Genomic DNA, 113,033 nt, shown 5'->3' on the forward strand with positions numbered 1-113,033 from the left:
ACCACCGGCTTGGTGTGCGGGTTGTCGACGCGGAAGATCCGCACGCCGTGCCCCATCCAGAACCGCAGCAGCCGCTCGGTCTCCGCGATCAGCCCCGGCATGTCCTCGCCGAAGGCGATCGGGTAGATGTCCTGGTACTTCTTCGGCGGGTTCTCGGCGTACGCGATGGAGCCGTCCGCCCTGCGGCGGAACCACTCCGGATGCTTGTCCACCCACGGGTGGTCCGGCGAGCACTGGAGGGCGAAGTCCAGGGCGACCTCCAGGCCGAGGCCCTCGGCCCTGCGCACGAAGGCGTCGAAGTCGTCGAGCGTGCCCAGGTCGGGGTGGACGGCGTCGTGGCCGCCCGCCGGGGAGCCGATCGCCCACGGCACACCGACGTCCCGCGGGCCGGCCACGAGGGAGTTGTTCGGACCCTTGCGGTGCGTGCCGCCGATCGGGTGGATCGGCGGCAGGTACACCACGTCGAAGCCCATCCCCGCGATGGCGGGCAACCGCTCGGCGGCCGTGCGGAACGTCCCCGGGACCGGCGCGGCCCCCGGTCGGATCACCGCGCCCTCCGAGCGCGGGAAGAACTCGTACCAGGAGCCGAACAGCGCCCGGCTCCGCTCCACGAGCAGGGGCAGGGCGGCCGAACGGGTGACCCGCTCCCGCAGCGGGTGGCGGGCGAGCACCGCTTCCACCCGTGGGGTGAGGGCCGCCGCCAGACGGGCCACGGGCGGGCGCAGTTCGTCCCGCAGCGCATCGACGGCGTCGAGCAGGGCCCGGCGGTCCGCGCCCTCGGGCACCCCGCGCGCGGCACGCTCGTACAGCAGCGCGCCCTCTTCGAGGGTGACTCCGGCGTCGATCCCGGCCGGGACCTTCACCTCGGCGGCGCGGAGCCAGCCCGTCACCGGGTCCGCCCACGCCTCCACGGCGTACGTCCAGCGGCCCTCGGCGTCGGGCGTCACGTCGGCGCCCCAGCGGTCGGCGCCGGGGGCCAGTTCGCGCATCGGGGTCCAGGGTCCCGGGCGGCCGTCGGGGCCGAGCAGCACGACGTTGGCGGCGACCGCCTCGTGGCCCTCCCCGAAGACCGTGGCCGTGACCTGGAAGGTCTCCCCCGGCACCGCCTTGGCGGGGCGGCGCCCGCCCTCGACCACCGGCCGCACGTCACGGATGGGGACGTCGAAGGTGACCGGGCGCTCCACCGGCGCCGGCGGCGTCGCCCGCGCGGCGGAGCGCTTCCGCCCGGACGCCTTCGCGGCCGGGGTCTTCGCGGCGGAGGTCTTCGGCGCAGGTGTCTTCGGCGCGGAGGTCTTCGGCGCGGGCGCTTCGGTGGTGGGCGCCTGCGCGGCGGAGGCCTTCGGCGCGGGCGTCCTGGCGCGGGCCGCGCCCCGCTCGGACGCCGGGGCGGGCGGCTTCGGCCGGGTGGCGCCGCGTTCCGGGACGGCGGGCGCCGGCCGGGTGGCACTCGTACTCCGTTCCGCGGCAGAGGTCGTCGGCCGGACGGCGCTCGTCTGCGGAGCCTGGGTCATCGATCTCTCCTCTGCCGGGATCCGGCGTTCGGGGCGCGGACTGCCGCCATACGGGGTGGACGGCCACCGGCCGCCGGTCGCTCGCCGACGGCGCGAAGGCCGCAGGCCCAGGGAGAACTCGGCCGCGTCCGCCGCCACCCGGGCCGTGCCCTCACCCATCAGCACACACAGCGTGTACGCCGTGCTCTCGAAGCGCATCCGCACGCCTCGGTCGGCGGGGTCGGCGAGGAGCCGCCGTTCCCATGCCCGGTACGTGTCCAGGTGCCGCGCGACCTCGGCCTCGGCAGGCAACAGCATCCGTTGCTCACCTTCTGAAGGGACCGGCGTGATCGCCGACCAGAGCGTGTGGACCCATAGTGCACGGGCCACCACGAGGCGTCCTGTTGGAACTTCCCCGACTACGGGAGTGGCTCGTGTTGCACGAATGGAGCAGTGTGCCCACTCTGATAATGACTCAGAAGCGATCTACGCTCACGCTTCGTGCTCGGGGCGCGGCTCGCAGAGCCGTTTCGGTACCGGAAGCTTCGCTGAAGGGAGCCAAGAGCGATGACAAGGTCAACCCCCTGCTACTACCACCTAGAGGTGGAGATCACCCCGGAGAGGATCGAGCAGGTCAGGCGCATCCTGGCCGCCCATCTCCGGCACTGGGGGCTGGGAACACTCGTCGAACCCGTGAGCCACTGCGCCGGCGTCCTGCTGCGTGCGGTGGTGGAGCACGGGACGGACAGGAACACCGCCGTGGAGCTGTGGTGGAACAAGCAGCACCTCATCACCGCCGTGTCGGACAACGAGCCCCACCTGCCGGACCCGCACTACGGGCCGCAGGGCTGTCTGGCGCAGATCGCCGCGCTGAGCGACGGGTGGGGGAACTACCCGGCGACCGACGGAAAGATCATCTGGTTCTCGCACCGCGCCCGTGCGGCCGAACGGGCCCCCCTGACGCCCTTCATGCCCACACCGGGACTGCTCACGGCCCTGGGCGTCCCCCGGGAGGTCCCCGTCGCCGGACTCGCCGCTCCGGAGCCGACGGAACCGCTGGTCGCCGCCGCCCTGCCGGGCGGCCACGTCCGGCGGTCCGACGGATCGTGCCCCACGATGGTGGGACGTTCCTCAGCGCCGGAGCCGAGGCCACGCACCGCGCCCGCCATGTGAACCCCACGTTCACGCGGCAGCGCACCGGGCCGCGGCGCCCCGCCGGGGAAGCCGCGGCCTTTCGGCGTCCCGACGCCGGGCACGCGATCAGACTCGGACCACGCTCATCCGTACGGAGGCAGCGCGTGCGCACCTGGACCGGACGCCCCTTTCCACTCGGCGCGACCTACGACGGCGAGGGCACCAACTTCGCCCTCTTCAGCGAGGCCGCCGACCGCGTCGACCTCATCCTCATCGACGAGGACGGCGTCCACCGGCCCGTCACCCTCACCGAGGTCGACGGCTTCATCTGGCACGGCTACCTGCCGGGCATCGGCCCCGGTCAGCGCTACGGCTACCGGGTGCACGGCCCCTGGGACCCGGCCGCCGGGCACCGCTGCAACCCCGCGAAGCTGCTTCTCGACCCCTACGCGCGGGCCTTCGAGGGGCAGATCGACAACCACCCCTCCCTCTACGAACTCGCCGGGGACGGCCCCGACCCGGCCGACAGCGCCGCGCACACCCTGCTCTCGGTGGTCACCGACGACGCCTTCGACTGGGAGGGTGACGTGCCGCCCAGACGGCGGTACGCCGACAGCGTGATCTACGAAGCGCACGTGCGCGGCCTGACGCGCAGGCACCCGGGGGTCCCGGCGAAGCTGCGGGGCACCTACGCGGGGTTCGCGACCGAGCCGGTCATCGACCACCTGCTCTCCCTCGGGGTGACCGCCGTCGAGCTGATGCCCGTGCACCAGTTCGCGCAGGACGGCTTCCTGCGCGACCGGGGCCTCTCCAACTACTGGGGGTATACCTCCATCGGCTTCTTCGCCCCGCACAACGCCTACGCGGCCGACGGCTCGCGCGGCGAACAGGTCACCGAGTTCAAGTCGATGGTCAAGAAGCTGCACGCCGCCGGGCTCGAAGTGATCCTCGACGTGGTCTACAACCACACCGCGGAGGGCAACGAGAACGGCCCGACGCTCGCCTTCCGCGGCATCGACAACGCCTCGTACTACCGGCTCGCGGAGGACGACCCGGCGCACTACTTCGACACCACCGGCACGGGCAACAGCCTGCTGATGCGCCACCCCAACGTCCTGCAGCTCGTCATGGACTCGCTGCGGTACTGGGTCACCGAGATGCACGTCGACGGCTTCCGCTTCGACCTGGCCGCCACGCTCGCACGCCAGTTCCACGACGTGGACCGGCTCTCGGCCTTCTTCGACATGGTCCAGCAGGACCCGGTGGTCGGCCGCGTCAAACTCATCGCCGAACCGTGGGACGTCGGCGAGGGCGGCTACCAGGTCGGCAACTTCCCGCCGCTGTGGTCGGAGTGGAACGGCAAGTACCGCGACTCGGTGCGCGACTTCTGGCGGAGCCAGGAGCACACGCTGCCCGAGTTCGCCTCCCGCCTCACCGGCTCCGCCGACCTCTACCAGCGCGACCGCCGCAGACCGCGCGCCAGCGTCAACTTCGTGACCGCCCACGACGGCTTCACGCTGCGGGACCTGGTCTCGTACAACGACAAGCACAACGAGGCCAACGGCGAGGGCAACGAGGACGGCGAGAGCCACAACCGCTCCTGGAACTGCGGCGTCGAGGGGCCCACCGACGACGAGGCGGTGCTCGCGCTGCGGGCCAGGCAGCAGCGGAACTTCCTGGCCACCCTGCTGCTCTCGCAGGGCATCCCGATGATCGCCCACGGCGACGAGCTGGGCCGCACGCAGCGGGGCAACAACAACGCCTACTGCCAGGACGGCGAGCTGTCCTGGGTCAACTGGGACCTCGACCTCGAACAGCGCGACCTGGTCGCCTTCACCCGGCGCTGCATCTCCCTGCGCGCGGCCCACCCGGTGCTGCGAAGACGCCGCTTCTTCCGCGGCGACACGGTGACGCACGAGGGCCAGCCGCTGGCGGACCTGGTGTGGCTGCGGCCCGACGCGCGGGAGATGACGGAGGACGACTGGCAGCGGGCGGACGCGCACTCCGTCGGGGTCTTCCTCAACGGCGACGCGATCGCGGAGCCGGACCCCCAGGGCATGCCCGTCGTGGACGACTCCTTTCTGCTGTTGTTGAACAGCTTCCGGGAGCCGGTCCTCTTCCGGCTGCCCGACCCCGCGTACGGTGAGCGGTGGATGACACGGATCGACACCTCGGACCCCCAGGGCCTCTCGGACGAGGCCGAACACAAGGCGGGCAGCGAGGTCGCCGTCGAGGCACACGGTCTGCTCCTGCTCTCCCGGCCCTCCATGACCGCGAGCGGCACCGCGCGAGACCACCGCCCGGACGGCGACGCCCCATGAGGCTCTCGGTACGCCATCCGTGGGAGAACCCGGGCCCGGCGGGCCCTCAAGCACAGGTGCCGGAGTAATTCTCGAGGGTGCCTCGAATTCCAGGACGGGTTGCACATGCACCACGACGACAGGAATCCACCGAGCCGGGAGAGCACGGCCGTCGCGGGCGAGGGCGCCGGCTCCGCCAGGCGGACCGGGTCCGTGCTGAGCGAGTCGGCGGTCGGGGCTCCCTGCTGGGTCAGCCTGACGGCACGAGACCTCACCACCGCACAAAGGTTCTACGGGGCGGTGATGGACTGGCGGTTCCGGCCCGCCAAACTCGGCGAACAGTTCTCGGTCGCCACCGCCGAGGGCGACCCCGTGGCCGGGGTCGGCGCCGTCGCCACCTCCCTGCAGATCGCGGCGGCCTGGACCCCGTACTTCGCGGTGCTGAGCGCCGACGAGACGGCGGGCCGCGTCCGGGAGCGCGGCGGGACGGTCGCGGTGGGGCCGATCCCCTTCCCCAACGGGCGCGCGGCCCTGCTGTCCGACCGCGACGGGGCCGTGTTCGGCGTCTGGGAGGGCGAGATCCTCACGAGCTGGCGCAGCGCGTCGCACGCCGCGCCCGCCTGGCTGCGGCTGCGCACCCGCGACGCCTTCGACGCCGCGATCTTCTACGGCGAGGTGCTCGACTGGGCGTGCGGCAGGCCGGAGTGCTGCGAGGTGCGCTACCAGGAGGAAGAGGTGGTCCTCTTCAGCGGCGGACGCCCGGCGGCGCGGCTCAGCTCCGGCGCCGTCGAGGCCTCCCCCGACCCGGCCGTCCGGCCGCACTGGCAGGTCCACTTCACCGTGAAGGACGTCGAGGCGTGCGTGCGCGCGGCGGCCGAGAACGGCGGCCACGTGATCGAGCAGGACCTCTCGGGGCGGCCCCCGACGGCGACCCTGCGCGACCCGGACGGCGCGCAGTTCAGGGTCATCGCCCGGGAGGCGGGACCGCCCCCTGCCTGAGCCCCGGCGAGGCCGCCCGCCGCCCGCCCCGCCAAGGGGCGGGCCCGAGGGAGCCGGGCCGGACTAGACGGCGCCCGGCTTCCGGCCCGTCCTGCCGCGGCTGCCGAGCGCGCGCTGCGCGGTGGAGAAGATCCCGGAGCCGTAGCGACGCCGCAGGGCGGCGCGTGCGGCGTTGGCGCCCGGGGCCCCGTGGACACCGCCGCCGGGGTGCGCCGAGGCGGAGGCGAGGTAGAGGTGCGGCACCGGGGTCTCCGGGCGGCCCGCGCCAGGCACCGGCCGGAAGATGAGCTGCTGGTGCATGTTGGTCGTGCCGGAGTTGATCGCGCCGCCCCGCAGGTTGGCGTTCAGCTGCTCCAGCGTGGGCGGCGCCAGGACGCGCCGGTTGATGATCTTTTCGCGGAAGCCGGGCGCCAGGCGCTCGATCTGCTCCTCCACCCGGTCGGCCATGGTCTCGTTCTCGCGCTTGTCCCAGCGGCCCGTCAGGCCGTCGCCGCCCGCGTCGTCACGGACGCGGTGGGGCACGTGCGTGTACGCCCACGCCGATTCGGTGCCCGCGGGGGAGCGTGTGGCGTCGGCCGTGGTCATCTGGCCGACCAGCGAGAAGGGCCTGTCCGGCACGAGGCTCATCGCGATCTGCGCGGCGAACCGCGTCAACTCGTCCACCCCGTCGGCCACATGCACGGTGCCCGCGCCCCTGGCGCCCTCCGCCGTCCAGGGGATCGGCCCCGAGAGGGCCCAGTCCACCTTGAACGTGGCGAAGTCCCACTGGAAGCGGCGCAGATCCTGGAGCAGGCGGTGCGGCAGATGCGCGGGGCCGACCAGCTTTCCGTACAGATCGGGGGCGGCCACGTCGGCGAGGACGGCCTTGCGCGCCACCACGCCCTCGCCCGCCGCGGTGCGCACGCCGACCGCGCGCCCGCCGCGTACGACCACCTCGGTGACGCGCTCGCCGCAGCGGACCGTGCCGCCCTTGCGCTCAAGGCGGCTGACCAGGGCCGAGGTCAGGGCTCCCGCCCCGCCGACGGGGACGGGGAAGCCGTACGTCTGGCCGAGCATGGACATCAGCCAGCCGAAGCCGCCGCTGCCGGCCGCCTCGGGGGCGAGATCCGCGTGCAGGGCGTTGCCGGCGAGCAGCAGCCTGCCGCCCTCGCCCGCGAACTCCTCCTCGCCCAGCCTGCGCACGGGCAGCACCAGTGACCGCGCCACCCGCAGACCGCCGCCCGCCCGCAGCCGCGCGGCCAGGGTCAGCCCCGAGCGCACCGGCGGGAACGGCGTGAACAGGGCGTCGATCAGCGGTTCGCGGAGGCGGTCCCAGATCGCGTGCAGGTTCTCCCAGCCGCGCGCGTCGCCCGCGGCGAAGGAGTCGACGGACGCGGACGTGACGCCGCGGTCACGGCTCAGGACCGCGCAGCGGCCGTCCGTCAGCGGGTGGGCGAGGACGTGTTCGGCGTGGGCCCAGCGCAGCCCCTCGCGCTCCAGGCCGAGCCCGTCGATGATCGGCGACGCCACCGCCAGCGGGTAGAAGGCGCTGAACATGTCGCTGATGAAGTCGGGGTGCACCCCGCGGTCGCTGCGGACGGCGCCGCCCGGCTCGTCCTGGGCCTCCAGGACCTCGACGCTCCATCCGGCGTCGGCCAGCAGGTTCGCCGCCACGAGACCGTTGGGTCCCGCGCCGATCACCACTGCGTCCGGCATGGGTACTCCCCCGTCTCAGGTCGTCGTGTGCTGGGCCGCGCGGTCGTGGGGCCTGCCCCGCTCGACCAGCGCCGCCAGGCGGCTGAGCATGCTGCGGTGCCGGATCTGGATCAGGGCGTCGACGGCGGCGTTGTGCAGGGCGCCGCCGAGGCCCTGCAGCGGGTGTTCGTCGACGCGCACCAGGGTGTGCTCGCCCCAGGGCTGTACCTCGATGGCGATCCGGGCCGTGCCGAGGGCACCGCTGTAGGCCTCCAGTTCGAGCCGGTCGGGCCGTTCCAGGCGGCGCACCACGGTGTGCCCCGAGAACTCCCGGGGGCCGAGCCGGACGGTGTACTCGATACGGGAGCCGACCTCCGGCCAGTGCCCGTCGATCGGCCGGGAGTCGTGCGTGCCGACCACCCAGTCGGCGTACCGGTGCCCGTCGTCGAGCACCTCCCAGACCGCCGAGGGGGGCTTCTTGATCAGGTGGTGGCGTACGGCCACGTCATGCCCTTTCGTCCGGCGCGAGCCCGTCCGGGCCGGCGCGTCCGTACTTTCCGTGCTGTCGGTGCTGTCCGTGCTGTCCGTGCTTTTGGTGCGGTCGTGCTTTTGGTGCGGTCGTGCTTCTCGTGCGGTCCGCGCTTTCCGTCCACGGCGGAGGCGGCGTCACGGCAGCGGAGTGCCGCCGGTGGCGTTCACGATCTCGGCGGTGATGAAGCTCGCGTGCTCCGACGCGAGGAACACATAGGCGGGCGCCATCTCGGCGGGCTGAGCGGGCCGGCCCATCGGCGCCTGCTTGCCGAACTCCGCGGTGTCCGGCAGCGTCGCGGGGATCAGCGGGGTCCACACCGGCCCCGGGGCCACGGCGTTGACGCGGATGCCGTCCTCGACCAGCATCTGCGCGAGCCCCTGGGTGAAGGTGACGATGGCGCCCTTGGTCATCGCGTAGTCCAGCAGGTGCGGGCTCGGCTTGTAGGCCTGCACCGACGTGGTGTTGATGATGGAGCCGCCCGCCGGGATGTGCGGCACCGCCATCTTGCTGAGCCAGAACATGCCGTACAGGTTCGTGTGCATCACACGGTCGAACTGCTCGGTGGAGATGTCACCGATCCCGCCGGGCTGCGACATCTGGTAGGCGGCGTTGTTGATGAGGACGTCGATCCGGCCGAACTCCTCCACCGCCCGTGCGACGAGCCTGCGGCACTGTTCCTCCTCGCGGATGTCGCAGGGCACGGCGACCGCCTTGCGCCCGGCCTCCTCGACGAGGCGTGCCGTCTCCCGGGCCTCGCCCGCCTCTTCGGGCAGATGGGTGAAGAGGACGTCCGCGCCCTCCCTCGCGAAGGCGATCGCGACGGCCCTGCCGATGCCCGAGTCGCCGCCGGTCAGCAGCACCTTGCGCTCCTTGAGGAGGCCGCTGCCCCGGTACGACTCCTCGCCGTGGTCCGGCGGCGGATCCATGGGCCCCGTCCAGCCGGGCGTCTCCTGGTTCTGCTGGGCGAAGTCCGGCTGGGGGTGGCGCGTCGTCGGGTCCTGCTGGCCCGGGGCGCCGTTGGCGTCGTTCATCAGTGGTGGCCTTCCTGCTCGTTCCTTCCACCCTCGGTGCGACGGGCGTCCGCCGCACGCGGGGAGATGCCCCGGGTGCCCCCGCGACCGGCGGCGAAACGGACGCGTCGGCGAACGGAATCGGCTCTGACCTCCGCACCGATCTCCGCGTGAAGCCTTGACCAACGGTTGATCGCTGGACTAGTTCCCAGGTCAGGGGTGTTTTTTACTCATTCTTTGGCAGAATTTTCCTCTGTCATCGGAGGTTAATGCGATGGCAAAGTGGAGGACACGACGGCCCAGCAGGCTGTCCCCCGGGGCCATCCGGAGCCGTCATCCCGGCTCTGCGCGCCGCCCCTCCGTCACCCTCGACCCGACCACACCGCGTCCCGGCCCCCGGCCGTGCGGACGCAGGAGGCAGGCCACCATGAAGTCACTGATCGACAACGCCCGATCCTTCGCCGCGACCCATGTCGCGGACCCGCGGAACACCGAGGCCTTCCGGGCCCTGGGAGCGGGGCAGTCCCCCGAAGCCCTGTTCATCACGTGTTCCGACTCGCGCGTCGTCCCCTCCCTGATCACCGGAGCGCGCCCCGGCGAGCTCTTCGAACTCCGCACCGCCGGCAACGTCATACCCCCCTACCCCTCGGCGGGCCGCGCGGAGCGCGACGGCCACCCGATGAGCGAGGCGGCCACCATCGAGTACGCCGTGTGCGTCCTCGGGGTCAGCTCCATCGTCGTCTGCGGACACTCGCACTGCGGCGCGGTCGGCGCACTGGTGCGGGGCGAGGACCTGTCGGCCGTGCCGGCCGTCCGCGACTGGCTCGACCACTCCGTGGCCCCCGACGACGCCCTGCGCTCCCTCACGGCCCCGGCCTCGGCGGACGTCGCGGAGGCCGTGCAGGAGCATGTGCTCGCCCAAGTGGCGCGCGTGCGCGCCTACCCGTGCGTCCAGGAGCGCGTCGACGACGGTTCGCTGACGCTGCACGCCTGGTACTACGAGGTGCACACCGGCGCCGTCCTCGTCCACCGCCCCTCCTCCGGCGGTCGCCCCACGTCCGGCGACCGCCCGGCGTTCGGTCCCCTGTGAAGCCCGCCGCGCCCCCGAGCCCGGCCCGCTCCCACGACAGGACCCGCCACTCTGATGTCCTCCTTCTTCTCCCCCTACCACAAGCTGCGTGAGCCCGGCGTCCTGCGCCAGGACCTCCTCGCCTCCCTCGTCGTCTTCCTCGTCGCCCTGCCGCTCTGCGTGGGCGTGGCCGTCGCCTCCGGCGTCCCCGCCGAACTCGGCCTGGTCACCGGCATCGTCGGCGGTCTCGTCGTCGGCTTCCTGCCGGGCAGCGCCCTCCAGGTCAGCGGCCCCGCCGCCGGTCTCACCGTGCTCGTCTTCGAGGCGGTGCGCGAGTTCGGGCTCGGCATGCTCGGCGCCATCGTGCTGCTCACCGGCGCGCTTCAGGTCACCCTCGGCCTGCTGCGCTGCGGCCGGTGGTTCCGCGCGATCTCCGTCTCCGTCGTCCAGGGCATGCTGGCCGGCATCGGTCTCGTCCTGATCCTGGGCCAGCTCTACACCATGGCGGGCGCGGAGCAGCCGCGTTCCGGCATCGACAAGATCGCGGGGCTGCCCCGCCTCATCGGTGACGTCATCACCGACACCGCGTCACTGACCGCCGCGGCCGTCGGCGTCGGCACCATCGCCGTGCTCGTCCTATGGCCGAAGCTGCCCGCCGCCGCGCGCGTGGTGCCCGCCCCGCTGGCGGCGGTCGCCCTGGCCACCGCCGCGGTAGCCGGTCTCCGCCTGGACGTGGCGAACGTGGAGGTGCGCGGCCTCGTCGACGCCGTCCAGCCGCCCGGCCTCGGCGACCTGGCCGACCTCGGCAGCGTGGCGGTGCTCGGCACGGTCCTCGCGTTCACGCTGATCGCGTCCGCGGAGTCCCTGTTCAGCGCGGCGGCGGTGGACCGCATGCACGACGGTCCTCGCACGCACTACGACAAGGAACTCGTCGCTCAGGGCGTCGGCAACACGGTGTGCGGCGTGCTGGGCGCGCTGCCCATGACCGCGGTCATCGTCCGCAGCTCGGCCAATGTGCGGGCGGGCGCGCGTACGCCGCTCTCCCGCATCGCGCACGGCGCCTGGCTGCTGCTCTTCGCCGTGCTGCTGCCGTCCGCGCTCGGCATCATCCCGCTGGCCGCGCTCGCCGGTGTCCTCGTGCACGCCGGCTGCAAACTGATCCCCGTCAAGGAGATCGTCCCGCTCGCCCGTGCCCACCGGGGGGAGGCCGTCGTCCTCTCCGCCACCGCGATCGCCATCGTGGTGACCAACATGTTCGAGGGCGTGGTGCTCGGCCTGGTCCTCGCGGTGGTCAAGTCCGCCTGGGACACCTCGCACGTGCAGGTGGACGTACGCGAACTCACCGACGGCCGCATGGTGGTGACGCTCACGGGCAACGCCACGTTCCTGCGCCTGCCGCGCATCCTGGAGACGCTGGAGGCCATGCCCAAGGACCGGCCCATCGAGCTGGACCTGACCGTGGTGCGCCATCTCGACCACGCCTGCCGCACGACGCTGGACAACTGGGCCCTGCGGCACAACGACAGCGGCACGGAGGCCGTCCGGATGCGGACGCGCCCGCCGTCCGGCCCCGGGTCCACGGCGCCCGGGGAGGTCGGGGAGCCCGCCGAAATTCCCGCGCAGGCGTCTGCCCACCACTGACCGGGCCGACGCGCCGCCACCACTGACCGAGACCGGCGAACCGCCCGCCCCGAGACCACGCACATGGCTCGTCGCGCGGCGGTTCGGCGTGCTCGCGCACGGAGGCCAGAGGTATCCCCACCCCCCTCTTGACACTCCTTTGACCTTCTCTTTACCTTCGAACGGCGATGGGACAGATCACCGAAAACCATCGCTTACGGCTCATATCTATGGAGGTTTCACCATGGAGCAGCTCATCAAGCGCATGACCGAAGAGTCCGTGTGGCAGAAGTGGGTCGCCGCCAACTCCGCGCAGGGCGGCGCCGGTTCGGCCAAGGACGGCTGTATCAGCGCGACGCCGAAGACCGGATGCATCAGCGCCACCGGCAAGACCGGCTGCATCTCCTGACGCGTTGAGCCACTGAGCGTCGCGCGGGGCCGCCGCCGCAGCCTTCGGCACGGGCGGCGGCCCCGCCCTCACCCCCCGGCCCCTTCGTCCTCCGGAGCCCCCGTGAACCGCCTGCCGAGCGCCGACGTCCTGGACCGGGTCCGGGACATCCCCCTCTACCGCGCGTCCGTCGAGCGCGGCGACTTCCCGATCCTGGAGAAGCCCGCGATCGCCGAGGGCTTCCCCGACAACTGGATGACCCCCGAGCTCGCCCGCGCCCTAAAGGCGGGCGAGGCGGAGTTCGTGCTCTCCACCGGCACCAACCACGCCCGCATGCAGCTCATCCGCCCGCCCTACTTCCTGCTCCGGTCCTACTACCGCCTCTGGAGCGAACACCCCGAGCTGGGCGCGTCCTGGCACGACGGGGCCAAGCGGGTCTCCCTGACCACCGTCCTCGCCACCGAGCACGTCGCCCGCGTCAACTCCCGCAAGTCGGGCGCCACCCCGGGCGAGCGCTGGCTGGACGACCGCACCCTGTACCTCAACCGCCGCCTGGACCCGGCCGACTGGGACCGCGCCGAGGTCGAGCGGATGCTCACCGAGATCCGGGGGGTCGCCGCCGCGCACCCCCGGAGCTCGTACCTCCTGGACTGCTCCGGCCACCACCTGGCCCACCTCGTCGCCAAGGTCACCGAGTGGGACCTGTGGGACGCCTTTCCGCCGCCGACGGGCATCGTCCACGCCTACGAGTACACGCCCCTGAACGTCCGCGCCCTCCTGCGCGCCCGCTTCGGCTGCCCCGTCGTGGACCTCTTCGGCAGCACGGAACTCGGCTACCTCTTCTACAGCGAGGCCGACGGCTCGTACCGGCCCTATCTGGACGGCATGAGCGTGGAGCTGATCCCGGTAAAGCCCGGCAGCGGCATCCACAGCCTCATCGTCACCAGCGTCCGCAACCCCTACATGCCGCTGGTCCGCTACCGCTCGGGCGACTGCGTCCGCACCTTCGACGGCAGCGCCGACCCCATGCGGATCGCCTCCTTCTGCGGGCGCGAGAAGGAGCTGCTCGCCACGCCCGCGGGCCCCGTCGCCCAGGCCGACCTGGACGCGCGCGTCGCCGGCGTCGCCCCCCGGGTCTTCCTCCAGCAACTGCGGCTGACCGGTGGGGCCGAGTGCCGGCTGTGGTGCACGACCTTCGACGGCACCCCTCTCACTCCCGAGGGGAGCCGCGAACTCGCCTCTGCCGTCACCGAATTGACCGGTCGCGCCTGCCAGGTGGAGCACCGCGCCCGCATACCCGTCGGACGCTCCGGCAAGTACGCCTGGCTGATCCCGTAGCGCCCGCCCCCTTCGACCGAACCCCGAGCCCCGAGCCCCGAGCCCCGAGCCCCGACAGGAGCCAGCCCCCATGCCCGTGAAGACGGCGCCCACCGCCGAGGAACTGCTCGGCGGCGACCTGCACGCGGAAGTGGTCCGGCACTTCGCCGCGCGGCCCGGCGCGCCGGACACCGCCTTCGTCAGGGACCAGGTCCGCGAGTGCCTCCGCTATCTCTACCTGGTCTCGCGCCACCCCGACCGGCTCGGCGGCCTCTTCCTGCCCGTGGAGCAGGACATCGACGAGATCTGGCACTACCTCATCCTCCAGACCCGCGAGTACCGCGAACTGTGCGAACAGCGGCTCCCCGGCGGCCACTTCATCCACCACCGCAGCATCTCCTACGACGCCTACCAGGCGGCCCCCGGGCGCGAGACGGCCGCCGAGGAGGCGCTGCGGTGGCTCCCCCTCTACACCGCCGCGTTCGGCCCGTTCGACGAGGCGGCGCTGCCGCACTGGACGGTCGTGCGGTTCCTGCACGACGAACTCGGCCTGTCCCTCGCAGAGATCGCGGCCGCGGCGGGCGAGGCCAAGGCGCCGTCACGAGGAGCGGCGTGACCGCGACCGCCCCGCGGGCCGGGGAAGCGGCGACGCCCCGCGTCCTGCGGCGCACCCTGACCGTGCTCGTCGTCTCGCAGGCGCTCGGCGGTGCGGGCATGGCCGCGGGCATCACGGTCGGCGCGCTGCTCGCCGAGGACCTGCTCGGCTCCACGGGCCTCGCCGGGCTGCCCGCCGCGCTGTTCACCGCCGGGGCGGCCCTCGGCGCGGCGGTGATCGGGCGCGTCTCGCAGCGGCGGGGGCGACGCCCCGGCCTCGCGCTCGGCCACGGGGCCGCCGCGCTCGGCAGCGCCGGGGTGGTCGCCGGGGCGGCCTGGCAGTGGGCGTGGCTGCTGCTGGCCTCGCTCTTCGTGTACGGGGCGGGCACGGCGACGGGCCTGCTCGCGCGGTACGCGGGCGCCGACCTCGCCCCGCCGGAGCGGCGCGGCCGGGCCACCGGCACCGTGCTGCTCGCCACGACGCTGGGCGCGGTCGCGGGCCCCAACCTCGTAGGCCCCACCGGAACCCTCGCCCACGCCTGGGGCGTCCCGCGGCTCGCGGGCCCCTTCCTGCTCGCCTCGGCCGCCTACGCCGCCGCCGCCCTGGTCCTGCTGCTGTGGCTGCGGCCCGACCCGCTGCTCCTGTCCCGCGCCGCGCCGCCGCAGGAGCCGGTGGCCGCCGCCGCACCGGGGTCCGGCCGCTTCACCCCCGGTGTCGTCACGGGCGCCACCGTGATGATCACCGCCCAGCTGGTGATGATCGCCGTGATGACGATGACGCCGGTCCACATGGCGGCGCACGGCCACGGCGCCCAGGCCGTGGGGCTCGTCATCGCCCTGCACGTGGGCGCGATGTTCCTGCCCTCGCCGCTGAGCGGCCTGCTCGCCGACCGCTTCGGCCGGCTCCCCGTGGCGGCGGCGTCCGGCGCCGTCCTGCTCGGCGCGGGCCTGCTCGCCGGTCTCGCCCCGCCGGGCGGCGTGCTCTGGCCGGCCTGCGCGCTCGTCGTACTCGGCGTCGGCTGGAACCTCGCCCTGGTCAGCGGCACCGCGCTGGTCACCGACGCCGCCCCGGCCAAGAGCCGCGCGTCCGTGCAGGGCCTGGTCGACGTGGGGATGTCCCTGGCGGGCGCGACGGGCGGCATGGCCTCGGGCCTCGTGGTGGCGGGCGGCGGTTATCCGCTCCTCGCCGTGGCGGCGGGGACCCTCGCGCTCGCGGTGATCCCGGCGGTGGCCGCGCGGGGGCGCGGGGCTGGTTCAGGGGGTGACGCAGGGGCTGGTTCAGGCGTTGGTTCGAACACCGCCTGACATGGTCTATGATTGATCTTGAGCTCGCCGCCGAACTTCCGGTGGCAGGCCAGGCGTTGGTGGTCCAAGGAAAGGCGCCCCGCTTCCTGCGGGGAGATGTAGGTGCAAGGCCTGCCCAGCGCTCGACAAGACCCCGGTCTCCGGTATGGAGACCGGGGTCTTTTGTGTGCCGGGGCGCGGATCCGAGGCATGGAAAAGCCCGTCGGCATGGACGGTGACGCCCCGTCAGCCGAGCATGAGCACGCCACGTTGTTCACCGTCGCTTCACCTCGCCACGCATTACCCATCGGTAATCCTTCATACGGAGATCACAGACTCTGCCCGTCCGGTACCCGGTCCACCTTCCCGAAGGGATCCTTACGTGGTCACCCCCCGCACTCCCCGGTCGGCGGCTCTCGCCCTCGCCACCGCCGTCGTCTCCCTCGCCGCGCTCGCCGTGCCCTACCAGGCCCTGGCCGCTCCGGCCGGTGCGACGAAGGCCGCCCTGCCCGCCGTCACGCCGCGCGCCGAGACCCCGGCCCTGCACGACGACGAGGCGGGCGGCGACGCCGACGCCGACGACCCGGCGATCTGGCGCGACGACGCGGACCCGGACCGCAGCCTGGTGATCGCCACCGGCAAGCAGGGCGGACTGCGCGTCTACGACCTGGCGGCCCGTGAGGTGCAGTCCCTGCCCGCGCCCGCCGCGCCGGGCCCCGACCACGCCCCCGGCCGCTACAACAACGTCGACCTCGTGCACGGGCTGCGCCTGTCGTCCGGCCCGGCCGACCTCGCCGTGACCAGCGACCGCGGCACCGACCGGCTCCGCTTCTACCGCATCGACAACAGCCGCCCCGGCGGCCCGCTCACCGACGTCACGGACCCCTCGGCCCCGCCGATCTTCTCCGCCGACCAGGCGGAGATCGACGACCAGCGCACCGCGTACGGGCTCGCCACCTGGACCGACAAGGCCACGGGCCGCTCCTACGCCCTGGTCAGCCAGCGGGAGCGGACGAGCATCGCCCTGCTCGAACTCACCCCGGCCGCCGACGGCAAGGTCAGCTACCGCAAGGTCCGCACCATCGACCTGCCCGCCGACTTCCGCCTCCCGAACGGCACTTCGTGGACGCCCTGCGGCGAGCCCGGCGAACTGCCGCAGGTCGAGGGCATGGTGGTCGACCCGGCCGACGGCACGCTGTACGCGGGCCAGGAGGACGTCGGCATCTGGCGGCTCCGCGCCGACCTGACGGGCAAGCCGAAGCTGATCGACAAGGTCCGCGAGTACGGCGTCCCCGGCGCCTATGACGAGGAGACCGAGGAGTGCACGCCGGGCGCCGACCCCGGCTACGGCGGCAAGCGCGTCACGGCCGACGTCGAGGGGCTGACGCTCCTCACGGAGAAGGACGGCGACGGCTACCTCCTGGCGTCCAGCCAGGGTGACAACACCTTCGCCGCCTACGACCGCGAGGTGTCCGACGCCAACGAGTACGAGGGCGGCTTCCGCGTGACGGCGGCCTCCGCCACCCTCGACGGCTCGGAGGAGTGCGACGGCGCCGCGGTGCTCAACGAGTCGCTGGGGTCCAGGTTCCCCAACGGTCTGCTCGTCGTGCAGGACGGCCATGACGCGCCCGGTGACAGCGAGCGCCCCTCCACCAACTTCAAGTTCGTGGACCTCGGCAAGGTCATGGACGCCCTGGACGACTGAGGCTCCGCACGGGCCGTCAGCGCAGCAGGCCCGGACGTCTCGACCGTGCGGTGGAGACGAGTTCGGCCACCGTCGCCAGCTTGACCCGGGGGCGGCCCGCGGCCTCGCCGCGGGCCGTCTCCGCGCGTTCGATCGCGGCCAGACCGCGGGCGTCTACCACCTGGCGGTTGCGGCGGCGGGCCAGGCGGTGGAAGGCGCGTACCGGCTGCCGCGGGGCGGGCAGCGTGCCCGCGACCGCGTCGGCCAGGAGCGTCGACACCGTCTCGGCGGCGCAGGTGCGGTTGGCGCCGATGCCGCCGGTGGGGCCGCGCTTGATCCACCCCACGACGTAGGCGCCGGGGCGCCCGGCGACCCGGCCGCCCTCGTGCGGCACGGTGCCCGTCGTCTCGTCGAAGGGCAGGTCCGCCACCGGCACACCGCGGTAGCCGATCGCGCGCAGGACCAGGCCCGCCCGCAGGACGCGCTCCCCCGCCCCCGACGCGACGCGCACCGCCTCGGCCCGGCCCTCGCCCTGGATCTCCACGGGCTCGCTGTGAAAGCGCAGGACGATGCGCCTGCCCGGCCCCGGCTGCCGCCCCAGGTCCACGGGAGCGCGGGTGACGTCGCGCAGGACGGCGGCCTTGTCCTTCGGGCCCGCCGCGTCGATGGCGGCGGCGATCCTCGGGTCGTGGTCGTCGACGACGAGGTCGACGCCCGGAAGGTGCTTCAGGGCGAGGAGTTCGGACCGGGTGCAGGCCGCGTGCTCGGGGCCGCGCCGTGCGAGGAGCACCACCTCGCGCACCTTGCCGGACCGCAGCGCGCTCAGGGCGTGGTCGGCGATGTCGGTGCGGGCCAGCGCGTCGGGGTCGGCGAGCAGGATGCGTGCCACGTCCAGGGCGACGTTGCCGTTGCCGACGACGACCACGCGCTCCGCCGACAGGTCGACGGTATCCGCCGCCGCGTCCGGGTGGGCGTTGTACCAGGCGACGAAGGCGCGGGCGGAGAGGGACCCCGGCAGGTCCTCGCCGGGTATGCCGAGACGCCGGTCGGCGGAGGCGCCCACCGCGTAGATCACCGCGTCGTGGTGGTCGGCGATCTCCTCGGCGGTGACGTCGGCTCCCACGTCGAGCCCCAGGTGCATCCGTACCCTCGGGTGGGCGTGGAAGCGGGCGAAGGTGTCGCCGACCCGCTTGGTGGCGGGGTGGTCCGGCGCCACGCCGTAGCGCACGAGGCCCCCCGCCACCGGGAGTCGGTCGATGAGGGTGATCTCGGCGCCGGTGTGCAGGAGCAGGTCCTGCGCCGCGTACATCCCGGCGGGGCCCGTGCCGACGACGGCGACCTTCAGCGGCGCGAAGTCGGCGGGCAGGACGCGCGGGAAGGACGGTTCGCCCCAGGGGTGGAAGTTGGGCCCCTCGGGCTCCGGCGCGGGGCCGCCGGCCGCCCCGCCCTCGTCGAAGTAGCCCGCGTTGACGTCGGCGTACTCCCGCTGGGCGGCCGGCAGCTTGTCCACCGGGAAGATCGCGTCGACCGGGCAGGCGTCGGCGCAGGCGCCGCAGGCGATGCAGGTCGCGGGGTCGATGTGCAGCATCTCCGTGCTGCCGAACGCCCGCTCCTCCGGTGTGGGGTGGATGCAGTTGACCGGGCAGACGGCGACGCAGGTGGCGTCGCTGCAGCAGGTCTGGGTGATGACGTAGGTCATGTTCGTGGACTCGGCTCGGCTCGGATCCGTCGGCTCGGATCGGTCGGATCGGCTCAGATGAGGTGGGCGCGCTTGTAGAACACCAGGGCCGGTTTGGTGAGCAGCCCGCACGAGGCCAGGAACTCCATCAGCCCGGCGCAGCTGGAGCGCAGCATCGACTTGTGGTGCTCGTTGGCCTTCGCCTCGGCGAGGGCGCGCTTCTCGTCGAGCCCGGCGTTCGCGTACACCTCGCGGTTCACCATGCTGGTGACGATGACGTACGAGGCGATGGCGATGACCAGGGCGTTGAACCGGCGGCGCACGCGGCCCGCGCCCGCGAGGTGCTTGCGCGTCTGCTCGCGGGCGAACTTCATGTGCCGCGACTCCTCGACCACATGGATGTTGTTGATGGTGCGCACGAAGGGCACCACCCGCTCGTCGCGCATCCAGTCGCGCTGCATGACGTCGAGCACCTCCTCGGCCACGAGGATCGCGGCGTACGCGGCCTCACCGAAGGCGACCGACTTGAACACCCTGCCCATCTCGGTCGCGAACCGGTGCGGGCGGTACGGCGGGGCGCCGAGCTTCTCGGCGCCGCGGGCGAACATGATCGAGTGGCGGCACTCCTCGGCTATCTCCGTGAGCGCCCACTGGACCTCGGCGCTGGTCGGGTCCTTGGCGTACACGTCGCGCAGCACCATCTGCTGGAGGATCATCTCGAACCAGATGCCGGTGCTGGCCACCGAGGCGGCTTCCTGCCGCGTCAGTTCCTTGCGCTGCTCCTCGGTCATCTCGCGCCAGTAGGCGGTTCCGTAGAGCGTGCTCCACTCGGGGCTCGCGCCGTGGTAACCGCGGTCCAGCGGGGTCTCCCAGTCGACCTCGGTGGCCGGGTCGTACGCCAGCACGGCGGCCGAGTGCAGCAGCCGCCGGGCGATGTCGCCCTCCGGTGGGTCGTCCTGTGCGCTCGGCCGAACAGTGCTGCTTGCCATCGCTGCGGCTCCTTGACTCGGACGTCAGGGCAGAGGGGTCCGCGACGCCGCCGGGCACGGCACGCCACGACCCCGTTGTTAGACAGAAGGTATAACAACGGGGTCTGTGTGCCTACCCTCCAGTAAGCACGAGTGGCGGCCGGATACGCACGCGCCGGGAGCGGTCAGGTGTGACTCAACTGCTCCGCGGCGCCGCTCGGCTGCCCCGCGGGCGTCCACCGGATCCTGGTGCTGCACGCGGCGACGACGAGCGCCGAGGCGGCGACGGCGGCGAAGCCCCAGACCAGGCTGCTCGCGTGGGCGATGAAGCCGATGAGCGGCGGCCCGGCGAGCAGCCCCGTCGTGCCCATGGCCGCGACCAGCGTCAGCGAGTCCGAGCCCTGCCCCGCCGCCGCCACGTACACGCACGGGGTGACGGCCGCGATGCCGAGGCCGACGCAGGCGAAGCCGATCAGGGCCGGGACCAGGCCGCCGCTGACCAGGGCGAGGAGCAGTCCGACGCCCGCCAGGGCGCTGCCGAGCAGGACCACGCGGCCGTCTCCGAAGCGGCTGCGCCAGCCGTCGGCGAAGAGGCGGGCCACGACCATCATCCCGGAGACGACGGCGATGCCGAGGGGCGCGAGGCCCTCCGACGCGTCGGCGACCTCCTCCAGGTAGAGCGCCGACCAGTCGTTCATGGCGCCCTCGGTCACGGTGCCGAACGCCATCGCGACGCACATCCACAGCGTCAGGGCGGACGGCACGGCCCACTTCCGCGCCCGCTTCTTCCCGGCCTCCCGGGATGCCTCCGCCTCCTCCGTCTCCTCCGCCTTCTCGGGCTTCCCCGCGGCCGGTTCGTCCGCCAGGAGGCCGGTGCGCGCCACCACCACGAGGAGGAGCAGGAGCGCCGCGGCGGCGCCGAAGTGCGCGGCGACCGCGGAGGTGACCGCGTTCATGCCGGACGCGAGCAGCGCGGCGAGCAGCGAGCCGGCGCTGAACGTCGCGTGCAGCCGGGCCATGGCGTTGCGCTCGTACCGGCCCTCCAGAGCCGCGCCCTGCGCGTTCATCGCCACGTTCAGACAGCCCACGAGCACACCGTCGACGCACATGACGAGCAGGGCGACGGGGTAGTTCGGCGCCGCGGCGAGCGCGAGGAGGACCAGGGCCAGGGCGAGGGCGGACAGCAGCGCGAGACGCTGCGAGCCCAACCGCCGCATCAGGGCCGCGACCAGGGGGAACGACACGGCCGCGCCGACGCCCGCGGCCATGAGCAGGACCCCGACCTCGGCCGCCGTCAGACCGAGGTCGGACTTGAGGGCGGGGATGCGCGCGGCCCACGTGGCGTACTGGAAGCCGAGGGCGCAGAACAGGGCGGCGATCGCCAGCTGTCCGCGGTGGAAAGGATCACGTACGCGGAGCACCCGCATCAGCCCACTTCTCCGTCGCGCGGCGCCGGACCCACCGGCACCGCCCTGGACATGTACACGGCCGTCGGGCCGTACCCGGCCGGGAGACCGGCCGCCTCGTCGGCGGTGTATCCGTGCCGCGCCCAGTACCGGTCACTGCCGCCCACGGCCACCAGGGAGATCCGCTCGTACCCGTGCGCACGGGCCGTGGCGGTGAGCGCGTCGACCAGATGGCGGGCGAGCCCCCGTTGCCGCAGGTCCTCGGCGACGACGATGTCGTGCAGGTGGAGATTGCGCGACGTGCGCGGGGCGGCCTCGGGCCGCCCTTCGGGGCTGTGCAGATCCGGGTACCGCTCCTCCGGGTAGGGCAGGGCCAGCAGATAGCCCGCGAGCCGGGGCCCGAGGTCGAGCGCGAAGCAGGTGTCCGGCGAGGCGAGCGTCCGGGACCTGAGCGCGTCCCTGCCCTCGGAGAGGCCGAGCCGTGTGTAGGCGCGGGCTTCGAGCTCCACGATGCCGTCCCAGTCGGCCTCGTCGATACGGCGCACCCGTACCGCCTGGTCGGCGGGCACATCGAGCACATGGGTGCGGCTCACGCTTCCCCGCCCTCCGTCCAGGTGTACGCCAGCGGGCCGAAGCCGTTGAAGCCCTGCGTCATGTAGCTGGTCGCGTAGGCGCCGCTGGACAGGACCCACACCGGGTCGCCCGAGGCCAGCGCCTCGGGTACCGCTACGAGGCCGTGCTCGTGCGAGAAGGCGTCGTCGCTGTCGCAGGTGGGGCCCGCCACGACGGCCGGCACGGGATCGGCGTCGTGGTGCGTGGGGAAGACCAGGCGGTACTGCAACTGGTCCATCTCGTACAGGCCGTTGAACTTGCCGCAGCTCAGGTAGAGCCAGTACTGCCGCTCGCCGTCGGGGCGACGCCGTGCGGCGAGCCGGGAGACATGGGCGCGGATGGCGCCGTGGTCGGCGATGAGATGGCGGCCGGGCTCGATGACGAAGCCGAGCCGGTGGCCCGGGATCGCGGCGAGCCGCGCCATGCCCTCACGGATGACCGCGAAGATCTTGTCCATCGGGGGGGCGAGCGGTGTGCCGTGCTGGTCGCGGTAGCCGAGCGCGGGCAGTCCGCCGCCGAGGTTGACGTGGTCGAGGGAGATGCCGCGCCGGGCCAGGGCGGTGAGCACGTCGGCGATGAGGTCGCAGGCGTCGCTCCAGGCGTCCGCCGTCATCTGCTGGGAGCCGACGTGCACGGAGAGCCCGGCGGGGGTGAGGCCGAGCTCGCGTGCCCGCTCCAGGATGGCGACGGCGTCGGCGGGTGAACAGCCGTACTTGTTGCTGAGCCCCCAGAGCGCCCCCTCCCCCGTGGTCGCGAGCCGGCAGAACACCCGGGCGCCGGGCGCGTGCCGCGCGATGGCGGTCACGTCCTCCAGGCTGTCGGTGGCGAAGTCCGTGATGCCGAGGCGGTGCGCGTCGGCGATGTCGCGGTCGGACTTCACGGTGTTGCCGTAGTGCGTCCTGCCGATCGGCACCCCGGCGCGCAGCGCCTGCTCGACCTCGTGGGGGCTGGCCGCGTCGACGCCGCAGCCCCGCGCGGCCAGCCGGGCGAGCACCTCGTCGACCGGGCAGGCCTTCATGGCGAAGCGGACGGCGACGCCGGGCAGTTCGCGGAGCAGCGCCTCGTACGCTCCCTCGATCCCCGCCAGGTCGAAGACGATCCGGTCGTCGTCGGCGGCCGCCAGGGCGGCCAGGAGCCGGGGTGCGGCCCCCGGGCCCGTCGCGGGGAGCGGCGCGGTGTCGCACGTCATCGTCGCGCTCACGCCGGCCGCCTCGCCGTCAGATGCGCACCGGCGTCCCCGGCCGCCCGTATCAGGGACCCCCAGGCCTCGGTGAGCAGCGCGAAGTCCTCGATGTCGCCGCGCGCCTCGTCCAGGAACCGCTCGCGGCGCTCCGCGAGGAGGTCGGCGAAGTGCGCGTAGCGCCCGCCGAGCCGGCGGTAGGCGGCGTCGACGCGGTCGAGGCGCCGCACGTTCCCCGCCTGGTCGAGCGCGGTGCTCTGCCGGGCGAACTCGCTGATCGCGGACGCGCGGACCCGGCCGTCGGCGTCGAGCAGGGCCTCCCCGGCCTCGGCCATCCGCTCGTAGATGAAGTTGAAGTAGAGCATCGACAGGAAGAACTTCACGAAGCGCGTCTGGTAGGCGATGAAGCCGGCGTCGGTCCTGCGTTCCGCGGTGTAGTAGTTGACGATGTCGCGGTTGTGCAGGACGCCGGGCAGCGCCGCGTCGTGGACGAGGTGGATGAGGAAGTAGTCGCTGCCGATGGTGTCGGTCGCGGGTGGCAGCGGCACGCGTTCGTGCACTCCGTGGAAGGCGATGTTGCACATGTCGACGCGCATCGGGTCGACCAGTGTCAGCGTCGCCCGGTCGTCCGTGAAGGTCTCGGAGCCAGCGCCCCGGAAGGATTCGTCGACCAGCTCCCGCTTCTGCTCGTCGGTCCAGTCGTCCGGCGCCCAGAGGCTGACCACATCGTGGTAGGCCCCGGGGTCGAGGGCGCGTATCTCACCGATGTCGACGGAGAGTTCACCCACGAAGGAGCCGCCGACCATCGATACCCGCTTGTGCAGGTGGCGCGGCGCGAGGGCGGTCTCGACGGCGCCGTGCGCCGCGTCGACCGCGCTCTTGCCGAGGGACGCCAGCTCGTGGTGGACGGGGAAGACGGGCTCGCCGTCGAGGAGCTGGTAGCGGCTGTCGGAGTCCCTGCGGTGCACGGACTCGCAGCCGAGCGCGGCGGCGAAGAGGAACGCGCGGTTGGTGCAGGCGCCGTAGGAGACCGCCGCGGGGAGCATCAGCTCCAGCATCAGCTCGGGCTTGGCGACGTCCGCGCGGGCGATCACCCGGCTGAGGAAGGCGCGCTGCTCCGGCTCGCCCAGGTGGTGGACGCTGACCCGCGGGTCCTCGGGCAGCGCGTGGACGGCCGCCGCGTGGGCGGCGAACGTGGCGGGGTCCGAGGAGTCGAGGATCAGCAGGTGCACCTCGACGTCGAAGTGGGCGGTGGCGTAGGCCGCCTCCTGCCCGATCGCCGCGATGGTGTCCGGGCAGGCCCGGTTGGTGGGCAGGGTCAGGCAGATGCGTCGCATGCGGCTTCCCCGATCGGCTGGTCGAGGTCCGTGCCGTGCCACGACTTCAGGCCGAGCAGCTTGGCGCCGAGGTCGTTCAGGGCGGCGGTGCCGTACCGCAGGGCCTCGGGCTTGTCGGCGTCGCCGAGCAGGGTGGCGTTCCACTCCGGCGTGCTGAGGTTGCTCCAGGAGTCGACCCGTGAGCGGCGCAGCTCCTCGTGGCCCTCCAGGGCGGGCATCATCGACAGGTACTGCACGGCCCGTACACCGTTCTCTGAGGTGTTGGGGGCGACGCCGTGTGCCAGCAGGCCGTTCCAGATCAGCAGGTCACCGGCCTCCAGCTCGGGTCGGACGACCGGCATGTCGTCCTGGTCGATCGCGGGGCGGATCGGGTCGCGGTCGTCGGGCTGGAGCGCCTTCCACCGGTCGAAGCGGCGGAACAGTTCGGGGCAGCACTGGAAGCCGCCGTGCTCGTGCCGGGTGTCGTCGAGGGCGATGATGCCCTGGACCCGCTGGGGCAGGATGCCGAGGCTGGTGTCGATGTCCCAGTGGAGGTTGATGTCGAAGCCGCGCTCGGTGGGCGCGATCAGCGAGCGGGAGCGGTTCTTGACGTTGGGCGGGTTGAGGTTGAGCCGGTCCAGGGTGACCCAGAGCTCTGCGCAGTCCCATACGTCGGTGAAGGCGTCGTAGACCCGCTGGGTCTGCCGGCTGTCCCAGATGAGCTGGTGGTGGTACGCCTCGACGAATCCGTAGATGTGCAGCTCGCGGTCGAGGTCCGAGCGGAACTCGCGCTCCTCGTACCAGGTCTCGGGGCGGCCCCGGTCGAGGCCCTGGAACTCCCAGGCGAAGTCGAGGAGGTTCTTGGCCGACTCGGCGGGGATCGCCTGCTTCACGACGACGTAGCCGTACGTCTGCCAGAAGGCGAAGTCCTCCTCGGAGAGCACCTTCAGCGGCCGTGTCTTGGTCAGGTCCCGCAGCTGGGTCTGGGCCAGGTAGGTGTCCCCGTCGGCGCTGAAGTAGGGGACGTCGGAGGCGGCTCGGTGGAGGTAGCGGTCGGGCGCTGGCATGTGGTGCTCCAAGGTTCGGTTCTCGCCGGACCTCTTCGGGTCCGCCGGGGCAGCGCGTGTCCCAGCCGCCCCTCGTCGAACTTGCGTACCACCAAAATGGACTAGACCAACTCCCGCTGTCAACAATTGACTTGGGTGCCTTGTGGAACAAAACGACGATATTCGCCCCTCATCCACACGGCCGCCGCGTGCGGATAAGGCGAACATTCGGCGCCCAAACCCCCGATGACCAGCGGCAGTTGGTGCAGACCAGCCTCTCAGAGGTCTATTCCAGCGGAAGACCCGCTTCCGTGGGCGCCGCGCCCGTCATGCGGAGCGCGGCGTGTCGGTGCGGTGGGAGTGACCGAGTTCGGGGCCGAGGCCGAAGTAGTGGCGGAAGTTGTAGATCAGCGGGCTCCAGGCCGCGGGGTCGATGTGCTGGGTGCCGGGGACGACCACCGCCGGGTCGGCGTGCACCCTGAGCACCTCGGCCTCGACGGTGACGTACCAGTCCGCCACGCCCTGGCTCACCCGCGCGGCGCGGGCCTCGAACTGCAGGGGGCAGCCCGCCACGCGCGAGGGGCGCACCAGCTCCGAACGCTGCGGGGCGAGTCCCGCGACGCCGAACTTGTCCGCCTCATACCGGCACCCGGCCGGTTTGCCCGGCGGCACGGGGAACCGGCCCGTCAGGGGCGCGAGCCGTTCGACGTGTTCCCACATGTCCGGTGACGGCAGGCTGATCACCAGGTCGCTCCGCTCACGGAGGTTGCGCGCGGTCTGCCCCTCCGCCCCGAGGCCGAGGACGACGATCTGCCCCAGGGCCCAGACGGAGGAGATCGGGGCGAGGTTGTCCGTGCCGTCCTCGTTCTCGGTGGTCAGGAGGGCGACGGGGGTGCCGACGTACAGGATGCTCGGGGTGATGGTCCGGTGGCCGGTGGCCGTGGGGGGCGTGGGGTGCTGCGCGATGTCCATGATCGAACCCTAGGAACGGGTCGTTTCGGTCCCCGCCGAAGCGTGAAACTGGCATCCGCGTGCATTGACGCCGCACGGTGCCCGGTTCAGGGTGTTGCGCACCCTGGGTACATCCACGCTCGCGAGGAGAGGCTCCTGTGATGCGAAGACGCGCCTTTGTCCGTGGAATCACCGCCGTCGGCGCGGGGGCGGCCCTGCCGCTGCCCCTGGCCGCCACCGCCGCCGCCCGTCCCGCGAACGCCCGGCGGGCCGCCTCCTGGCGGGAGGCGCCCGCACCGGCCGGGCAGCCCGCCGCCCACCTCACCGCGCTGGCCGCCGCGGGGCCCGACCTCGCCTGGGCCGTGGGCGAGCAGGGCCGCTCCGGCGGCACCCTCGGCACCCCCATGGCCCTGAGCTGGAACGGCGCCGACTGGTCGGCCACCGACCTCTCCCACCTGGCGTACACCGGCGGCCTGCGCTCGGTCGCCGTCAATCCCTCGGGCACCACGGCCCTGGCCCTCGGCACCGACACCGCGGGGCGCGACCAGCTCCTCGCGTGGGACGGCACGACCTGGCGCGAGAGGGCGTTCCCCGGTCGCGGCGCCGCGGGGACGAAGCTGACGGCCGTCGCCGCCGGGCCCGACGGCGGCTTCTGGGTGGCGGGGCGCCACGAGGGCCGGGCCGGACTGCTGCGCGGCGCCGGCGGGAAGTGGCGCTGGTGCAGGCCGCTGCCGGACGAGGCCGCGCCCACGCCGTACGGGGTGCGGGTCACGCGCGGCGGCGAGGTGTGGGTCTTCGGCGACGTCATCGCCCGCTGGGACGGCGCCTGGACGGTGATCCCGCGCAACGTCGGCATCCGCGCCTCGGTGTCAGGGCTGCTGCCGGTGGCGCACGACGACATCTGGCTGACCGGCTTCTCGTACGGGGTGGGCGGGCCGCCCGGCAAGCCGCCCTCGGTCGTGCTCCAGCACTACGACGGCACTCAGTGGACCCAGGTCGCGGCGCCCTTCGGCGTCGGCCTGCTGAGCGGCATCACGGAGGACGCCGCGGGCCGGCCCGACCGGATCTCCGGCTGGGACTTCTGGGACCAGAAGCGCGCGCACTACCTGCGCTGGGACGGCACGGCCTGGGTCAGCGAGCGGGGCCCCGAAGTGCCGGCCACGTACATGCCGGAGGCGATCACCGCGATCCCGGGGACGGACGGCGGCCACTGGTCGGCCGGCACGACGTCCTCCTCGCCCTTCCCGCCCGCCCAGATCCGCGTCGAGCGCCTGGGCTGAGGCCGGGGCCGTCCGGCCGGTGGTCCGGCCGGACGGCCCGTCAGCCCCCGCTCACTCGTCGATCGCCGCGCCGAACGCCGCGCCCGTGGCCGGTGCGCCCAGCGTCGCCGCGCCGAAGGACCAGGTGCCGGACGCCGTCACACCGCCCGAGTCGGCCGAAAGGGTCCAGACGAAGCCGTCCCCGGCGTTCTCGCCGGGCGCGGCGGCCAGCAGACCGGAGCGGCCGTCGCGGTTCGGGTCCGTGAGCCGCACCTGCGCGCCCCACTTGTCGCCCTTCTCGGGCACTCCCGGGATGTCCGCGGTGTCCTGGTCGAAGGACTTGGCGCCGGTCGCCGTCATCCCGTTCTCCGAACCGCGCAGCACCCACACCGCGCCCGCGTCGGCGACGGCGCCGATGTCCTCGCCGGGCGCGCCGATGGCGACGTCCGCGTAGCCGTCGCCGTTCGTGTCCGCGACGGACAGGTCGGCGCCCCAGCCGTCTCCGCGCTCGGCGACCCCGGGCACGCCCGCGGCGTCCTGCGTCCACCACTTGGCCTCGTCGAGCAGCCCGTCAGCGGTGCCGTAGCGCACGCCGACCAGACCGCCGGTCATCGTCTCGCCGCCGTCGTCCGGGGAGGCGGGCTCGCCGGTCACGAGATCGTCGTAGCCGTCGTTGTTGATGTCGCCCGAGGCCGCGGCGGGACCGCCGCGCAACTCGTTCTTGTACGCGAGCCCGTCGGCGCCGCCCGCGTACTGCACGGACCAGCCGTGGCCCGGCTCCTCGTCGCCCAGGGTCACCCCGGAGACGACGAGATCCGCGTACCCGTTGTCGTCGTAGTCGCCCGTGGTCAGCGACTTGGGCTGGATGTGGCGCTCCCCGGCCGCCTTCGCGAGCCGCTCGACGGCCTGGCGGCGCAGCGGCGCCTCGCCCCTGGCCTGCGGCGCGGCGTCGTAGGCGAAGAGCTCCACGCCGTAGCGGCCCATGACGGCGAGCAGGTCGCCCGGCGTCTCGGCGGTGAAGCGCGCGGCGGCGAGGCCCGCGCCGAACTGCTCGCCCTTGGTGGGCTCCTGGGTCTGGAGCCAGTCGCTCGCCGCACCCTTGAGGCCCTCCTTGGAGCCCCAGAGGATCGCGACGCCGCCGGCGTCCGCCGTGTCGCCGAGGTCCTCGCCGGGGATGCCGATGACCGCGTCGTCGTAGCCGTCGCCGTCGAGGTCGCCCGTGGCGACGGCCTTGCCGAAGCCGTCGCCCGCCTCCGCCGCGCCCGACACGCCGGACGTCGACTGGCTGAAGCGGGCCACGTTGGTCGTGCCGATGCCTCTGGTGGAGCCGTACTGGACCGTGACGAGGCCTGCTCCCTTGGCCCCGCTCACGGTGGCGCCGGGAGCGCCGACCAGGACGTCCTCGTATCCGTCGCCGTTGAAGTCGCTGTTGCGGTCGTCGGCGTGCGTGCCGCCGGGGGTGCCGGCGTAGGCGGTGGGGGCGGCGGCGATACCGGCCCCGGTCAGCAGGAGGAACGATGCCGCGGCGAGGGCGGCCGAACGGTTCTTGCGCACGAGCGGCTCCTGTGAAGGGATGTGGCCGGGCAGGCGCGGGGGTGTCCGGAAAGGGCCCGTTCCTTGTCCGGCGCCCTGTTCGACACGGGATGGTGCACAAGGGTTGTACGGGACTTCACCCTCCGTTCCGGAAAGACGGCGGCGGTGGGGCCGGTCCGCCGTCACTTCCACCCGTACGCGTAGGCCGTCACCCAGGTGATCTCCAGTTGGGCGCTGCTGCCGGGCGCCGCTCCCGGGCCTTCGAGCGCGCTCTCGTTCTGCAGGACCCAGGACAGCGGCTGGTCCGGCACTCCCCGCGTGTCGTGTCCCGTCTGCCGTCCGTCCACGAAGAACCGGACGTGCCCCGGCGTCCACTCGGTCGACACGGTGTGCCAGGAGGTCCAGTCGTCCGCGCCCTTGAAGGAGCCCTGCTCGCCGCCTCCGCAGGGGTGGTGGAAGGCGCTGAGGGGACCGGTCCACTCGCCCTCGGGGTGGTCCATCTCGCAGCCTCCGCCGTAGTGCAGCCAGGCCGACTTGTACCCGGGAGCCTGCTTGGTCACTTTGATGCGGGCGCTGTACTTGCCGTACTTCATCTGCATGACGGCACGTGGTACGACCGCCGACGCGTGGACGGGGCCTTTGTCGGCGGGCCGCCACATCCGGATGCGCATACGGCCGTCGCCGTCCTGCGCGGGTCCCACGCTCACGGTGTCCTCGGGATGGTAGACGCCCACGACGTCGCGGTCGCGGTCGTGCGCGGTGTCGGGCCAGCCGGTGGGGTACGCCCACCAGTTGTCGCGGTAGGAACCCGTGAGTCCGGCGCAGTACGCGGCGGACGTGTCGGCGTGGTGGTCGCAGTCGCTGAACGCGCCGAGCGGCACCCGGTCGCCGTCGAAGTCCTCGGCGAGGACCTGCCAGAACGGCCCGCAGTCGCCGACCGGCATCGCGGCGCCCCCGGTGCGGCAGGCATCGGCGGACACGGGCGCGCCGCCCGCGCTCGGGACGCTCAGCAGTGCCGCGAGCAGCGCCACGCCGAGCGAGCCGAACACCAGTGGCCTGCGCCTGCGCCGCCCCGCCGTCGCCGCGTGTGATCCCATCGCGCTGCCTCCGCTCCACGGACGCCCCACAGGAAAGGGGCCATCCTCGCGCAGCGCGCGGCGCGCCGCCACCGGGTCCGCGCGGTGACGCGGCCCGGCGCTCCCCCGATCGGCCCACGCCGCCGGGGGCCGCAACCCCGTTGCAACGTGGCGTGCGGAAGGGTCCTCCCATGGACCGTCAGGAGAGCAAGGACGAGGTGCCCCGGGTCGAGCTGACCCCCGAAGCCGCCCGGCTCGTCCGCCGGTTGCGCGAGGCGCATGGGCCGCTGATGTTCCATCAGTCCGGCGGCTGCTGCGACGGCAGCGCCCCCATGTGCTACCCCGAGGGTGAGTTCCGTACCGGCGAATCGGACGTGCGGCTCGCGTCGCTTGCCGTGGACGGCGTCGCGGAACCCGTAACGTTCTGGATGTCGAAGAGCCAGTACGCGGTGTGGAGCCACACCCGGCTGATCGTGGACGTGGTGCCAGGACGGGGCAGCGGCTTCTCGCTGGAGGCCCCGGAGGGCGTGCGTTTCCTGATCCGTTCCCGGCTGGTCGGAACATAGCCACCGCTCCCGTCTGGTGAACCACTAGGTCTGCTGGGACAGTTGGGGCCCGGCCGACACCAGGGGGGATCTGTGACCCGGCAGACACACCGCAGTGGGCGGTTCAGAACGACGTGCGCCCTCATCACCACGCTCGGCTCGCTGGCCGGTGCGGCTCTCACGGGAGCGGCGCCGGCCAGCGGCGCTCCCGTGACCGCCGCGCGGCCCGCGGCCACCGAGATCGCGCCCGGCGTGGAGTACCGGTACTTCGACGTGCCGGGCTCGGGCGGCACGGCCCGCGCGCACGTGCTCGACATCGACCTGCGCGACCCGCGCACCAGCGTCGGGCTGCTCTATCCCGGCAAGGTCGCCGCGCGCTCACCCGTCTCCGCGCTCGCGGACGGCTCCGGCGCGGTCGGCGGCATCAACGGCGACTTCTTCAACATCAGCGAGACCCAGCATCCGGGCGTCGAGGCGACCGGCGCGCCCGTCGGTCCCGCGATCGCCGCGGGGCGCGCGCTGAAGGGCGCGGTCCCCGACGGCCAGCGCTTCGGGCCCGCCATGCCTCCCGGTGTGAGCACCAAGGCGGTCATCGGGGTCGGATTCGACCGCAGGGCGCGCCTGGACGACCTCGCCCTGACCGGGCGGGTGCGCACGCCGGACGCCCGCCTGCCGCTGGGCGGGCTCAACCAGTACGCCCTGCCGGTGGGTTCCGTCGGGGCGTTCACCAGCGACTGGGGCTCCGTCTCCCGGGTGCGCTCGACCTGCGGCACGGACACGAGCCGCGGCGCGCCGTGCAGCACGGACACCCATGAGGTGACGGTCCGCCACGGGCGTGTCGTGGCCACCGCCGACACGCCGGGGAGCGGTCCCGTCGCGCGCGGCGCCACGGTGCTCGTCGGCCGTGAGGCGGGCGCGCAGGAGCTGCGGAAGCTGTCGGTGGGCGACCCGGTGAGCGTCCGGCACCGCCTCGTGGCCGCCAGGTCGCACATCCCGTTCCGCTTCGCGCTCGGCGGCTACCCCGTGCTGCGGAACGGCACGCCGCTGCCCGGCCTCGACGCGCGGACCTCGGCGGTGCGGACCGCCGCGGGGATCTCCGACAACGGCAGGCGCCTGCTGCTGCTGGCGCTCGACGGCTCACCGGAGTTCCGTACGGGGCTGACGATCGCCGAGGTCGCCGACACCCTGCGCGGTCTCGGCGCCACCGAGGGCTTCAGCCTGGACGGCGGCGGTTCGTCGGCTCTGGTCTCGGCCACGGCCACGCTGGTCGCGCGGGCCCCGGGCGCCGACGCGGTGACGGTGCGCAACAACCCGAGCGGCGGGGCGGAGCGCCCGGTGCCGAACGGGATCGGCGTGTTCTCTCGGACGTAGCCGCAGCGCGCCGGCCCGGTCAGGGCTGGAGGGCGCTGACCATGTCGGCGGTGGCCGTGAGGCCGTCGTGGATCGTCGGCGCCATGCTGGAACCGGCCAGGTAGAAGCCGAGCAGCGCGCAGACCAGGGCGTGTGAGATCTTCAGGGCGCCGTTGCGCAGGAAGACCACCGCCAGGATCAGCAGCAACAGCACCACAGAGATCGAGACAGCCATCCCAAGAACCTCCTCCGCCACGCGACACCGCGGCTCCCGGCCGTCAGTGTCGCGTAGCGGAGGGTGAGTCCGGGCCTTAGACCTGTGCTCCGAACGGGTGTTACTGGGAAGGGCGCCGACCGGCCCCGGTCACCGGCGGCGTGCGTCGAGGAAGGCTTCGAGCCCCGCGAGGTCGTCGGTGTTGAGGTGGTCGACACCGGCGGCGAGCAGTTCGCCCCAGACCGCGTCGCGCCGGGGCCCCGGCAGATCGGGCGTGGCCCAGAAGCGGACGCGCTGCCCGCGCGCGTGCGCGGCGGAGACGATGCCGCGCAGCTTCTCGCGCTCGGCAGCAGGGATCGGCCCGACGCCCTGCCAGCCGAAGTTGAGCGACCAGTTGTCGCTGATCAGCGGGATGAGGGAGGCGGGCGCCGACGTCCCGAGGTCGGCGAGGCGACCGTCGTAGAAGGCGTAGCGCACCTTCTGCGCCGCCATCGGGCCACGCGCCGCGCGGTCACCGGAGACGACGGCCGTGACCGCGGCGCGGCGCACCTTGCCGTGCGAGTACGAGGTGAACAGCCGCCGGTAGGGCAGCAGGTGGCGGTGGAGCTCGGCGTAGGTCGCGGCGCCCTCGGTCTTGATGTCGACGAGGAGCTGGAAGGGGGTGTGGTGGTGCCCTCGGTACACCGACCCGTGGTTCGCGCGGACACGGGCCGCGAGCGGCTTCAGATAGAGGGATTCGAGGGTGCGGCGGGGGTCGAGGTCCACGGGGTCGTGGGCGACGAGGAGTTGTCCGTCGACGAGGTGGATGTCGGCCTCGACGCTGGTGAACCGGTGGTCGAGGGCGTCCAGGAGGGGCCGGGGGTGCTCGTAGTCGTTGTGCGCGTGGGCGTGGCGGAGCGGCCGGGGCCGCGGGTGGCGCGGTCCGCGTTCGCCCGCCTGCGCGTGGGCGGGCAGCGCGATGCCGCCGGCGAGGGCGGCTCCGAGGGTGGCGAGGGCTCTGCGACGGGTGGTGAGGGCCATGTCTGTCTGCCTCCCGGGGCGAGGGACGGGCGGGGCGCGGGGCGCGCCGCGGGGTGCGTGGCACCGCACGGTGCGGTGGTGTGCGGAGCCTCGGAGAGTATGGGGCCGCACACCTGTCCTGCGGGTGACGAACGTCTGAATCGGGCCCTTCGAACTCCCGGCACGGGACCGTTCCTTGCCCGGGCGGCCCTGGGCGGCGTCTCCCGGGGCGCGTGCCGTCGACGCCGCTCGCCGGGCCGGTCAGAGGCCGCCGGTGAGGTCGTCCCAGTGCGTCGTCCCGTCGCACCAGCGCTCCAGGAGCACGCGGTCGTGGCCGACGGCCAGGAGGCCCGCCCCGTGCTCCGCCCGGTACTCCTCCACCACGTGGACCAGCGACGCGGTCGTCGAGGCATCGAGCATGGCCGTCATCTCGTCGCAGATGAGCCAGCGGGGTCGGAGGACCAGGGCGCGGGCCAGGCAGGCGCGTTGGAGCTGGCCGTCGCTGACCTCGTGGGGGCGGCGGCCGATGAGGTCCTTGCCGAGGCCGACGCGGGCGGCGAGTGCGGGGACCACGGCGGCGGCCTCCGGGGCCCGGCCCACCGCGCGCAGCGGTTCCGCGATGAGGTCAGTGAGGGTCAGGCGGGGGTCGGCCGAGAGCCGCGGCTGCTGGAAGACGACGCCGAAGGCGGTGCGCTGCTCGCGGGGCGCCCGGTGGCGCCAGCCGCGCGCGGGCTGGCCGTCGATGACGACCTGCCCGGCGTCGGGGCGGTGCAGCAGCGCCGCGACGCGGGCCAGCGTGGACTTGCCGCAGCCGCTGGGGCCGAGGAGCCCGACGGACGCCCCGGCGGCGATCGTGAGGTCCACGCCCCGCATGACGGGGGCCGCGCGGTCGTAGCCGGCCGTGACGGAGCGCAGTTCAAGCACGGGGGGACTCCAGCACGTTCACATGGGGGTGGTGGCAGGCGGCGCCGGCGACGAGGCCCGGCAGGGCGGCGCACGCCTCGTCGGCGCGGTCGCAGCGGGCCGCGAACGCACACCCGGCGGGCAGCGCGGTCAGCTCGGGCGGCATGCCAGGGATGGGCGTGAACTCCCGCTCGGGCAGGGCGTCGAGGAGTCCTCGGGCATAGGGGTGGCGGGGGCCGGGCGCGCCGAAGAAGGCCGGCGCGTCGGTCAGTTCCACCACCCGGCTCGCGTACATCACCGCCACGCGGTCGGCGATCCGTTCGGCCGCCGCCAGGTCGTGGGTGATCAGGAGCAGCGCGCGGTCGTCGCCGACATGCCGGCGCAGCTCGTCGACCGTGCGGTCCACGAGGTCGCGGTCGAGCCCGGTGGTGGGTTCGTCGGCGAGCAGCAGCGGGGCGTCGCCGATGAGGGCGAGCGCGGTGGCGGCGCGCTGGGCGAGGCCGCCGGAGAGTTCGTGGGGGTAGCGGTCGAGGTGGCCGGCGGGGAACGCGGCCCGTTCGGCGGCTTGCTCCGCGGCGGCCCGCAGCGCAGGCTTCCGTACGCCCGCGAGTTCCCGCAGGCTCTCCTCCAGCTGGGAGCGCACGGTCCGCACCGGGGTCAGGTGCGCGGCCGGGCTCTGCGGGACGAGGCCGACGCGCCGTCCCCGTACGGAGCGGGCGAGGGTGCGCTCGTCGGCGGTCAGGAGGTCGAGGCCGCCGAGGAGCGCGGACCCGGCGGTCTCCGCGTTCTCCGGGAGGAGCCCGAGCAGCGCGGAGGCGAGCACCGACTTGCCGCAGCCGCTCTCGCCGACCAGGGCGAGGCACTCCCCCGCCGCGAGGTCGAAGGAGACGTCGGTGACGGCGGAGACGTGGCTGCCGCCGCGCATCCGGAATCGTACGGAGAGTCCCTGGACGGAAAGGACGGGCTTCACAGCATCAGCTCCGATCGGCGCCGGGGGTTGATCCGCTCCCGCCAGGCGCCCGCGAGGCCCGCGATGGCCAGGGTGGGGACGATGATGAACACGCCGGGGAAGAGCGTCGGCCACCAGTCGCCCGCGAGGAGCGAGCCGCGCGCGCTCTGCACGAGGGTGCCGAGGCTCGCCTGGTGGGTGGGCAGGCCGAGGCCGAGGAAGGACAGCGCGGACTCGTGCCAGATGGCGTGCGGGACCATCAGGACGGCGGCGAGACCGGCCTGCGGCAGGACGCCGGGCAGCAGGTGCCGTACCGCGACGCGCAGCCGTGAGGCGCCGCCGGAGATGGCGGCGTCGACGTAGGGCCGTGAGCGCAGGGACAGGACCTCGGCGCGCACGATGCGGGCGGTGGACAGCCAGTGGGTGAGCGCCACCGAGACGACGACCGGCCATACGCCGGGCCGGAACATCGCCACGATGAAGATGCCGAGCAGCAGGTGCGGCACCGAGGAGAAGACGTCGACGAGCCGCATCACGATCCGGTCGACCCAGCCTCCGGAGGCCGCGGCGAGCGCGCCCACTGCGGTGCCGATGACGGTGGCGACGACCGCCGCCACGACGCCTACGAGGAGGGAGACCCGCAGCCCGTAGACGCAGCGGAGGAGCAGGTCGCGGCCGACGTCGTCGGTGCCGAAGGGGTGGGAGAGGGACGGCGGGTGGAGCTTCATGCCGAGGTCGACGGCCTGCTCGTCGAGGTTGACGAGCGGCGGGACGACGAGGACGGCGAGGACGACCGCGGCGACGAGGACGGCGGAGGTGCGTACCCGCCACGCGCGCGTGGAGCGGCGTACGCCGCCCTTGGCGCGCCACACGAGGTCCTTGGTGTCAGCCATCGAAACCCACCCTCGGGTCGGCGAGGCCGTACAGGAGGTCGGCCACGAGGTTGCCGAGCAGGACCGCGGCCGTGGCGAGGGCGGTCAGCGCGGCGAGCAGCGAGAAGTCCACGGCGGTCGCGGCCTGCACGGTGGCCGCCGCGATGCCGGGCCAGCTGAAGACGGTCTCCACGAGCAGCGCCCCGGTGATGAGTTCGGGCACGCGGGAGCCGATGAGCGTGAGCACGGGCAGCATGCCGGAGCGCAGGGCGTGGCCCAGGAGCACGGTGCGTTCGGCGAGGCCGCGGGCGCGTGCGCCGCGCACGGGGTCGTCGCCGAGCGCGTCGCCGACGCCTTGGCGCACGTAGAGGACGAACCAGGGCAGCTGGGAGACGGCGAGCACGCCCGCGGGCAGCACGAGGTGGCTCGCGACCTGCCCCGCCGTCACGGTGGAGCTGGCCGTGTCCGTCAGGCCGCCCGAGGGCAGCACGCCCAGCTTCAGCGCGAACAGCCAGACGGCGAGCAGGCCGAGCCAGAACGGCGGCGCCGCTTCGAGCGTGTACGCGAGCGAGGTCACCGCGCGGTCGAGCCAGCCGCCGGGGCGGCGGGCGGCGAGGACGCCGAGCGTGGTGCCGAGCAGGATCGCGACGAGGAAGGCGGTCGCGGCGAGGAGCACGGACCAGCCCACCCGCTCGCCGATGACGTCGGCGACGGGCTGGCGCAGGACGCTGGAGTCACCGAGGTCGCCGGTGAGGGCCGAGGTGAGCCAGTCCCACCAGCGGGCGGCGAGCGGCTTGTCGACGCCGAGGTTGGCGCGGAGCTGGTCGAGGTTCTCCTGCGAGGCGGTGAGCCCCGCCGTGCCCGCGTACGCCTTGACGGGGTCGAAGGGCGAGGCGGCGGCGATGGCGAAGACGCCGAAGGTGACGACGAGCAGGACGGGGACGGCGAACAGCGCGCGCCGTCCCGCGAGGCGCGCCATCGGCCCCCAGGGAAGGCGGCGCCGTGCCGCCTTCCCCGGTGCCTGCGCTATCGCGGAGGTCACTTCTTCGGCTGCCAGTCCTCGACGTTCCACCAGGGGCCCGACGCGAGGCCGTGGTCGTGCGGCTCGGTCTGGGTGGTGAGGTCGCCGAAGCGCTTGTCGACGACGTAGAGGTGGTCGATGTGCGTGAGGAAGGTGTAGCCGGGGTCCTTGGCCAGCTCGCGCTGGATCGTGTCGTAGGCGGCCTTGCGCTCGGCGTGGTCGCCGCTCCTGCGCGCGTCCTCCAGTGCCTCGTCGACCTTCTTGTTGTCGTAGTGCGCCATGTTGTTGAAGCCGTCGCCGGCGAGCGAGGACTTCAGGAGGGTGTACTGGTCGAAGTCGGGGTCGGCCGGGGAGCCGCCGCCGGCGAGGACGGCATCCTTGGGCATGCGCGGCTGGATGACCTCCCACGTGCCGGACTGCACCTCCACCTTGATGCCGATCTTTTTGGCGTCGGAGGCGTAGGCGAGGGCGTGTTCCTGGCGGAGCTTGTCGCCGGAGAGGTACCAGAGCGGGAACGCGGCCCGGACGCCGTCCTTCTCGCGGACGCCGTCCTTGCCGGGCTTCCAGCCGGCGTCGTCGAGGATCTTCTCGGCCTTGGCGGCGTCGAACTTCCGCTCGGTGCCCCGGGTGAACCAGGGGCTGTCGGTCGGGACGGGCCCGTAGGCCTCCTTGCCGGCGCCGTCCAGGATCGAGTCGACCATGGCCTCGCGGTCCACGCCGACGTCGAGGGCGCGGCGGACGGCGGTGTCGCCCGTGACCTTGTTGCCGGTGGGGAGCGTCACCACGCGGTAGTCGAAGGTCTTGGCGGTGTAGGTCTTCTTGTCGCCGTCGTTCTTGTACTTCTTGGCGAGGTTGGGCGGCAGGATCGCCCCGTCGAGCTCTCCGGCGTCGAGCCGGGTCGCGCGGATGTCGTCGTCCTTGATGATCGCCATGGTGAAGTTCTTCACCTTGGGCGCGCCGCCCCAGTAGTCGGGGTTGGCCTTGAAGGACAGCTTCTCGCCCTTGGACCACTTGACCAGCTCGTACGGTCCGGTGCCGATCGGCTTGGTGGTGAAGGAGCCGTTGTTGACGTCCTGCTTGCCCGCGACGTGCTCGGGGGCGATGGGCAGGACGGTGCGCTCGGCGAAGGGAGCGTAGGGGTACTTGAGCCGGAAGACGACGGTGTCGTCGCCCTTCGCCTCGACGCTCTTGACGGCGTCCAGCTCGGTCTTGGAGGCGTTGTTGGTCTTCTTGTCGAGGATCGTCTCGTACGTGAAGACGACGTCCTTGGCGGTGAACGGCTTGCCGTCGCTGAACTTGACGCCCTGGCGCAGCTTGTACGTGTAGGTCTTGCCGTCGTCGGTGACCTCGGGCAGCTCCGCGGCGAGGGCGGGCTTGAGCTTCATGTCGGCGTCGTGCGTGAGCAGACCGTCGAAGATCTTGGAGTTGCCGTCCTTGCCGTAGCCGAGGAGCGGGCTGAGCGTGTCGGGCTCGTAGGCGATGCCGACCACCGCGGAGTCCTTGGCGCCGCCCGAGCCGCCGCCGTCACCCGGCGCCGAGCAGGCGGAGGCCGCGACCGCCAGCGCGACGGCCGCCGCCGCGCCGCCCGCAGCTCGTATCGATCGGGCCCTCATGCTCCACACCCCTACTGAAGATCAACGGTTATTGCGAACAGCTCGCAATTATGCCTCACGTAAGGAGTCGATAAAACGAGCAGCCCACACGTGGTACGTGTGGGCTGCATGTGATTGGCTCGGTGGGGTTCAGGGCGCCTGGAGATCCACCAGTTCCGCGAGGGCCGCACGGTGCCGGCCCGCCGTGCCGTACGCGATCGCGTCGGCCTTGGCGCGCTTGAGGTACAGGTGGACGGGGTGCTCCCACGTCATGCCGATACCGCCGTGCAGTTGCAGCGCCTCCTCGGCGGCCCGCACGGCGGCCGGCGCCGCGTAGGCCTGGGCGAGGGCCGCCGCGAGGCCGGACTCGACGTCGCCCGTCGCCAGCGCGTCGGCGGCGTTGCGCGCCGCGGCGCGGGTGTTGACCACCTCCAGCCAGAGCTGCGCGAGCCGGTGCTTGAGGGCCTGGAAGGAGCCGACGGGCCGGTTGAACTGGTGCCGCTCCTTGACGTACCCGACCGTCTCGGTCAGGCACCACTCGGCGACGCCCAGTTGCTCGGAGGCCAAAAGCCCGGCCCCGGCCCGCAGCCCGCGGGCGACCGCGGGGCCCGCCTCCGGGGCCAGCGCGCGCGTGTGTGCCCCGTCGAAGGCGACGGCGGCGAGGGGGCGCGTCAGGTCGAGGGAGGCCGCGGGTTCGACGGTGACCCCGTCCCGCGCGGCGTCGACCGCGAAGAGCCCGGTGGCCGTGGGCACCAGGAACACGTCCGCCGTCGCCGCGTCGGCCACCGCGGTCACGCGGCCGTGCAGGACCCCGTCCCGCTCCCGCACGCCGGCGTGGTCGTCGCCGGGGGCGCCGGACAGCGGCACCGCGAGCACGCCCACCGTGCGGCCCGACGCGAGGGCGACGAGCAGTTCGCGCGCCGCCTCGCCCTCGCACGCGAGCAGCGCCTCGGTGGCGACGACCGCGCTGGTCAGATACGGGACGGGCGCCACGGCCCGGCCCAGCTCCTCCAGGACCACCGCGGCCTCGCGGTGGGTGGCGCCCTGGCCGCCCAGCTCCTCGGGGACGAGGAGGCCCGCGAGGCCCATCCCGTCGGTGAGGGCCTTCCACAGCTCGCGGTCGTGCGGCTCGGCCGTCTCGACGCGGGCGAGCACGGCCGCGGCGTCGCAGTGGTCGGTGAGCAGGTCGCGCACCGCGGAGCGCAGCGCTTCTTCCTCTTCGGAGTACAGCAGGTCGCTCATCGCGCGAGGTCCTTCCAGGCGACGTCCTTGTCGGTGCGCGGCTCGGAGGGCAGGCCGAGGACGCGCTCGGCGACGATGTTCAGCAGGACCTCGCTGGTCCCGCCCTCAATGCTGTTGCCCTTGGACCGCAGATAGCGGTAGCCCGCCTCGCGGCCCGTGAAGTCCACCAGCTCGGGCCGACGCATCGTCCAGTCGTCGTACAACAGCCCCTCCTCGCCGAGGAGTTCCACTTCCAGGCCGCTGATCTCCTGGTTCAGGCGGGCGAAGCCGAGCTTCATGCCGGAGCCCTCGGGGCCCGGCTGGCCCGCGACGAGCTGCTGGCGCAGGCGCTCGCCGGTGAGCCGCGCCACCTCGGCGTCGACCCAGAGCTTCAGCAGGCGCTGGTGCAGGTCGTGGGTGCGCAGTTCGGGGCGCTCGCGCCAGGTCCTGGCGACCGGGCCGATCATGCCGCCCTCGCGGGGGATGCGCATGCCTCCGATCGAGACCCGCTCGTTCATCAGGGTGGTCTGGGCGACCTTCCAGCCCTCGCCGACCCCGCCGAGGCGGTGCGCGTCGGGGATGCGCACGTCGGTCAGGAACACCTCGTTGAACTCGGCCTCGCCGGTGATCTGCCGCAGCGGGCGCACATCGACGCCGGGGTCGGTCATGTCGCACACGAAGTACGTGATGCCGCGGTGCTTGGGCTGCTCGGGGTCGGTGCGGGCGATGAGGATGGCCCAGCGGGCGCTGTGCGCGCTGGACGTCCACACCTTCTGGCCGTTGACGATCCAGTCGCCGCTCGCCTCGTCGCGGACGGCGCGGGTGCCGAGCGCCGCGAGGTCGGAACCGGCGCCCGGCTCGCTGAAGAGCTGGCACCACACCTCCTCGCCGGTCCACAGGGGACGCAGGAAGCGGCGCTTCTGCTCGTCGGTGCCGAAGCCGAGGACGGTCGGGGCGGCCATGCCGAGGCCGATGCCGATGCGCCGCGGGTCGTTGTCGGGCGCGCCCGCGGCCTCCAGTTCGGTGTCCACGACGGCTTGCAGGGAGCGCGGCGCGCCGAGACCGCCGAGACCCTCGGGGTAGTGCACCCAGGCGAGTCCGGCGTCGAAGCGTGCCCGCAGGAAGTCGCCGCGCCCGGTGCTCGCGGGCGGGTGCGCGGCGAGGAACTCCCGGGTCAGTTCGCGCAGTCGGTTCGCGTCGGTCATGCGGCACCCCCGTGCGGAAGGACGATCACGCGTCCGGTGGTGAGGCCGTCGGCGACGCGCTGCACCGCCGCGGCGGCGCCGCCCATCGGCACGCGCTCGCTCACCAGCGGCTTGATGGCACCCTTGGCGGCCAGCTCGGTCAGCGCCTCGTGGCAGCGCGCGACCGACGCGGGGTCCTTGGTGTTGTACAGGCCCCAGTGCAGCCCCATGATCGAGTAGTTCTTCACCAGGGCGTGGTTCAGCGTCGGCGAGGGGATGGACCCGCTCGCGAAGCCAACCACGACGATGCGGCCCTCGAAGGCCACGCACTTGGCCGACTTGGCGTAGGCGTCGCCGCCCACGGGGTCGTAGACCACGTCCGCGCCCCGGCCGCCGGTGGCCTCCTTGACCGCGCCGACGATGTCGTCCGCGCGCCGGTCGATGACCAGGTCGCAGCCGAGCTCGCGCGCGACCCGCGCCTTCTCGGCGCCGCCGACGACACCGATGACCCTGGCGCCCGCCGCCTTGCCGAGCTGTACGGCCGCGCTGCCGACGCCGCCCGCCGCCGCGTGCACCAGGAGCGTCTCGCCCTCCTGGAGGTGCGCGCGGCGGTGCAGGCCGAACCAGCCCGTCTGGTAGCCGATGTGCAGCGCGGCGGCCTCGGCGTCGTCCAGGGCGTCGGGCGCGGGCAGCAGCGCCCGCGCGTCCGCGACGGCGTACTCGGCGAGGCCGCCGTGCGGCAGGACCGGGGTGGCGAGCACGCGCCGCCCGTCCCCGGTCTCGCCGCAGATCTCGACGCCGGGCGTGAAGGGCAGCTCGGGCCTGACCTGGTACTGGCCCCGGCAGAGCAGCGCGTCCGGGAAGTTGACGCCGGCGGCGCGGACCTTCAGGAGCACCTGCCCCTCACCGGGCCGCGGGCGGTCCGCCTCCACGAGGCGCATCACCTCGCCCGGCTCACCGTTCTCGTGCACTTGCCATGCCTGCATGCGGGGCCTCCACGGGGCTGTCGTCGACCGTGCTCCTGCGCATACTAAGCGGTCGCTTGCCCCAGGGGAACCGTCAGCGCCCCTTCTCCTGCCGCGAGGGCCGCGCCCGTACGTGCATGCGCTCACCCTGCGGTCCGAAGAGGCTGAGGAACTCGGCTCCCCCCTCGCCCGTCGCCCCGAACCAGTGCGGGACCCGCGTGTCGAACTCCGCCGCCTCACCGGGACCGAGCAGCACGTCGTGGTCGCCGAGGATCAGCCGGAGCTTTCCGGAGAGGACGTAGAGCCATTCGTAGCCCTCGTGGGTCTGCGGCTCGGGGGCGGGCGTGGTGCGGGCGGGCTCGACCACCTTGTACGCCTGGAGTCCGCCGGGCTGACGGGTGAGCGGCAGCATCGTGCGGCCGTGCCGGACGATCGGCTTGGCCCGCACCCGGGGGTCGCCCACGGGCGGGGCGCCGACCAGTTCGTCCAGGGGGACCTGGTGGGCGCGGGCGATGGGCAGCAGCAGTTCGAGGCTGGGCTTGCGGTGGCCCGACTCCAGGCGGGACAGGGTGCTGACCGAGATGCCGGTGGCCTCGGAGAGCCCGGCGAGGGTGGCGCCGCGCTCCTTGCGGATGCGGCGCAGGCGCGGGCCCACCTCGGTGAGGACCTCGTCCATCTCCTCCGACTCGACCGCCGGCTTCCCCGTGGAGCGTTCCGTGTTGTCACTCATGCCGCCATCATGGCGCACGTCTTGCCGAAACAGCAAAGGAGGTTGTCAATTTCGCAGCACGGGAGCGATGGTCTCCGTGGAGGTGGTCACCATGACCCGGAGCAACCAGAGCAACCAGAACAACCAGAGCGAGTCGTACCGCGGGGAAAGCGGTCAGCAGGCCTACGACGTCGTGGTCGTCGGCGGGGGCGCGGCGGGTCTGAGCGCGGCGCTCGTGCTCGGCCGTTCCCGCCGCCGGGTGCTCGTCGTCGACGCGGGCGAACCGCGCAACGCGCCCGCCGCCCACATGCAGGGCTTTCTGTCGCGGGACGGGATGCCGCCCGCCGAGCTCCTCGCCGAGGGGCGCAGGGAGATCCAGCGGTACGGCGTCGAGACCGTGCGGGACCGGGTGAGCGCGGTGACCCCGGACGGCCGCGGGGAGTTCGGGCTCTCCCTCGCCGGGGGCGGGACCGTGCACGCGCGCCGGGTGGTCATCGCCACCGGGCTCGTGGACGAACTGCCGGACGTGCCCGGCCTCGCCGAGCGCTGGGGGCGCGACGTGCTGCACTGCCCGTACTGCCACGGCTACGAAGTGCGGGACCAGGCCTTCGGCGTACTCGCCTCGGAGCCGTTCAACAGCCACCAGGCGCTCCTCGTCACCCAGTGGTCCAAGGACGTGACCCTCTTCCTCGACAAGGTGCGGGAGCTGCCGGACGCGGAGTGGGAGCGCCTCGCGGCCGCCGGGGTCTCGGTGGTCGAGGGCGAGGTCGCGGGTCCGGTGGTCGAGGACGACCGCCTCACCGGGGTGCGGCTCACCGACGGGCGGGTCTTCCCCCGCTCGGTGCTCTTCGTCGCCGCGAAGCCGGTGCCCCGCTCCGGCCTTCTCGACGCGCTCGGCGCGGAGACGAAGGACACCCCCTTCGGTCCCTACCCCGCGCTCGACGAGATGGGCAGGACCAGCGTCCCCGGCGTCTGGGCGGTGGGCAACGCGGCGTCGGCCATGGAACAGGTGATCAACGCGGCGAGCGCCGGCTACCGGGCCGGCGTCGTGATCAACGCCGAGCTCGTCATGGCCGACATCGACGCGGAGGCGGCCCGCCGCAGGGCGGGCGTCTTCTCTCCCGAGGGCGAGGCTGCGGTGACCCGGGCCCTGGCGGACGCCGGGGCACACGGACTCACCGACGCCGCGAGCCCCCTCCCCCGGTGAGGGGCCCGTCGAAGCGATCCGTGGAGGGGACTCGCGGAAGGGATTCGCCGCAGGCGTCCGCCTCAGCGGGCGAAGACCTCGAAGGCCACCGCGGGCCGCCCGCCGAAGCGCGACGCGAGCGCCTGGGCGTTGCCCATGAGGAACGTGCGGCAGTACTTCTCGGGGTCCTCGTCCGTCAACGCCTCGATGTACGTGCGGTGTTCGAGGAGGGAGGCCACGGACCGGTCGAGTCCGGCCGTGGCGTCCACCGCGTGCGTCGGTGTCGACGAACCCGCGACGGCCACCCAGCGCACCCCGTCCCAGGGTTCCAGGCCCCGCTCCTCGATCAGCTCGGGGAAGATCCAGCGGTTGCCCGCGTCCGCCGCGGCGTCGAGCGTGGCCCTGCCCACCGCCACGTGGTCGGGGGTGTTCCAGGCGACGCCGCCCCAGGTGTCGCGGTGGTTGAGGGTGATGACCAGCTCGGGCCGGTGTCTGCGGATGGTGGCGGCGATGTCCCTGCGCAGCGCCGTGCCGTACTCGATCACACCGTCCCTGTGGTCGAGGAATTCCACCGTCCCGACGCCGACGACGGCCGCGCTCGCCCGCTGCTCCCGCTCGCGCAGCGGTGCGCAGGTCGCCGGGTCGAGCGTGTCGATGCCCGCCTCGCCGCGCGTCGCGAGGACGTACGCGACCTCGCGCCCGCCGTCCGTCCAGCCGGCGATCGCGGCGGCGCAGCCGTACTCCAGGTCGTCGGGGTGGGCGACGACGGCCAGCGCCCGCCGCCAGTCCTCGGGCATGGGGGCGAGCTGGGCAGGCGCTGCGGCCTCGGCCGCGGTCTGTGACTCCGTCATGTCGGCAGCCTAATCAAGGGGTACGGCGACGGCCCGGCGTCCGGCGGTCAGACCTCCCCGCGGACCATCCCGATCAGTCGGCCAAGGACCTTCGGGCCGCCGACGCGCAGCCCGTCGTGCTCGAACTCGCTGGTGACCCAGGTGCGCAGGCCCCTGATCGCCTCGGCGGTGCGCAGCGAGTGCTCCGTGTCGACGTACATGTCGTCGAAGTAGACCGCCGCGGCGGCCGGGACCTCGTTCGCCGCGAGCCGCGGGAGGTCGTACAGGCGCGGCCAGTCGGTGCGCGCGGCGAGCAGCTCGGCCGTCTCGCGCAGCGGGCGCAGCGCGGGGTCGGTGTCGAACATCCAGCGCTGCACGGCCTCCCCGGTGAACCGCAGGGGCTCGTCGCCCGCCAGGGTCTTCTCCGCGTCGAACTCGGGGAACTCGGCGCGCACCCGCTCGGCGGCCCAGGCGGTGGGCCGCCCGCCCTGCCCGTAGATCGCCTCGTGCAGGACGGCGAAGAGCGGGTTGCCCGCGTACGAGAGGACGGCCCGCACGTTCTCCTGGAACGCGTCGGAGAGCACGGTGCCCGAGGGCGTGCGCACGAAGGCGTCCTCGATGAGGTAGTGCAGACGGTGGCTGCCGTCGCTCATGCCGAGCAGCATGCCGAGGGACTGGAAGGCCTCGACGGTGAGCCGGTAGCCGCCGTTCAGGACCGGCTCGTGCTCGGCGACGTACGCGGCGATGCGCCGGGCGCGCTCCACGTCCTGCGGGTAGCGGGCGTAGTGCGCGGCGGTCTTGCGGGCCATGCGGGGGTAGGCGGCGCGGTAGACGTCGTCCGCGTGGCCGTCGAGCGTGGGCAGACCGCCGGTGATCAGCGCTGCCGTGAGGCCTTCGGGGGCCGCCGAGAGGTAGTGCGTGGCGCAGAACCCGCCGAAGCTCTGTCCGAGGACGGTCCAGGGGGCGCCGCCCGTCACCTGGGAGCGGATCGCCTCGCAGTCGCGGACGATGGAGTCGGCGCGGAAGTGGGCGAGGTAGCCGGCCTGCTCGGCGGGGCCGCCGCGCAGCGGGAGCGTCTGGCGGGTGGCGGGCGTGGAGCTGCCGGTGCCGCGCTGGTCGAGGAGGAGGACGCGGAAGTCCTCCAGGGCGCGGCCGAGCCAGGACTCCCTGCCGTGGAAGCGGGTGGCCCCGAAGCCGGGGCCGCCCTGGAGGTAGACGAGCCAGGGCAGGTCGTCGGCGCCGGGGGTCGTGGGGACGACCTCGCGGGCGAAGAGTTCGATCCGCTCCCCCGCCGGATCGTCGTGGTCCAGCGGCACGCCGAAGCGGCGGTCGGTGAGGACGACTCCTGGCTGGCGGTAGCTGACGGTCACAACTGCTCCTGAGCGGGTGGGACGGGGTGACGGCCGCCCGGGGCGGCGTCACGGGGCCGCGCATCCGCGGCGACGTCACGGCGGCCGCGGATCCGCCGCCCCAGTCCAGCACACCCGCCGCGGCGCGGGACCGCCGGGCGGGGCCTTGGGGGGCGGCGGCCCGCCAGCGCGGCGCCAGCCTGGACCGTCGTACGACCGGGGGCATCGCCGAGAAGGCGTGGGAGCACCTGCCTGCCGCCGAGCTGTACGCCGCGACGGGGCGCCAGCACGCGCCCTGCACCGCCCTGCTTCAGTTCGTCGCCGCCCGGGAGGCGGGACAACTCGGCTTCGCCGAGCGGGCGTCGCTCATCCCGGACCTGCTCACGTACCGGCTGACCGATGAGCTCGGCGGCGCGGCGACTGCGGCGCGGGGACGGCGCCGGTGCGCGTCCACGCCTCCCGTGGCGCACCACGCCCGCGTACGCTGCGTCCATCCGATGATCGACGAGAGGAACCAGCGATGCGTGTCGCCCTGTTCCTGACATGTGTCAACGACACGCTCTATCCGGACACGGGCCGAGCCGTGGTGAAACTGCTGACCAGGCTGGGCGTCGAGGTCGACTTCCCGGCGGCGCAGACCTGCTGCGGGCAGGCGCACTACAACACCGGTTACCGCCACCAGGCGGAGCCGCTGGCCCGGCACTTCTCCGATGTCTTCGGGACCGACGCCTACGACGCGATCGTGACGCCGTCCGGTTCGTGTGGGGCGATGGTGCGCGAGCTGTATCCGCGTATGGGCGAGCGGGCGCGGGCCGAGGGCCGCGGTGACGGCCTCGCGCGGAGGCTGGCGCCGGTGGTTGCCAAGACGTATGAGCTGACCGAGTTCCTGGTGGACGTCCTCGGGGTCACGGACGTCGGCGCGTACTACCCGCACAAGGTCACCTACCACCCCACCTGCCACGGCCTGCGCTCCCTCGGTCTCGGCGAGCGGCCCCTGCGGCTGCTGCGGGCGGTGAAGGGGCTCGAACTCGTTTCGCTGCCCGGCGCCGAGGAGTGCTGCGGCTTCGGCGGCACCTTCGCCGTGAAGAACTCCGACGTCTCGGCGGCCATGGGCGCGGACAAGGTCCGGCACGCCGAGTCGACCGGGGCCGACGTGCTCTGCGCGGCGGACAACTCCTGCCTGATGCACATCGGCGGCACGATGACCCGGCTGCGCACGGCCGTACGCCCGGTCCACCTGGCGGAGATCCTGGCGAGCACGGAAGAGGAGCCGCTGTCATGAGCGGAGGCGCCTTCGTCGGCATGCCCGCGTTCCCGCCGTTCCCGCGGGCCGCGCACGAGGCCGTGAGGAACACGACGCTGCGGGCCAACCTCCGGCACGCCACCCACACCATCCGGGACAAGCGCGCCCGCGCCGTCGCCGAGCTGGACGACTGGGCGGAGCTGCGCGAGGCGGGAAAGCGCATCAAGGACGAGACACTGCGCCATCTCGACCGGTATCTGGAGCAGCTGGAGGAGTCGGTCGTACGGGCGGGCGGCACCGTGCACTGGGCGGCCGACGCCGCGGAGGCGAACCGCATCGTCACGGAACTGGTCAGGGCGACCGGTGAGACGGAGGTCGTCAAGGTCAAGTCCATGGCCACCCAGGAGATCGGCCTCAACGAAGCGCTGGAGGCCGAGGGCATCCACGCCTACGAGACCGACCTCGCCGAGCTGATCGTGCAGCTCGGCAAGGACCGGCCCTCGCACATCCTCGTCCCCGCCATCCACCGCAACCGCGGCGAGATCCGCGACATCTTCCGCGAGGAGATGGGCGCGTGGGGCCGCCCCGCCCCCGACGGGCTCACCGACACCCCGGCGGAGCTGGCCGACGCGGCGCGGCTGCATCTGCGCGAGAAGTTCCTGCGGGCCAAGGTCGGTGTCTCCGGGGCGAACTTCATGGTGGCGGAGACCGGGACCCTGGTCGTCGTGGAGTCGGAGGGCAACGGCCGCATGTGCCTCACGCTGCCCGAGACGCTGATCTCCGTCGTGGGCATCGAGAAGGTGGTCCCGACCTGGCGTGACCTGGAGGTGTTCCTCCAGACCCTGCCCCGCTCCTCGACGGCCGAGCGGATGAACCCGTACACGTCCATGTGGACGGGCACGTCCGACGCCCAGACGGCGGACGGCCCCCGCGCCTTCCACCTGGTCCTGCTCGACAACGGCCGCACCGACACCCTCGCCGACGAGGTGGGCCGCCAGGCCCTGCGCTGCATCCGCTGCTCGGCGTGTCTCAACGTCTGCCCGGTGTACGAGCGGGCGGGCGGGCACGCGTACGGCTCGGTGTATCCGGGGCCGATCGGCGCGATCCTCAGCCCGCAGCTGCGGGGCACGGGGAGCGAGATCGACGCCTCCCTGCCGTACGCGTCCTCACTGTGCGGCGCCTGTTATGAGGTGTGTCCGGTGGCCATCGACATCCCCGAGGTCCTGGTGCACCTGCGGGAGCGGGTGGTGCAGGGCGGCGAGGTCACCCGGCGGGGCGTGAAGGTGACGCTGAAGCCCGCCAGGGGGCATGCGGCGGAGCGCGCGGCGATGCGGGCGGCGGGGTTCGTCTTCGCCCGCCCCGGAGCGTTGCGCCTGGGCCAGCGCCTGGCGTCGCGCACCCGGCGGTTCCATCCGCGGACGCTCCCCGGCCCCGGCCGGGCGTGGAGTGCGGCCCGGGACCTGCCGAAGGTCCCCGCGGAGCCGTTCCGCGACTGGTGGGAGCGGACGCGGGGCGGGGCGGCGCAGGGCAGCGGCCGGCAGGAGGTGAGCGGGAAGTGAGCAGCAGGGACCTGATCCTGGGCCGGGTGCGCCGGGCCCTCGCGGACGTGCCGGACGCGGCGGAGGGGCCGGCGGGCGACGGCTCCGCGTACGAGGCCGCGGTGGACCGTGGATACGCGCGCGAGCACGGCGGGCGCACGCCGGAGGAGACCGTCGACCTGCTCGCGGAGAACCTGGCGGACTACCGGGCGATCGTGCACCACTGCGCGGCCGAGGAGCTGCCGGAGCTGTTGGCGCGGCTGCTCGCGGCGCGCGGCGCGCGGACCGTGCTGGCGCCGCCGGGGCTGCCCCCGCACTGGTTGCAGGCGGTCGACGCGACGCGGGTCCGGGACCGCGCCGCGAGCACCCCGCACGAACTGGACCGGGTGGACAGCGTCGTCACCGGCTGCGCGGTCGCCGTCGCCGAGACCGGCACGCTGGTCCTCGACGGTTCGGCGGACCAGGGCCGCCGCCGGATCACGCTGGTGCCGGACCATCACGTCTGTGTCGTGCGGGTGCCGGACCAGGTCGTGTCGTCCGTGCCGCTGGCACTCGGGCGGCTCGATCCGACGCGACCGCTGACCTGGATCTCGGGACCCTCCGCGACCAGTGACATCGAGTTGGACCGGGTCGAGGGAGTGCACGGGCCGCGCACTCTGGAGGTGGTGCTGATGAGCGGTGAGTGAGCGGCGCGGCTAGCGTGTGGTCATGATCCGGTTCGAGCAGGTGAGCAAGCGCTACCCGGACGGCACGACGGCCGTGGACGGTCTCTCCTTCGAGGTGGCCGAGGGCGAACTGGTCACCCTCGTGGGCCCTTCCGGCTGCGGCAAGACCACCACCATGATGATGGTCAACCGGCTCATCGAGCCCACGTCGGGCCGCATCTTCGTGGCCGGCGAGGACATCGCGGGCGTGGACCCGGTGCGCCTGCGCCGCCGGATCGGTTACGTCATCCAGCAGGTGGGGCTCTTCCCCCACCGTACGGTCCTGGACAACACGGCGACCGTGCCCGCGCTCATCGGCTGGAAGAAGGCCAGGGCCAGAGCCAGGGCGGCGGAGCTGCTCGACCTGGTGGGACTCGACCCGAAGACGTTCGGCTCCCGCTATCCCGAGCAGCTCTCCGGTGGTCAGCGCCAGCGGGTCGGGGTCGCCCGCGCGCTCGCCGCGGACCCGCCGGTCCTCCTGATGGACGAGCCGTTCGGGGCGGTGGATCCGGTGGTGCGCGAGCAGTTGCAGGACGAGTTCCTGCGGATGCAGTCGGCGGTGCGCAAGACGGTCCTGCTGGTCACACACGACATCGAGGAGGCGGTCCGGCTGGGTGACCGCATCGCCGTCTACGGACAGGGTCGCATCGAGCAGTTCGACACGCCGGGGGCGGTGCTCGGGGCGCCCGCCACCCCGTATGTCGCCGAGTTCGTCGGCGCCGACCGCGGGCTCAAGCGCCTCTCGGTGACGGAGATCCAGTCGGCCGACCTGGAGCAGCCGCCGATCGCCCGCCTCGACGAGTCCGCGGAGCAGGCCGCGGCCCGGTTGCGCGAGGAGGAGGCGCGCTGGGCCGTCGTCCTGGACGCGGACGGCGATCTGCACGGCTGGGTCGGCGTCGACGAGGTGGGCCTCGCCGGCTCCGGCGGCGCGGTCGGCGACCTGGCGCACCGCATGAACTCCTGGGTCCCGGTGGGCGCCCCGCTGAAGCAGGCGTTCGGCGTGATGCTCCAGCACGACGCGGGCTGGGTCGCGGTGCTCGACGGGGCGCGTTTCCTGGGTGTCCTGACCCCGGCGAAGCTGCACGAGGCGCTGCGCCGGTCGGTGGACGCGGACGCGCAGGGGCTCGCGCGGAGCCAGGTCGAGTTCGACTCGGTCGCGGACGCGTGAGCGATCCGCCCGGGCGGGCGGTCCTCCCGGCCCGCGGGGGCCGTCGTGATCGCGCGCACCTGGCGGGGCGCTTCTGGCGCTACAGGAGGTTCTTGCGCTCCAGGTACGTTCTCGCCACGTCCTGCGGCAGGCGGCGCCAGCTGTCGACCTGTTCGTTCAGCAAGGCGAGGTCCCGCGTGGTGAGGACGGGCGCCAGGCGGTCGAGCGCCGCGGCGACGCCCTTGCCGCCCGCGCTGGAGCGGTTGACGACGGGGACGATGTGGTCCGCGTTCTGGAGGTGCTTGTCGTCCTCCAGGAGCACCAGGCCGAAGTCGTCGAGGGTCGCGTCCGTGGAGGTGGTGAGGACCATCTGGTCCTGCCCGCTCTGGACCGCCTTCTTGGCCTGCGTCGTGCCGACGCCCTTGGGGTCGATGCCGGTGAGCCGGATGCCGTAGACCTTCTTCAGGCCCGGCGCGCAGTAGGGACGACGCACACACTCGTCGCCTGCGGCGAGCCGCACCTCCAGGCCTGATCTGCCCAGGTCGGTGAGGGTCTTCAGGCGGTGCTGCCGGGCGTGGGCGGCGGTGACGGCGAAGGCGTTCTGGTCGACCGCCTTGCCGGGGTCGAGGACGGTGAGGCCGCGGGGCGCCGCGAGGCGGCGCAGGGCCTCGATGGTCTCGTCCAGGTCCGGGGAGCCGACGGGCTCCGCGTCGGCGCCGTTCCGCTTGGCGTTCAGCCAGTCCGCGAAGGTCGCCGCGTACTCGGGGACGACGTCGATCTGGCCGGACTCCAGGGCGGGCTCGTACAGTTCGCGGTTGGCCACGGAGAGGATCTCGGTGCCGTACCCGGCCTTGTTCAGGAGCAGCGCGTACATCTGGGCGAGCAGGTCGGACTCCGTGAAGCCCGCGGAACCGACCGTGAGGTTCCTGCTGTCGCCGGGCGGCCCGGTGACCTCGCCCCGGTTCTCCAGGGACGGCCCCGAGGCGCAGCCCGCGAGGACGGCGAGCGACGCCACCGCCGCCACCGCCGCGCGGCCCCTCACCCGGCCCCGTACTCCGCCCTTCACCCGGCCCTCCTGCGCGTCCCCCGCGTCCACCCCGGCGCCAGCCGCTCGGCGGCCTCGAAGATCCCCTCGACGATCAGCGCGAACCCGGCCACGAGCACGGCGCCCGCCACGACCTGCGGCGTGCTCGCCAGGTTGAACCCCGCCGTGATGATCCGGCCGAGCCCTCCGCCGCCCGCGAGCGCGGCGATGGTGGCGGTGGCGACGAGCTGGACGGCGGCGATGCGCACACCGCTGAGCACCAGGGGCAGGGCGAGCGGGAGCTCGACCTTCCACAGCATCTGCCGCCCGGTCATGCCCATGCCCCGGGCCGCCCGCACGATGCTGCGGTCGACGCCGCGCATGCCGACGTAGGCGTTGGTGAGCAGCGGCGGCACGGCGAAGAGGACGAGGGCGACGACGGTCGGCCCGTCCCCCCAGGTGCCGATGGGGGTGAGGAGGAGCAGGACGAGCACGGCGAAGGTGGGCACCGCGCGCCCGACGTTGGAGATGTTCACGGCGAGCGCGCCGCCCCTGCCGAGGTGGCCGAGGACGAGCGCGACGGGCAGGGCGATCAGGCAGCTGATCAGCAGGCAGACGACGGTGAGGACGAGGTGCTGGGTGAGCCGGTGCCAGACGCCGTCGTCGCCGGCCCAGTGCGCCGGGTCGCCGAGCCAGGCCCAGGCGTCGCCGAGGGTCTTCACGCGCGCACCGCCCTCGTCCATGGCGTCAGGGCCCGCTGCACACCGAGCAGGAGCAGGTCGGCGGCGACGGCGATGACGACGCAGAGCGCCGAGGCGGTGAGCACCTGCGCCTTGAAGTAGGTGTTCATGCCGGAGTAGATGAGGTTGCCGAGGCCTCCGAAGCCGACGATGGCTCCGACGGTGACGAGGGAGACGGCGGAGACCATGGCGATGCGGACTCCGGCCATGGCGGCGGGCAGGGCCAGCGGCAGCTCGACGGTGAGCAGGAGCCGGATCGGGCCGTACCCCAGGCCGCGCGCGGCCTGCCGGGTCTCCTCGGGGACGGCGCGCAGCCCGGCGAGGATGTTCCGTACGAGCAGGGTGAGGGAGTAGAGGACGAGCCCGGCGACGACGAGCGGCGCGGAGAGCCCGTACACCGGGAGCAGCAGCGAGAACATCGCGAGCGAGGGGATCGTGTAGAGCACCGTGGTGAGCGCGAGGACGGGGCCCGCGGCCCAGCCGAAGCGGCGGGCGAGGACGGCGAGGGGCAGGGCGACGGCGAGCGCGATCAGCACGGAGACGGACGTGAGCTGCAGATGCTGCACGACCGCGTCGACGAGGATCTGGCGGCGGGTGCTCAGATAGTCGCCGCAGATCCACTCGTTGCGCGCGAGGCAGTCGTCGGGTGGCCCGGTCATCCGGCTCATCCGGCCATTCAAGGCCGGAGCGGCGGGTGGCGGCGCGCTGGAGTGACCCGTACGGGTTCACCTGTGGCCGCTCGCCCCGGCCGCGCCGGTGTGGCCTCAGCCCTGCGAGCGGAGCCCCATCACCAGGCTGCCGGGGGCCCGGACGTCGGCGTCCGCGTTCGTGTAGTAGTCCAGGACCGCCCGCTGCCACTCCTCCACCGTGATCCGGCCGTCCCCGTCGCGGTCCAGGGCTTCGAACGCCTCGCCGGCCATGGCCGTGGACATCCCGGACGCCACCTGGGCGCGGATGAAGTCGTCCAGGGCCACCGTGCCGGAGCCGTCGCTGTCGGCCAGCTGGACGTGCGCCTCCACGGACGGGGCGACGAGGCCGGCGATCGCGCCGATCTGCACCGCTTCCTCCAGCGTCTGGACGTAGACGTCCTCCGTCAGCTCGCCGTCGTCGTCGATCCCGGCGAGCTCGGCCAGCCGCTGCCAGTACGCCTCGGCTCCCGCCAGGACCGCGGCGGCCCGCGGGGAGCCGACCGGCTCGCCCATGCCGTCGATCAGCCGCTCGGCGCGCAGGAGGATGTCGGACCGGTCGACGACACCGTTCGCGTCGGCGTCCTCCACATGGAATCGGTGGATGTACTTGGCCCGCAGCCCGGTGTCCCGCATCAGGCGTCAACTCCCCTTTTACGACGTCAAGTGGCGTTCACCGTAATGCGCCCGGCCCGCCGCGGGGCCGGGCGACGCGGGCTCCCCCGGGTGAACCGGCCCGCTCCGCCCTCCCCCACCCGAATGGGCGACACCTGGCCGGGGCCCGGCCGCCCGACCAGCCTGGCGTGCCGACCCCGGACGAGGTCCGCGTTCTCGCCGACGGCGTCTACCGCATGACCGAACAACATGACCGCACAAGTCGAAGGCAAGACGCGAGAGCCGGTACCTCTCAAGCATCGGAAGCTCGGAGAGTTCCGCGAGGCCTCGATGCCATCGCCCGCCCGAGACGGGTCACGCCGACCCCGGACCGAGCGAGGACGGTCCGTCCAGAGTGGCCGGCGCCGGCCATCCGGTGTTCGGGCCTCCGGCTCGTGGGGAGCACCCGCCATCTCACGGAGGGGCATGTCACGCATGGCGCCGCACGGGCGGCGCCCGCCGCACGAGTATCTGCGCGAGGTCTTCGCCCTGGCGCGACTCATGCACCTGTGGCGCGCCCTCGCCGACCAGACAGAGACCTGGGCGGAACAGCGTCTGCACGCTGACGGCAGGCGATTCGCCGCAGCGGCCGAGCCCCTCACCGAGTCCCCCGTCCTCACGGCGTCCGGGCAATCAGTTCTCGACTCGTGCGTACGGTTGGCGGAGCGGGCCTGATCGAAGTTCCTCGCACGTCAACGCGAGGTCGAGGACGGCGCAGCGATTACGCCCGAACGGTGGGTTTGCCGACAGGATCCCCGCGGCGGCAGGGCGGATTGCCTGCGGCACATGCAAGCCTCGTGCCGAGGTCGTTCCCGCAATACCGAACGAAACCACCGCAGTTGGCGGCGGGACCGCCGCGGATCACGGGAATTCCTCATCAATACGTCGGGGTGCGCCGCGAGCCTGCTTGCCTTGGTTCTCCAGCCTGAACTCGGTTCCTGAGCTGGTTCTCTTCTGCCGGTGGCCGTTGCGGGTCTTCGGCAGGCATGCGATCACCATCCGTTCCGACGGCTGGTGCGATCCGTCATCGGGCCGTTCCGCCCGTGACCGGGGTGAGGTCACCCCCAGAGGCGACAAGGGGAATCAATGACGTCTTACGACGATGCAGACACGGTGATCTTCCCAGCCGGCGCCGCGACGCAGACCAGCGCCGCGGAGGCCGCGAGAGGCGAGTGGGACGCCGTTGTCGTCGGCGGCGGCATGGCGGGTTCCATCGTCGCCGACCAGCTGAGCCAGGCAGGCTACGAGGTGCTGATCCTCGAAGCCGGCCCCGGCAAGGACCTGGACCTCGCCGAGTACGAGTCGTACCTTTCGCGCTTCTACGGCGCGGTCGTCAAGGACAACCAGTCACCGTACCCGTTCAACCCCAATGCCCGGATGCCCAGGAGCACCGACACCATGCCGGTGCGTCCGGACACGCCCCGGGACGACTTCTACCTCGTGCAAGAGGACAAGTACTGCACGGACACCACCTTCACTCGGGTCCTCGGCGGCACTTCCATGCATTGGGAGGGGAAGGCGCTGCGCATGCTTCCCGAGGACTTCAACCTGAAGACCAAGTACGGCCAGGGTCTGAACTGGCCGCTCAGCTATGACGACCTGGAACCCTACTACCGGCAGGCCGAGGCCGAACTGGGCGTAGCCGCCGAAGTCGAGGACCAGGCATATCTGGGGATGCATTTCCCGCAGGGGTACGTGTTCCCGATGCACCGCATGCCGCCGTCCTATCTCGACCAGACGGTCGCCCGGGGGGTGGACGGCATGCGGGTCAACCTGGCGGACGACGATTACACCCTCCAGGTGCGCAGCTTTCCGCAGGCCCGCAACGGCGTGCCGAACGCCGCGTACGACGGCGGCAAGGGCTTCGTCCCGGTCGGCGCGGTGAGCACGAGCCAGGTGGAAGAGGGCGAGCGCTGTCAGGGCAACACCAACTGCGTCCCGATCTGCCCCGTGCAGGCCAAGTACCACGCGGGAAAGACGCTGGCCAAGGCGCTCCGCAAGGGCAACGTCAAGATCGTGACGCAGGCCGTCGCGTCCAAGGTCGAGATCGACGAGCAGGACCGACGGGTGACCGGGATCACCGTCAAGAACTACCAGTCGCTCGCATCCGACAGTTACGAGACGTACACGGTGAAGGGGACCGTCTACATTCTCTGCGCGCACGCCATCGAGAACGCCCGGCTCATGCTGGCCTCCGACATGCAGCGCATGAGCCGCAGCAAGCTGATCGGCCGCAACCTGATGGACCATGCGTACCTGCTGTCCTGGGGCCTGCTGCCCGAGCCGGCCGGCACGATGCGAGGCACGTCCTGCACGAGCGGGATCACCGACCTGCGCGGCGGGCGATTCCGCGGGACCCAGGCCGGGTTCGGCGTGGACATCCACAACGACGGCTGGGGGTGGGCGACCGGCTCGCCCTACACGGACCTGGTCGAGCTCGTCGACGAACGGGGCCTGCGCGGAACGGAGTTGCGCAGGACGCTCGGGAACCAGATCTCCCGGCAGCTTCTGCTGGCCTTCATGATCGACCTGCTGCCCGACAGGAGCAACACGGTCACCGTGGACGACCGGTACAAGGATGCCATCGGCAACGTGAAGCCGGTCGTGTCGCTCAAGATCCCGCCCTACACCATGCGGGGCGCAGCGTTCGCCCGCAAGCTCGCGACCGACATCTTCGACAAGCTCGGCGCGGAGGATCGGACCACGTACGACAAGGACCGCTACAGCGCCGTCGAGCACGACGGCCAGTGGTACAACATCGTGGGCGGCAACCACCTCGCGGGCACCCACATCATGGGTACCGACCCGGTGAACTCGGTGGTCGACCACACCCAGCAGTCGTGGGACCACGACAACCTCTACCTCGTCGGACCCGGCAGCCTGCCTTCGATCGGGACGTCCAACATCAGCCTGACCATGGCGGCGCTCGCCTTCCGCAGTTCGACCCACATCGTCAGGCACCTGCGTGCCGCGAAGGCGCCGGCCACCATCCGCAGCTAGCCGGCCAACACATCGGCGGGGCGGACTCGACACCGGTCACCGCCACCGCCATCGTCCACGATTGGGGGAACATGTCCGTTCCAGCATCGGAGCCGTCCCAGGGCTCCAGGATTCAGACCATCGATGAGCTACACGAGTACCTCTACAAGGGACTCCAGCTGGAGCATGCGACGCTCCCGCCCTACCTGACCGCCCTCTACTCGCTGCAGCCGGGAAAGAACGCGGATGCCTGGCACGTCATCAGGGTCGTGGCCGTCGAGGAGATGCTGCACCTCACCCTGGTCGCGAACGTCATGAACGCCGTGGGCGGGACACCGGACCTGACCAAGCCCGACTTCGTGCCGAACTATCCGACGCACCTGCCGTGTGGCCCCGATTACTTCAAGGTGCATCTCCGGCCCTTCTCGCGCGAGGCTCTCGACACGTTCCTGAAGATCGAGAAGCCCGCACAGGCGGCCGGCGAGGAAGACAGGTTCGTACCGATGGACTGGGCGGCCGTGGGACTGACGGCCGACGGCGCGGCGCCGACCCAGGAGAAGCTGGCGGAACTCACGGAGTCGGCAAGCGTCCTCGGCCTCGTTCCAGGAGAGCCCACCCAGCGTTTCCTGAGCATCGGTGAGTTCTACGAGGAGATCATCCGCGGCGTCAACCACTTGGAGGACCAGGCCCGTAGGGCAGGGACGACCATCTTCACCGGCGATCCCGCTCGCCAGGTGACCCCGGAGTACTTCTACTCCGGTGGCGGCGACGTGATCAAGGTGACCGGACGCGACACCGCAGTCGCGGCGCTCACCCTCGTCGCGGAACAGGGCGAAGGACTGTACGGCGGCATCTTCGACAGCCAGGATGAGATCGCCCACTACTACAGGTTCCAGCAACTGGAGAAGGGGCGGTACTACCAGAAGGGCGATGATCCGGGCGAGCCTTCCGGCCCGGATCTGCACGTCGACTGGGGTGCCGTCTATCCGGTGAAGCCGGACATCAAGCTGGCGGACCTCGCGGGAGACCCGCACATCCTGGCGGCGGCCAAAGAATTCAACCGGTCCTACGCCACCTTCCTGACCAGTCTCAATCTGGCCTACAACGGTCAGCCCGCCCTGCTGCTCAAGGCGGTCTGGGAGATGTTCCGCATCCGCGACAGCATGAACCGGCTCATCCGCAACCCGCTCACAGGGCATCCGGGGGCGAACGCCGGCCCGACATTCGAGCTCTAGACCGTCGAAGGAGGCGGCATCGTGACGCAAGGAACGACCACAGAAGAGAAGCTACGCGAATTCGTGACGTTCTCTGCCACCGTGACCGGGTTCAGCGAGTTCGACCTATGGGGAACCGGTCAGGCGGAGGCGTACTACGAAACGGTCGTACACCAAGAAGGGCCGGACGCGATTCAGCGAGTGATCTCTTCCGATCCCGCTGTAACCCCCGCCGATCCCGTCGTCAAAAGCATCATCAAGCTCTGGTACGTCGGTGTCTGGTACGGCCCGGAACTGGCGGGACGCGTGGATGTGGCGGCCTGGACTGCACCCGGACGGAGCGGAGCGAAGCCCGCTGTCCCGGATGACAGCCAGCCCGGGCCGAGCCTGGCCAGGCGGGCCGTGTCCGGGTCGCACCAGGCTGGAGCAGGCGGCGCGCACGGCGGAGGCGGACGCACACCCCCGTTCGTCGTCTCCCCCGAGGCCTACACCGAGGGACTGCTGTGGCGGGCGATCGGCGCCCACCCGGCCGGCTCGAAGGCGCCGGGCTACGGATCGTGGGCCAATCCGCCCGCGTCCGAGGACTGCTGACCGTTTCTGACACAACTGCTGATCACGACGCCGTCGGCCTCCCTGCTCGTAGGTCCGGGTACTCGTATGCCTCGGAGGCCTGGGTACTCGTACGTCTGGGTAGGGGAGACCGTCGGCCGCGGCCGTGGATCGCGCCGGGTGAACTGTGTCCGGCTTCGGTCCGGGCATGCCCTGACGGCGACGCCCTGGCAGCCTGGAACGAAGTCGGCGTCCGGGGCCGGCTCCACCTGCCGCTGCCGGACGAGCCGCGGTCGGAGAACCGGCTGGACCGGACCCGGGCGGTGGTCGACTCCTCGCACGTGCGGGCCGCCCGACGGGACAAGCGTTCCTCGGCCTCGCCGGCCCTTTGATCACCCACCGCCCCGTCCAACACCGCTGCCGGGGGCCGCTGCGCCGCCGATGCCCGCCGTCATGAGCGGCAAGGCCCGGGCCGGCCACCAGCGCACGGCCCCGTCCCCGCCGACTCGCGTATCACGCCTGATCCGAGTGTCTCCTCACAGCGCCTCGCGCCGACGCGCGACGCTCCACGGCACCGGTGCGCGATCACCACCGCACGCTTCCCGGCGGACCGGGGCGCACCCATGCCGTTCTCGCGCGTGACCTTCGCTGCCGCAAGGCCGATACTGCCGACAGCAGGGGTCCCGGCCCAGCCGCATCCCACCGCCCGAACGCCCTGACGAGGCGACACCGAAGTCAGCATTGAGTCAGCATCAGTACCGCCGGGACCCGCTCCAAGCCGTCACGGTCCGTCGAGACCGGAAACGGCATCCACCCCTCTGTCCAGCAAAAGCGCAGGTCAGTGACTGGCCTGCCAGGGTTCCCGGGAGGTACCCGTGAAGATGCTGATCAACGTCGCCGAGACCGTGGTCGCCGATGCCCTGCGCGGTATGGCCGCCGCGCATCCGGAGCTGACGGTGGACGTCGAGAACCGTGTGATCGTACGGGCCGACGCCCCCGTGGCGGGGAAGGTCGCCCTCGTCTCGGGAGGCGGCTCGGGGCACGAGCCGCTGCACGGCGGCTTCGTGGGGCCCGGAATGCTCTCCGCCGCCTGTCCGGGCGAGGTCTTCACCTCTCCGGTGCCGGACCAGATGGTGCGGGCCGCCGCCGCCGTGGACAGCGGCGCGGGAGTGCTGTTCATCGTGAAGAACTACACCGGGGACGTGCTCAACTTCGACATGGCCGCGGAGCTCGCCGAGGACGAGGGCGTCCAGGTGGCCAAGGTCCTCGTCGACGACGACGTGGCGGTCACCGACAGCCTCTACACCGCGGGACGGCGCGGCACCGGCGCCACCCTCTTCGTGGAGAAGCTGGCCGGGGCCGCCGCCGACGCGGGGATGCCGTTGGAGCGGGTCGAGGCCGTCGCCCGGCGGGTCAACGCCGGGGCCCGCAGCTTCGGCGTCGCGCTCACCGCCTGCACCACTCCCGCGAAGGGCAGCCCCACCTTCGACCTGCCCGCCGGTGAGCTGGAGCTCGGCGTCGGCATCCACGGCGAGCCGGGGCGCGAGCGGCGTCCGATGATGACCTCGCGCGAGATCGCCGACTTCGCCGTGAACGCCGTGCTGGAGGACCTGAATCCGCGCGACCCCGTGCTCCTGCTCGTCAACGGCATGGGCGGCACCCCGCTCCTGGAGCTCTACGGCTTCAACGCCGAGGTGCAGCGCCTGCTCGTGGAGCGCGGCGTGCCCGTGGCCCGCACCCTCGTCGGCAACTATGTGACCTCCCTCGACATGGCGGGCGCCTCGGTGACGCTCTGCCAGGTCGACGAGGAACTGCTGCGCCTGTGGGACGCTCCGGTGCGGACGCCCGCCCTGCGCTGGGGCGTCTGAACCCCGCACCCGGCTCCGGCCCGCGCACCCTCGCCCGTCCGCAGCCGCCCTCCCGGCGGCTCCCGACCGATCCCGCCCCCTCCCACCACCGACCACGCAAGGAGACCCATGCTCGACGCCGACTTCTTCCGCCGCTGGCTGACCAACGCCGCGGACGCCGTCGACCGTTCGGCGGCCCTGCTCACGGAGTTGGACTCCCCCATCGGCGACGCCGACCACGGCAGCAACCTCCAGCGCGGTTTCACCGCCGTCGTGGTCACCTTGGAGAAGGAGGCGCCCGAGACCCCGGGAGCCGTTCTCACGCTGGCGGGGCGGCAGTTGATCTCCACGGTGGGCGGCGCCTCTGGCCCGCTCTACGGCACACTGCTCCGCCGTACCGGCAAGGCGCTCGGTGACGCCGCCGAGGTCGACGAGGCGACGTTCACCGAAGCGCTGCGCACCGGCATCGACGCGGTGGCCGCGCTCGGCGGCGCCGCGCCCGGCGACAAGACGATGCTGGACGCGCTGATGCCCGGCGTGGACGCGCTCGGCACGTCGTTCGGCGCGGCACGGGACGCCGCGAGGGAGGGCGCGCTCGCCACGACGCCGCTCCTCGCGCGCAAGGGCCGCGCCAGCTACCTGGGCGAGCGCAGCATCGGCCACCAGGACCCCGGCGCCACCTCGGCGGCACTCCTCTTCGACGCGCTCGCCGAAACGGCCGAGAACCCGCCGGCCCCGGGGGCGGACCATGGATGACGAGAAGCTGGTCGGCGTCGTGCTCGTGTCGCACAGCGCCGCCGTCGCGGAGGCGGTCGCCGCCCTCGCCACGGGGCTCACCGGGAGCGGCGCCACCGCGCCCGTGGCCCCGGCGGGCGGCACCGGGGACGGCGGGCTCGGCACGAGCGCCGAACTGATCGCGGCGGCGGCCGCGCGGGTCGACCGGGGCGCGGGCGTCGCCGTCCTGACCGACCTGGGCAGCGCCGTCCTCACCGTGAAGACGCTGCTCGCGGAGGGCGACGAACTCCCGCCGGACACCGCGCTGGTGGACGCCCCCTTCGTGGAGGGCGCGGTGGCGGCCGTGGTCGCCGCGTCGGCGGGCGCCGCCCTCGCCGAGGTCCGGGCGGCGGCCACGGAGGCGTACGACTACCGCAAGGTCTGACCTCACACCGCCAACCGCACACCACCCACCGCCCACCACACACCAGCAACCGCAGGACCCGGCCCCGGCGCCCGGTCCTTGGACCGCCCGGTCCTCCCGGTCTGTCCGCAGTCGTCCCCCCGTCCGCCCACCCGGCCGCGCACGGCGCATGCCCCGCCTCTTGATGTGCCCCCGTCACCTGTGTCAAATAGGTCCGGACCAATGCCGTCGAGTGGAAGGCCGCACCGTGCGACGGATACCCCGTTCGTCCCTCCCCTTTGCCCTGCTGACCGCCCTCGCCGTGACCGCCGTCGGCGGCTGCGACTGGGGTGGCGGGGGCGGGGGCCGGGACACCACGGCGCCCGCCGCGCCGCGCGGCCTCACGGTGGAGGCGGGCAGCGCCACCACCGTCCACGTCATGTGGAACCAGGCCACCGACGACACCGGGGTCACCGGTTACGAGGTGTACCGGGACGCCGAGAAGGTCAAGGCGGTGCCCGGCCGCAAGCACATGGTGGACATCGTCGGCCTGCGGCCCTCCACCACGTACGCCTTCACCGTGCGCGCCCGCGACGCCGGGGGCAACGTCAGCCCCGACAGCAGGAAGCTGACCGTCAGGACGCCCGAGGCCGCCACTGCCGACCGCGAGGCGCCCACCCGGCCCGCACGGCTGCGGGGCGAGGCGGCGGGGAGCCGGTCGGCGATGCTGACCTGGGGCAGGTCGACGGACGACCGGCGCGTGGCCTCGTACGAGATCTACCAGGGCGGTTCGAAGGTCCACAGCGTGGGCGGCGGGCAGACGGCGACGCTGGTCACCGGGTTGCGGCCCGGCGCCGAGTACACCTTCTCCGTCAAGGCGCGCGACGCCGCGGACAACTTCTCCCCCGCCAGCCGGGAGGTCCGCCTCACGACCGCCGCGGGCAAGGACTCGGGGCGCGGCACGGCGCCGACCGGCTTCCGTGCCGCGACGCACCGCGCCGACGGGGCGTACTACATCGACCTGACCTGGGCGCCGCCGCGCACGGGCGGGGCCGTGGCGGAGTATCAGATCCAGCTCGACGGCCGCACGGCCACGTCGCTGGTCTTCGGCGGGACGGCGCCGCGGGACAAGGCCGAGCACAGCTTCTACATCGGCAAGAAGTCCGGGGAACGGCACCGGGTGCGGATTCGCCCGAAGCTGCCGGACGGCACGTGGGGCGGCTACTCGCCCACGCGGACGGTCACCACGGGCTGACGATCTCCCCGGGCTCCTTCATGCCGCTGGGCGGCGGCCCGCACACGCTGCCCGCCGAGGCCGCGGCGAAGGCGTCCGGCGGGCGGTGTCACCTGCCCGGCGGCTCTCCGCGTGCAAAGGCGCGCGACGGCGCGTTGGCTCGTCGTCAGGCGGTGCGGGCGTTCCCCGACTCCCGGCGGCGCATGGGTTGTACCGCCTCCCGTGCCGCCGGAGGAATGACTCATGCGTATCACTCAGATAGGTGTCCGGGCCGGCCTGGTCGTCGCCGCCGCAGCGCTGCCGTCGGCGCTCGGCACGACAGCGGCGGTCGCGGCCGGCGAACTCACTGTGGCCGCGGCCGGTTCCGCCGGGCGCGTCACCACCGCCGCGTGCCCGGACGGCGGCACGGCTGCGCTGACGGACCGAGGCCGCGCGATCCGCGCCGGGGCCCGTCAGGCGGAGCCGACGCGGGGCAGCGGCCCCTGGCAGGACGTCGCCGCAGGCACCCGTGCGGCGCCGGTCGCCGACGCGGACGGCACACGGGCCGAGCCCCCCGGCGTCCCGGCCGGCGGCATCACGCCCACCTCGGCGCCGACGACCTCGTCGACGACCATGCCCACCTCGGCGCCTACCGCCACGATGCCCACCACCTCCCCGGCGACGGCGCCCGCGCGCGGAGTCCGGGGCGGTGTCGGGGGCGGTTCCGAGGACCGGGGCACGCTCGCGCTGGCCGCCGGGGGCGTCCTGGTGGCGGTGGCCGCGGGCGCCGGTCTGTGGCAGCTGCGTCGCCGAGGAGCCCGCGGGCGCACCTGACACCCCGGGGTGCGCCACCGGCCGCCGTCCACCCCACGCGGGTGGGCGGCGGCCTCGCGTCGCGCCCGACGCGCCCTTGCCGGGCCGGTCGAGAGCGACTTACCGTCCTCCCAGGCGACAGGGAGGGCGCGTTCATGACACGACCGCTCAGCGTTCAGCTCTACACCGTGCGCGATCAGCTCACCGCCGACCGCGAGGGGACCCTCCGCAGGCTCGCCGCCATCGGATACGGCGCCGTGGAACCGTACGACGTGCTCACTGACCCCGAGGGGCTGCGGCGGATCGTCGACGAGCTGGGGCTCACCGTGTCGGCGACGCACGCCGTGCAGCTCCTCGGTCCCCGGCCGGAGGCCGTGCTCGACGCGATCGGCACGCTCGGCACGGATCTCGCGATCGTCCCGGCGGGCATCGAACCCGGCGAGTTCACCACCCGCGACGGCCTCGCGCGAGCCGCCGAGCGCCTCAACTCCCTGGTGCCCCTGGCCGAACGGCACGGCATACGCGTCGGCTACCACAACCACTGGTGGGAGACGGAGCCCCGCTTCGGCGAACGCCACGCCATCGAGGTTTTCGCCGAGCTGCTCGATCCCACCGTCTTCCTGGAGGTGGACACCTACTGGGCGGCAGTCGGCGGCGCCGAGGCGCCGGGGCTGCTGCGCCGCCTCGGCGACCGCGTCCTGGCGCTGCACCTGAAGGATGGTCCCGGCACCCGACAGGACCCGAACGTGGCGGTCGGCGGGGGCGCCATGCCGGTGCCGGAGATCCTCGCCGCGGCTCCGGACGCGTGGCGCGTCGTGGAGTTCGACGCCTGCGCGGGCTCCACGGACACCCTCTTCGACGCACTCGCCGCCAGCCGCACCTACCTGACCTCCCTGGAGGCGGCGTGAGCGCGGCCGGCGCCCGTGGGGGACCCGTCGGTGTCGCCCTGGTCGGCGCGGGCGTCATCAGCGCCCAGTACCTGAAGACACTGAGCGGCTTCCCGGACATACGGGTCCTGGCCGTCGCCGACCTCGACGAGCGGCGGGCGGCCGACGTGGCGCGCGCCCACGGCGTCCCCGTCGCGGGCGGTCCCGCGACGGTGCTCGCCCTGCCCGAGGTCGAACTGGTCGTCAACCTCACCGTGCCCGCCGCGCACGCCGAGGTGGCGACCGCCGCCGTCCGCGCGGGCAAGCACGTGTACGGCGAGAAGCCCATCGCCCTCGCCCCCGCCGAGGCGGAGAAGGTGCTCGCCGAGGCCTCGGAGCGGGGCCTGCTGGTGGGCAACGCCCCGGACACGTTCCTCGGCGCGGGTCTGCAGTCGGCGCTGCGCGCGGTCGCCGCCGGGGACATCGGCGCGCCCGTGGCCGCCTCGACGGTGGTGCAGGGGCTCGGCCCGGAGGCCTGGCACCCGGACCCGGCGTTCTTCTACCAGCGGGGCGGCGGACCGCTGTTCGACCTCGGCCCCTACTATCTGACCTCGCTCGTGGCGCTGTTCGGCGGGGTGTCGCGGGTGGCGGCGGTGGCGGCGCGGGCGCGCACGGAACGCGCCGTCGGATCGGGCCCGAAGGCGGGGCAGACCTTCCCCGTCGACGTGCCGACGCATGTGTCGGCGCTCATCGAGTTCGCCTCCGGTGTCCGGGCCGACGCGGTGTTCAGCTTCGACTCCGCGCCGCGCCGCACCCGCTTCGAGATCACCGGAACCGAGGGCACCCTGGCCGTGCCCGACCCGAACACCTTCGGCGGCCCGCTGGAACTGCTGCCCAACGGCGCCGACGAGTGGCGTGAACTGCCCGTGCGGGGGCGGACCGACGGCCGCGGCCTCGGGGTGCTCGACATGGCGCGCGCCCTGCGCGGCGGTGCGGCCCACCGGGCGTCCGGGGCGCTCGCCCTGCACGTCCTCCAGGTCATGACGGCGATCACGCGGTCGGCGGACCGCTCGGAGTTCACGCGGCCGGAGACGCAGCCGGTGCCGCCGGAGCCGCTGCCGGCGGACTGGGACCCCGCGGAGGCGACGCTCATCCAGCCCCGGCCGTCTCCCCCAGCTCCTCGATGGCGCGGGTGAGCCACCGCGTCCAGAAGGTCTCCAGGTCGATGCCGGCGCGGAGCACCACATGGCGCAGCCGGTCCTCGACGGCGTCCTTCTCCGGCGGGAAGTCGCGTCGCTCGATCTCCTCGTACTCCGCCAACTGCCGTCGATGGAGGTCGAGATGGCGGCGCAGCTCCTCCTGGATGCCCTCGGCGCCGACCACCGCGGCGGCCCGCAGGCGCAGCAGGAGGGTGTCGCGCAGGGGCTTGGGGTCCTGGGGCTCGGCGGTCCAGCGGGCCAGTTCGGCGCGGCCCGCCGGCAGCACCTCGTACTCCTTCTTCTGGCCGCGTGTCGCGCCCTGGCTCGGCAGGGCGCGGATGGCTCCCTCGCGCTCCAGTCTGCCCAGCTCGCGGTAGATCTGCTGGTGCGTGGCCGACCAGAAGTAGCCGATCGACTTGTCGAACCTGCGGGTCAGTTCGAGGCCCGACGACGGCTTCTCCAGGAGGGCCGTCAGGATCGCGTGCGGGAGGGACATGGGCCCAATCCTAGGGACGGGCCCAATGCCGCCGCCGTCACAGCGCGGCGGCCAGCTCGGTGCCCTGCTTGATGGCCCGCTTGGCGTCCAGCTCGGCCGCCACGTCGGCGCCGCCGATGAGGTGCGCCCTGCGCCCGGCGGCGAGCAGCTCCTCGTAGAGGCCGCGGCGCGGTTCCTGGCCGGCGCACAGGACGACGGTGTCGACCGGGAGGACGGAGGAGACGCCGTCGACGGTGATGTGCAGTCCCGCGTCGTCGATGAGGTCGTAGCTCACCCCGGCCACCATCGCGACGCCCCGGTGGCGCAGCTCGGTGCGGTGGATCCAGCCGGTGGTCTTGCCGAGGCCTTTGCCGACCTTGGAGGTCTTGCGCTGGAGCAGGTGGACGGTGCGCGGCGGGGCGGGCCGCTCGGGCTCGGTCAGGCCGCCGCGCTCCCGGTAGTCCATGTCCACGCCCCACTGGCGGAAGTACGTCGCGGGGTCCAGGCTCGCCTTCTCGCCGCCGTCGGTGAGGTATTCGGCGACGTCGAAGCCGATGCCGCCCGCGCCGACGATCGCGACCCGCTCCCCCACGGACGTCCCGTCGCGCAGCACGTCGAGGTAGCTGACGACGCTGGGGTGGTCGATGCCGGGGATCTCCGGGACGCGGGGGGTGACGCCCGTGGCGACGACCACCTCGTCGTACGGGGCCGCAGCCAGCTCGTCGGCGGTGACGACGGTGTTCAGCCGGACGTCGACGCCCCGCAGGTCGAGCTGGGTGCGGAAGTAGCGGAGTGTCTCGTCGAACTCCTCCTTGCCGGGGACCCTGCGGGCGACGTTGAGCTGGCCGCCGATCTCGGGGGCCGCGTCGTAGAGCGTGACGTCGTGGCCGCGCTCGGCGGCGGAGACGGCGAAGGCGAGCCCCGCGGGCCCGGCGCCGACGACCGCGACGCTCTTCTTGGTGCGGGTCGGGGCGAGCACCAGCTCGGTCTCGTGGCAGGCACGCGGGTTGACCAGGCAGGAGGTGATCTGGAGGTTGAAGGTGTGGTCCAGGCAGGCCTGGTTGCAGCCGATGCAGGTGTTGATGGCGTCGGGCTGCTCGGCCTTCGCCTTGGCGACGAAGTCGGGGTCGGCGAGGAGCGGGCGGGCCAGCGAGACCATGTCGGCGGCGCCGTCGGCGAGCAGCCGCTCGGCGATCTCGGGGGTGTTGATGCGGTTGGTGGTGACGAGCGGCACGGAGACCTCGCCCATGACCTTCTTGGTGACGAAGGTGTAGGCGCCGCGCGGCACGGAGGTGGCGATGGTGGGGATGCGGGCCTCGTGCCAGCCGATGCCGGTGTTGATGATCGTGGCGCCTGCGGCCTCGATCTCCTTGGCGAGGTGGACGACCTCGTCGAGGGTGGAGCCGCCGGGCACGAGGTCCAGCATGGAGAGGCGGTAGATGATGATGAAGTCGGCGCCGACGCGCTCGCGGACGCGGCGGACGATCTCGACGGGGAACCGGACGCGGTTCTCGTAGGCGCCGCCCCAGCGGTCGGTGCGCCGGTTGGTGGGGGCCGCGATGAACTCGTTGATCAGATAGCCCTCGGAGCCCATGACCTCGACTCCGTCGTATCCGGCGAGCTTGGCCAGCTCGGCGGCGCGCACGAAGTCCTCGATGGTCTCCTCGACCTCGGCGTCGGTCAGTTCGCGGGGCACGAAGGGGCTGATGGGGGCCTGGAGGGCGCTGGGGGCGACGAGGTCCTTGTGGTAGGCGTAGCGCCCGAAGTGCAGGATCTGCATCGCGATCTTCCCGCCCGCGGCGTGCACGGCCGCGGTGATGCCGGCGTGCTGCCCGGCCTCCGCCTCGGTGGTCATCTTGGCGCCGCCCTCGTAGGGGCGTCCCGCGTCGTTCGGCGCGATGCCGCCGGTGACGATGAGGCCGACGCCGCCGCGCGCGCGGGCCGCGTAGAACTCCGCCATCCGCTCGAAGCCGTTCGGCGCCTCTTCGAGGCCCACGTGCATGGAGCCCATGAGGACCCGGTTGGGCAGCCTGGTGAAGCCCAGGTCGAGCGGGTTCAGCAGGTTCGGGTAACGGCTCATGCGGGCCCTCCGTACGCGGTGTCTACGGGTTCAGTTGTAGACGACGGCGGAAGCACTGTGCAACTAGTTGCATAAAGCGTGAGCGGTATCTCACCGGCAGCGTCGCGGGCGTCAGCGCCCTGTCCGAATCCCGCCAGCCGCGGCCTCGCGCGAGCCGCAGACTGGAGTACGAGCCACAGAACACCGAGGAGAGACCGATGACCCTCTGCACGACGATCGACAGCCCGCTGGGCGAGCTGCTGCTGGTGGGCGAGGAGTCGGCCACGGCCGAGGGCGGCACCGCGCTGACCTCGCTCTCCCTGCCGGGACAGCAGGGCGCGGCCGTCGTCGAGGAGGGCTGGGTCCACGCCCCGGAGGCGTTCGCCGCGATCACCGGGCAACTGCGCGCGTACTTCGCCGGGAGCCTCACCCACTTCGAGATCGAGTACGCGGCCGGGGAGGGCACCGAGTTCCGGCGCAGGGTCTGGGACGCCCTGGAGACGATCCCCTACGGCACGACGACGACCTACGGCGCCCTCGCCGAGCGGCTCGGCCTGTCCCGCATGGCGGTCCGCGCCCTGGGCGCCGCCGTCGGCCGCAACCCGCTGCTCGTCGTGCGCCCCTGCCACCGCGTGATCGGCGCCGACGGGACCCTGACCGGGTACGCGGGCGGCCTTGCGGCGAAGCGGCTCCTGCTCGACCTGGAGGCGGCGTGAGCCGGCCGCCAGGTCGAGCAGGTGCCGCCGGGGCCGAGGGTCAGCCGGTGGCGTGCGGCCAGGTCCAGTCGGCCACCTCGGGCAGGTCGGTGCCGTGCTCGCGGATCCAGTCGTGGTGGCGCGAGCGGGCGTCCGCCATCTTCTGCCGTACGGCCGTGGCGCGGACGGCGAGGCCGGGCACCCGGTCGATGACGTCCATGACGAGCCGGTACCGGTCGAGGTCGTTGCGGACGACCATGTCGAACGGCGTGGTCGTCGTGCCGGCCTCCTTGTAGCCGCGCACGTGCAGGTTGGCGTGGCCGGTGCGGCGGTAGGCCAGGCGGTGGATCAGCCACGGGTAGCCGTGGTAGGCGAAGATCACCGGCCGGTCGGGGGTGAACAGCGCGTCGAACTCCGGGTCCGCCATGCCGTGCGGATGCTCGCCGCGGGGCATGAGGCGGGCGATGTCGACGACGTTGACGACGCGGACCGCGAGATCGGGCAGCAGCTCCCGCAGCAGGCCCGCCGCGGCCAGGATCTCCTGGGTGGGCACGTCACCCGCGCAGGCCAGGACCACGTCCGGGTCACGCGTGCCGTCGTCCGTGCCCGCCCACTCCCACACGCCCGCGCCGCGCGCGCAGTGCGCCCGCGCGTCCTCCAGGGAGAGCCAGTCGAAGCAGGGCTGCTTGCCCGCGACGACGACGTTGACGTAGTCGTGGCTGGCCAGGACGTGTTCGGTCACGGACAGCAGGGTGTTGGCGTCCGGCGGCAGATAGACGCGGACGACGTCGGGGCTCTTGTTGAGCACATGGTCGACGAACCCGGGGTCCTGGTGCGAGAAGCCGTTGTGGTCCTGGCGCCACACGTGCGAGGTCAGCAGGTAGTTCAGGGAGGGCACGGGCGCGCGCCACGGCAGCGAGCGCGAGGTCTTCAGCCACTTGATGTGCTGGTTGACCATCGAGTCGACGATGTGGACGAACGCCTCGTAGCAGGAGAACAGGCCGTGCCGCCCGGTGAGCGTGTAGCCCTCCAGCCAGCCCTGGCACAGGTGCTCGGACAGCACCTCCATGACCCGGCCGTCGCGCGCCAGGTGCTCGTCGGTGTCCAGGGTCCGGTCCTGCCAGGCCTTGCCGGTCGCCTCGTAGAGCGCGCCGAGGCGGTTGGACTCGGTCTCGTCGGGGCCCACCACCCGGAAGTCGCGGCGCCGCGCGGTGTCGGCCATGACCTGGGCGAGCAGTTCGCCCGCGACCCGGGTCGGCTCGTGCAAGGTGGCGCCGGGCCCGTCGACGGGGACGGCGAACCGCTCCAGCGGCGGCAGCGGCAGCGGACGGCTGAGCACACCGCCGTTGGCGTGCCGGGTGGCGCCGAGGCGGCGCTCCCCCTCGGGCACGCAGGCGAGGACGTCCGCGGTGGGCGCGCCGTCGGCGTCGAACAGCTCCTCGGGGCGGTAGGAGCGCAGCCACTCCTCCAGCTGCCGCAGATGCTCGGGGTTGTCCCTGACCCCGGAGAGCGGCACCTGGTGCGCCCGCCAGGTGTTCTCCACGGGCTTGCCGTCCACGAAGCCGGGCCCCGTCCAGCCCTTGGGCGTGCGCAGGACGATGACGGGCCAGCGGTGGCGGCTGTGCGTGCCGCCGCCGCGGGCGGCCCGCTGCACCGAGGCGATCCGGTCGAGGGCCTCGTCCATCACCTCGGCCATCGCCTGGTGGACGGAGAGCGGGTCGTCGCCCGCGACGTACAGCGGCTCGTGGCCGTAGCCCTTGAGGAGGGAGTCGAGCTCGGCGTCGGGGAGCCGGGAGAGCACCGTCGGGTTGGCGATCTTGTAGCCGTTGAGGTGGAGGATCGGCAGGACCGCGCCGTCGTGCACGGGGTCGAGGAACTTGTTGGAGTGCCAGGACCCGGCGAGCGGCCCGGTCTCCGCCTCGCCGTCGCCGATCACACAGGCCACCAGGAGGTCCGGGTTGTCGAAGGCGGCTCCGTAGGCGTGCGCCAGGGAGTAGCCCAGCTCGCCGCCCTCGTGGATCGAGCCCGGCGTCTCGGGCGCCACATGGCTGGGCACACCGCCGGGGAAGGAGAACTGGCGGAACAGCCGCTCCATGCCCTCCGCGTCGCGGCTCACGGCCGGATAGGTCTGCGTGTAGCTGCCCTCGATCCAGGAGTTGGCCAGGACCGCGGGCCCGCCGTGTCCTGGGCCCCATACGCACAGGGCGGCCAGGTCGCGCTCCCTGATGACGCGGTTGAGGTGGGTGTGGACGAGGTTGAGCCCGGGTGAGGTGCCCCAGTGGCCCAGAAGGCGCGGCTTGATGTGCTCGGGCCGCAGCGGCTCGGACAGCAGAGGGTTGCTCATCAGGTAGATCTGACCGACGGACAGGTAGTTGGCGGCACGCCAGTGCGCGTCGAGTGCCGCCAGGTTCTCCTTGGCCAAGGGCCCCATGGGGGTCTCCTCCCGGAGGTCGGGGGTGTGCGGCGGATCAGGGAGTACGTGATCGGTACCGGGTTCCACGGCAGCGCCGGGTCAGTCGTGCCGGGCGGCGGTCGCCCGAGCGGCCGTGTGCGGCACGCCGGTGCGGCCGTGCGGAACGGCGGACGCCACCGCACGCGGGTCGTCCGGCCGCTCCTCCCCCGACGCTGCCACCGCACGGGCCGCGGCGCGAGTGCTGAACAGCCCTATCGGCAGCCCTTGACGGCCCTGAGAACCACGAACTTCGGGTCGCTGGCGACGACCTCCGCGTTGCCGAAGAGCTTGCGGAGCCTGATGTGGTACCCGAGGTGACGGTTGCCGATGACCCACAGCTCACCGCCGGGCCGCAGGGCCGCACGGGCCCCGCCGAACATCCGCCGGGCGGTCGCGTCGGTCGTGGCCTGGTGGCTGTGGAAGGGCGGGTTGTTCAGGACGAGGTCCACCGACTCGGCCGGTACCGCCGCGAGGGCGTCGCCCGCCACGAACTCCGCCGTGGCGCCCTCGGCCGCGTTCGCCCGGAAAGTGGCCTCGGCGGAGGCCACGGCCTGGAACGACTCGTCGACGAAGGTGACCGCCGCGTCGGGCTCGGCGACGGAGGCGGCGGTGCCGAGCACGCCGTTGCCGCAGCCCAGGTCCACCACGTGGGCGCCGGCGCGGGCGCGCGGCAGGTGCTTGAGGAGGAACCGGGTGCCGATGTCGAGGCGGTCGGCGCAGAAGATCCCGGCGTGGTTGACGGCGGTCAGGCCCGCGCCCGCCCCCGAGTCGGCGTCCAGGACGTGACGACGCGGCCAGGGGCTCGGCCCCGGCGCGCGGGACGGGTCGGGCGTGCTGAAGATGAGCCGCGCCTTCTGCCGGGCCAGTGACGTCCTGGTCGGCCCGACGATCCGCTCGAAGAGGTCGAGGGTCGAGGTGTGGATCTCGGTGACCATGCCGGCGCCGACGACGACCGTGCCCTCGTGCAGGGCGGGCGCGAGCCGGTGGAGCTGGTCCTCCAGGAGGGCGAGGCTCTTGGGCACACGTACCAGGAGCACGTCGACGCGCGGGGGCGGGGCGTCGCGGGTCGTCAGGAGTTGCGCCGCGTCCTCGGCGAGACCCGCCCGCGCCAGGTTGGCGCGGGTCGCCCGCTGGGCCAGGAAGGAGTCGGTGATCTGCACCACCGCGCGCGCGTGCCCCGCGAGCACGGTGGTCAGCGCCCCCCAGCGGTCGCCGACGACGGCCACGGCGCCATCGAGGCCGACGGCCGCCGCCTCCTCCTCCCCGGCCAGATGCCGCAGGAGGTAGGCGTCGGCGGCCGACCAGGCGCGCAACTGGTCCCGGGGGTCCTCCGGGAAGCGGGTGAGGTCGTACGCGCCCCATGACGTGCTCAAACGGTTCATCGTGCTCTCAGGCTAACGGAGGGCCGAGCCGGTGCTGAGCGCCTCGTCGCTCGGGGGTTCGAACCAGGTCGGTCCGTCCCCCAGCGCCTGCTTGATGCGGGAGTGCGAGAACTCGTGCAGCGCGGGCAGCGCGTCCACGTCGAACCAGGCGACCTCAAGGGACTCGTCGTCGTTCACGCGGGCCTCGCCGCCGACGGCGCGGCAGCGCAGGGTGATGTCCATGTACTGGCAGGTGTCGCCGTTGGGGTAGGTGACCGGTTCGAGCGCCTGCACGAGCACCACCCGCTCGGGCACGCAGTGCACCGCCGTCTCCTCGTACACCTCGCGCACCGCGCACTCGGCCGGCTGCTCGCCGGGCTCCGGGATGCCGCCGATCACGGACCACTTGCCGTTGTCCGAGCGCCGGCCCAGCAGCACTCTGCCCTCGTCGTCGAAGACGATGGCGGTGACGCCGGGGAGCCACAGGAGCTGCTGGCCGGCGTCGGCCCGGATGGCGCGGATGAAGTCAGGAGTAGCCATGGCTCAGACCCTAACGGCGTACGGGCGCCGCTCATGCCGCTCCCGTACATCACCGCCGCGCGGCACGCCTCGACCGGGCGGCGGAGGTCACGGCGCAGCCGAGGCCGCCCGCGGCGATCAGCACGAGGACGCCCTCGGGGAGCACGCCGAAGCGGGTGGCCGGGGTGCGGGACGAGCGCAGCGGGACCTCCTCGACGAGTGAGTCGGCGGTGTACCAGGTCGTCCTCGCCTTGACGGCGCCGTCCGGCATGATGACGGCGCTGACGCCGCTGGTAACGGGGACGGCCACGGCGCGGCTGTGCTCGACGGCGCGGACGCGGCTCATGGCGAGCTGCTGGTAGGTCATCTCGCTGCGGTCGAACGTGGCGTTGTTGCTGGGCACCGAGATGAGCTGGGCGCCGTGCGTCACGGTGTCGCGCACCGCCCAGTCGAAGGCGGCCTCGTAGCAGGTCGCGAGGCCCACCTCGGCGCCGGCCATGGTGAACACGCCGGGCTCGTCGCCCCGGCTGAAGTCCTGGCGGACCCGGTCGACGTCGCTGCTGAACACCCGGATGAGGCCGCGCAGCGGGATGTACTCGCCGAAGGGCCGGATCTGCCGCTTGTCGTAGGTGTCCGTGGGGCCCTTCTGCGGGTCCCAGAGGATCTGCTCGTTGTAGAGCTTGCCGCCCTTGGTCTCGACGACGCCGCCCACGGAGACCGGCGCCCCGATGGCCTCGACGGCGTCCTCGATCTCGTGGCGCGCGTCGGGGTTGGTGAAGGGGTCGATGTCGGAGGAGTTCTCCGGCCACAGCACGAGGTCGGGCTGCTCGGCCTTGCCCGCCTTGACCGCGGCGGCCAGGCGTTCCGTCTCGCGTACGTGGTGGTCGAGGACGGCGCGGCGCTGCGCGTTGAAGCCGAGGCCCGCGCGCGGGACGTTGCCCTGGATCGCGGCGATGGTGGTGGTGCCGTCCTCCGCGTCATTGCTGACCAGCGGACGCGCGGCGAACGCGCCGCCGACGGGGACGAGCACGCTGAGCAGGGCGGCGACCGCGGCGCCGCGCCGGACCTCGCCGGAGCAGCGGGCCGCGCGGACCTGCCGGACGGTCTCGTACAGCCCGTAGCCGCACAGGACGACCGCGAAGCCGAGCACGGGTGTGCCGCCGAGCGCGGCCAGCGGCAGGAAGACGCCGTCCGCCTGGCCGAAGGCGATCTTGCCCCAGGGGAAGCCGCTGAAGGGCACGCGCGCGCGTGCCGCCTCTCCCGCGATCCACAGGGCCGCCGCCCAGAGCGGGTATCCCGGCAGCCGCGAGAGCAGGGCCGTGCCCGCGCCGACCAGGGCCACGAAGACGGCCTCGACGGCGGCGAGCGCCAGCCACGGGCCCGGACCGACCTCGACGCCGGTCCAGACGAGGAGGGGCAGCAGGAAGCCGAGGCCGAAGAGGTAGCCGAGGCCGAGGCCCGCCTTCCACGTACGGCCGTGCAGACACCCGGCGAGGACCGCGAAGGCCGGGAGCGCCAGCCACCAGAGCGTGCGGGGCGGGAAGCTGACGTAGAGCAGGACTCCGGCGAGGGCTGCCGCGGCGGCGGGCGCGAGCCGGCGCAGGACGCGCAGGGCACGGGGGCCCTGGGCGGGCTGCGGAGCGAGCTGGTCGGGCTCGTCCACGGGAGCGGTGGTGGCGGTCACTCCGGGAGTGTACGGCGCGTCACCGGGGCGTCGACAGCGCGGTCCGCGGGGGTGGCGACGCCCCCCTCCCGGCGCCAGAGGGGGGCGGAGGGTCAGAGGATCGTGCCCCGGCGCCGCAGCCGCTGTCTGATGACACGCACCGCCGACTCGGCGTCGTCCACGGTCACCGTGAACGTGTGGCCGTCGCCCAGCCTGAGCACCAGTGCCTCGCCGCGCCGGACGACGACGGCCGTGCCCTTCTCGGGCAGCCAGCGGTAGCCCCAGCCGCCCCACTGCCGTGGCGTGACGGCGGGCGCGAAGTCGGCGCCGACGACATGGGAGAGCGGGATGTGGCGGCGCGGCAGGCCCAGATGACCGCAGCGCACCTCCAGGCAGTCGTCGTCGACCTTCACGGCGACATGCACGAAGGCGAGCGTCCCGAAGAGGATCAGGAGCCCGGCGGCGATGCAGCCGACCACCGACATGACCAGGGCGGCGATGCCGGAGGTCCACATCGATTCAACCGCGATGACGATGCCGAGCGCCAGGCAGGCGGCGCCTCCGCACGCGAGCAGCCACTGCACGCGGTTGGTCGCGCGGCCGGTCCACACCGCGGGCGAGCTGCCGGAGCCGGCTCGCTCGTCGCGCTCCTCTTCGGCTGGGTCCTTCATGTCTTCGAGACTACTCAGATTCCCCCGCGACACCACCGCGTCACCGAGAGTGAGCGCCGGACCGCTCTCGGAGGCCGGGAGCCCACCGCTTGCGGAGGCGTCTCAGAGGGCGGGGCTGACCGTCGCGAGCAGGCGTCCCTCGGCGTACGCGAGCGCCGCCGCGGGCAGCCGTTCCTCGCGCCCGCTGAGCAGGACGGTGAGCGTGGGCGCCGCCTCGGCGGGGTCGCTCCCCGGGAGCTCGCCGATCCTGCGCAGGGCCTGGGCGGCGACCGCGCCGGCGGAGCCGTGCAGGACGAGGGGCGGCCGGCCGGGCCGCTGGACGGCGCCGCGGATGCGCTCCGCGACCAGTTCGTAATGGGTGCAGCCCAGGACGACGGCCCTGACGCCGGGCGGGGTGAGGGCGGCGGCGGCGGCGATCGTCTCGTCGATGGCCTGCTCGTCCGCGTACTGCACGGCGTCGGCGAGACCCGGGCAGGGCACCTCGGTGACGTCGGCGTCCCGCGCGAACCGCTCGATGAGGTCGCGCTGGTACGGGCTGCCGGTGGTGGCGGGCGTGGCCCAGATGGCGACCCGGCCGCCCCCCGCGGCGGCGGGCTTGATCGCCGGGACCGTGCCGATCACCGGGATGCCCGGCTCCAGGCGGGCCCGCAGCGCGGGCAGCGCGTGCACGGACGCGGTGTTGCAGGCCACGATCAGCGCGTCGGGACGGTGCGCGGCCGCGGCGTCGGCGACCGCGAGGGCGTGCCCGGTGAGGTCCTGCGGGGTGCGCGGTCCCCACGGCATGCCGTCGGGGTCCGAGGAGAGCACGAGATCGGCGTCGGGCCGCAGGCGCCGCACCGCGGCCGCCGCGGCGAGCAGTCCGATTCCGGAGTCCATGAGCGCGATCTTCACCCGGTCACCATAGTCGATGGCCCTCCCAGGGCCCCTTCCGTGGGGCAGACTTCGACGGATGAGCGCCCTCGCGTGGATCGCCGCCGGATCGCTTGCCGCATGGCTGTGGCTGCTGTTGGGCCAGGGCTTCTTCTGGCGGACGGACGTGCGTCTGCCGCCCCGGCGGGAGCCCGCAGCGTGGCCGTCGGTCTGCGTCGTCGTGCCCGCGCGCGACGAGGCGGACGTCCTGCCCGAGAGCCTGCCGTCGCTGCTCGCGCAGGACTATCCCGGACGGGCGGAGGTCGTCCTCGTCGACGACGGCAGCACCGACGGCACGGGCGGCCTGGCCAGGGACCTGGCCGGGCGGCACGGCGGTCTGCCGCTGACCGTCGCCTCCCCCGGCGAGCCGCCCGCCGGGTGGACCGGCAAGCTCTGGGCCGTACGCCACGGCATCGCCCTGGCCCGCGCCCGCGATCCGGAGTACCTGCTCCTGACGGACGCGGACATCGCGCACGGCCCGGATTCCCTGCGGGAGCTGGTGGCCGCCGCGCACGGGGGCGGTTTCGACCTGGTCTCGCTCATGGCGCGGCTGCGGGTGGCCTGCGCCTGGGAGCGCCTGGTGGTCCCGGCGTTCGTCTACTTCTTCGCGCAGCTCTACCCCTTCCGCCGGATCGGCCGCAGGGGGGCGCGCACGTCCGCGGCGGCGGGCGGCTGCGTCCTGCTGCGCGCGGACGCCGCCGAGCGGGCGGGGGTTCCCGACGCCATCCGGCACGCGGTGATCGACGACGTGGCGCTCGCGCGGGCGGTGCGCCGCTCGGGGGGCCACATCTGGCTGGGGCTCGCCGACCGCGTCGACAGCGTGCGCCCCTACCCCCGCCTCGCCGATCTGTGGCGCATGGTGTCGCGGAGCGCGTACGCGCAACTGCGGCACAGTCCGCCGCTGCTCCTCGGCACCGTGGCGGGCCTGGCCCTGGTCTACCTCGCGCCGCCGCTCGCCCTGGTCATGGGCCTGGCCGCCGGGGACGTGCCGTGCGCGGTGGCCGGCGGCCCGGCGTGGCTGGTGATGACCGTGACCTATCTGCCGATGCTCCGCTACTACCGGCAGCCGCCGTGGCTCGCCCTGACGCTGCCCCTGACCGCCTTCCTGTACCTGCTGATGACCGTGGACTCGGCGGTGCTGCACTACCGGGGGCGCGGCGCGGCCTGGAAGGGCCGTACGTACGCGCGCCCCGAACCCGCTCCCGAGCAGCGCTGAGCGGCCGGGGCCTTGTGGCGGGCGCTCACTTCCTGCCCGGCGTCCAGTTCATGCCCCAGCCGTAGGCGCGGTCGATGGTGCGCTGCGGGCTCACGCCGCGCTCGGGCACGAGGTACTGGGCCTCGCGCTGGACGACGAGGTCGCCGCCGGTGTTGGTGAGCAGGGCGAGGGCGCACACCGTCGAGGGCACCGTGCACTCGTCGAGGGAGAAGTCCACCGGGGCCCCGTGCTGCGGCTGGAGGGTGACCGTGGCGTTGAGGTCGGCGAAGCTGCGCGCGCCCTCGTAGATGGTCACGAAGATGACGATGCGGCGGAAGTCCTTGATGTGGTCGAGGTTGATGGTGAGGTTCTCGCCCGACGCGACGGCCCCGGTGCGGTCGTCGCCGTCGAGGAGCATGTACGGGGGCTGGTGCAGCGCCCCGAAGGCGTTGCCGAGCGCCTGGACGACGCCCTTGCGGCCGTCGGCGAGTTCGTAGAGCGCGCAGAGGTCCAGGTCCAGGTCGGCGTGCATGGCGATGGCCCGGCCGAGCTTCGCGCCCCATCCCTTGAACTGCTTGTGCACCTGCCAGTTGAGGTTCACGCGCATGGCGCCGGACGTGCCGCCCTGCTTCGTCAGGGAGACCGACGGGGCGTCCTTGGTCAGCGTCACCTTGGTGAGGCGGACGGGGGCGGCGGGCGGCGGGGTCTGCGCGGCGGCGGGGGCGGGCGTGGCTGCCGGCGGCGCGGCCGGTGCGGCGGCGGGAGCGGGCGACGGGGGCGCGGGAGGGGTCTGCGCGGCGGGCACGGCCTGCTGGGGCTCATCCACCGTGATGCCGTAGTCCTCGGCGAGGCCTTCGAGTCCGCTGCCGTACCCCTGGCCCACGGCACGGAACTTCCACGCGCCCTGGCGCCGGTAGAGCTCGCCGAGGACGAAGGCCGTCTCCACGGTGGCGTCCGCGCTGTCGTAGCGGGCGATCTCCGCGCCGTCCGCCGCGTCGACGACCCGGACGTACAGGCCGGGCACCTGCCCGAACGTGCCGCCGTCGGCCGAGGCGGCGAGCACCACCCGCTCCACGGCGGGCTCCACGCGCGCGAGGTCGACGCTCAGGACATCGGTCACGCCCGTGCCGGAGCGCTGCTTGCCCTCGTGCCGCACGGCTCCGGAGGAGTGGCCGGGCTGGTTGTAGAAGACGAAGTCGGCGTCGGAGCGCACCTTGCCGGAGGACGCCAGCAGCAGCGCGGACGCGTCGGCGTCGGGCACCCCGGCGCCGGAACCCCACCCCATTTCGATCCGCACGGCCGGCGCCGGCACGGGAACGTTCGATCCTTTAGGCATGGTCATGTCCGCCCCCATCGCAAGTTGGCCGCGTCCGGCAGGGCCGCCGGTTCCGTTCCCGGCCAACCTATTACCCGGAGCCCGGCAGGCCCACGACCGCGTCACGCGCCACTTCCGCCCCCGCGGGACCGACCGCGGGTAACCCGTCGAGAGCTCGGCTTTTACATGATCACTACGTCATCTGGCGACCGATTTTGCCAAGTTCGCTCGTATTGGGGGTCCGTCGCCACTGCCGACACGGAAAACAACCCTCTTATCGGTCTCCCCAACCAGCACATCAAGGGCTTAACTTATGAAGCATGACCTCCCCCCGCTCCACCTATGGCGGCGGTTACTACTCCGCGCCGTCCTTCCCGGACACTCCGATCTACGACTCCCTCGTCGCAGAGCGGGGCACTCCTCAGATCGCCCCGATCCGGGTCCCCTCCGCGTACGACACGGGCAGCCACAGCCATCTGCCCGCGCTCCCGGCCGCGTTGCCCGCCCTCCCGGCGGCCCCTTCCCACCACCAGAACACCGGGTACGGCTACCCGCAGGCCCAGCAGCCCGCACCGCTGCAACAGGCCCCGGCGCCGTACATCCCGCAGCAGGCCGCCGCCCCGCGCGGCTATCCGGGCGCCCAGCAGCAGCGCCCCGCCCCCGGCACGGGGTACGAGGCGATGCGCCCCGCGGCGCCCCGCCCCGCCCCCGCTCCGTACGAGGATCCGTACAACCGCCCCTATCGGGGGTACTGAGCGACCGCGGACATCGCTGTCAGTGGCTGCTGGCAGGATGTCCGCATGTCGAATCCAGCCTTGCGGTCGATCCACGTCCACCCGCTGAAGGCGGCCCAGGGGCACGCGCAGCGTGAGGCCGTCGTGGAGCCCTGGGGGCTCGCGGGGGACCACCGCTGGATGCTGGTCGACGGTGACGGGCGGTTCGTGTCCCAGCGGCCGTATCCGCGCATGGCGCTGGTCGCCGCCGAGCCTCTGCCCGGCGGCGGTGTCCGCGTGTCCGCGCCCGGCCGCAGGACGCTGACGGCGGCGGCGCCCGAGCCGCACGTGACGGTGCGGGTGGAGATCGGGCGGGACGAGGTCGACGCGGTGCCCGCCGACGCCGCGGCGCACGCCTGGTTCAGCGCCCACCTCGGCATGGACGTGCGGCTCGTCCACCTCGACGCCCCCGCCACGCGCCGCCCGATCGACCCGGCGTACGGCGGGGACGGCGAGACGGTCAGCTTCGCGGACGGCTTCCCGCTGCTGCTCACCGCGGCCTCCTCGCTCGACGCCCTCAATTCGCTGATCGCCCAGGGGGATCACGCCGACGAGGGCCCCCTGCCGATGAACCGCTTCCGGCCCAACGTCGTCGTGGACGGCACCCCGCCCTGGGCCGAGGACGACTGGAAGCGCGTCGCGATCGGCGGTGTCGTCTTCCGTGTCGTGAAGAAGTGCGGGCGGTGCGTCGTGACGACCACCGACCAGAACACCGGGGAACGCGGCAAGGAACCGCTGCGCACGCTCGCCCATCACCGCCGTTTCGGCGACCAGCTCGTCTTCGGGCAGAATCTGGTGCCGGAATCGACGGGGCGCATCCGCGTCGGGGACCGGTTCGACATCCTCGAATGACCGTGGCCCGGCGGGGAACCCGCCGACCGGGCACGGATGTGGGAGCAGGTGGCCGCGGAGCCGGAGAGCAGCCGCGCGGAGGCCGTGGACGTGAAGGGACGACCTTCGCGGGTCGGCTTCGCGGAGGTGATGCCGCTCTCTTTTCTCGCGCCGGCCGCGCGTGGGCCGTGCCGTCACTGGTAAGGACGGACGCGTGAGGGGGTGCGGGGCTGTGCGAGCGATCGTCGGGCTCTGGCGTTGGCGGCACAATCCGCTGCGCCGCGGGACCGACCTCCTGGAGTCCTGGGTGGCCCTGGCCGCCCTGGCGCTGATCCTGGTCGCCGCCCCCGTCGTCGGCGTCGTCACCACGGAGCTGACGCGGGACGCCCTCCTCGCCTCGGTGCGCGAGCAGCACGAGGCCCGCCACCCCGTCGTCGGCACGGTCGTGCGCAAACTCTCCGCTCCCCCGCTCGACCCCGACCCCGAGACCTCATCGGCCCGCGACGCCCACAGCCGCGTCCTCGCGCGCTGGACGGGCCCTGACGGCGCCGAACGCTCGGGCGTCGTCGCATCCGACCTCGACGCCCCGGCCCCCGGCGCTCACTTCAGGCTCTGGACCGACGAGCGCGGCCGGGTGGTCGGACGCCCGCTGGACACCGCGACCGCGAACACCCACGCGGTGCTCGCGGGCTTCGGCGCGGCCTCGGCTAGCGTCGGGCTCATAGAGGGCACCCGCAGATTCGTCCTGTGGCGCATCGCGCAGGGGCGTTATGCCCGTTGGGACCAGGCATGGGGCAGGGCGGGACCCGACTGGGGCAGGACCGGCGCCGGCTCCTGAACGGCCACGCGGGCGGCCCGCGCAGGTGAGAGCCTGCCGTTCGGGTCAACTGCCCCTGCCCACGCGCGCTACGGTGGACCGGCCGATCCCTTCGGCTCCTTGCGCATCGAGACGGCACATCGGCACGGCACATCGACGCAGGATCCCGCGTACGACGAGGTGGGGGCAGAGCAACTCCATGGCACAGGGCACGGTCCAGGTGACGCACACCGGCACGTCGCGGTGGCGGCGCCGCACCGGCGAATACGCCTCGCTCGCCGCTGCCTTGGAGGCCGCGGGCGACGGGGACATACTGACCGTCGCCGCGGGCACCTACCGCGAGAACCTCGTGGTCCAGCGCGCGGTGACCCTGCGCGGCCCGGAGAGCACGCCCGGTTCCGTGCGCATCGCGCCGCCCGACGGAGTGCCGCTCACGGTCCGGGCCTCCGCGACCGTGCAGGACCTGCACATCGAGGGGCAGGACTCCTCCGCGCCCGCGCTGCTCGTCGAGGACGGCGCTCCCGAGCTGACCGGCATCCGCGTCGTGACCCGCTCCGCCGCCGGCATCGAGGTGCGCGGCGGCGCCCGCCCGACGGTGCGCCGCTGCACGGTCGACAATCCCGGCGGCATCGGCATCGCCGTGCTCGACGACGGCGGCGGTGTCTTCGAGGAGTGCGAGATCGTCGCGGCGGGCCAGTCCGGCGTGGCGGTGCGCGGCGGCGGGCACCCGCGCCTGGAGCGCTGCCGGGTGCACCACGCCTCGGGCGCCGGGCTCTCGGTGACGGGCGAGAACAGCGGCCTTGAGGCGATCGGCTGCGAGGTGTACGAGGTCAAGGGCTCGGGCGTGCAGGTCACCGCGCGGGCCGCCGCGCATCTGACCGACTGCGACGTGCACCGCACCACGTCCGACGGCGTCACGCTCGACACGGACGCCGTGCTGACCCTCGCCGACTGCCGCATCCACGACATCCCGGAGAACGCGATCGATCTGCGCTCGCGCTCCGTGCTGACGCTGACCCGCTCCACGGTGAGCCGGTTCGGGCGCAACGGTCTTTCGGTGTGGGACCCCGGCACGCGCGTGGACGCCAACCAGTGCGAGATCCACGACAGCACGGGCGACTATCCGGCGGTCTGGGTCAGCGACGGCGCGACCGCCGTCCTGGAGTCCTGCCGGGTGCACGACGTGCCGGACGCGCTGTTCGTCCTGGACCGCGGCTCCCGCGCGGACGTCGTCGACAGCGACATCAGCCAGGTGCGCAACACGGCGGTGTCGGTGAGCGACGGCGCGACCGCGGAGCTGGACGACTGCCGTATCCGCGAGGCCGCCACGGGAGCGTGGTTCCGCGACCACGGCAGCGGCGGCACGCTGGCGAACTGCACGGTCGACGGCGTCCAGACCGGCGTGATCATCACCAAGGGGGCCGACCCCACCGTGGAGCGCTGCACGGTCACCGCCCCCGCGGAGGCCGGTTTCTATGTGTCGGCGGGCGGCCGGGGCACCCTCCAGGGCTGCCGGGTCAGCGGCAGCGGGGGCTACGGCTTCCACGTCATCGACGGCTGCCGTGCGACGCTGCGCAAGTGCCGTACGGAGCGGTGCGCGCGCGGCGGCTTCGAGTTCTCCGAGGAGGGCCCGCTCGTCGAGGACTGCGCGAGCGATGAGAGCGGGGGGCTGCGCACGCCCACCGCCACGTCTCCGGCGCCGGAGACGCCCGCCGTGCAGACGGCCACGCAGACGGTGGGACTGCTCGGCTCCGTCCCCGTCCAGCAGGCGGCGCCTCCCGCGGCGTCCGAGCAGACCGTCCGCGCCTCGAAGGAGGTGCTCGGCGAACTGGACGCCCTGGTCGGCCTCGACAGCGTCAAGCGCGAGGTGCGGGCGCTCACCGACATGATCGAGGTGGGCCGCCGCAGGCAGCTGGCCGGGCTGAAGGCCGCGTCCGTCCGCCGCCACCTGGTCTTCACCGGCTCCCCCGGCACGGGCAAGACGACCGTCGCCCGGCTCTACGGCGAGATCCTCGCCTCGCTCGGCGTCCTGGAGAGCGGCCACCTCGTCGAGGTCTCCCGCGTCGACCTGGTCGGCGAGCACATCGGTTCGACGGCGATCCGCACCCAGGAGGCCTTCGAGCGGGCGCGCGGCGGTGTGCTGTTCATCGACGAGGCGTACGCGCTCTCCCCCGAGGACTCCGGGCGCGACTTCGGCCGCGAGGCCATCGACACGCTCGTGAAGCTGATGGAGGACCACCGCGAGGCCGTCGTCGTGATCGTCGCCGGTTACACCGCGGAGATGCGGCGCTTCCTCACCGTCAACCCCGGTGTCGCGTCCCGTTTCTCCCGCACCATCACCTTCGGCGACTACGCGCCCGAGGAGCTGCTCCGGATCGTGGAGCAGCAGGCGGAGGAGCACGAGTACCGGCTGGGCGCGGGCACCGCCGAAGCACTCCTGAAGTACTTCACGGCGCTGCCGAAGGGTCCCGCGTTCGGCAACGGCCGCACCGCGCGGCAGACCTTCGAGGCGATGGTGGAGCGGCACGCGGGCCGCGTCGCCCAGCTGCCCGATCCGAGCACCGACGAGCTCACCCTGCTGTATCCGGAGGATCTGCCGGAGCTGGTGTGACCGCTTCGCCGGCCGCGGGCCGCGGCGAGGGCACGGCCGCCTTCAGGCGCGCGAGGAGCCGTGCGCGCTCCTCGGCGAAGGCGGGGTCGTTCTGGTAGCCGCCGTGGCCGAGGATCGGCGCCGGGAGCGGGTGGGCCTCCGTGCGACCGTAGGCCAGGGGGTCCTTGAGGGCCGCGCGGTCGACCTGGGGGCCGCAGTCGCCGTGCAGGCCGATGGGGCCGCCGATCGGGTCGGTGGCGCGGTGCAGGTTGCGCCAGCAGTCGACCTCGCGGTGCAGGGACGACAGGGCCGCCGGGCCGAAGTGGGCGGGGAACCAGCGGCCGTAGAGGCGCTCCAGGGGTGAGCCGTAGGTCAGCAGGGCGACGCGCTTGCGCACGGAGGGCCGCAGCTGCCAGGCGGCCGCCGCGGCGAGGACGCTGCCCTGTGAGTGCCCGGAGATGACGAGGCGGCCGCCCGTGGCGCTGGTCGCGCGCGTCCAGGCCGCCATGCGCCAGGTCAGGTCGGGGACCGCGCGCTCGGCGTAGCAGGGCGGGGCGAAGGGGTGGGCGGCCCGGGGCCAGAAGGTGCCGACGTCCCAGAGGATGCCGATGGTGCGGCGGGCGGACGGGTCCTTGTAGGCGCGGCGGCCCCAGGTGACGAACAGTATGAAGCCGAAGCCGATCAGCCAGGACCCGAGCGCCTGCGCGGTCTCCGCCGCGCCCTCCACGACGTCGGGCGTCCCTTGGGCGGCCCTGGCGGGCACTTTTCCGGTCAGCCAGGCGCCGACGAGGGCGCCCGCGCCGAGCAGCAGGGTCACGGCGGAGACGGTGCCGACGATGCGCGGCGCGCGGTCGGTGAGGGAGGCACGGGCGCGTGTCGCGGCGATGCGGCGCGTGCGCTCGGGGTCCCTGGGCTCGCCGGGGTAGTCGAGCGGGACCTGTGCCCGCTCGCGGCGCTTGATGCGGACGGTGCGCGCGCCGAGCCAGGCGCAGAGCAGCGCGACGACGACGAGCAGCGGCGGGATCACGGACGCCTGCCAGGTGAGCAGGACGGGCGGTCCCGCTATCGAGCCGTGGGCGCCGTCGAGCCAGTCGGCCACGCGCTGGGCGCCGCCGCCGGACATCACCCCGCCGAGCGCGCAGGACAGCATGGCGACCGCGGGTCCCGCCAGGCCGCGCAGGGCGGTGCGGGGGGCCGGCGACGAGCGGTACAGGGCGTGTGCGACCGCCGCGAGGCCGATGACGAGGAGCCCCTGGACGAGCGCGATCCCGCCGAAGGTGGCGTCGCCCGGCAGCCTGCCCGCGGACTGCCAGCCGGGGCGCGAGACGCCCGCGTAGAGCAGGGTGAGGACGAGCACGGCGAGCGCGGCCTGCGGAAGGCGCCGGACCAGGGCCTTGTCGAGCCTGCGGTCGAGGCGGTTCTCGCTGCGCCCCCTGCGGCACACCACCCACACGATGACGACGCCGCCCGCGGCGAGCGCGGCCTCCAGGGTCCAGCCGAGGGCGTCGAGCAGGGCGGGGCCGCCGGGGCGGCGGTCGTGCCGCGCGGCCGCGGCGCCGACGGCGGCGGCGACGGTGAGCAGCCCGGCGGCGGTGTGGGCGGCGCGGAGGCGGGCGACGAGGCGGCGGCCGTACCAGAAGCCGGGCCTGGCGAGCGCGGAGCGGTGCGTCTCCTCCTCCGGGTCGGGATGGTGGGGCAGCGGCTGCTGGGACTCGTAGGCGCTCCAGGTGCGGCGGGAGAGGTACCAGAGCAGGCCGGTGAGCGCGGCGGGCGCCAGGGCGGCGAGGCCGAGCCTGCGGCCGGGCTGCGACCACCAGCCGCCGTTCCCCGCCTCGTCCGTCGCGAGGAAGCCGAGCCAGGCGCGGTCGGCGGAGCAGTCGGGGGTGCCCGCGCACTGCCAGGCGGTGAGGTCGAGGGCGACCTCGCAGGCGGCGGCGGTCAGGAGCACGGTGAGGGTGAGGCCGATCAGCCGCACCAGGAGGCCGTAGGCGCGCACGAGCCGCCGGCGGCGGCGTGAGGTGGGCCGCATCCAGTGGGCGAGGTTGACCACCATGAAGGGCAGCAGCAGGAGCCACAGGGCGCGGGAGCCGTTGCCGGAGGTGAGGTTGCACCACACGTACGCCTCGGGCACCGGTTTGCCGCGGTAGTCGTCGGGGCGCCGCTCGGCGTCCGCGTCCTCGGCGCGCCGGAAGACGGCCGCCGTGTCGTCGCCGGTGATCCGCACGGTGCGCGGATCGCCGAGCATGTCCTCCGGTGTGGTGCCGCCGACCCCGTGCACCAGGAGTTCCAGGGCGGTCTCGTCCTTCGTCGCACGTTCCACTGTTCCGTGTCCCCCGAGAAGTGCGTGGTGAGGGGGCAAGGATCTCGGCTCAGGGGCCGGTGCGCACCCTCCGTCACTGAATCTCCCCCGAACGGGCGGCGGGGAACCACGTGGCCCGGCTGTCCGAGGGGCGTGCGAGGATGAGGCGCAGCGCGCCGCGGGGGCGCGGCGGGTGTGATGATGCAGAAGGGCCGGGGCCTGGCGTGAGTGAGAACCAGAACCTCCTCGCCGAGCAGCGCCGTGCCCTGATCCTCGACGAGGTGCGCCGCAGGGGCGGTGTCCGCGTCAATGAACTGACCCGCAAGCTCGGCGTCTCGGACATGACGGTCCGCCGCGACCTGGACGCGCTGTCCCGGCAGGGCGTCCTGGAGAAGGTCCACGGCGGCGCGGTGCCGGTCGTCGAGGCGAGCACGCACGAGCCGGGGTTCGAGGCGAAGTCGGGTCTGGAGCTGAGCGCCAAGGAGGACATCGCGCGGACGGCGGCGTCCCTGGTGGCGCCCGGTTCGGCGATCGCGCTGTCCGGCGGCACGACGACGTACGCGCTGGCGCACCACCTCCTCGACGTGCCCGATCTGACCGTGGTGACCAACTCCGTGCGGGTCGCGGATGTCTTCCACTCCGCCCAGCGCAGCTCGGGGCAGCGGCAGGGCGCGGCCACGGTGGTGCTGACCGGCGGGGTGCGCACGCCCTCGGACTCGCTGGTCGGTCCGGTCGCGGACCAGGCGATCGGGGCGCTCCACTTCGACGTGCTCTTCCTCGGGGTGCACGGCATATCGGCGGAGGCGGGCCTGTCGACGCCGAACCTGGCGGAGGCGGAGACCAACCGGCGCCTCGTGCGGTCCGCGCGGCGGGTGATCGTGGTGGCGGACCACACCAAGTGGGGGACGGTGGGGCTCAGTTCGTTCGCCGCGCTCTCGCAGGTCGACACGTTGGTGACGGACGCGGGGCTGTCGGCGGAGGCGCGCGCGGAGGTCTCCGAGCACCTTCGCAGGCTCGTGGTCACGGGTGAGCCCGAGGCGGCGGACGAGCCCGCAGACAACTGACGGCCCGCCGGATATGGTTGATCGTGCCCGGTCAACCGCCCGTTTCCCTGGGGGCCGTGTTCGATGGCACGCCGACTGCAGCCCGTGACGCTCGACTTCACCGCATCCGCACCGCTGCGCCTGGTCTTCACGCGCGAGATGGCCGCGGCGCCGGAGGCGGTCTACCGTGCGCTCGCCGAGGAGACCACCGGCTGGCCGAGGTGGTTCACCGCGGTCGCCTCGTGCCGCCCGGCCGGCGACGGCAGGGGCCGTGAGGTGCGGCTCAGGGGCGGCACCCGCTTCCGGGAGACGGTCCTCGCGGCCGAGGCCCCGCACCGCTACGCCTACCGCGTCGACGAGACGAACGCGCCGGGCCCCCGCGCCCTCCTGGAGGAGTGGCGGCTCAGCCCCGCGGGGACCGGCACGCGCGTGCGGTGGACCGTCGCGGCGGACGGCCCCGTCCCGTTCCGCCTGCTGCTGCGGGTGGGCCGCGCGGGCGTCGGCCGCGCCTTCCGCGACGCCGTGACGCGCCTCGACCGGCGGCTCACCGCCGTGGAACGGGACCCCGGCTAGGGAAGGGCTACCGCCACTCCCCCGTGGCCAGCAGCGTCTCGATCGCCGCCGTGTACGGAGCGATGTCCAGGCCCTGTTCGGCCAGCCAGGCGTCGGAGTAGTACTTGTCCAGGTAGCGGTCGCCCGGGTCGCAGATCAGCGTCACCACACTGCCCTGGCGGCCCACGTCGACCATCTCGGCGACGATCTTCAGGGCGCTCCACAGGCCGGTGCCGGTCGAGCCGCCCGCCTTGCGGCCGATGGCGCGCTCCAGGGCGCGCACCGCCGCGACGGACGCCGCGTCCGGGACCTTCATCATGCGGTCGATCGCGCCGGGCACGAAGCTGGGCTCCATGCGGGGCCGTCCGATGCCCTCGATGCGGGAGCCGCAGTCGCTCGTCGCGTCGGGGTCGTTCTTCGTCCAGCCGTCGAAGAAGCAGGAGTTCTCCGGGTCGGCGACGCAGATGCGGGTGTCGTGCTGCATGTAGTGGACGTAGCGCGCCAGCGTCGCCGAGGTGCCGCCGGTGCCCGCCGTGGCGACGATCCAGGCGGGCTCCGGGTAGCGTTCGAGGCGGAGCTGCTGGTAGATCGATTCGGCGATGTTGTTGTTGCCGCGCCAGTCGGTGGCGCGTTCCGCGTAGGTGAACTGGTCCATGTAGTGGCCGCCGGTCTCGACGGCGAGGGCCGCCGACTCGGCGTACATCGTGCGCGGGTCGTCGACGAAGTGACACCGGCCGCCGTGGAACTCGATCAGGCGGCACTTCTCGGCACTGGTCGTGCGCGGCATCACGGCGATGAAGGGCACCCCGACGAGCTTCGCGAAGTACGCCTCGGAGACGGCTGTCGAGCCGCTGGACGCCTCGATGACCGGGCGGCCGGGCCTGATCCAGCCGTTGCAGAGGCCATAGAGGAAGAGCGAGCGCGCCAGGCGGTGCTTGAGGCTGCCGGTCGGGTGCGTGGATTCGTCCTTGAGGTACAGGTCGATGCCCCACCGCTCGGGCAGCGGGAAGCGCAGCAGGTGGGTGTCGGCCGAGCGGTTGGCGTCCGCCTGGACCTTTCGGACGGCTTCTTTCAGCCAGGCGCGGTACTCCGCGTCGCTGTGGTCGACGTCGAGCGTCGGCATCGGCCCGTCGGCTCGAATGGGCTGTGGGGTGTCCACCGCGGGGCTCCTTCGCGTCGTGCCGGACGCGATTCGACGCGGCCGTACCCCTCGATCTTAAACACCCCTCGCACGCTTCTCACCTGCATAAACACACCTTTGACCACCTCAAAGGCACTGCTGGCGCAGTCGGCCGCGGCGGGCCCGACGGGCGGCGGGGACACCCGGTCGGCGGCACTTCCCGACGTCTCCCATGAGCACTGGTGCTCGACGCCCACGAGGGGCAGACTGCACGTCACGGGACATGGTCCACTACGGAGCACGGGACGCCGTCCCGGGCCGAGCGATGTCACCGAAGCGCACAAGGGGGCGGAAGTCATGGCGGAGCCGGAGTTCACGGCGACGGGTGTGCGGATCGGCCGGCGCCTGCGCTCCCTCACCCGCGCCGGACAGGTCCGGATCGCCGACGGCAGGCTGGAGTTGCTCACCAGTTACGGCACGGAGATCGACAGCGCTCCGGTGCAGGCCGTGCGCGCGGGCAAACCCTGGTTCGCCCCGGAGGACCACGCCCTGGCCGAGGTGAACGGCACGCGCTACCGGCTCACGCTCGGCGAGCGCGAACCGGCTCCCGGGCAGGCCGGGCCCCCCACCGTGCGCAGGTTCATCGAGGCGGTGCGGGGCGCCGCGGGGCGTCGCGCACGGGACTGAACGGGCCGCCGCCGGGCCGAGCGGGGCCATCCGCGCCACGCGAGTTGCACGCCCGTTCCCCCTGGGCCACTCTGGTCTCACATCACTCTGGGTTTACCGGCGATGACGCTGCGAACCAGCCCGCCGCCGGCACGCAGTAGGCGGCAGACCAAGCGGCCACCTGCTGGATCCGAACGACGCCTTCTTCCGGACCTCAATTCGGGGAGTCGCAGCCGTGATCAGCAAACCAAGCAGGCATTGCACGGTGGAGCTTCAGGCCCTGCCGTCGCGGATCCGCCAGGTCCGCAGAATCATCTCCGCGCAGTTGCGGTACTGGCGTCTCGACCCCTTGATAGACCAGGCCGCACTCGGCGTCACCGAGCTGCTGACCAACGTCCATCGGCACGCCGAACCGGACAAGGGGTGCACCGTGGAGATCGAGCTGCTCCTCGAACGGCTCACCGTCTCCGTCCACGACCACGACCCCCGGCTGCCCGTGATCCACGAGGCGGAGCCGACGGAGACCAGTGGCCGGGGCCTCGCGCTGGTGGCGGCCGTGAGCGAGAGCTGGGGCGTGCGCCCCCACGGGGATTCGGGAAAAGTCGTGTGGTTCACGCTCCCCGCCCCCGAGCCCTCGGTGACCGTCCCCTTGCGTCCCGTGTTCGGGATGCCCGAGAAGACCCCCGCCCGGTCGGCCGTCGCCGGCTGACCGGGCGGTGATCGTCCCCCGCTCGCGTCCCGCGCCGAGCGTGCGCCGTCGCGCGTACGCCGGTGGGGTCACTCGGTGGCGATGGCGCGCAGCACGTCCATGCGCGCCGCGCCCCGCGCCGGGCGCGGCCCCGCCGAGGCTCCCGCCGCCGGGCCCGCCGTCCCAGTGCGCCCGGGTCCGCAGGGGAAGTCAGCTCCTCGGTGGGCATCTCGGATGACTCGTCGAGACTCACCCCGCACGGCATGCCGCGTCGTCGCACGGCCGGCGGCACCGCGCGTGCCACCGAGGGAGTACGCGGGGGCGGCGCGACTGCTCCCCACGCCCCATGGATTCTGTACCTACTAGTATGTACAGTGTCCCCATGAGCACTCCCGAGCGTCTGATCGAGTCCACCCGCGAACTCCTGTGGGAGCGCGGTTACGTGGGGACCAGCCCCAAGGCGATCCAGCAGCACGCGGGCGCCGGCCAGGGCAGCATGTACCACCACTTCGCCGGCAAGCCCGACCTGGCGCTCGCCGCGATCCGCCGCACCGCCGAGGAGCTGCGCCGCACGGTCGACGACGTGCTGGGCGGCGACGGACCCGCGTACGCGCGCGTCGAGGCGTATCTGCTGCGCGAGCGCGACGTGCTGCGGGGCTGCCCGGTCGGGCGGCTCACGATGGACCCGGACGTCATCGCCGACGACACGCTGCGCGCACCCGTGACCGAGACGCTCGACTGGCTGCGCGACCGGCTCGCCGGGATCGTGCGGGAGGGGCGCGAGCGCGGCGAGTTCGCGGCGTCGCTCGACCCGCACCGGACCGCGTCGCTGATCGTGGCCACGGTCCAGGGCGGCTATGTCCTGGCGCGCGCCTCCGGCTCACCGGCCGCGTTCGAGGCGGGAGTGCGCGGCCTGCTCGCCCTCCTCGCGTCGGCCGGGCCCGACGACACCACCACGCAGTGAGGACTTCCGCGTTGCACATCACCCGAAGCAGGCCCGCGAGCGTGCGGGGCCCCGCCGAGCAGTTCACCGGCGCCGTCTGGCTCGACGAGATCGCCGCACCCGAAGCCCCGTCACGGCTGCGTGTCTTCAGCGTCCACTTCGCGCCCGGCGCCCGTACGGCCTGGCACACCCATCCGCACGGCCAGGTCCTGCACGTCACCGAGGGAGAGGGCCGCGTCCAGCGCGCGGGCGGTCCCGTCGAGCACATCCGGGCGGGCGACACCGTCTGGATCGAACCCGGTGAGAGCCACTGGCACGGCGCCGGGCCGCACACCTTCATGACCCACCTGGCCACGGTGGAGGCGGCGGCGGACGGGACGGTCGCCGACTGGGGCGCCCTGGTCGGCGACGTCCCCGCCACCGCCGAGTGATCCGGCGAACGACGGAGTACACGATGCACGCCATGCAGTACGACATCACCCTGCCCGCCGACTACGACATGGACGTCATCCGGCGCCGCGTCGCGACGAAGGGCCATCTGCTCGACGCGTTCTCCGGACTCGGCTTCAAGGCGTACCTGATGCGCGAGCGCGGCAGGGACGGCTCACCCGTCAACCAGTACGCGCCGTTCTACCTCTGGAACACCGCCCACGGCATGAACTCCTTCCTCTGCGGCCCCGGCTTCCAGGGCCTCGCCGACGACTTCGGGCGGCCCGTGGTGCGGCACTGGACGACTCTCGCGTACGAGGAGTCGCCCGGCGCGGTGACCGGCGCGGCCCCGCCGAGGGCGGCGCTGCGCCGTCGCGAACCGGTCCCCGCGGAAACGCCGCTGCCGGTGCTCGCGGAGGAACTCGCCCGCGAGGCCGCGCGGTCGACCCGCGAGGAGGGCGCGGTGTGCGCCCTCGCGGCCGTCGACCCGCGGACCTGGGAGGCCGTGCGCTTCTCCCTCTGGGAGCACGAGCCGCCGCAAGGCCCCGGGGACGTCTTCGAGGTGCTGCACGTCTCGGCCCCGGAGCGGGAGGGGCTGCCGAGGGGACGGCAGTGGTGACGCCGCCCGGCAGGGCCGCCGCCGGCTCGGCCACGGTCCGCACCGTCCTCGGTGACATACCCCCGGCGGACCTCGGGGTCTGTGACGCCCACGACCATCTGTTCCTGCGCAGCCCCCGGCTGCCGGGGCAGGAGCTGGACTCCCCCGCGTCGGCCGCCGGTGAACTGGCGGCATTCCACGCGGCCGGCGGCCGGAGCGTCGTCCAGTGGACACCGCACGGCATGGGGCGGCGGGCGGAACGGCTGCCCGGACTGGCCCGGGCCGCCGGGGTGCACGTGGTGGCCGCGACGGGCCTGCACCAGGCCGTCCACTACCCCCCGAAGACGCTGGACCGGCTCCGGACGCACGGGCTCGCGGAGCTGTTCGTCCGTGAACTCACCGAAGGGGTGGGGACGTCGGGCGTACGCGCCGGGCTGATCAAGGTCGCGGGCGGCTACCACGGGCTCGACGCCCACGCCCGCTGGACCATGACGGCGGCGGCCGAGGCGCACCACGCGACGGGCGCCCCGATCGCCGTGCACCTGGAACTGGGCACGGCCCCGCTCGACGTACTCGACCTGCTCTGCGCCGACTCGGCGGTGCCGCCGCACAAGGTGATCCTGGGTCACCTCAACCGCCACCCCGACCTGACCGTCCACCGCCAGGCCGCCGAAGCGGGCGCCTACCTCGCCTTCGACGGCCCCTCCCGTGCCCACCACGCCACGGACTGGCGCATGCCGGACGCGGTGAGCGCCCTGGTCGACGCGGGCTTCGGCGACCGCCTCCTCCTCGGCGGTGACACGACGACGGCGGAGGCCCGTTCGGTCGACGGCGGCCCCGGCATGCCGCATCTGCTGCGCCGGGTTAGCCCCCTGCTCCGGATCGCGGTGGGCGAGGAGCCGGTGCGGCAGATCCTCACGGTCAGCCCCGGGCGGGCCTTCGGGGCGGAGTGGCCGTGCTGACCGTCAGCGGCACACGGCCCGTTGACGGCAGGCAAGGCGCCGAACGTATTGCACTGAACGTTCCAGAACCGGTACGGTTCCCGCATGGCCCGACCGAGGACTTTTGACGAGGAACGGGCTCTGGACGCGGCGATGCGCGCGTTCTGGGTGAAGGGCTACGAGGCCACGTCGACCCAGGACCTCTGCGACGCCACGGGCCTGGGCCGCAGCAGCATCTACAACACCTTCAGCAGCAAGCACGACCTCTTCCGGCGCGCCCTCGCCCGCTACATGGACGCCATGAACGCCCGCCAGTTCGACATCCTGGACGACACGGAGCGGCCGGCCATCGAGCGGCTGCGGGCACTGTTCACCCGGGTGATCGACGGGGAGTTCGAGCAGCGCGAGGACGGGCACAGCATCGGCTGCCTCACCGTCAACACCACCGTCGAACTCGCCGCGCGCGACCCCGAGGCCGCCGCCATGCTGGAGCGCGACCTCGCGAGGCGACTCGCGTCGCTGGGGGCCGCCATCCGGGCCGGGCAGCGGGACGGCGACATCACGTCGGGGCGGGACGCCGACACCCTCGCGCGGTACCTCAACGCCGTCATCGGCGGCATGCGCGTCTCCGCACAGGGCGGCGCCGACCGGGCCGCCCTGCACGCCATCGCCGCCACCGCGCTCGACGCGCTGACGGTGCGCTGACCGGCCCCGCGCCCTTTCCTCACCCACCGGCACAGCCGCCCGCGGCCACCGTGTCACGCCCCGCCGCGGGCGGCCCGCCCACGCCCTGGTTTTGTACTGACCCATCCAAAACTTGTCCCTCAGCACCCGACAGGAGCACGACGCCATGCCCCGCGCCGTATACGTTCTGGCCCTCGGCATCTTCACCATGGTGACCAGCGAGTTCGTGGTCGCCGGCCTCATGCCGCAGATGGCCGACGGCCTCGACGCCACGATCCCCGAGATCGGCTACCTCATCACCGCCTTCGCCGCCGCGATGGCGCTCGGCGGCCCGTTCCTCACGGTCGCCCTCCTGCGGATGCGTCAGAAGAGCGCGCTGATGCTGCTGTTCGGCGTCTTCCTCGCGGGCAACGTGCTCGCCGCCCTCGCGCCCGACTACCGCACCATGCTGGTGGCCCGCGTGCTCACCGGCATCGCGTCACAGGCCTTCTTCGGCGTCTCGCTCTCGCTGGTCTTCCGCGTCACCGGTCCCGCCGTGCGGGGCCGCGCCGTCGCCGTGGCCCTCAACGGGCTGATGCTCGGCACACTCCTCGGCCTGCCGATCTCCACCGTCATCGGTGAGCACCTGGGCTGGCGCGCGGCGTTCTGGGCCATCACGGCGCTGACCGTGCTCGCCGCCCTGGCCACGCTCACCGGAGTGCCGGCGGTCGAGGGTGACGCCGACGAGAACGGCGGTCTCCGGCGGGAACTCGGCGCCTTCCGCAGCCCGCGGCTCTGGTTCACCCTCACCACCAGCACCTTCGTCATCGGCGCCACCTTCTCCGCCTTCAGCTACCTCAACCCGATCCTCACCGGCATCACCGGCTTCTCCACGGGAGCCGTGCCGCTGCTCCTCATCGGATACGGGGCGGCCACCGTCGTCGGCAACACGGTCGTGGGGCGGTTCGCCGACCGCCGCACGCTCCCCGTGCTGCTGATCGGTCTCGCACTGAACCTGGCCTTCCTCGTCGGGTTCGCGCTCTTCGCCCACCTGCCCGTCGCCGCCGTGCCGCTGATGACGGGCATCGGTCTGGTGGGGGTGACGATGAACCCCGCCCTCGTGACCCGCGTCCAGCGCGTCGGCAACGCACGGCCGCTGGTCAACACCGTGCACTCCTCGTTCATCACGCTCGGCATCATCATCGCGACGTCCGTCGGCGGCCCCGCCATCGACACCTTCGGCCTGCGCGCACCGCTGTGGGTCGGGGCGGGCCTCGCGCTGCTCGGGCTCGGCACACTGCTGCCGGACGTGCTGCGCCGTGGGGCCGAAGGCGGGACCGCCGAGCCGGAGACGGTCCCGGCCGCCGGGCGGAAGACCGCGCCGGACCTCGCGGGCGCCGCCTGACGGCCCGGCGTGCGGCCGGGGCCGCGTCAGCCGAGCGCGCCCAGGGGGTCGTCGAGCACCGGCTGCCAGGCCAGTTCGGCGGCCCCGACCAGACTGTTGTGGTCCAGCGTGCAGGCCAGGATCGGTACGCCGCCGCTGCGTCCCCACAGGCTCCGGTCGGCGACGACGGCGCGCAGCCGCTCGGGGTCCGCCTCCAGGAGGGCGCGGTGCAGGCCGCCCAGGATGATGCGGTCCGGGTTGAGGATGTTGACCAGGCCCGCGAGCCCGAGGCCGAGCCGGTCGATCAGCGCCTCGGCCGCGGCGCGCACGGAAGGATCGCCGTACGCGTCGCGCAGCAGTGCGCGCGCCTGCACGAGCAGCCCCTCGGGGCCGGGCTCGCGGCCCGCCTCCGTCAGGAAGGCCAGCGGGTCGGTCTCGACGTCGAGACAGCCGCGGCTGCCGCAGTGGCAGGGCCGCCCCTCGGGGTTCACCGTGAGGTGGCCGACCTCCAGGGCGAGGCCCGAACTGCCGGTGTGCAGACGCCCGTCGAGGACCAGCGCGCCGCCGACGCCGCGGTGCCCGGTCGCCACACAGAGCAGGTCCCGCGCGCCGCGGCCCGCGCCGTGGCGGTGCTCGGCGAGCGCGGCGAGGTTCACGTCGTTGGCGGCGAACGCGGGGCCCTCGATCTTCGCCTCGCGTACGCAGTCGGTGAAGATCTGCCGGACCTGGGCCCCCGCGGGCCACGCCAGGTGCAGCGGGTTCAGCGCGGTGCCCTCCGGCTCCGCGACGGCGGACGGCGCGGCGAGGCCCGCCCCCACGCAGCGCCTGCCGGTGTCCCGCAGCAGCCGCGCGCCCGCCTCGACGACGGAGCCGAGGACCTGGGCGGGGTCGGCGTCGACGGTCTCGCAGCCGGGGGCGGTCGCCACGATGCGTCCGCCGAGGCCGACCAGGGCGGCCCGGAAGCCGTCCGCGTGCACCTGCGCGGCGAGGACCACGGGCCCGTCCTCCGCGACGGAGAGGCGGTGCGACGGCCTGCCCTGCGACCCCGCCGCCGCGCTCGGCTTCGCGTCGATCCGGATCAGCCCGAGCGCTTCGAGCTCGGCGGCCACGGCACCCGCGGTCGCGCGCGTGACGCCCAGCTCCGCGGTGAGCACGGCGCGGGTCGGGGCGCGCCCGGTGTGCACCAGTTCGAGCGCGGGTCCCAGCGCGCCGCGGCCCCGCTCCAGGCGGGTGCGGGTGGTCACTTCCCCCTCGGCACGGGGGTCAGCCTTGCCGTTCATGAAGGGGAGTGTCCCATGCTCCGTACACGGCCAGGCCGTTCGAACGTCATCCGCTCGTTCCTTCCGGGAACCGTCTCGATCCGCCGTCCGTGCGCCGTGATCCGCCGTCCGGGCGCTGCGATCCGTCACCTGGACACCACGCATCCCGTCACGCGCGCGTCTTGATCCGCTGCCCGTGGGCACTTTACCCTGACTTTGTGCCGCTACTAAACAAACCCGGGACCGCAGCGTCGCGGCCCGTCGCCCCCCACCTCCGCCGGCTGCGGATCGTGCTCACCGTCTTCTTCGCGCTCGACGGCTTCATCTTCGCCGGGTGGGTCGTCCGCATCCCCGCCATCAAGGAACAGACGGGCGCGTCGACCGGCACGCTCGGACTCGCGCTGCTCGGCGTCTCGGCCGGGGCGGTGATCACGATGATGCTGACCGGACGGCTCTGCCGCCGCTTCGGCAGCCACCGGGTCACCGTGGCCTGCGGCGTGCTCCTCTCCCTGAGCGTCGCCCTGCCGCCGCTGACCCACTCCGCGGCGGCACTGGCCGCCGTGCTCCTGGTCTTCGGCGCCGCGTACGGCGGCATCAACGTCGCGTTCAACAGCGCCGCCGTCGACCTCGTGGCCGCGCTGCGCCGGCCGATCATGCCCAGCTTCCACGCGGCGTTCAGTCTCGGCGGCATGGTCGGCGCGGGCGTCGGCGGGCTCCTCGCGGGCTCCCTCTCCCCCACGCGCCACCTCCTCGGCCTCACCGTGATCGGCCTGGTCGTCACCGCCGTCGCGGGGCGCGCGCTGCTGCGGATCGAGCCCCCGGCGGCGCCCGTCCGCCCCGAGGCCGACGCCCCGCGCCGCCCGGCCTCCCGCACCCGCGGCCCCGTCCTCGTCTTCGGGCTCATCGCCCTGTGCACCGCGTACGGCGAGGGGGCGCTCGCCGACTGGGGCGCGCTCCACCTGGAGGAGGACCTGGCCGCCCACCCAGGGATCGCCGCCGCGGGCTACTCCTGTTTCGCCCTGGCCATGACGGTGGGCCGGCTCAGCGGAACGGTCCTGCTCGAACGGCTCGGCCAGACCCGCGTCATCGTGGTCGGCGGCGCCATGGCCGCCGCCGGCATGCTGCTCGGCGCGCTCGCCCCCGCCGTGTGGTTGGCCCTCATCGGCTTCGCGGTCACGGGGCTCGGGCTCGCCAACCTCTTCCCCGTGGCCGTCGAGCGGGCGGGCGCGCTGGCCGGGCCGAGCGGCGTGGCCACCGCGTCCACACTCGGCTACGGCGGCATGCTGCTCGGCCCGCCGGCCATCGGCTTCATGGCGGACTGGTCCACCCTGCCGACGGCGCTCACGAGCGTGGCCGGCCTGGCAGGGCTCGCCGCCGCCATCGGCTACGGCACGCGCCGCCGCTGACGGTTGACGCGCAGCGGTTCTCCACCTGCTCCCCACGACGGAGCGACTGCCGACGCGATCGCCGGCCGAGCAGGGGCCGGCGCCGCTGGGCCGTCAGCCGAACTGGCCGGGCCGGTAGTCGCCGGCCGGCTGCTGGACAACGGCGTTCATCCGGTTGAAGGCGTTGATGACGGCGATGACGGAGACCAGCGCGGCGAGCTGGTCCGCGTCGTAGTGCTTGGCGGCCTCGGCCCACGCCTCGTCGGAGACGCCCGACGAGTCGGCGATACGGGTGGCCTGCTCGGTCAGTTCCAGGGCTGCCCGCTCGGCCTCGGTGTAGACCTTCGCCTCGCGCCAGGTCGCGACCAGGTTGATCCGCACCTGGCTCTCGCCCGCCTCCGCCGCCTCCTTGGTGTGCATGTCGAGGCAGAAGCCGCAGCCGTTGATCTGGCTGGCGCGCATCCGCACCAACTCCTGTGTCGCGACCGGCAGGGGCGAGTCCAGGAGGGACCTGCCGGCGGCGACGAGGTGCTTCAGGTAGTTCACCGTGACCGGGTTGTCGTAGTAGTCCATACGGGGTTCCACGTCGTTCTCCCTTGGTGCGTCTGGTGCGTCCGCTGGTACACCTCACCGACGAAGCGGCCCGGAGAAATGTGAGGCCGCCGCCGACGCGGCCCCGCACCCGGCCCGGTCTCACATTCCGGGGCGCTCGATCGTCGTATGGAGGAAGGCAGCAGCGACCGAGGGAGCCGGCCCAGTCATGACCACGCGATCCACTCCGCCCGAGCCCGCGCACGGCCGACGCGGGCGCGGCCGACGCGAGCAGAGCCGTCACGAGCACGGTCGGCACGAGACCGGGCGGCGCGAGACCGACGGCGCCCCGGACCCGGGCCTCGCCGCGATCATGGCCGAGCGGCGGCAACTGCTCGGTCTCTCCTATCGGCTGCTCGGCTCACTGGCGGACGCGGAGGACGTCGTGCAGGAGACGTACGCGCGCTGGTACGCGATGTCCCCGCAGCGGCAGGCGGCCATCGACAACCCCGGAGCCTGGCTGACGAGGGTTTCCGGGCGCATCTGCCTCGACCTGCTCGGCTCGGCGCGGGCCAGGCGGGAGAGCTACGTGGGCGAGTGGATCCCCGAGCCGCTGCCCGACCGTACGGAGTGGATCGGCGGCCGGCCGGGCGGCGCGGCCGCCGACCCGGCCGACCGGGTCACCCTCGACGAGTCGATCACCATGGCCTTCCTCGTCGTGCTGGAAGCGATGACCCCGGCCGAGCGCGTCGCGTTCGTCCTGCACGACGTCTTCCGCTATCCCTTCGCCGAAGTGGCCGAGGTCGTGGGCCGGTCGCCGGCGGCCTGCCGACAACTGGCCTCATCCGCCCGCCGCCGCGTCCGGGCGTCGCGGGGCCCCGCGACGCCGGCGGTCCAACAGGCCGACGTCGTGCGGAACTTCAAGCAGGCCTGGGAGGCCAAGGACGTCGACGCCCTCATCGGCCTCCTCGACCCCGACGCCACGGCGACCGGCGACGGCGGCGGGCTCGTCAACGCGGCCCTGCGCCCGGTCGCGGGCGGCGAGCGGATCGCGCGCGGCCTGATCGAGGTCATCGACCGGCCGGTGTCCCCCGTGACGCTCCTGGAGCGTACGGTCAACGGCCGGCCGGGCCTGGTGGCGCGGCAGGACGGAGTCACCGTCTCGGTGTTCGCCTTCGGGGTCGCGGCCGGCCGGATCACCGACATCTGGGCCGTGCGGAACCCGGAGAAGCTGCGGCCCTGGAGGGCGGCGTGAGGCCCCGCCGTCCGACACAATCGCCGCATGGACGTTTCCCGGCACATACAAGTAGTCAGCGACGAGGGCCTTTTGCTGGTGCGGGCGGCCGAGGCCGCCGGGCTCGGGGCCAAGGTGCCCACCTGCCCGGACTGGGAGGTGCGGGACCTGGTGCGGCACACCGGGATGGTGCACCGCTGGGCCACCGCGTTCATGGCCGAGCGGCGCACCGAGTTCCGGCTCGGCGGAGGGCTGCCGGAGCTGGACGGCGCGGAGCTGCTCGACTGGTTCCGCGAGGGCCACGCCGCGCTGGTCGACACGCTCACCGGCACGCCGCCCGACGCCGAGTGCTGGACCTTCCTGCCCGCCCCCTCGCCCCTCGCCTTCTGGGCCCGGCGGCAGGCGCACGAGACGACGGTGCACCGCACGGACGCCGAGTCGGCGTGCGGCGACACGGTGTCGCCGATCGACGCGGAGTTCGCCGTGGACGGGATCGAGGAACTGCTGCTCGGCATGCACAGCCGCGAGAAGAGCCGGGTCCGCGCCGAGGAACCACGCGTGCTGCGGGTGCGGGCCACGGACGCGCCCGCCGAGCGGACCTGGACCGTGCGGCTCTCCGAGGGGCCCCCCGTGACGGAGCGCGGGGCGACGGCCGCGGCGGACTGCGAGGTGTCGGGTCAGGCGGCGAGGCTCTACCTCGCCCTGTGGAATCGGCTGCCGTTCCCCGAGGTGTCCGGCGACCCCGCGCTCGCCGCGCTGTGGCGGGAGAGGTCGGCGATCGTGATGCGCTGAGCCCGAGGGGTCTCAGGCCGTCGCGGTGCCAGGGGTGAGCATGCGCTTCAGGACGGCCCGCTGCAACGGCCGCACCTCGTGGTGGAGGTCGCGCCCCTTGCCGGTGAGGGAGACCCGTACGCCCCGGCGGTCCTCGCTGCACATGCCGCGCTCCACGAGGCCGTCCTTCTCCAGGCGTCCGATGAGGCGGGAGAGCGCGCTCTGGCTCAGGTGCACCTGCGCGGCGATCTCCTGCACACGGAACGTGCAGCCGCCGTCGTCCGACGATCCCTCCGCCAGCACGTCGAGCACCTCGAAGTCGCTCGCGCCGAGGCCGTGCGGATGCAGCTCACGGTCCAGCTCACACAGGGTGCGCGCATGCACCGCGAGGATGTCGCGCCACTGGTCCACGAGCCCCTGCTCGGCCGTTTTCGCCGCCATGACATCGCACGTTAGCAGAGAAGACGCCGTTCATTGCATCGTAATCAAATGCACATGCAATACATGCGCACGCATAGACAATCCGGCTCGGCCCAGCCACCCCGACCGGACGAGCCCCGACTCGTAGGCGAGGACGACGAGCTGGGCGCGGTCCCGGGCACCCAGCTTCACGGCCATGCGCAGCCGCTCCTCGTCCGCACGCCGCTCAGCGGCCCGCGCCCGCTCGGCACGCTCCTCGGCCCACCGTTCACGGCGTACCCGTACGAGTCCGGAGACGGCGACGATCGCGACGACCCAGACGGCGACCACGAGCTCCCCGCCCCAGGGGCGCTCCCCGTCACCGCCGGGCGGCAGCCGCTCGTAGAGCCAGTGGGAGAGGAGCAGATGCCCGGCCCAGAGCGCGCCGACGGCTCCCCACGCCGCACGCCGGCGCCCCGCGACGACCGCCGCGAAGCAGGCCACGGCGGCGGCGAGGAGCACGGGCCCGTACGGGAACCCGGCGCCGAGGTAGACCAGCGTGAGCCCGGCGGTGGCGGACACGACGGCGGCCGGGTGGCGGTGACGGAAGAGCAGCACGGCTGTGGCGAGGAGCAGCAGCACCCTGGCCAGGGCGGTCAGCGGCTCCCGGTCGGGCTGGGCGTGCACGGCGAAGCCGGAGCCGATCTGGACGAACGCGGTGAGCGCCAGCGTCGTCAGCCAGGGCAGCCCGCGGCCGACGCCGTCCCGCGGCCCGTGGATCCACCGGGGCGGGCCCTGCCGCCCTGGTCCGCCCCGGGCGGGGAGCGGACCGCCGGGCCCGCGTTCGCGCTGCTCGTCCATGGCGTCACGCTGGACCGCGGGGCGCGCCGGCGGCGTCCGCCGGACGAGGTGGTCAGGCGTACTCCCGCGGGAGTAGCGCCCGCGGGGAGTCGTGGCCGGGGCCTAGCGGTCCAGCGCGTTCAGCGCGCGGCCCGCCAGCGGATGCGTCCGCACCAGCTCGCCCAGGGTCGTCGAGCCGCGCGTGATCCTCGCGAAGGCGTTCCACGCGGGGCGGAAGCCGGTGATCGCCGTGTGCAGGACGCCGGGGCGGCGCTCGAAGACCTTGAGCATGCGGCGCCCGACGCTCATCTCCACGCCGAGTCCGGCCTTGATGGCGAAGGCGTAGTTCAGCGCCTGGCGGCGGGCGTCCACCGCGTCGTGCGCCTCGGCGATGCGGACCGCCCACTCGCCCGCGAGGCGGCCGGAGCGCAGCGCGAAGGAGATGCCCTCGCGGGTCCACGGTTCGAGGAGTCCGGCCGCGTCGCCGCAGACCAGGACCCGGCCGCGCGAGAGCGGCGAGTCGTCGCTGCGGCAGCGGGTGAGGTGTCCGGAGGAGATGCTGGGCTCGAATCCGGCGAGGCCGAGCCGGGCGATGAAGTCCTCCAGATACCGCTTGGTGGCGGCGCCTTCGCCCCGCGCGGAGATCACGCCGACGGTGAGCGTGTCGCCCTTGGGGAACACCCAGCCGTAACTGCCCGGCATCGGGCCCCAGTCGATGAGCACGCGGCCCGCCCAGTCCTCCGCGACGGTCGCGGGCACCGGGATCTCCGCCTCCAGGCCGAGGTCGACCTGGTCCAGCTTGACGCCGACATGGGCGCCTATGCGGCTCGCGCTGCCGTCGGCGCCGACCACGGCACGGGCCAGGATCGTCTCCCCGCCCTGCAGCACGACGGCGGCGGTGCGCCGGTCGGGCACGTCGGGTCCGTGCTGCTCCACGCGCGTGACGGTGACCCCGGTGCGCAGCTCGGCGCCCGCCTTCTGCGCGTGCTCGACGAGCTGCTGGTCGAACTCGGGGCGGTTGACGAGCCCGAAGAGCATCTGCCGGGAGCGGCGGGTGCGCGTGAACTTGCCGTCGAGGGAGAACGTCACCGCGTGCACCCGGTCGCGGAAGGGCAGGTCGAAGCCGGGCGGCAGGGAGTCGCGCGAGGGGCCGATGATGCCGCCGCCACATGTCTTGTACCGCGGCAGGTCGGCCTTCTCCAGGAGCAGCACGCTGCGTCCCGCGACGGCTGCCGCGTAGGCCGCCGAGGCTCCGGCGGGGCCGGCTCCGACCACGACGACGTCCCACACGTGCCGGCCGTCGTCCGCTGAGTTCTCGCTGCTCACGTTGGTCTACCGCTCCTGATCCCGCTGTTGGCCGCGCTTTCCCGAGGCATCCTACGGCGGAGCCTCCCCAATCCCTCTTGTGGGAGGATCACATATACCCACACGTACAACGTCGCACCTACGAGGAGCGTGCCCATGTCGCGGGATCCGATCGCCGAGACCATCGCCTCACTCATGCCGAAGGCGAAGGCGGAGCTCACCGAACTGGTGGCCTTCAAGTCGGTGGCGGACTTCGGCCAGTTCCCGAGGAGCGAGAGCGAGGCCGCCGCGAACTGGGTGGCCGACGCGCTGCGCGCCGAGGGATTCCAGGACGTCGCGCTGCTCGACACCCCGGACGGCACCCAGTCGGTGTACGGTTTCCTGCCGGGCCCCGAGGGCGCCCCGACGGTCCTGCTCTACGCGCACTACGACGTGCAGCCGCCGCTGGACGAGGCCGCGTGGGTCACCCCGCCGTTCGAGCTGACCGAGCGGGACGGCCGCTGGTACGGCCGCGGCAGCGCCGACTGCAAGGGCGGCGTCATCATGCACCTGCTCGCGCTGCGGGCCCTGAAGGCGAACGGCGGCGTCCCGGTCAACGTGAAGGTGATCGCCGAGGGCTCCGAGGAGCAGGGCACCGGCGGTCTGGAGCGGTACGCGGAGGAGCACCCCGAGCTGCTCACCGCCGACACCATCGTCATCGGCGACGCGGGCAACTTCCGGGTCGGCCTGCCGACGGCCACGTCGACCCTGCGCGGCATGACCCTCGTGCGCGTCACGGTCGACACCCTTGAGGGCAATCTGCACTCGGGGCAGTTCGGCGGCGCCGCGCCCGACGCGCTCGCGGCGCTGGTGCGGGCCCTGGACTCGCTGCGCGCCGAGGACGGCTCGACGACGGTCGACGGCCTCACGGGCGACGCCGTCTGGGACGGCCTTCAGTACGAAGAGGACGACTTCCGCAAGGACGCCAAGGTGCTCGCCGGTGTCGAGCTGATCGGTGGCGGCACCGTCGCCGACCGGATCTGGGCGCGCCCCGCCGTCACCGTCCTCGGCATCGACTGCCCGCCGGTGGTCGGCGCGACGCCCTCCGTGCAGGCGGGCGCGCGGGCGCTGATCAGCCTGCGGGTGCCGCCGGGCGTCGACGCCGCCGAGGCGACGAAGCTGCTCCAGGCGCACATCGAGTCGCACACGCCGTGGGGCGCGCGCGTGCGCACGGAGCAGATCGGGCAGGGCCAGCCGTTCCGCGCCGACACGACGAGCCCGGCGTACGCGGCGATGGCCGAGGCGATGAGCGAGGCCTACCCGGGCCAGGAGATGCAGTACGCGGGACAGGGCGGCTCCATCCCGCTGTGCAACACCCTCTCCGCGCTCTACCCGCGGGCGGAGATCCTGCTGATCGGCCTGAGCGAGCCGGAGGCGCAGATCCACGCGGCGAACGAGAGCGTGTCCCCCGAGGAGCTGGAGCGCCTCTCGGTGGCCGAGGCGCTGTTCCTCCGGAAGTACGCGGCGCGCTGACCGTCCGGGGCCGCCGCTCGCGGACGGCGGCCCCGTGCACCGTCAGCCGAGGGGGACACCCGCCTCCAAGTAGAGGACCGCGCCGCGTTCCCGTGCCCGCAGGGCCCAGCGGAGCCGTTCGTAGCGGACCGGGGGCAGCAGGTCGGCGGCCTCCCGCTCGGTGACGAAGCGGCAGTCGCGCAGCTCGGGTCCCGGGAGCAGGACGCGGTGGACGTCGGCGCCGTCGAGTCTGCCGCCGTCGAAGAGGAACCTCATGCCCCCGTAGCCGGGCGGTCGCGGCGGCTCCCAGTCGGCGACGAGCAGGCGGGGCAGCCCGTCCAGCCGTATGCCGGTCTCCTCGGCCACTTCGCGTACGCCCGCGCGCGCGGGCGCCTCGCCGGGTTCGACGACGCCGCCGGGGAACTCCCAGCCCGCCTTGTACGTCGGGTCGACCAGCAGCACCCTGTCCCGCTCGTCGAAGAGCAGCACGCCGGCGGCGAGGGTCTCGGCGGTGGGCTCCGGTGTCTGCACGATGTCGCTGACGGAGGCGACCCCGGTCCGCACGGCTTCGGCGAGGCGGACGGCGGTCTCCCGCGGCGTGAGCGAGCTGGTGTCGACGCGGTGGGCGTCCGCGCCCAGCCACCCCGCCAGGGCGGCCCGGTAGGGCTCGATGTGGTCGAACGACCACTGCCGTACGCGCACGTCGCCGTCGGGCAGGTCGGGCGGCACCTCGCGGCCCGATATCCGCGCCCGCAGGATCGTTTCCTCCGGGGCGAGCACAATATGGCGCACGGGAATTCTGCGGGCGGCGAGACCGCCGAAGATCTCGTCGCGGTACTCCTGGCGCAGCAGTGTCATCGGCACCACCAGGACACCGCCCACTTCGGCGTGGATCGCGGCCGCCGTGTCGACGACGAGGCGACGCCAGATCGGCAGGTCCTGCCAGTCGTCGACTTCCGCGAGGTGTTTCGCGGGCAGCAGGTGCGGCAGCGCGCCGCCGATGATCTCGGGGTCGAAGAGCGTGCTGTTCGGGATCAGCTCGATCAGTTCCCGTGCGGTACTGGTCTTTCCCGCACCGAACGCGCCGTTGATCCAGACGATCACGGTTCCCCCTCTTCCGTCGGCCCCCTGTGGCTTGCCCGCAACACCCTGCCATGGAAACCAAGGCCTGACAGGGGGGAACTGCCAGGGCGGGAACCGTGTCAAGCGATTGCAGCCAAGTTCACCCCAAGGCGTGCTAACTGGCTTTCGTGAATCGTTCCCGCACTCCAGAAGGCTCAAGTCACCGCTAGCGTCGTCGTGTGTCAGGTGCCCCGGCCCCCGGTGACCTGAAGAGGCATTCCCGTCCGTCCGCCCTCTCCGAGGGCGGACCGGCGCCGGCGTTGGGGGGTTTTGGATGCGGCAGGGCGAGCTGAGTGATGACAGGCGCGCCGAGGCGGTTCGGCCGCCTCGCGTGTACGGAATCGACCACGCCATCGTCGTCGAACTGCACGGGGAGATCGACCTCGTGGCGTATCAGCGGACGTTCCCGTTGCTCGACGCCGTGGCCGCCGGACCCGAAGCGGTCGTCATCATCGACCTCAGCGAGGTCGACTTCTTCGACTGCTCCGGGGTCTCGCTGCTGATGCGGGTGCACCGCCGCGTGGCGGAGAGGGGCGGCGCGATGCGCATCGTCTGCGCCGACGCCCTGACCCTGCGCATCCTGCGTCTGACGCACCTCACCGAGGTCCTCTCCGCCGCCCCGACACTGGGCGCGGCGCTGCTGGTGCCGGAGGAGGAGTAGCGAACGGCCGGTTGCCACCGGCCGCCGTCACGCAGCGTGACCGTTGAACGCGCGCGCGGTGACCCGCCGTCTTACGTTGGCCACGTAACACCCAGCACGATCAGAGGAGTAGTCATGGGTGACAGTGGCGGCATGGACAAGCTCAAGGGCAAGGCCAAGGAGATGACCGGCAAGGCCACCGGCAACGACCGGCGCGCGGCCGAGGGCAAGGCGGACCGCGCCAAGGGCGAGGCCAGGGACGCCATGGGCTCCGCCCGTGACAAGGCCAAAGGCGTGGGCGACTCGATGAAGCGCGACCGCTCCTGACGCTGCTGCCCGCGGGCCCCGGCTCTGCGGGGTCCTACGGCTCCTTCGTGCCCCTCCGCCGTGTGCCGGAGGGGCACGGCTGTTGTACGGGGCCGCTCCGCGGCGGGCGGGGCGCGGCCGTGTCGGCTGCCCCGGAGGAGGGGTGAGTGGACCGGCAGGCAGACGGGCAGGCGGGGCCACGTCGGGCGAACCGGGTCTGGAGCCCTTGCCCTTCCGTGTCGCCGGCCTGGGCGCGGACGAGATGCCCGGGCAGGACTCGGGGACGGCCCGAGGGGTTGCGGACGACATGCGTGCGACGGGCGCGGGAGCGTGAGCCGCCGTCGCCCGGCGCGAAGAGCGGGAACGTGAACCGCCGTCGCCCGGCGAGGTCGGCCGATTTCTTCTGCAGGGCGCTGTATCCGGAGGTGTCGGCGCGGTCGTTGACCGCGACGTTGTTGGGGTCGCCCTTCAGGTAGATCTCCTCGGCTTCAGGGGTTCCCAGCCATTTCAGGAGGCCCTTGCCCGCGTCGACGTTCTTGGCCTTCTTCGCGATGAGGAATCCGTCGATCGGCGCCTCCACCGCGTCCTGTCCGTACGCGGAGTCGATCTCGGGGAAGGCGAAGAAGTCGATGTCGTCGCGCTCGTCGGCGGGGAACTGCTGGCCCGGGTGCGGCATTCCGAAGACGGCCATGCCCGTCTTGCGCCGCTGGAGGCCCTGGCCCGCCTCCTCCCACGTACGGCCGAGTGCGCCCTTCTGGTAGTACGGCATGAGTTCCCGCCACAGGTCGAAGACCTTCTTGACCTTGTTGTCGGTCCAGGACTCCTCGCCCGCCATCAGGGCCTTGTGGAAGTCGTAGCCGTTCAGGCGCAGGTTGATGTAGTCGAAGGTGCCCATGGCGGGCCAGCCGTCCTTGTCGCAGAACGCGACGGGAATGCCGTCCTTGTGCATCGTCCTCGCCAGAGCGATGAAATCGCCCCAGTTCTCGGCCTGTTCGTACCCGTGCTTCTCGAAGAAGCTCTTGCGGTGGAAGACGGCCCACGGATAGTAGTAGTACGGAACGAAATACTGCTTGCCCGCATGGGTCGACTGGCCCTTGAGGGCCTGGGAGAAGCCGCTGAAACCCTTCCAGACGTCTCTGTTGTCGACGAGGAGACCCTTCTCCGCGAAGTACTGCATGCGGTAGCCGGCGAACCACATGAAGACGTCGTCCGGAGTGGCGCGAAGACAACGCGTGATGTTCTGCTGGAATTCGTTGTGCTCCGTCGTATGGACCTGGACCGTCTTGCCCGTCTTCTTCTCGTACGCGTCGAAGGCGTCCTGGAAGGCCTTCTTCGGCACGGCATCCGAGGAGTTGGACCCCATGGTGGCTTCGTTCTTCTTGCCGCCGGGCTTTTCGCCGCAGGCGGCCAGCAGCGCGGGAAGCGTGACGGCGCCGGCGCCGGCGGCCGTTCCACGCAGGAGACTTCGCCGGGACATCCGATGTCCCCGCGCGCCTTCCGGCTCGACGGGGCCGCTGAACGATGACGGTGCCATGTCCCCCTCCTCGGGGTGCAACCGAACACAACCGAACGCGAGAGTGGGATCTCACTCCCACGCGGCAGACGCGTCAAGGGTTTTCGCGCGGAGCACCCGAACCGTTACGACCCCTCTTCCAACACAGACCAACACGGCCTACCGTAAGCGCGCACTGCATGACACGTACATGCAAATCCCCTCTTGAGCGCGTACGGAGGAACGTAACGATGCGTCATCTCCCGTCCCGTACCACCGGCCGAAGAGTGGTCGGGTCACTGGTCACGGCGCTGTTGTGCGTGGGCGGGCTCGCCGCCCCCACCGCCGCGCGTGACGGCGCCGAGCGCCCCGCGACCGACGGTGCCGCCGCGGAGCAGACCGCCGCCGACCCCGCCGTGAAGCTTCCCGACGGCCTGGCGGCGACCCCGCCCATGGGCTTCAACAACTGGAACTCCACGCACTGCAGGGCCGAGTTCGACGAGGCCATGGTCAAGGGGATCGCGGACATCTTCGTCGAGAAGGGCCTGAAGGACGCGGGCTACGAGTACGTCAACCTCGACGACTGCTGGGCCCTGCCCGAGCGCGACGTGAACGGCAAGCTCGTCCCCGACCCCAAGCGCTTCCCGCAGGGGATCAAGGCCGTCGCCGACTACGTCCACAGCAAGGGCCTCAAGATCGGCATCTACACCAGCGCGGGCACCAAGACCTGCAACTCCGCGGGCTTCCCCGGCGCCCTCGGCCATGAGCGCAGCGACGCCCAGCAGTTCGCGGAGTGGGGCATCGACTACCTCAAGTACGACAACTGCAACAACCAGGGCGTCGACGCCAAGCAGCGCTACACCACGATGCGCGACGCGCTGAAGGCCGCGTCCGAGACCACCGGGCGGCCCATCGTCTACAGCATCTGCGAGTGGGGCGAGAACAAACCCTGGGAGTGGGCGGCCGACGTCGGGCACCTGTGGCGCACCACCGGTGACATCAGCGACACCTGGGGCTCCATGCTGTCGATCATGAAGCAGAACCTCCCGCTCGCGAAGCACGCGGGCCCCGGGCACTGGAACGACCCGGACATGCTGGAGGTCGGCAACGGCGGCATGACCGACACCGAGTACCGCACCCACTTCTCGATGTGGTCGATCATGGCCGCGCCCCTGCTCATCGGCTCCGACCTGCGCAAGGCATCCCCCGAGACCTTCGAGATCCTCGGCAACGAAGAGGTCATCGCCGTCGACCAGGACCCGCTGGGCAAACAGGGCGAGGTGCTCTCGTCGGAGGCGGGGCGCTGGGTCGTCGCCAAGGAGATGAAGGACGGCAGCCGCGCCGTCGCCCTCTTCAACGAGACCGGCACCGCCCAGTCCGTCTCCACGACCGCGAAGGCGGTCGGCCTGCCGGACGCCGCCGGGTACACGCTGCGCGATCTGTGGCGGCACAAGAGCTACAACACCGCCGGCCGCATCTCGGCCACGGTGCCCGCGCACGGCACCGTCCTGCTGCGCGTCGCGGCCGACGGCGCCTGGGCGAAGCAGCCGCCGGCCGTCGAACTCGGCGCCGAGGGCGCGGCGCTGGTGGAGGCCGGAAAGCGGACGGGGCTCACCTCCGAGGTCACCAACCTCGGCCGTACCTCCGCGCACCGGGTCGCCGTCACGCTGAGCGGCCCCTCCGGCTGGCGCCTGAAGCCCGCCACGTCCACCACCGCGCGCTCCCTGCGTACGGGGAAGAAGCTCACCACGGCCTGGTCGGTCACCGCGCCGTCGGGCACGACCTCGGGGACGTACGACCTGACCCTGAAGACCACATACCGCTCACCGCAGGGCACCCGGGCCGACAGCGTGCTGCCGCTGACGGCGACCGTGGTCGTCGCACCCCCCGCGGGCGACTCGGTGCTCGGCGACCTGCCATGGGTCTCGGCGACCAACGGCTGGGGCCCGGTCGAACGCAACACCAGCAACGGCGAGAACGCCGCGGGCGACGGCAACCCGCTCACCATCGGCGGCAAGACCTACGCCAAGGGCCTCGGCGTCCACGCGCCGAGCAGCGTCGAGTACTACGCCGGCGCGGCCTGCGAGAAGGTCACCGCGTCCGTCGGCGTCGACGACGAGAAGCTGACGCGGGGCACGGTCGCCTTCGAGATCTGGGCGGACACGAAGAAGGTCGCCTCCACCGGCGTCCTCACCAACGCCATGCCGGCACAAGAACTCTCGGCCGACGTGACGGGCGCGCGGGTCGTCCGCCTCACCGTGACGGACGGCGGCGACGGCATCGACTCGGACCACGCGGACTGGGCGGAGGCGGTGTTGAGCTGTTGAACTTTGAGGTGAAGGGTGTGGGTGTGTGAGCCCGGGGGGGCGTGTGGGGCTGGAGCTCACGTGCGGGCTGGGGCTCACGTGTGGGCTGGGGAGGTGTGTGAGGCTGGTGCCCGCATGTGGCCTGGGCAGGTGTGGGGCTGAGGCTCACGTGTGACCTGGGCAGATGTCTGGGGCTGGGGCCCATACGTTACCGAGGCACATATGTGACTGGGCCTCACGCGTGACCCCGGGGCGGGTGAGGCTGAGGCTCACATGTGACCGAGCCACAGATGTGACTGGGTCGCAAATGCGGCCGAGGCGCGTGTGTGACCGAGGCTCAGACGTGACCGAAGACCACACGTGACCCAGGCTCACACGTGACCGAGTCTCACCCGCAACCCAGGCACGCATATGACTGGACCTCACACGCACCCGAGGCACAAGCGAGACCCAGTCACAAAGATGACCTAGGCACATACCTAACCGAGGCACACACCTGACCAAGCCTCACTACACCCCCAGGCACAACCGCGCCCCCTCACCGCACCCCCACCGCCCCATTCACCCCAGCAGTCACAGCACCACCCACCGCACCACCCACCGCACCGCTGGCCTCACCGCTGGCCCCGCCCCGCGCCCCACCGCTGAGCGCCGCCGCAGCCGCCCCCACGAGCCCCGCGTCCGTACCCATGAGCGCGGGCGCCACCGTGAGGTCACGTACGAAGGACAGCGTGGCGTACTCGCGCAAGCACCGGCGCAGCGGTGTGAACAGGACGTCGCCCGCCTTGCCCACTCCCCCGCCGATCACCGCGATGTCGATCTCGACGAGCGTGGCCGTGGCGGCGATGCCGGCGGCGAGGGCCTTGGCCGCGCGTTCGAAGGAGGCGATGGCCAGCGGGTCACCCGCGCGGGCGGCGTCGGCCACCGCCGCCGCCGAGGTGTCGCCGTCGGGGCCGGGGAGCCAGCCGCTCTCCACGGCGCGGCGGGCGATGTTCGGACCGCTGGCGATGCGTTCGACGCAGCCGCGCGCACCGCACGGGCAGGGATCGCCGTCGAGGTCGACGCTGATGTGACCGATGTGACCGGCGTTGCCCGTGGGGCCGGGGTGGAGCTTGCCGCCGAGCACGAGGCCGCCGCCGACGCCGGTGGAGACGACGAGGCAGAGCGCGTTGTCGTGGCCCCGGGCGGCGCCCTGCCAGTGTTCGGCAGCGGTCATGGCCACGCCGTCGCCGACCAGTTCGACGGGGAGGCCGCCGGTCACCGCGCGGACGCGTTCGACGAGGGGGTAGCCGCGCCAGCCGGGGACGTTGACGGGGCTGACCGTGCCGGCCGACGCGTCCACCGGGCCCGCGCTGCCGATGCCGACGGCGGACGCTCTGCCCCACAGCCCGCTGGAGGTCAGTTCGCCGAGGACCTCCTCGGCCGCCCGCATCACCGTGTCGCCGTCCTCGTGCGCGGGCGTCGGCCGCTGGGCGCGCAGCAGTATGCGCCCCTCCCGGTCCACCAGGGCGCCGGCGATCTTGGTGCCGCCGATGTCGAGTGCGGCGACGAGGTCCATGTGCATCTGTGTCGGGTCTCCTGTGTCTGAGCAGGCCGGAGAGTGCGAAGGTCAGTCTCTCTTGCATCTGACAACGTTGTCCAGGCCCTATGCTCGACGCCACACGCTCGTGGACCACCACATTGGACCACCACGTGGGTCACCGCTCGGACCACCCCACGGACCACCACGTGGGTCACCGCACGGACCACCGCAGGGACGGCCTCGCGGACGATCCCATGGATGGACCGGTGGCCCAGGACGACCCGGACGACCCAGTGGACGACAGGACAGGACAGCGCACCGTGGCAGAGACCGCCGCCCGACGACCCGCCAGCCGCTACGGCAACCGTCCGACCATGAAGGACGTCGCCGCACGTGCGGGAGTCGGCCTGAAGACGGTCTCCCGCGTCGTGAACGGCGAACCGGGCGTCACCCCCGACACCGAGCGCCGCGTGCAGGAGGCCATCGAGGCCCTCGGCTTCCGGCGCAACGACAGCGCGCGCGTGCTGCGCAAGGGCCGCACCGCCAGCATCGGGCTCGTCCTCGAAGACCTGGCCGACCCCTTCTACGGCCCGCTGAGCCGTGCCGTGGAGGAGGTCGCACGGGCGCACGGGGCGTTGCTCATCAACGGGTCGAGCGCCGAGGACCCGGACCGCGAGCAGGAACTGGTGCTCGCGCTCTGCGCGCGCCGGGTCGACGGCCTCGTGATCATCCCGGCCGCCGACGACCACCGCTACCTTGAGCCGGAGATCGCCGCCGGTGTCGCGACCGTCTTCGTCGACCGTCCCGCGGGGAAGATCGACGCCGACGCGGTGCTCTCCGACAGCTTCGGCGGGGCGCGGGACGGCGTGGCGCACCTCATCGCGCACGGCCACCGCCGCATCGGCTTCATCGGCGACCAGCCGCGCATCCACACCGCGATAGAGCGGCTGCGCGGCTACCGCGCCGCGATGGAGGACGCGGAGATCCCCGTCGACGAGGCATGGGTCTCGCTGGGCCTGACCGATCCGGAGCGGGTCCGGGCCGCGGCCGAGGAGATGCTGGCGGGACCCGACCCCGTGACGGCGATCTTCGCGGGCAACAACCGCGTGACCGTGACCGTCGTACGGGTCCTGGCCGCACTCGACCGCCCGGTCGCCCTGGTCGGCTTCGACGACATCGAGCTGGCGGATCTGCTCGACCCGGGCGTGACCGTCGTCGCGCAGGACGCGGCGCAGCT

At 73.0% G+C, this 113,033-nt stretch carries 104 protein-coding genes (1 of these 104 running past the window's edge); 54 read left to right on the forward strand and 50 right to left on the reverse strand.

What is annotated here, in order from left to right; all coding sequences use genetic code 11:
* Positions 1–1,808 (reverse strand): maltotransferase domain-containing protein (locus tag DCW30_RS13130; protein WP_129299897.1); only part of this gene is annotated, 1,808 nt, incomplete at its 3' end.
* Positions 1,809–2,057: 249 nt separating this feature from the next.
* Between DCW30_RS13130 and DCW30_RS13135 the strand changes: the two genes are divergently transcribed.
* The 3 genes from DCW30_RS13135 (at position 2,058) to DCW30_RS13145 (ending at position 5,923) form a co-directional block, all read left to right on the forward strand.
* The gene (locus tag DCW30_RS13135; RefSeq protein WP_237283463.1) at positions 2,058–2,663 is read left to right on the forward strand and encodes a pep a2; all 606 of its coding nucleotides are present in this window, start codon (positions 2,058–2,060) and stop codon (positions 2,661–2,663) included.
* Between the two features lie 125 nt (positions 2,664–2,788).
* Positions 2,789–4,945 carry a glycogen debranching protein GlgX gene (glgX, locus tag DCW30_RS13140; protein ID WP_062778467.1) on the forward strand — a complete coding sequence of 719 codons (2,157 nt, stop codon included), beginning with the start codon at positions 2,789–2,791 and terminating at the stop codon, positions 4,943–4,945.
* Positions 4,946–5,050: 105 nt separating this feature from the next.
* Entirely contained in the window at positions 5,051–5,923 is an 873-nt protein-coding gene (locus DCW30_RS13145; RefSeq protein WP_162933598.1) for a VOC family protein, read from the forward strand.
* 63 nt (positions 5,924–5,986) lie between these two features.
* On the opposite strand, the gene DCW30_RS13150 is transcribed toward DCW30_RS13145, so the two are convergent.
* The 3 genes from DCW30_RS13150 to DCW30_RS13160 form a co-directional block, all read right to left on the reverse strand.
* The gene (locus tag DCW30_RS13150) at positions 5,987–7,618 is read right to left on the reverse strand and encodes a phytoene desaturase family protein (protein WP_076687375.1); all 1,632 of its coding nucleotides are present in this window, start codon (positions 7,616–7,618) and stop codon (positions 5,987–5,989) included.
* A 15-nt stretch (positions 7,619–7,633) separates the two neighbouring features.
* Entirely contained in the window at positions 7,634–8,101 is a 468-nt protein-coding gene (locus DCW30_RS13155; RefSeq protein ID WP_062778471.1) for an SRPBCC family protein, read from the reverse strand.
* A gap of 162 nt (positions 8,102–8,263) precedes the next feature.
* Positions 8,264–9,160 (reverse strand): SDR family oxidoreductase, encoded by an 897-nt coding sequence (locus DCW30_RS13160; protein ID WP_076687374.1) that lies wholly within the window; start codon positions 9,158–9,160, stop codon positions 8,264–8,266.
* A gap of 406 nt (positions 9,161–9,566) precedes the next feature.
* Here DCW30_RS13160 and DCW30_RS13165 point away from each other — a divergent pair, with 406 nt between their 5' ends.
* From DCW30_RS13165 to DCW30_RS13190, 7 genes are all read left to right on the forward strand, one after another.
* A complete protein-coding gene (locus DCW30_RS13165) occupies positions 9,567–10,229 on the forward strand; it encodes a carbonic anhydrase (protein ID WP_076687373.1) in 663 nt (220 codons plus the stop codon).
* A 54-nt stretch (positions 10,230–10,283) separates the two neighbouring features.
* Positions 10,284–11,849, forward strand: coding sequence for a SulP family inorganic anion transporter (locus DCW30_RS13170; RefSeq protein WP_079250218.1), 1,566 nt, complete (start codon positions 10,284–10,286; stop codon positions 11,847–11,849).
* Between the two features lie 223 nt (positions 11,850–12,072).
* Positions 12,073–12,237 (forward strand): hypothetical protein, encoded by a 165-nt coding sequence (locus DCW30_RS36675; RefSeq protein WP_162933597.1) that lies wholly within the window; start codon positions 12,073–12,075, stop codon positions 12,235–12,237.
* Between the two features lie 102 nt (positions 12,238–12,339).
* Positions 12,340–13,554 carry a phenylacetate--CoA ligase family protein gene (locus tag DCW30_RS13175; RefSeq protein WP_076687372.1) on the forward strand — a complete coding sequence of 405 codons (1,215 nt, stop codon included), beginning with the start codon at positions 12,340–12,342 and terminating at the stop codon, positions 13,552–13,554.
* Positions 13,555–13,624: 70 nt separating this feature from the next.
* Complete coding sequence (locus DCW30_RS13180) at positions 13,625–14,149, forward strand: glycine-rich domain-containing protein (RefSeq protein ID WP_076687371.1); 525 nt, start codon at positions 13,625–13,627, stop codon at positions 14,147–14,149.
* Complete coding sequence (locus tag DCW30_RS13185; RefSeq protein WP_079250217.1) at positions 14,146–15,432, forward strand: MFS transporter; 1,287 nt, start codon at positions 14,146–14,148, stop codon at positions 15,430–15,432. The genes DCW30_RS13180 and DCW30_RS13185 overlap by 4 nt, the downstream gene beginning before the upstream one ends.
* A gap of 361 nt (positions 15,433–15,793) precedes the next feature.
* Complete coding sequence (locus DCW30_RS13190; protein WP_062778483.1) at positions 15,794–17,116, forward strand: phytase; 1,323 nt, start codon at positions 15,794–15,796, stop codon at positions 17,114–17,116.
* A gap of 16 nt (positions 17,117–17,132) precedes the next feature.
* Here the strand turns inward: DCW30_RS13190 and DCW30_RS13195 are convergent, their stop codons facing one another.
* From DCW30_RS13195 to DCW30_RS13230, 8 genes are all read right to left on the reverse strand, one after another.
* Positions 17,133–18,794, reverse strand: a complete 1,662-nt coding sequence (locus tag DCW30_RS13195) for an FAD-dependent oxidoreductase (protein ID WP_076687370.1) — start codon at positions 18,792–18,794, stop codon at positions 17,133–17,135.
* Positions 18,795–18,847: 53 nt separating this feature from the next.
* Positions 18,848–19,762 (reverse strand): AurF N-oxygenase family protein, encoded by a 915-nt coding sequence (locus tag DCW30_RS13200; RefSeq protein WP_076687369.1) that lies wholly within the window; start codon positions 19,760–19,762, stop codon positions 18,848–18,850.
* 164 nt (positions 19,763–19,926) lie between these two features.
* Positions 19,927–21,168 (reverse strand): MFS transporter, encoded by a 1,242-nt coding sequence (locus DCW30_RS13205; RefSeq protein WP_076687368.1) that lies wholly within the window; start codon positions 21,166–21,168, stop codon positions 19,927–19,929.
* Positions 21,168–21,740, reverse strand: coding sequence for a GNAT family N-acetyltransferase (locus DCW30_RS13210; RefSeq protein ID WP_076687367.1), 573 nt, complete (start codon positions 21,738–21,740; stop codon positions 21,168–21,170). Before DCW30_RS13210 ends, DCW30_RS13205 begins: the two co-directional genes overlap by 1 nt.
* Positions 21,737–22,948 (reverse strand): type III PLP-dependent enzyme, encoded by a 1,212-nt coding sequence (locus DCW30_RS13215; RefSeq protein WP_076689599.1) that lies wholly within the window; start codon positions 22,946–22,948, stop codon positions 21,737–21,739. Before DCW30_RS13215 ends, DCW30_RS13210 begins: the two co-directional genes overlap by 4 nt.
* Before the next feature lie 8 nt (positions 22,949–22,956).
* Complete coding sequence (locus DCW30_RS13220; protein ID WP_076687366.1) at positions 22,957–24,276, reverse strand: DUF6271 family protein; 1,320 nt, start codon at positions 24,274–24,276, stop codon at positions 22,957–22,959.
* Positions 24,258–25,322 (reverse strand): phytanoyl-CoA dioxygenase family protein, encoded by a 1,065-nt coding sequence (locus DCW30_RS13225; RefSeq protein ID WP_076687365.1) that lies wholly within the window; start codon positions 25,320–25,322, stop codon positions 24,258–24,260. The genes DCW30_RS13220 and DCW30_RS13225 overlap by 19 nt, the downstream gene beginning before the upstream one ends.
* A 306-nt stretch (positions 25,323–25,628) precedes the next feature.
* Positions 25,629–26,273, reverse strand: coding sequence for a flavin reductase family protein (locus tag DCW30_RS13230; protein ID WP_076687364.1), 645 nt, complete (start codon positions 26,271–26,273; stop codon positions 25,629–25,631).
* 140 nt (positions 26,274–26,413) lie between these two features.
* On the opposite strand from DCW30_RS13230, the gene DCW30_RS13235 reads away from it, so the two are divergent.
* The gene (locus tag DCW30_RS13235; protein ID WP_076687363.1) at positions 26,414–27,532 is read left to right on the forward strand and encodes an NHL repeat-containing protein; all 1,119 of its coding nucleotides are present in this window, start codon (positions 26,414–26,416) and stop codon (positions 27,530–27,532) included.
* Between the two features lie 51 nt (positions 27,533–27,583).
* On the opposite strand, the gene DCW30_RS13240 is transcribed toward DCW30_RS13235, so the two are convergent.
* The gene (locus DCW30_RS13240; protein WP_076687362.1) at positions 27,584–29,065 is read right to left on the reverse strand and encodes an FG-GAP-like repeat-containing protein; all 1,482 of its coding nucleotides are present in this window, start codon (positions 29,063–29,065) and stop codon (positions 27,584–27,586) included.
* A 161-nt stretch (positions 29,066–29,226) separates the two neighbouring features.
* Positions 29,227–30,141, reverse strand: a complete 915-nt coding sequence (locus DCW30_RS13245; protein ID WP_076687361.1) for a glycoside hydrolase family 16 protein — start codon at positions 30,139–30,141, stop codon at positions 29,227–29,229.
* Positions 30,142–30,311: 170 nt separating this feature from the next.
* On the opposite strand from DCW30_RS13245, the gene DCW30_RS13250 reads away from it, so the two are divergent.
* Together DCW30_RS13250 and DCW30_RS13255 are read left to right on the forward strand one after the other, a co-directional pair.
* Positions 30,312–30,686: a DUF779 domain-containing protein gene (locus tag DCW30_RS13250; RefSeq protein WP_076687360.1), complete on the forward strand. Its 375-nt coding sequence runs from the start codon at positions 30,312–30,314 to the stop codon at positions 30,684–30,686.
* 72 nt (positions 30,687–30,758) lie between these two features.
* Entirely contained in the window at positions 30,759–32,036 is a 1,278-nt protein-coding gene (locus DCW30_RS13255) for a phosphodiester glycosidase family protein (RefSeq protein ID WP_079250215.1), read from the forward strand.
* A gap of 19 nt (positions 32,037–32,055) precedes the next feature.
* Here the strand turns inward: DCW30_RS13255 and DCW30_RS13260 are convergent, their stop codons facing one another.
* The 11 genes from DCW30_RS13260 to DCW30_RS13310 all read right to left on the reverse strand — a co-directional run bounded on the left by DCW30_RS13260 (position 32,056) and on the right by DCW30_RS13310 (position 42,665).
* Positions 32,056–32,250, reverse strand: a complete 195-nt coding sequence (locus tag DCW30_RS13260; RefSeq protein WP_062778509.1) for a hypothetical protein — start codon at positions 32,248–32,250, stop codon at positions 32,056–32,058.
* Positions 32,251–32,379: 129 nt separating this feature from the next.
* On the reverse strand, positions 32,380–33,249 hold the full coding sequence (locus tag DCW30_RS13265) for a phosphatidylinositol-specific phospholipase C/glycerophosphodiester phosphodiesterase family protein (RefSeq protein WP_076687359.1): 870 nt from the start codon (positions 33,247–33,249) through the stop codon (positions 32,380–32,382).
* A gap of 240 nt (positions 33,250–33,489) precedes the next feature.
* Entirely contained in the window at positions 33,490–34,152 is a 663-nt protein-coding gene (locus DCW30_RS13270) for an ABC transporter ATP-binding protein (RefSeq protein WP_076687358.1), read from the reverse strand.
* Positions 34,145–35,056: an ABC transporter ATP-binding protein gene (locus tag DCW30_RS13275; protein WP_076687357.1), complete on the reverse strand. Its 912-nt coding sequence runs from the start codon at positions 35,054–35,056 to the stop codon at positions 34,145–34,147. Before DCW30_RS13275 ends, DCW30_RS13270 begins: the two co-directional genes overlap by 8 nt.
* Before the next feature lie 41 nt (positions 35,057–35,097).
* Complete coding sequence (locus DCW30_RS13280) at positions 35,098–35,973, reverse strand: ABC transporter permease (protein WP_076687356.1); 876 nt, start codon at positions 35,971–35,973, stop codon at positions 35,098–35,100.
* On the reverse strand, positions 35,966–36,931 hold the full coding sequence (locus DCW30_RS13285; protein ID WP_062778521.1) for an ABC transporter permease: 966 nt from the start codon (positions 36,929–36,931) through the stop codon (positions 35,966–35,968). Before DCW30_RS13285 ends, DCW30_RS13280 begins: the two co-directional genes overlap by 8 nt.
* Before the next feature lie 59 nt (positions 36,932–36,990).
* Positions 36,991–38,586 carry an ABC transporter substrate-binding protein gene (locus DCW30_RS13290; protein ID WP_076687355.1) on the reverse strand — a complete coding sequence of 532 codons (1,596 nt, stop codon included), beginning with the start codon at positions 38,584–38,586 and terminating at the stop codon, positions 36,991–36,993.
* A 129-nt stretch (positions 38,587–38,715) separates the two neighbouring features.
* Positions 38,716–39,807, reverse strand: coding sequence for an acyl-CoA dehydrogenase family protein (locus DCW30_RS13295; protein ID WP_076687354.1), 1,092 nt, complete (start codon positions 39,805–39,807; stop codon positions 38,716–38,718).
* Entirely contained in the window at positions 39,804–40,991 is a 1,188-nt protein-coding gene (locus DCW30_RS13300) for an acyl-CoA dehydrogenase family protein (protein WP_076687353.1), read from the reverse strand. Before DCW30_RS13300 ends, DCW30_RS13295 begins: the two co-directional genes overlap by 4 nt.
* Positions 40,988–41,956, reverse strand: a complete 969-nt coding sequence (locus DCW30_RS13305) for an NADPH:quinone oxidoreductase family protein (RefSeq protein WP_076687352.1) — start codon at positions 41,954–41,956, stop codon at positions 40,988–40,990. Before DCW30_RS13305 ends, DCW30_RS13300 begins: the two co-directional genes overlap by 4 nt.
* Before the next feature lie 73 nt (positions 41,957–42,029).
* Positions 42,030–42,665, reverse strand: coding sequence for a helix-turn-helix domain-containing protein (locus DCW30_RS13310; RefSeq protein WP_076687351.1), 636 nt, complete (start codon positions 42,663–42,665; stop codon positions 42,030–42,032).
* 91 nt (positions 42,666–42,756) lie between these two features.
* On the opposite strand from DCW30_RS13310, the gene DCW30_RS13315 reads away from it, so the two are divergent.
* Positions 42,757–43,851 carry an NAD(P)/FAD-dependent oxidoreductase gene (locus DCW30_RS13315; RefSeq protein WP_076689596.1) on the forward strand — a complete coding sequence of 365 codons (1,095 nt, stop codon included), beginning with the start codon at positions 42,757–42,759 and terminating at the stop codon, positions 43,849–43,851.
* A gap of 62 nt (positions 43,852–43,913) precedes the next feature.
* Here DCW30_RS13315 and DCW30_RS13320 read toward each other — a convergent pair whose 3' ends face one another.
* Together DCW30_RS13320 and DCW30_RS13325 are read right to left on the reverse strand one after the other, a co-directional pair.
* Positions 43,914–44,681: a PIG-L deacetylase family protein gene (locus DCW30_RS13320; protein ID WP_076687350.1), complete on the reverse strand. Its 768-nt coding sequence runs from the start codon at positions 44,679–44,681 to the stop codon at positions 43,914–43,916.
* 47 nt (positions 44,682–44,728) lie between these two features.
* Positions 44,729–46,030, reverse strand: coding sequence for an alpha/beta fold hydrolase (locus tag DCW30_RS13325; protein WP_076687349.1), 1,302 nt, complete (start codon positions 46,028–46,030; stop codon positions 44,729–44,731).
* A 26-nt stretch (positions 46,031–46,056) separates the two neighbouring features.
* Between DCW30_RS13325 and DCW30_RS38110 the strand changes: the two genes are divergently transcribed.
* From DCW30_RS38110 to DCW30_RS13350, 5 genes are read left to right on the forward strand one after another with little or no spacing between them, the layout of a single operon-like run.
* On the forward strand, positions 46,057–46,551 hold the full coding sequence (locus DCW30_RS38110) for a hypothetical protein (protein WP_076687348.1): 495 nt from the start codon (positions 46,057–46,059) through the stop codon (positions 46,549–46,551).
* Entirely contained in the window at positions 46,530–47,291 is a 762-nt protein-coding gene (locus DCW30_RS13335) for a (Fe-S)-binding protein (RefSeq protein ID WP_076687347.1), read from the forward strand. Before DCW30_RS38110 ends, DCW30_RS13335 begins: the two co-directional genes overlap by 22 nt.
* Positions 47,288–48,811: a LutB/LldF family L-lactate oxidation iron-sulfur protein gene (locus DCW30_RS13340; protein ID WP_076687346.1), complete on the forward strand. Its 1,524-nt coding sequence runs from the start codon at positions 47,288–47,290 to the stop codon at positions 48,809–48,811. Before DCW30_RS13335 ends, DCW30_RS13340 begins: the two co-directional genes overlap by 4 nt.
* Positions 48,808–49,476, forward strand: coding sequence for a LutC/YkgG family protein (locus DCW30_RS13345; protein WP_076687345.1), 669 nt, complete (start codon positions 48,808–48,810; stop codon positions 49,474–49,476). The genes DCW30_RS13340 and DCW30_RS13345 overlap by 4 nt, the downstream gene beginning before the upstream one ends.
* 22 nt (positions 49,477–49,498) lie before the next feature.
* Complete coding sequence (locus tag DCW30_RS13350) at positions 49,499–50,662, forward strand: ABC transporter ATP-binding protein (RefSeq protein WP_076687344.1); 1,164 nt, start codon at positions 49,499–49,501, stop codon at positions 50,660–50,662.
* Positions 50,663–50,741: 79 nt separating this feature from the next.
* Here DCW30_RS13350 and DCW30_RS13355 read toward each other — a convergent pair whose 3' ends face one another.
* The 4 genes from DCW30_RS13355 to DCW30_RS13370 all read right to left on the reverse strand — a co-directional run bounded on the left by DCW30_RS13355 (position 50,742) and on the right by DCW30_RS13370 (position 53,727).
* Positions 50,742–51,683 carry an ABC transporter substrate-binding protein gene (locus DCW30_RS13355; RefSeq protein ID WP_205576685.1) on the reverse strand — a complete coding sequence of 314 codons (942 nt, stop codon included), beginning with the start codon at positions 51,681–51,683 and terminating at the stop codon, positions 50,742–50,744.
* Positions 51,684–51,703: 20 nt separating this feature from the next.
* The gene (locus tag DCW30_RS13360; protein ID WP_062778576.1) at positions 51,704–52,387 is read right to left on the reverse strand and encodes an ABC transporter permease; all 684 of its coding nucleotides are present in this window, start codon (positions 52,385–52,387) and stop codon (positions 51,704–51,706) included.
* Positions 52,384–53,064 carry an ABC transporter permease gene (locus DCW30_RS13365; protein WP_076687343.1) on the reverse strand — a complete coding sequence of 227 codons (681 nt, stop codon included), beginning with the start codon at positions 53,062–53,064 and terminating at the stop codon, positions 52,384–52,386. Before DCW30_RS13365 ends, DCW30_RS13360 begins: the two co-directional genes overlap by 4 nt.
* A 105-nt stretch (positions 53,065–53,169) precedes the next feature.
* Positions 53,170–53,727, reverse strand: a complete 558-nt coding sequence (locus DCW30_RS13370) for an EF-hand domain-containing protein (protein ID WP_062778548.1) — start codon at positions 53,725–53,727, stop codon at positions 53,170–53,172.
* 444 nt (positions 53,728–54,171) lie between these two features.
* Here DCW30_RS13370 and DCW30_RS13375 point away from each other — a divergent pair, with 444 nt between their 5' ends.
* The 11 genes from DCW30_RS13375 (at position 54,172) to DCW30_RS13425 (ending at position 65,539) form a co-directional block, all read left to right on the forward strand.
* Positions 54,172–54,420 carry a hypothetical protein gene (locus DCW30_RS13375; RefSeq protein ID WP_123985627.1) on the forward strand — a complete coding sequence of 83 codons (249 nt, stop codon included), beginning with the start codon at positions 54,172–54,174 and terminating at the stop codon, positions 54,418–54,420.
* Positions 54,421–54,831: 411 nt separating this feature from the next.
* Positions 54,832–56,745 (forward strand): GMC family oxidoreductase, encoded by a 1,914-nt coding sequence (locus DCW30_RS13380; RefSeq protein WP_103557540.1) that lies wholly within the window; start codon positions 54,832–54,834, stop codon positions 56,743–56,745.
* A gap of 71 nt (positions 56,746–56,816) precedes the next feature.
* Complete coding sequence (locus DCW30_RS13385; RefSeq protein WP_076687340.1) at positions 56,817–57,959, forward strand: ferritin-like domain-containing protein; 1,143 nt, start codon at positions 56,817–56,819, stop codon at positions 57,957–57,959.
* 21 nt (positions 57,960–57,980) lie between these two features.
* Positions 57,981–58,529, forward strand: a complete 549-nt coding sequence (locus DCW30_RS13390; RefSeq protein WP_079250214.1) for a hypothetical protein — start codon at positions 57,981–57,983, stop codon at positions 58,527–58,529.
* Between the two features lie 833 nt (positions 58,530–59,362).
* Positions 59,363–60,355, forward strand: a complete 993-nt coding sequence (dhaK, locus tag DCW30_RS13395; protein WP_076687338.1) for a dihydroxyacetone kinase subunit DhaK — start codon at positions 59,363–59,365, stop codon at positions 60,353–60,355.
* A 108-nt stretch (positions 60,356–60,463) separates the two neighbouring features.
* Positions 60,464–61,090 (forward strand): dihydroxyacetone kinase subunit DhaL, encoded by a 627-nt coding sequence (gene dhaL / locus DCW30_RS13400; protein ID WP_119271295.1) that lies wholly within the window; start codon positions 60,464–60,466, stop codon positions 61,088–61,090.
* Positions 61,083–61,493: a PTS sugar transporter subunit IIA domain-containing protein gene (locus tag DCW30_RS13405; RefSeq protein WP_076687336.1), complete on the forward strand. Its 411-nt coding sequence runs from the start codon at positions 61,083–61,085 to the stop codon at positions 61,491–61,493. Before dhaL ends, DCW30_RS13405 begins: the two co-directional genes overlap by 8 nt.
* Before the next feature lie 226 nt (positions 61,494–61,719).
* Positions 61,720–62,706, forward strand: coding sequence for a fibronectin type III domain-containing protein (locus tag DCW30_RS13410; protein ID WP_076689592.1), 987 nt, complete (start codon positions 61,720–61,722; stop codon positions 62,704–62,706).
* Positions 62,707–62,928: 222 nt separating this feature from the next.
* Positions 62,929–63,498 carry a hypothetical protein gene (locus DCW30_RS13415; protein WP_076687335.1) on the forward strand — a complete coding sequence of 190 codons (570 nt, stop codon included), beginning with the start codon at positions 62,929–62,931 and terminating at the stop codon, positions 63,496–63,498.
* Positions 63,499–63,632: 134 nt separating this feature from the next.
* On the forward strand, positions 63,633–64,385 hold the full coding sequence (locus DCW30_RS13420) for a sugar phosphate isomerase/epimerase family protein (protein ID WP_076687334.1): 753 nt from the start codon (positions 63,633–63,635) through the stop codon (positions 64,383–64,385).
* Positions 64,382–65,539 (forward strand): Gfo/Idh/MocA family protein, encoded by a 1,158-nt coding sequence (locus DCW30_RS13425; protein WP_076687333.1) that lies wholly within the window; start codon positions 64,382–64,384, stop codon positions 65,537–65,539. The genes DCW30_RS13420 and DCW30_RS13425 overlap by 4 nt, the downstream gene beginning before the upstream one ends.
* Here the strand turns inward: DCW30_RS13425 and DCW30_RS13430 are convergent.
* Complete coding sequence (locus DCW30_RS13430) at positions 65,493–66,038, reverse strand: PadR family transcriptional regulator (RefSeq protein ID WP_076687332.1); 546 nt, start codon at positions 66,036–66,038, stop codon at positions 65,493–65,495. The genes DCW30_RS13425 and DCW30_RS13430 overlap by 47 nt on opposite strands.
* A gap of 37 nt (positions 66,039–66,075) precedes the next feature.
* Positions 66,076–68,097 (reverse strand): NADPH-dependent 2,4-dienoyl-CoA reductase, encoded by a 2,022-nt coding sequence (locus DCW30_RS13435; protein WP_076687331.1) that lies wholly within the window; start codon positions 68,095–68,097, stop codon positions 66,076–66,078.
* Between the two features lie 197 nt (positions 68,098–68,294).
* Between DCW30_RS13435 and DCW30_RS13440 the strand changes: the two genes are divergently transcribed.
* Positions 68,295–68,792, forward strand: coding sequence for a methylated-DNA--[protein]-cysteine S-methyltransferase (locus DCW30_RS13440; RefSeq protein WP_076687330.1), 498 nt, complete (start codon positions 68,295–68,297; stop codon positions 68,790–68,792).
* A 40-nt stretch (positions 68,793–68,832) separates the two neighbouring features.
* On the opposite strand, the gene DCW30_RS13445 is transcribed toward DCW30_RS13440, so the two are convergent.
* From DCW30_RS13445 to DCW30_RS13470, 6 genes are all read right to left on the reverse strand, one after another.
* Complete coding sequence (locus DCW30_RS13445; RefSeq protein WP_076687329.1) at positions 68,833–71,202, reverse strand: phosphoketolase family protein; 2,370 nt, start codon at positions 71,200–71,202, stop codon at positions 68,833–68,835.
* A 233-nt stretch (positions 71,203–71,435) separates the two neighbouring features.
* Complete coding sequence (locus DCW30_RS13450; protein ID WP_076687328.1) at positions 71,436–72,605, reverse strand: methyltransferase; 1,170 nt, start codon at positions 72,603–72,605, stop codon at positions 71,436–71,438.
* Positions 72,606–72,617: 12 nt separating this feature from the next.
* Entirely contained in the window at positions 72,618–73,124 is a 507-nt protein-coding gene (locus DCW30_RS13455) for an NUDIX hydrolase (RefSeq protein WP_076687327.1), read from the reverse strand.
* A gap of 49 nt (positions 73,125–73,173) precedes the next feature.
* Positions 73,174–74,787: an apolipoprotein N-acyltransferase gene (gene lnt, locus DCW30_RS13460; protein ID WP_076687326.1), complete on the reverse strand. Its 1,614-nt coding sequence runs from the start codon at positions 74,785–74,787 to the stop codon at positions 73,174–73,176.
* 92 nt (positions 74,788–74,879) lie between these two features.
* Entirely contained in the window at positions 74,880–75,437 is a 558-nt protein-coding gene (locus tag DCW30_RS13465) for a hypothetical protein (protein WP_076687325.1), read from the reverse strand.
* 102 nt (positions 75,438–75,539) lie between these two features.
* The gene (locus tag DCW30_RS13470; protein ID WP_076687324.1) at positions 75,540–76,328 is read right to left on the reverse strand and encodes a glutamate racemase; all 789 of its coding nucleotides are present in this window, start codon (positions 76,326–76,328) and stop codon (positions 75,540–75,542) included.
* A 58-nt stretch (positions 76,329–76,386) separates the two neighbouring features.
* Between DCW30_RS13470 and DCW30_RS13475 the strand changes: the two genes are divergently transcribed.
* On the forward strand, positions 76,387–77,562 hold the full coding sequence (locus DCW30_RS13475; RefSeq protein WP_076687323.1) for a glycosyltransferase: 1,176 nt from the start codon (positions 76,387–76,389) through the stop codon (positions 77,560–77,562).
* A gap of 25 nt (positions 77,563–77,587) precedes the next feature.
* On the opposite strand, the gene DCW30_RS13480 is transcribed toward DCW30_RS13475, so the two are convergent.
* A complete protein-coding gene (locus DCW30_RS13480) occupies positions 77,588–78,895 on the reverse strand; it encodes a TerD family protein (protein ID WP_076687322.1) in 1,308 nt (435 codons plus the stop codon).
* A gap of 281 nt (positions 78,896–79,176) precedes the next feature.
* On the opposite strand from DCW30_RS13480, the gene DCW30_RS13485 reads away from it, so the two are divergent.
* From DCW30_RS13485 to DCW30_RS13500, 4 genes are all read left to right on the forward strand, one after another.
* Positions 79,177–79,611: a DUF6643 family protein gene (locus DCW30_RS13485; RefSeq protein ID WP_062771199.1), complete on the forward strand. Its 435-nt coding sequence runs from the start codon at positions 79,177–79,179 to the stop codon at positions 79,609–79,611.
* Positions 79,612–79,656: 45 nt separating this feature from the next.
* The gene (locus DCW30_RS13490) at positions 79,657–80,481 is read left to right on the forward strand and encodes an MOSC domain-containing protein (protein ID WP_076687321.1); all 825 of its coding nucleotides are present in this window, start codon (positions 79,657–79,659) and stop codon (positions 80,479–80,481) included.
* Between the two features lie 211 nt (positions 80,482–80,692).
* Entirely contained in the window at positions 80,693–81,298 is a 606-nt protein-coding gene (locus tag DCW30_RS13495; protein ID WP_205576628.1) for an Rv1733c family protein, read from the forward strand.
* Between the two features lie 178 nt (positions 81,299–81,476).
* Positions 81,477–83,888 (forward strand): right-handed parallel beta-helix repeat-containing protein, encoded by a 2,412-nt coding sequence (locus DCW30_RS13500; RefSeq protein WP_079250213.1) that lies wholly within the window; start codon positions 81,477–81,479, stop codon positions 83,886–83,888.
* Here DCW30_RS13500 and DCW30_RS13505 read toward each other — a convergent pair.
* Positions 83,848–86,112 (reverse strand): hypothetical protein, encoded by a 2,265-nt coding sequence (locus DCW30_RS13505; protein ID WP_232627096.1) that lies wholly within the window; start codon positions 86,110–86,112, stop codon positions 83,848–83,850. The genes DCW30_RS13500 and DCW30_RS13505 overlap by 41 nt on opposite strands.
* Before the next feature lie 278 nt (positions 86,113–86,390).
* On the opposite strand from DCW30_RS13505, the gene DCW30_RS13510 reads away from it, so the two are divergent.
* A complete protein-coding gene (locus tag DCW30_RS13510) occupies positions 86,391–87,230 on the forward strand; it encodes a DeoR/GlpR family DNA-binding transcription regulator (protein ID WP_062771194.1) in 840 nt (279 codons plus the stop codon).
* A gap of 63 nt (positions 87,231–87,293) precedes the next feature.
* A complete protein-coding gene (locus DCW30_RS13515; RefSeq protein WP_062771193.1) occupies positions 87,294–87,782 on the forward strand; it encodes an SRPBCC family protein in 489 nt (162 codons plus the stop codon).
* Between the two features lie 7 nt (positions 87,783–87,789).
* Here DCW30_RS13515 and cds1 read toward each other — a convergent pair whose 3' ends face one another.
* Entirely contained in the window at positions 87,790–88,884 is a 1,095-nt protein-coding gene (cds1, locus tag DCW30_RS13520; RefSeq protein ID WP_076687318.1) for an L-cysteine desulfhydrase Cds1, read from the reverse strand.
* Between the two features lie 354 nt (positions 88,885–89,238).
* Between cds1 and DCW30_RS13525 the strand changes: the two genes are divergently transcribed.
* From DCW30_RS13525 to DCW30_RS13560, 8 genes are all read left to right on the forward strand, one after another.
* On the forward strand, positions 89,239–89,568 hold the full coding sequence (locus DCW30_RS13525; protein ID WP_076687317.1) for a hypothetical protein: 330 nt from the start codon (positions 89,239–89,241) through the stop codon (positions 89,566–89,568).
* 214 nt (positions 89,569–89,782) lie between these two features.
* A complete protein-coding gene (locus DCW30_RS13530; protein ID WP_076687316.1) occupies positions 89,783–90,256 on the forward strand; it encodes an ATP-binding protein in 474 nt (157 codons plus the stop codon).
* A 361-nt stretch (positions 90,257–90,617) separates the two neighbouring features.
* Entirely contained in the window at positions 90,618–91,199 is a 582-nt protein-coding gene (locus DCW30_RS13535; protein ID WP_076687315.1) for a TetR/AcrR family transcriptional regulator, read from the forward strand.
* 11 nt (positions 91,200–91,210) lie between these two features.
* Complete coding sequence (locus tag DCW30_RS13540) at positions 91,211–91,609, forward strand: (R)-mandelonitrile lyase (RefSeq protein WP_076687314.1); 399 nt, start codon at positions 91,211–91,213, stop codon at positions 91,607–91,609.
* Positions 91,610–91,632: 23 nt separating this feature from the next.
* Complete coding sequence (locus DCW30_RS13545) at positions 91,633–92,226, forward strand: DUF4865 family protein (RefSeq protein ID WP_076687313.1); 594 nt, start codon at positions 91,633–91,635, stop codon at positions 92,224–92,226.
* A complete protein-coding gene (locus DCW30_RS13550; protein ID WP_237283462.1) occupies positions 92,220–93,167 on the forward strand; it encodes a phosphotriesterase family protein in 948 nt (315 codons plus the stop codon). Before DCW30_RS13545 ends, DCW30_RS13550 begins: the two co-directional genes overlap by 7 nt.
* A gap of 84 nt (positions 93,168–93,251) precedes the next feature.
* The gene (locus tag DCW30_RS13555) at positions 93,252–93,851 is read left to right on the forward strand and encodes a TetR/AcrR family transcriptional regulator (RefSeq protein WP_076687312.1); all 600 of its coding nucleotides are present in this window, start codon (positions 93,252–93,254) and stop codon (positions 93,849–93,851) included.
* 145 nt (positions 93,852–93,996) lie between these two features.
* Positions 93,997–95,214 (forward strand): MFS transporter, encoded by a 1,218-nt coding sequence (locus tag DCW30_RS13560; protein ID WP_076687311.1) that lies wholly within the window; start codon positions 93,997–93,999, stop codon positions 95,212–95,214.
* A gap of 26 nt (positions 95,215–95,240) precedes the next feature.
* Here the strand turns inward: DCW30_RS13560 and DCW30_RS13565 are convergent, their stop codons facing one another.
* Positions 95,241–96,473: an ROK family protein gene (locus tag DCW30_RS13565; protein WP_076687310.1), complete on the reverse strand. Its 1,233-nt coding sequence runs from the start codon at positions 96,471–96,473 to the stop codon at positions 95,241–95,243.
* Positions 96,474–96,670: 197 nt separating this feature from the next.
* Between DCW30_RS13565 and DCW30_RS13570 the strand changes: the two genes are divergently transcribed.
* Positions 96,671–97,858: an MFS transporter gene (locus DCW30_RS13570; RefSeq protein WP_076687309.1), complete on the forward strand. Its 1,188-nt coding sequence runs from the start codon at positions 96,671–96,673 to the stop codon at positions 97,856–97,858.
* Between the two features lie 93 nt (positions 97,859–97,951).
* Here the strand turns inward: DCW30_RS13570 and DCW30_RS13575 are convergent, their stop codons facing one another.
* Positions 97,952–98,410: a carboxymuconolactone decarboxylase family protein gene (locus DCW30_RS13575; RefSeq protein WP_373569124.1), complete on the reverse strand. Its 459-nt coding sequence runs from the start codon at positions 98,408–98,410 to the stop codon at positions 97,952–97,954.
* A 331-nt stretch (positions 98,411–98,741) separates the two neighbouring features.
* On the opposite strand from DCW30_RS13575, the gene sigJ reads away from it, so the two are divergent.
* Both sigJ and DCW30_RS13585 read left to right on the forward strand, forming a co-directional pair.
* Complete coding sequence (gene sigJ / locus DCW30_RS13580) at positions 98,742–99,623, forward strand: RNA polymerase sigma factor SigJ (protein WP_076689587.1); 882 nt, start codon at positions 98,742–98,744, stop codon at positions 99,621–99,623.
* 27 nt (positions 99,624–99,650) lie between these two features.
* Positions 99,651–100,394, forward strand: a complete 744-nt coding sequence (locus tag DCW30_RS13585; RefSeq protein WP_076687307.1) for a maleylpyruvate isomerase family mycothiol-dependent enzyme — start codon at positions 99,651–99,653, stop codon at positions 100,392–100,394.
* A 12-nt stretch (positions 100,395–100,406) separates the two neighbouring features.
* On the opposite strand, the gene DCW30_RS13590 is transcribed toward DCW30_RS13585, so the two are convergent.
* From DCW30_RS13590 to DCW30_RS13600, 3 genes are all read right to left on the reverse strand, one after another.
* Positions 100,407–100,814, reverse strand: a complete 408-nt coding sequence (locus DCW30_RS13590) for a MarR family winged helix-turn-helix transcriptional regulator (protein ID WP_076687306.1) — start codon at positions 100,812–100,814, stop codon at positions 100,407–100,409.
* Between the two features lie 30 nt (positions 100,815–100,844).
* A complete protein-coding gene (locus tag DCW30_RS13595; RefSeq protein WP_076687305.1) occupies positions 100,845–101,633 on the reverse strand; it encodes a hypothetical protein in 789 nt (262 codons plus the stop codon).
* 102 nt (positions 101,634–101,735) lie between these two features.
* The gene (locus tag DCW30_RS13600) at positions 101,736–102,938 is read right to left on the reverse strand and encodes a geranylgeranyl reductase family protein (RefSeq protein WP_076687304.1); all 1,203 of its coding nucleotides are present in this window, start codon (positions 102,936–102,938) and stop codon (positions 101,736–101,738) included.
* A gap of 135 nt (positions 102,939–103,073) precedes the next feature.
* On the opposite strand from DCW30_RS13600, the gene DCW30_RS13605 reads away from it, so the two are divergent.
* Positions 103,074–104,429, forward strand: a complete 1,356-nt coding sequence (locus DCW30_RS13605; protein ID WP_076687303.1) for a dipeptidase — start codon at positions 103,074–103,076, stop codon at positions 104,427–104,429.
* 42 nt (positions 104,430–104,471) lie between these two features.
* Here the strand turns inward: DCW30_RS13605 and DCW30_RS13610 are convergent, their stop codons facing one another.
* Positions 104,472–105,512, reverse strand: a complete 1,041-nt coding sequence (locus tag DCW30_RS13610; protein ID WP_076687302.1) for an NUDIX hydrolase — start codon at positions 105,510–105,512, stop codon at positions 104,472–104,474.
* Between the two features lie 349 nt (positions 105,513–105,861).
* Here DCW30_RS13610 and DCW30_RS13615 point away from each other — a divergent pair, with 349 nt between their 5' ends.
* Together DCW30_RS13615 and DCW30_RS13620 are read left to right on the forward strand one after the other, a co-directional pair.
* Positions 105,862–106,191, forward strand: a complete 330-nt coding sequence (locus DCW30_RS13615) for an STAS domain-containing protein (RefSeq protein WP_234381446.1) — start codon at positions 105,862–105,864, stop codon at positions 106,189–106,191.
* Positions 106,192–106,305: 114 nt separating this feature from the next.
* Positions 106,306–106,497, forward strand: a complete 192-nt coding sequence (locus tag DCW30_RS13620; RefSeq protein WP_062771175.1) for a CsbD family protein — start codon at positions 106,306–106,308, stop codon at positions 106,495–106,497.
* Between the two features lie 34 nt (positions 106,498–106,531).
* Here the strand turns inward: DCW30_RS13620 and DCW30_RS13625 are convergent, their stop codons facing one another.
* Positions 106,532–107,953 carry an ABC transporter substrate-binding protein gene (locus DCW30_RS13625; protein ID WP_237283589.1) on the reverse strand — a complete coding sequence of 474 codons (1,422 nt, stop codon included), beginning with the start codon at positions 107,951–107,953 and terminating at the stop codon, positions 106,532–106,534.
* Positions 107,954–108,219: 266 nt separating this feature from the next.
* On the opposite strand from DCW30_RS13625, the gene DCW30_RS13630 reads away from it, so the two are divergent.
* Positions 108,220–110,295, forward strand: a complete 2,076-nt coding sequence (locus DCW30_RS13630) for an NPCBM/NEW2 domain-containing protein (protein ID WP_205576627.1) — start codon at positions 108,220–108,222, stop codon at positions 110,293–110,295.
* 517 nt (positions 110,296–110,812) lie between these two features.
* Here the strand turns inward: DCW30_RS13630 and DCW30_RS13635 are convergent.
* Positions 110,813–111,838, reverse strand: coding sequence for an ROK family protein (locus DCW30_RS13635; RefSeq protein ID WP_079250211.1), 1,026 nt, complete (start codon positions 111,836–111,838; stop codon positions 110,813–110,815).
* 251 nt (positions 111,839–112,089) lie between these two features.
* Between DCW30_RS13635 and DCW30_RS13640 the strand changes: the two genes are divergently transcribed.
* A protein-coding gene (locus tag DCW30_RS13640) for a LacI family DNA-binding transcriptional regulator (protein WP_062771212.1) crosses the window boundary here: on the forward strand, positions 112,090–113,033 show its 5' portion. 124 nt of this gene lie beyond the right edge of the window; only the first 944 of its 1,068 coding nucleotides appear in the window; the start codon lies at positions 112,090–112,092; its stop codon lies beyond the right edge, outside the window.

Source organism: Streptomyces alfalfae (genome assembly GCF_004127445.1).
GTDB lineage: Bacteria > Actinomycetota > Actinomycetes > Streptomycetales > Streptomycetaceae > Streptomyces > Streptomyces alfalfae.

Bases quoted from the DNA above. Each gene is read 5' to 3' on its own strand.
- DCW30_RS13200 (WP_076687369.1), bottom strand. From the start codon at position 19,762: ATGGCAAGCAGCACTGTTCGGCCGAGCGCACAGGACGACCCACCGGAG.
- DCW30_RS13315 (WP_076689596.1), top strand. From the start codon at position 42,757: ATGACCCGGAGCAACCAGAGCAACCAGAACAACCAGAGCGAGTCGTAC.
- DCW30_RS13565 (WP_076687310.1), bottom strand. From the start codon at position 96,473: ATGAACGGCAAGGCTGACCCCCGTGCCGAGGGGGAAGTGACCACCCGC.
- DCW30_RS13475 (WP_076687323.1), top strand. From the start codon at position 76,387: ATGAGCGCCCTCGCGTGGATCGCCGCCGGATCGCTTGCCGCATGGCTG.
- DCW30_RS13455 (WP_076687327.1), bottom strand. From the start codon at position 73,124: ATGGCTACTCCTGACTTCATCCGCGCCATCCGGGCCGACGCCGGCCAG.
- DCW30_RS13595 (WP_076687305.1), bottom strand. From the start codon at position 101,633: ATGGACGAGCAGCGCGAACGCGGGCCCGGCGGTCCGCTCCCCGCCCGG.
- DCW30_RS13340 (WP_076687346.1), top strand. From the start codon at position 47,288: ATGAGCGGAGGCGCCTTCGTCGGCATGCCCGCGTTCCCGCCGTTCCCG.
- DCW30_RS13490 (WP_076687321.1), top strand. From the start codon at position 79,657: ATGTCGAATCCAGCCTTGCGGTCGATCCACGTCCACCCGCTGAAGGCG.
- DCW30_RS13265 (WP_076687359.1), bottom strand. From the start codon at position 33,249: ATGGCCCTCACCACCCGTCGCAGAGCCCTCGCCACCCTCGGAGCCGCC.
- DCW30_RS13280 (WP_076687356.1), bottom strand. From the start codon at position 35,973: ATGGCTGACACCAAGGACCTCGTGTGGCGCGCCAAGGGCGGCGTACGC.
- DCW30_RS13205 (WP_076687368.1), bottom strand. From the start codon at position 21,168: ATGCGGGTGCTCCGCGTACGTGATCCTTTCCACCGCGGACAGCTGGCG.
- DCW30_RS13375 (WP_123985627.1), top strand. From the start codon at position 54,172: ATGTCACGCATGGCGCCGCACGGGCGGCGCCCGCCGCACGAGTATCTG.
- DCW30_RS13445 (WP_076687329.1), bottom strand. From the start codon at position 71,202: ATGGGGCCCTTGGCCAAGGAGAACCTGGCGGCACTCGACGCGCACTGG.
- dhaL (WP_119271295.1), top strand. From the start codon at position 60,464: ATGCTCGACGCCGACTTCTTCCGCCGCTGGCTGACCAACGCCGCGGAC.
- DCW30_RS13465 (WP_076687325.1), bottom strand. From the start codon at position 75,437: ATGAAGGACCCAGCCGAAGAGGAGCGCGACGAGCGAGCCGGCTCCGGC.
- DCW30_RS13370 (WP_062778548.1), bottom strand. From the start codon at position 53,727: ATGCGGGACACCGGGCTGCGGGCCAAGTACATCCACCGATTCCATGTG.
- DCW30_RS13585 (WP_076687307.1), top strand. From the start codon at position 99,651: ATGGACGTTTCCCGGCACATACAAGTAGTCAGCGACGAGGGCCTTTTG.
- DCW30_RS13385 (WP_076687340.1), top strand. From the start codon at position 56,817: ATGTCCGTTCCAGCATCGGAGCCGTCCCAGGGCTCCAGGATTCAGACC.
- DCW30_RS13225 (WP_076687365.1), bottom strand. From the start codon at position 25,322: ATGCCAGCGCCCGACCGCTACCTCCACCGAGCCGCCTCCGACGTCCCC.
- DCW30_RS13430 (WP_076687332.1), bottom strand. From the start codon at position 66,038: ATGTCCCTCCCGCACGCGATCCTGACGGCCCTCCTGGAGAAGCCGTCG.
- DCW30_RS13145 (WP_162933598.1), top strand. From the start codon at position 5,051: ATGCACCACGACGACAGGAATCCACCGAGCCGGGAGAGCACGGCCGTC.
- DCW30_RS13505 (WP_232627096.1), bottom strand. From the start codon at position 86,112: ATGCTCGGCGATCCGCGCACCGTGCGGATCACCGGCGACGACACGGCG.
- DCW30_RS13545 (WP_076687313.1), top strand. From the start codon at position 91,633: ATGCACGCCATGCAGTACGACATCACCCTGCCCGCCGACTACGACATG.
- DCW30_RS13635 (WP_079250211.1), bottom strand. From the start codon at position 111,838: ATGCACATGGACCTCGTCGCCGCACTCGACATCGGCGGCACCAAGATC.
- DCW30_RS13350 (WP_076687344.1), top strand. From the start codon at position 49,499: ATGATCCGGTTCGAGCAGGTGAGCAAGCGCTACCCGGACGGCACGACG.
- DCW30_RS13535 (WP_076687315.1), top strand. From the start codon at position 90,618: ATGAGCACTCCCGAGCGTCTGATCGAGTCCACCCGCGAACTCCTGTGG.
- DCW30_RS13485 (WP_062771199.1), top strand. From the start codon at position 79,177: ATGACCTCCCCCCGCTCCACCTATGGCGGCGGTTACTACTCCGCGCCG.
- cds1 (WP_076687318.1), bottom strand. From the start codon at position 88,884: ATGCCGACGCTCGACGTCGACCACAGCGACGCGGAGTACCGCGCCTGG.
- DCW30_RS13220 (WP_076687366.1), bottom strand. From the start codon at position 24,276: ATGCGACGCATCTGCCTGACCCTGCCCACCAACCGGGCCTGCCCGGAC.
- DCW30_RS13620 (WP_062771175.1), top strand. From the start codon at position 106,306: ATGGGTGACAGTGGCGGCATGGACAAGCTCAAGGGCAAGGCCAAGGAG.
- DCW30_RS13450 (WP_076687328.1), bottom strand. From the start codon at position 72,605: ATGAACCGTTTGAGCACGTCATGGGGCGCGTACGACCTCACCCGCTTC.
- DCW30_RS13405 (WP_076687336.1), top strand. From the start codon at position 61,083: ATGGATGACGAGAAGCTGGTCGGCGTCGTGCTCGTGTCGCACAGCGCC.
- DCW30_RS13605 (WP_076687303.1), top strand. From the start codon at position 103,074: ATGTCGCGGGATCCGATCGCCGAGACCATCGCCTCACTCATGCCGAAG.
- DCW30_RS13435 (WP_076687331.1), bottom strand. From the start codon at position 68,097: ATGAGCCGTTACCCGAACCTGCTGAACCCGCTCGACCTGGGCTTCACC.
- DCW30_RS13310 (WP_076687351.1), bottom strand. From the start codon at position 42,665: ATGAGTGACAACACGGAACGCTCCACGGGGAAGCCGGCGGTCGAGTCG.
- DCW30_RS13295 (WP_076687354.1), bottom strand. From the start codon at position 39,807: ATGAGCGACCTGCTGTACTCCGAAGAGGAAGAAGCGCTGCGCTCCGCG.
- DCW30_RS13285 (WP_062778521.1), bottom strand. From the start codon at position 36,931: ATGGCGCGCCTCGCGGGACGGCGCGCGCTGTTCGCCGTCCCCGTCCTG.
- DCW30_RS13365 (WP_076687343.1), bottom strand. From the start codon at position 53,064: ATGACCGGGCCACCCGACGACTGCCTCGCGCGCAACGAGTGGATCTGC.
- DCW30_RS13515 (WP_062771193.1), top strand. From the start codon at position 87,294: ATGGCACGCCGACTGCAGCCCGTGACGCTCGACTTCACCGCATCCGCA.
- DCW30_RS13260 (WP_062778509.1), bottom strand. From the start codon at position 32,250: ATGGCTGTCTCGATCTCTGTGGTGCTGTTGCTGCTGATCCTGGCGGTG.
- DCW30_RS13575 (WP_373569124.1), bottom strand. From the start codon at position 98,410: ATGGACTACTACGACAACCCGGTCACGGTGAACTACCTGAAGCACCTC.
- sigJ (WP_076689587.1), top strand. From the start codon at position 98,742: ATGGCCGAGCGGCGGCAACTGCTCGGTCTCTCCTATCGGCTGCTCGGC.
- DCW30_RS13590 (WP_076687306.1), bottom strand. From the start codon at position 100,814: ATGGCGGCGAAAACGGCCGAGCAGGGGCTCGTGGACCAGTGGCGCGAC.
- DCW30_RS13150 (WP_076687375.1), bottom strand. From the start codon at position 7,618: ATGCCGGACGCAGTGGTGATCGGCGCGGGACCCAACGGTCTCGTGGCG.
- DCW30_RS13160 (WP_076687374.1), bottom strand. From the start codon at position 9,160: ATGAACGACGCCAACGGCGCCCCGGGCCAGCAGGACCCGACGACGCGC.
- DCW30_RS36675 (WP_162933597.1), top strand. From the start codon at position 12,073: ATGGAGCAGCTCATCAAGCGCATGACCGAAGAGTCCGTGTGGCAGAAG.
- DCW30_RS13195 (WP_076687370.1), bottom strand. From the start codon at position 18,794: ATGACCTACGTCATCACCCAGACCTGCTGCAGCGACGCCACCTGCGTC.
- DCW30_RS13415 (WP_076687335.1), top strand. From the start codon at position 62,929: ATGCGTATCACTCAGATAGGTGTCCGGGCCGGCCTGGTCGTCGCCGCC.
- DCW30_RS13215 (WP_076689599.1), bottom strand. From the start codon at position 22,948: ATGACGTGCGACACCGCGCCGCTCCCCGCGACGGGCCCGGGGGCCGCA.
- DCW30_RS13300 (WP_076687353.1), bottom strand. From the start codon at position 40,991: ATGACCGACGCGAACCGACTGCGCGAACTGACCCGGGAGTTCCTCGCC.
- DCW30_RS13500 (WP_079250213.1), top strand. From the start codon at position 81,477: ATGGCACAGGGCACGGTCCAGGTGACGCACACCGGCACGTCGCGGTGG.
- DCW30_RS13245 (WP_076687361.1), bottom strand. From the start codon at position 30,141: ATGGGATCACACGCGGCGACGGCGGGGCGGCGCAGGCGCAGGCCACTG.
- DCW30_RS13275 (WP_076687357.1), bottom strand. From the start codon at position 35,056: ATGCGCGGCGGCAGCCACGTCTCCGCCGTCACCGACGTCTCCTTCGAC.
- DCW30_RS13335 (WP_076687347.1), top strand. From the start codon at position 46,530: ATGCGTGTCGCCCTGTTCCTGACATGTGTCAACGACACGCTCTATCCG.
- DCW30_RS13560 (WP_076687311.1), top strand. From the start codon at position 93,997: ATGCCCCGCGCCGTATACGTTCTGGCCCTCGGCATCTTCACCATGGTG.
- DCW30_RS13420 (WP_076687334.1), top strand. From the start codon at position 63,633: ATGACACGACCGCTCAGCGTTCAGCTCTACACCGTGCGCGATCAGCTC.
- DCW30_RS13170 (WP_079250218.1), top strand. From the start codon at position 10,284: ATGTCCTCCTTCTTCTCCCCCTACCACAAGCTGCGTGAGCCCGGCGTC.
- DCW30_RS13305 (WP_076687352.1), bottom strand. From the start codon at position 41,956: ATGCAGGCATGGCAAGTGCACGAGAACGGTGAGCCGGGCGAGGTGATG.
- DCW30_RS13235 (WP_076687363.1), top strand. From the start codon at position 26,414: ATGCGAAGACGCGCCTTTGTCCGTGGAATCACCGCCGTCGGCGCGGGG.
- DCW30_RS13250 (WP_076687360.1), top strand. From the start codon at position 30,312: ATGGACCGTCAGGAGAGCAAGGACGAGGTGCCCCGGGTCGAGCTGACC.
- DCW30_RS13630 (WP_205576627.1), top strand. From the start codon at position 108,220: ATGCGTCATCTCCCGTCCCGTACCACCGGCCGAAGAGTGGTCGGGTCA.
- DCW30_RS13165 (WP_076687373.1), top strand. From the start codon at position 9,567: ATGAAGTCACTGATCGACAACGCCCGATCCTTCGCCGCGACCCATGTC.
- DCW30_RS13440 (WP_076687330.1), top strand. From the start codon at position 68,295: ATGACCCTCTGCACGACGATCGACAGCCCGCTGGGCGAGCTGCTGCTG.
- DCW30_RS13230 (WP_076687364.1), bottom strand. From the start codon at position 26,273: ATGGACATCGCGCAGCACCCCACGCCCCCCACGGCCACCGGCCACCGG.
- DCW30_RS13290 (WP_076687355.1), bottom strand. From the start codon at position 38,586: ATGAGGGCCCGATCGATACGAGCTGCGGGCGGCGCGGCGGCGGCCGTC.
- DCW30_RS13525 (WP_076687317.1), top strand. From the start codon at position 89,239: ATGGCGGAGCCGGAGTTCACGGCGACGGGTGTGCGGATCGGCCGGCGC.
- DCW30_RS13180 (WP_076687371.1), top strand. From the start codon at position 13,625: ATGCCCGTGAAGACGGCGCCCACCGCCGAGGAACTGCTCGGCGGCGAC.
- DCW30_RS13135 (WP_237283463.1), top strand. From the start codon at position 2,058: ATGACAAGGTCAACCCCCTGCTACTACCACCTAGAGGTGGAGATCACC.
- DCW30_RS13380 (WP_103557540.1), top strand. From the start codon at position 54,832: ATGACGTCTTACGACGATGCAGACACGGTGATCTTCCCAGCCGGCGCC.
- DCW30_RS13320 (WP_076687350.1), bottom strand. From the start codon at position 44,681: ATGACGGAGTCACAGACCGCGGCCGAGGCCGCAGCGCCTGCCCAGCTC.
- DCW30_RS13625 (WP_237283589.1), bottom strand. From the start codon at position 107,953: ATGTCCCGGCGAAGTCTCCTGCGTGGAACGGCCGCCGGCGCCGGCGCC.
- DCW30_RS13480 (WP_076687322.1), bottom strand. From the start codon at position 78,895: ATGGGGGCGGACATGACCATGCCTAAAGGATCGAACGTTCCCGTGCCG.
- DCW30_RS13555 (WP_076687312.1), top strand. From the start codon at position 93,252: ATGGCCCGACCGAGGACTTTTGACGAGGAACGGGCTCTGGACGCGGCG.